The organism is Alloprevotella sp. (assembly GCF_057240785.1).
This window is the reverse complement of the sequence record NZ_DBHHRH010000037.1, coordinates 57,672-173,014: the sequence shown is the minus strand read 5'-3', so window position 1 is coordinate 173,014 and position 115,343 is coordinate 57,672. Positions and strand designations below refer to the sequence as shown.

The 115,343-nt window shown below is 47.6% G+C and carries 83 protein-coding genes, 2 tRNA genes and 2 pseudogenes (2 of these 87 cut by a window edge); 54 read left to right on the top strand and 33 right to left on the bottom strand.

Annotated elements, in window-relative coordinates; genetic code table 11:
* A protein-coding gene (locus tag ACO4R2_RS09035; RefSeq protein WP_311491218.1) for a redoxin family protein crosses the window boundary here: on the bottom strand, positions 1-507 show its beginning. Its footprint begins 570 nt before the window's first position; the window shows 507 of its 1,077 coding nt (coding positions 1-507); it begins with the start codon at positions 505-507; its stop codon lies off the left edge, out of view.
* 695 nt (positions 508-1,202) lie between these two features.
* On the opposite strand from ACO4R2_RS09035, the gene ACO4R2_RS09030 reads away from it, so the two are divergent.
* The 6 genes from ACO4R2_RS09030 to ACO4R2_RS09005 all read left to right on the top strand — a co-directional run bounded on the left by ACO4R2_RS09030 (position 1,203) and on the right by ACO4R2_RS09005 (position 6,437).
* Positions 1,203-1,955 (top strand): glycosyltransferase, encoded by a 753-nt coding sequence (locus tag ACO4R2_RS09030; protein ID WP_311491217.1) that lies wholly within the window; start codon positions 1,203-1,205, stop codon positions 1,953-1,955.
* A 96-nt stretch (positions 1,956-2,051) separates the two neighbouring features.
* On the top strand, positions 2,052-3,392 hold the full coding sequence (locus ACO4R2_RS09025; RefSeq protein ID WP_484769959.1) for a dihydroorotase: 1,341 nt from the start codon (positions 2,052-2,054) through the stop codon (positions 3,390-3,392).
* The gene (locus tag ACO4R2_RS09020; RefSeq protein WP_484769958.1) at positions 3,389-4,309 is read left to right on the top strand and encodes a vitamin B12 dependent-methionine synthase activation domain-containing protein; all 921 of its coding nucleotides are present in this window, start codon (positions 3,389-3,391) and stop codon (positions 4,307-4,309) included. Before ACO4R2_RS09025 ends, ACO4R2_RS09020 begins: the two co-directional genes overlap by 4 nt.
* Positions 4,306-5,466 (top strand): metallophosphoesterase, encoded by a 1,161-nt coding sequence (locus tag ACO4R2_RS09015; RefSeq protein ID WP_484769957.1) that lies wholly within the window; start codon positions 4,306-4,308, stop codon positions 5,464-5,466. The genes ACO4R2_RS09020 and ACO4R2_RS09015 overlap by 4 nt, the downstream gene beginning before the upstream one ends.
* A gap of 19 nt (positions 5,467-5,485) precedes the next feature.
* Complete coding sequence (locus ACO4R2_RS09010; protein WP_484769969.1) at positions 5,486-6,244, top strand: lysophospholipid acyltransferase family protein; 759 nt, start codon at positions 5,486-5,488, stop codon at positions 6,242-6,244.
* A 119-nt stretch (positions 6,245-6,363) separates the two neighbouring features.
* A tRNA-His gene (locus tag ACO4R2_RS09005) sits at positions 6,364-6,437 on the top strand.
* Between the two features lie 263 nt (positions 6,438-6,700).
* Here ACO4R2_RS09005 and ACO4R2_RS09000 read toward each other — a convergent pair.
* The 4 genes from ACO4R2_RS09000 to ACO4R2_RS08985 form a co-directional block, all read right to left on the bottom strand.
* Positions 6,701-7,102: a pilus assembly protein HicB gene (locus ACO4R2_RS09000; protein ID WP_484769956.1), complete on the bottom strand. Its 402-nt coding sequence runs from the start codon at positions 7,100-7,102 to the stop codon at positions 6,701-6,703.
* Between the two features lie 189 nt (positions 7,103-7,291).
* A complete protein-coding gene (locus tag ACO4R2_RS08995) occupies positions 7,292-8,944 on the bottom strand; it encodes a hypothetical protein (RefSeq protein ID WP_484769955.1) in 1,653 nt (550 codons plus the stop codon).
* 66 nt (positions 8,945-9,010) lie between these two features.
* A complete protein-coding gene (locus tag ACO4R2_RS08990) occupies positions 9,011-9,163 on the bottom strand; it encodes a hypothetical protein (protein WP_311490347.1) in 153 nt (50 codons plus the stop codon).
* A 312-nt stretch (positions 9,164-9,475) separates the two neighbouring features.
* Complete coding sequence (locus ACO4R2_RS08985; protein ID WP_311489656.1) at positions 9,476-9,673, bottom strand: hypothetical protein; 198 nt, start codon at positions 9,671-9,673, stop codon at positions 9,476-9,478.
* Positions 9,674-10,277: 604 nt separating this feature from the next.
* On the opposite strand from ACO4R2_RS08985, the gene ACO4R2_RS08980 reads away from it, so the two are divergent.
* The 11 genes and pseudogenes from ACO4R2_RS08980 (at position 10,278) to ACO4R2_RS08930 (ending at position 27,831) form a co-directional block, all read left to right on the top strand.
* Complete coding sequence (locus ACO4R2_RS08980) at positions 10,278-10,745, top strand: ASCH domain-containing protein (protein ID WP_484769954.1); 468 nt, start codon at positions 10,278-10,280, stop codon at positions 10,743-10,745.
* A gap of 1,505 nt (positions 10,746-12,250) precedes the next feature.
* Entirely contained in the window at positions 12,251-13,582 is a 1,332-nt protein-coding gene (locus ACO4R2_RS08975) for a glucose-6-phosphate isomerase (RefSeq protein WP_484769953.1), read from the top strand.
* Positions 13,583-13,649: 67 nt separating this feature from the next.
* Complete coding sequence (locus ACO4R2_RS08970; RefSeq protein ID WP_484769952.1) at positions 13,650-14,411, top strand: inorganic diphosphatase; 762 nt, start codon at positions 13,650-13,652, stop codon at positions 14,409-14,411.
* A 76-nt stretch (positions 14,412-14,487) separates the two neighbouring features.
* The gene (mfd, locus tag ACO4R2_RS08965) at positions 14,488-17,958 is read left to right on the top strand and encodes a transcription-repair coupling factor (protein WP_484769951.1); all 3,471 of its coding nucleotides are present in this window, start codon (positions 14,488-14,490) and stop codon (positions 17,956-17,958) included.
* A gap of 175 nt (positions 17,959-18,133) precedes the next feature.
* Positions 18,134-20,209, top strand: coding sequence for an LTA synthase family protein (locus ACO4R2_RS08960; protein WP_484769950.1), 2,076 nt, complete (start codon positions 18,134-18,136; stop codon positions 20,207-20,209).
* Positions 20,210-21,104: 895 nt separating this feature from the next.
* Positions 21,105-23,018, top strand: a complete 1,914-nt coding sequence (gene dnaK, locus ACO4R2_RS08955; RefSeq protein ID WP_484769949.1) for a molecular chaperone DnaK — start codon at positions 21,105-21,107, stop codon at positions 23,016-23,018.
* 224 nt (positions 23,019-23,242) lie between these two features.
* Positions 23,243-24,139: a protein adenylyltransferase Fic gene (gene fic / locus ACO4R2_RS08950; protein WP_484769948.1), complete on the top strand. Its 897-nt coding sequence runs from the start codon at positions 23,243-23,245 to the stop codon at positions 24,137-24,139.
* A 12-nt stretch (positions 24,140-24,151) separates the two neighbouring features.
* Positions 24,152-24,307 (top strand): annotated as a pseudogene (locus tag ACO4R2_RS08945) (type I restriction enzyme endonuclease domain-containing protein); the annotation flags it as partial.
* 42 nt (positions 24,308-24,349) lie between these two features.
* The gene (locus tag ACO4R2_RS08940; protein WP_484769947.1) at positions 24,350-25,603 is read left to right on the top strand and encodes a putative phage abortive infection protein; all 1,254 of its coding nucleotides are present in this window, start codon (positions 24,350-24,352) and stop codon (positions 25,601-25,603) included.
* A 937-nt stretch (positions 25,604-26,540) separates the two neighbouring features.
* Positions 26,541-27,290 (top strand): YaaA family protein, encoded by a 750-nt coding sequence (locus ACO4R2_RS08935; RefSeq protein ID WP_484769946.1) that lies wholly within the window; start codon positions 26,541-26,543, stop codon positions 27,288-27,290.
* Positions 27,291-27,378: 88 nt separating this feature from the next.
* Positions 27,379-27,831, top strand: a complete 453-nt coding sequence (locus ACO4R2_RS08930; protein ID WP_009346954.1) for a peroxiredoxin — start codon at positions 27,379-27,381, stop codon at positions 27,829-27,831.
* Between the two features lie 515 nt (positions 27,832-28,346).
* On the opposite strand, the gene yfcE is transcribed toward ACO4R2_RS08930, so the two are convergent.
* On the bottom strand, positions 28,347-28,889 hold the full coding sequence (gene yfcE, locus ACO4R2_RS08925) for a phosphodiesterase (protein WP_484769945.1): 543 nt from the start codon (positions 28,887-28,889) through the stop codon (positions 28,347-28,349).
* Between the two features lie 125 nt (positions 28,890-29,014).
* On the opposite strand from yfcE, the gene ACO4R2_RS08920 reads away from it, so the two are divergent.
* From ACO4R2_RS08920 to folB, 3 genes are read left to right on the top strand one after another with little or no spacing between them, the layout of a single operon-like run.
* A complete protein-coding gene (locus ACO4R2_RS08920) occupies positions 29,015-29,923 on the top strand; it encodes a GSCFA domain-containing protein (protein ID WP_484769944.1) in 909 nt (302 codons plus the stop codon).
* 46 nt (positions 29,924-29,969) lie between these two features.
* Positions 29,970-32,441: a bifunctional UDP-N-acetylmuramoyl-tripeptide:D-alanyl-D-alanine ligase/alanine racemase gene (locus tag ACO4R2_RS08915; RefSeq protein WP_484769943.1), complete on the top strand. Its 2,472-nt coding sequence runs from the start codon at positions 29,970-29,972 to the stop codon at positions 32,439-32,441.
* Positions 32,442-32,453: 12 nt separating this feature from the next.
* Positions 32,454-32,822, top strand: a complete 369-nt coding sequence (folB, locus tag ACO4R2_RS08910) for a dihydroneopterin aldolase (RefSeq protein WP_484769942.1) — start codon at positions 32,454-32,456, stop codon at positions 32,820-32,822.
* Positions 32,823-33,016: 194 nt separating this feature from the next.
* Here the strand turns inward: folB and ACO4R2_RS08905 are convergent, their stop codons facing one another.
* The 10 genes from ACO4R2_RS08905 to nusB form a co-directional block, all read right to left on the bottom strand.
* Positions 33,017-35,554: an adenosylcobalamin-dependent ribonucleoside-diphosphate reductase gene (locus ACO4R2_RS08905; RefSeq protein ID WP_484769941.1), complete on the bottom strand. Its 2,538-nt coding sequence runs from the start codon at positions 35,552-35,554 to the stop codon at positions 33,017-33,019.
* A gap of 374 nt (positions 35,555-35,928) precedes the next feature.
* Positions 35,929-36,960, bottom strand: coding sequence for a recombinase RecA (gene recA, locus ACO4R2_RS08900; RefSeq protein ID WP_347718779.1), 1,032 nt, complete (start codon positions 36,958-36,960; stop codon positions 35,929-35,931).
* Between the two features lie 252 nt (positions 36,961-37,212).
* Positions 37,213-38,427, bottom strand: a complete 1,215-nt coding sequence (locus tag ACO4R2_RS08895; RefSeq protein ID WP_311489635.1) for a saccharopine dehydrogenase family protein — start codon at positions 38,425-38,427, stop codon at positions 37,213-37,215.
* A gap of 656 nt (positions 38,428-39,083) precedes the next feature.
* On the bottom strand, positions 39,084-41,990 hold the full coding sequence (locus tag ACO4R2_RS08890) for a glycoside hydrolase family 27 protein (RefSeq protein ID WP_484769940.1): 2,907 nt from the start codon (positions 41,988-41,990) through the stop codon (positions 39,084-39,086).
* Between the two features lie 275 nt (positions 41,991-42,265).
* Complete coding sequence (locus ACO4R2_RS08885; RefSeq protein WP_484769939.1) at positions 42,266-42,877, bottom strand: DUF6621 family protein; 612 nt, start codon at positions 42,875-42,877, stop codon at positions 42,266-42,268.
* A complete protein-coding gene (locus tag ACO4R2_RS08880) occupies positions 42,870-43,289 on the bottom strand; it encodes a DUF5606 family protein (RefSeq protein WP_315089531.1) in 420 nt (139 codons plus the stop codon). The genes ACO4R2_RS08885 and ACO4R2_RS08880 overlap by 8 nt, the downstream gene beginning before the upstream one ends.
* Positions 43,290-43,355: 66 nt before the next feature.
* Positions 43,356-43,982 carry a dephospho-CoA kinase gene (gene coaE, locus ACO4R2_RS08875; RefSeq protein ID WP_484769938.1) on the bottom strand — a complete coding sequence of 209 codons (627 nt, stop codon included), beginning with the start codon at positions 43,980-43,982 and terminating at the stop codon, positions 43,356-43,358.
* Positions 43,975-44,967 (bottom strand): CdaR family protein, encoded by a 993-nt coding sequence (locus ACO4R2_RS08870; RefSeq protein ID WP_484769937.1) that lies wholly within the window; start codon positions 44,965-44,967, stop codon positions 43,975-43,977. Before ACO4R2_RS08870 ends, coaE begins: the two co-directional genes overlap by 8 nt.
* A gap of 140 nt (positions 44,968-45,107) precedes the next feature.
* Complete coding sequence (gene yajC / locus ACO4R2_RS08865; protein ID WP_484769936.1) at positions 45,108-45,431, bottom strand: preprotein translocase subunit YajC; 324 nt, start codon at positions 45,429-45,431, stop codon at positions 45,108-45,110.
* A 131-nt stretch (positions 45,432-45,562) separates the two neighbouring features.
* Entirely contained in the window at positions 45,563-46,492 is a 930-nt protein-coding gene (nusB, locus tag ACO4R2_RS08860; RefSeq protein WP_315089523.1) for a transcription antitermination factor NusB, read from the bottom strand.
* Positions 46,493-46,722: 230 nt separating this feature from the next.
* Between nusB and ACO4R2_RS08855 the strand changes: the two genes are divergently transcribed.
* The 4 genes from ACO4R2_RS08855 (at position 46,723) to ACO4R2_RS08840 (ending at position 49,165) form a co-directional block, all read left to right on the top strand.
* Positions 46,723-46,914 (top strand): hypothetical protein, encoded by a 192-nt coding sequence (locus tag ACO4R2_RS08855; RefSeq protein WP_484769935.1) that lies wholly within the window; start codon positions 46,723-46,725, stop codon positions 46,912-46,914.
* A gap of 538 nt (positions 46,915-47,452) precedes the next feature.
* A complete protein-coding gene (locus ACO4R2_RS08850) occupies positions 47,453-48,058 on the top strand; it encodes a 50S ribosomal protein L25/general stress protein Ctc (protein ID WP_311489626.1) in 606 nt (201 codons plus the stop codon).
* Positions 48,059-48,186: 128 nt separating this feature from the next.
* Positions 48,187-48,750, top strand: coding sequence for an aminoacyl-tRNA hydrolase (gene pth, locus ACO4R2_RS08845; RefSeq protein ID WP_484769934.1), 564 nt, complete (start codon positions 48,187-48,189; stop codon positions 48,748-48,750).
* Between the two features lies 1 nt (position 48,751).
* A complete protein-coding gene (locus tag ACO4R2_RS08840; protein ID WP_347718769.1) occupies positions 48,752-49,165 on the top strand; it encodes an RNA-binding S4 domain-containing protein in 414 nt (137 codons plus the stop codon).
* Between the two features lie 25 nt (positions 49,166-49,190).
* Here ACO4R2_RS08840 and ACO4R2_RS08835 read toward each other — a convergent pair whose 3' ends face one another.
* Positions 49,191-51,485 carry a CotH kinase family protein gene (locus tag ACO4R2_RS08835; protein WP_484769933.1) on the bottom strand — a complete coding sequence of 765 codons (2,295 nt, stop codon included), beginning with the start codon at positions 51,483-51,485 and terminating at the stop codon, positions 49,191-49,193.
* Positions 51,486-51,679: 194 nt separating this feature from the next.
* Between ACO4R2_RS08835 and ACO4R2_RS08830 the strand changes: the two genes are divergently transcribed.
* Positions 51,680-55,432: a glycoside hydrolase family 2 TIM barrel-domain containing protein gene (locus ACO4R2_RS08830; RefSeq protein ID WP_484769932.1), complete on the top strand. Its 3,753-nt coding sequence runs from the start codon at positions 51,680-51,682 to the stop codon at positions 55,430-55,432.
* A 188-nt stretch (positions 55,433-55,620) separates the two neighbouring features.
* Positions 55,621-56,760: a phosphotransferase enzyme family protein gene (locus ACO4R2_RS08825; RefSeq protein ID WP_484769931.1), complete on the top strand. Its 1,140-nt coding sequence runs from the start codon at positions 55,621-55,623 to the stop codon at positions 56,758-56,760.
* A 159-nt stretch (positions 56,761-56,919) separates the two neighbouring features.
* Here the strand turns inward: ACO4R2_RS08825 and ACO4R2_RS08820 are convergent, their stop codons facing one another.
* The 5 genes and pseudogenes from ACO4R2_RS08820 to ACO4R2_RS08800 form a co-directional block, all read right to left on the bottom strand.
* Positions 56,920-57,483 carry a hypothetical protein gene (locus tag ACO4R2_RS08820; RefSeq protein ID WP_484769930.1) on the bottom strand — a complete coding sequence of 188 codons (564 nt, stop codon included), beginning with the start codon at positions 57,481-57,483 and terminating at the stop codon, positions 56,920-56,922.
* Positions 57,467-57,901, bottom strand: coding sequence for a L,D-transpeptidase family protein (locus ACO4R2_RS08815; protein WP_484769929.1), 435 nt, complete (start codon positions 57,899-57,901; stop codon positions 57,467-57,469). Before ACO4R2_RS08815 ends, ACO4R2_RS08820 begins: the two co-directional genes overlap by 17 nt.
* 196 nt (positions 57,902-58,097) lie before the next feature.
* Positions 58,098-58,529, bottom strand: a complete 432-nt coding sequence (locus ACO4R2_RS08810; RefSeq protein ID WP_484769928.1) for a hypothetical protein — start codon at positions 58,527-58,529, stop codon at positions 58,098-58,100.
* 183 nt (positions 58,530-58,712) lie between these two features.
* The gene (locus ACO4R2_RS08805; RefSeq protein WP_484769927.1) at positions 58,713-59,267 is read right to left on the bottom strand and encodes a hypothetical protein; all 555 of its coding nucleotides are present in this window, start codon (positions 59,265-59,267) and stop codon (positions 58,713-58,715) included.
* Between the two features lie 271 nt (positions 59,268-59,538).
* Positions 59,539-60,045: pseudogene (locus tag ACO4R2_RS08800) on the bottom strand (transposase); the annotation flags it as partial.
* A 689-nt stretch (positions 60,046-60,734) separates the two neighbouring features.
* On the opposite strand from ACO4R2_RS08800, the gene ACO4R2_RS08795 reads away from it, so the two are divergent.
* The 15 genes from ACO4R2_RS08795 to ACO4R2_RS08725 all read left to right on the top strand — a co-directional run bounded on the left by ACO4R2_RS08795 (position 60,735) and on the right by ACO4R2_RS08725 (position 80,043).
* Positions 60,735-62,318: a DUF6057 family protein gene (locus ACO4R2_RS08795; RefSeq protein WP_484769926.1), complete on the top strand. Its 1,584-nt coding sequence runs from the start codon at positions 60,735-60,737 to the stop codon at positions 62,316-62,318.
* A 16-nt stretch (positions 62,319-62,334) separates the two neighbouring features.
* Entirely contained in the window at positions 62,335-63,858 is a 1,524-nt protein-coding gene (locus ACO4R2_RS08790) for a TolB family protein (RefSeq protein WP_484769925.1), read from the top strand.
* Positions 63,859-64,005: 147 nt separating this feature from the next.
* The gene (glmM, locus tag ACO4R2_RS08785) at positions 64,006-65,424 is read left to right on the top strand and encodes a phosphoglucosamine mutase (protein ID WP_311489618.1); all 1,419 of its coding nucleotides are present in this window, start codon (positions 64,006-64,008) and stop codon (positions 65,422-65,424) included.
* A 160-nt stretch (positions 65,425-65,584) separates the two neighbouring features.
* Complete coding sequence (locus ACO4R2_RS08780) at positions 65,585-67,078, top strand: sulfatase family protein (RefSeq protein ID WP_484769968.1); 1,494 nt, start codon at positions 65,585-65,587, stop codon at positions 67,076-67,078.
* Positions 67,079-67,141: 63 nt separating this feature from the next.
* The gene (msrA, locus tag ACO4R2_RS08775; protein ID WP_484769924.1) at positions 67,142-67,654 is read left to right on the top strand and encodes a peptide-methionine (S)-S-oxide reductase MsrA; all 513 of its coding nucleotides are present in this window, start codon (positions 67,142-67,144) and stop codon (positions 67,652-67,654) included.
* Positions 67,655-67,811: 157 nt separating this feature from the next.
* Complete coding sequence (clpB, locus tag ACO4R2_RS08770) at positions 67,812-70,412, top strand: ATP-dependent chaperone ClpB (RefSeq protein WP_484769923.1); 2,601 nt, start codon at positions 67,812-67,814, stop codon at positions 70,410-70,412.
* 505 nt (positions 70,413-70,917) lie between these two features.
* Complete coding sequence (locus ACO4R2_RS08765; protein WP_347718763.1) at positions 70,918-71,454, top strand: HDIG domain-containing metalloprotein; 537 nt, start codon at positions 70,918-70,920, stop codon at positions 71,452-71,454.
* 125 nt (positions 71,455-71,579) lie between these two features.
* Positions 71,580-74,360: a putative LPS assembly protein LptD gene (locus ACO4R2_RS08760; protein WP_484769967.1), complete on the top strand. Its 2,781-nt coding sequence runs from the start codon at positions 71,580-71,582 to the stop codon at positions 74,358-74,360.
* Between the two features lie 59 nt (positions 74,361-74,419).
* On the top strand, positions 74,420-74,995 hold the full coding sequence (locus ACO4R2_RS08755; RefSeq protein WP_484769922.1) for a DUF6624 domain-containing protein: 576 nt from the start codon (positions 74,420-74,422) through the stop codon (positions 74,993-74,995).
* 19 nt (positions 74,996-75,014) lie between these two features.
* Positions 75,015-75,695 carry a BACON domain-containing protein gene (locus tag ACO4R2_RS08750; protein WP_484769921.1) on the top strand — a complete coding sequence of 227 codons (681 nt, stop codon included), beginning with the start codon at positions 75,015-75,017 and terminating at the stop codon, positions 75,693-75,695.
* A gap of 114 nt (positions 75,696-75,809) precedes the next feature.
* Entirely contained in the window at positions 75,810-76,826 is a 1,017-nt protein-coding gene (locus tag ACO4R2_RS08745; protein WP_484769920.1) for an endonuclease/exonuclease/phosphatase family protein, read from the top strand.
* Positions 76,827-77,137: 311 nt separating this feature from the next.
* Positions 77,138-77,800, top strand: coding sequence for a hypothetical protein (locus ACO4R2_RS08740; protein WP_484769919.1), 663 nt, complete (start codon positions 77,138-77,140; stop codon positions 77,798-77,800).
* Positions 77,801-78,023: 223 nt separating this feature from the next.
* On the top strand, positions 78,024-79,061 hold the full coding sequence (gene asnA / locus ACO4R2_RS08735) for an aspartate--ammonia ligase (RefSeq protein WP_484769918.1): 1,038 nt from the start codon (positions 78,024-78,026) through the stop codon (positions 79,059-79,061).
* Positions 79,062-79,158: 97 nt separating this feature from the next.
* Positions 79,159-79,232: transfer RNA gene (locus ACO4R2_RS08730), tRNA-Arg, on the top strand.
* 76 nt (positions 79,233-79,308) lie between these two features.
* Positions 79,309-80,043, top strand: a complete 735-nt coding sequence (locus ACO4R2_RS08725) for a GIN domain-containing protein (protein WP_484769917.1) — start codon at positions 79,309-79,311, stop codon at positions 80,041-80,043.
* 243 nt (positions 80,044-80,286) lie between these two features.
* On the opposite strand, the gene ACO4R2_RS08720 is transcribed toward ACO4R2_RS08725, so the two are convergent.
* Together ACO4R2_RS08720 and ACO4R2_RS08715 are read right to left on the bottom strand one after the other, a co-directional pair.
* Positions 80,287-80,598: a winged helix-turn-helix transcriptional regulator gene (locus tag ACO4R2_RS08720; RefSeq protein WP_484769916.1), complete on the bottom strand. Its 312-nt coding sequence runs from the start codon at positions 80,596-80,598 to the stop codon at positions 80,287-80,289.
* Positions 80,592-81,044 carry a cupin domain-containing protein gene (locus tag ACO4R2_RS08715; protein WP_484769915.1) on the bottom strand — a complete coding sequence of 151 codons (453 nt, stop codon included), beginning with the start codon at positions 81,042-81,044 and terminating at the stop codon, positions 80,592-80,594. Before ACO4R2_RS08715 ends, ACO4R2_RS08720 begins: the two co-directional genes overlap by 7 nt.
* Before the next feature lie 252 nt (positions 81,045-81,296).
* Here ACO4R2_RS08715 and ACO4R2_RS08710 point away from each other — a divergent pair, with 252 nt between their 5' ends.
* Entirely contained in the window at positions 81,297-81,665 is a 369-nt protein-coding gene (locus ACO4R2_RS08710) for a winged helix-turn-helix transcriptional regulator (RefSeq protein ID WP_311489607.1), read from the top strand.
* 77 nt (positions 81,666-81,742) lie between these two features.
* On the opposite strand, the gene ACO4R2_RS08705 is transcribed toward ACO4R2_RS08710, so the two are convergent.
* From ACO4R2_RS08705 to ACO4R2_RS08690, 4 genes are all read right to left on the bottom strand, one after another.
* Positions 81,743-82,669 (bottom strand): DMT family transporter, encoded by a 927-nt coding sequence (locus ACO4R2_RS08705; protein WP_484769914.1) that lies wholly within the window; start codon positions 82,667-82,669, stop codon positions 81,743-81,745.
* A gap of 81 nt (positions 82,670-82,750) precedes the next feature.
* On the bottom strand, positions 82,751-85,423 hold the full coding sequence (locus ACO4R2_RS08700) for a 4-alpha-glucanotransferase (RefSeq protein ID WP_484769913.1): 2,673 nt from the start codon (positions 85,421-85,423) through the stop codon (positions 82,751-82,753).
* 52 nt (positions 85,424-85,475) lie between these two features.
* Positions 85,476-86,780 carry an MFS transporter gene (locus ACO4R2_RS08695; RefSeq protein WP_484769912.1) on the bottom strand — a complete coding sequence of 435 codons (1,305 nt, stop codon included), beginning with the start codon at positions 86,778-86,780 and terminating at the stop codon, positions 85,476-85,478.
* Between the two features lie 119 nt (positions 86,781-86,899).
* A complete protein-coding gene (locus ACO4R2_RS08690) occupies positions 86,900-87,367 on the bottom strand; it encodes a deaminase (protein WP_311489603.1) in 468 nt (155 codons plus the stop codon).
* A gap of 81 nt (positions 87,368-87,448) precedes the next feature.
* Between ACO4R2_RS08690 and pepT the strand changes: the two genes are divergently transcribed.
* From pepT to ACO4R2_RS08635, 11 genes are all read left to right on the top strand, one after another.
* Positions 87,449-88,675, top strand: coding sequence for a peptidase T (gene pepT, locus ACO4R2_RS08685; protein ID WP_484769911.1), 1,227 nt, complete (start codon positions 87,449-87,451; stop codon positions 88,673-88,675).
* A gap of 66 nt (positions 88,676-88,741) precedes the next feature.
* Entirely contained in the window at positions 88,742-91,045 is a 2,304-nt protein-coding gene (locus tag ACO4R2_RS08680) for a cation:proton antiporter domain-containing protein (RefSeq protein WP_484769966.1), read from the top strand.
* Between the two features lie 241 nt (positions 91,046-91,286).
* Positions 91,287-93,644, top strand: a complete 2,358-nt coding sequence (feoB, locus tag ACO4R2_RS08675; RefSeq protein ID WP_484769910.1) for a ferrous iron transport protein B — start codon at positions 91,287-91,289, stop codon at positions 93,642-93,644.
* Between the two features lie 12 nt (positions 93,645-93,656).
* Complete coding sequence (locus tag ACO4R2_RS08670; protein ID WP_311489599.1) at positions 93,657-93,812, top strand: hypothetical protein; 156 nt, start codon at positions 93,657-93,659, stop codon at positions 93,810-93,812.
* A 366-nt stretch (positions 93,813-94,178) separates the two neighbouring features.
* On the top strand, positions 94,179-97,043 hold the full coding sequence (locus tag ACO4R2_RS08665) for a choice-of-anchor J domain-containing protein (RefSeq protein WP_484769909.1): 2,865 nt from the start codon (positions 94,179-94,181) through the stop codon (positions 97,041-97,043).
* A 386-nt stretch (positions 97,044-97,429) separates the two neighbouring features.
* A complete protein-coding gene (gene dxs, locus ACO4R2_RS08660) occupies positions 97,430-99,322 on the top strand; it encodes a 1-deoxy-D-xylulose-5-phosphate synthase (protein ID WP_484769908.1) in 1,893 nt (630 codons plus the stop codon).
* Positions 99,323-99,373: 51 nt separating this feature from the next.
* Positions 99,374-100,717: a Trk system potassium transporter TrkA gene (gene trkA / locus ACO4R2_RS08655; protein WP_484769907.1), complete on the top strand. Its 1,344-nt coding sequence runs from the start codon at positions 99,374-99,376 to the stop codon at positions 100,715-100,717.
* A gap of 16 nt (positions 100,718-100,733) precedes the next feature.
* Positions 100,734-101,216, top strand: coding sequence for a hypothetical protein (locus ACO4R2_RS08650; RefSeq protein WP_484769906.1), 483 nt, complete (start codon positions 100,734-100,736; stop codon positions 101,214-101,216).
* Between the two features lie 172 nt (positions 101,217-101,388).
* The gene (locus tag ACO4R2_RS08645; RefSeq protein WP_484769905.1) at positions 101,389-102,843 is read left to right on the top strand and encodes a TrkH family potassium uptake protein; all 1,455 of its coding nucleotides are present in this window, start codon (positions 101,389-101,391) and stop codon (positions 102,841-102,843) included.
* A gap of 14 nt (positions 102,844-102,857) precedes the next feature.
* Positions 102,858-104,849, top strand: a complete 1,992-nt coding sequence (locus ACO4R2_RS08640; RefSeq protein WP_484769904.1) for a dipeptidyl-peptidase 3 family protein — start codon at positions 102,858-102,860, stop codon at positions 104,847-104,849.
* Between the two features lie 926 nt (positions 104,850-105,775).
* The gene (locus ACO4R2_RS08635; RefSeq protein WP_484769903.1) at positions 105,776-107,611 is read left to right on the top strand and encodes a WG repeat-containing protein; all 1,836 of its coding nucleotides are present in this window, start codon (positions 105,776-105,778) and stop codon (positions 107,609-107,611) included.
* A gap of 173 nt (positions 107,612-107,784) precedes the next feature.
* Here ACO4R2_RS08635 and ACO4R2_RS08630 read toward each other — a convergent pair whose 3' ends face one another.
* The gene (locus ACO4R2_RS08630) at positions 107,785-108,975 is read right to left on the bottom strand and encodes a porin (protein ID WP_484769902.1); all 1,191 of its coding nucleotides are present in this window, start codon (positions 108,973-108,975) and stop codon (positions 107,785-107,787) included.
* Between the two features lie 110 nt (positions 108,976-109,085).
* A complete protein-coding gene (locus ACO4R2_RS08625; RefSeq protein WP_484769965.1) occupies positions 109,086-110,363 on the bottom strand; it encodes a histidine-type phosphatase in 1,278 nt (425 codons plus the stop codon).
* A gap of 329 nt (positions 110,364-110,692) precedes the next feature.
* Between ACO4R2_RS08625 and ACO4R2_RS08620 the strand changes: the two genes are divergently transcribed.
* Positions 110,693-110,986, top strand: a complete 294-nt coding sequence (locus tag ACO4R2_RS08620; RefSeq protein ID WP_484769901.1) for a hypothetical protein — start codon at positions 110,693-110,695, stop codon at positions 110,984-110,986.
* Here ACO4R2_RS08620 and ACO4R2_RS08615 read toward each other — a convergent pair.
* From ACO4R2_RS08615 to ACO4R2_RS08605, 3 genes are all read right to left on the bottom strand, one after another.
* Positions 110,977-113,229: a cytochrome c biogenesis protein gene (locus ACO4R2_RS08615; protein WP_484769900.1), complete on the bottom strand. Its 2,253-nt coding sequence runs from the start codon at positions 113,227-113,229 to the stop codon at positions 110,977-110,979. The two genes, ACO4R2_RS08620 and ACO4R2_RS08615, sit on opposite strands and share 10 nt — an antisense overlap.
* 2 nt (positions 113,230-113,231) lie before the next feature.
* Positions 113,232-114,329, bottom strand: a complete 1,098-nt coding sequence (locus tag ACO4R2_RS08610; RefSeq protein ID WP_484769899.1) for an imelysin family protein — start codon at positions 114,327-114,329, stop codon at positions 113,232-113,234.
* 155 nt (positions 114,330-114,484) lie between these two features.
* A protein-coding gene (locus ACO4R2_RS08605; RefSeq protein WP_484769898.1) for a di-heme oxidoredictase family protein crosses the window boundary here: on the bottom strand, positions 114,485-115,343 show its 3' portion. It continues 869 nt past the right edge of the window; the window shows 859 of its 1,728 coding nt (coding positions 870-1,728); its start codon lies off the right edge, out of view — the gene reads right to left on this strand; it ends in the stop codon at positions 114,485-114,487.

The following is a 115,343-nucleotide window of genomic DNA, read 5'->3' as shown; positions in this document are numbered from 1 at the left end:
CTGCATATTCTCATCACATATCTTTTTCAAATCAGCAGTCATGCCCGCGATGGCTTTCTCATAAGCACTTTCAAGTTGCTGCTGCATAGATTCGGGCATTTCTTTCCCTTCTCGCTGATACTTGCGCACTTCTCCTAACACTTTCTGAAACGCGTCGGTGTGAGGCTTTAACTGCAATATAGCAGCAGAGAGCTTTTCGTTCTCACTCGTACCTGCTATAACATTTTTTACCAAATCAGCAGTTACATTCCCGTCCAAAATAACGGGAACTGAATACTCTCCATCCTTAGCAAAAAGCATAGCGAAGAGTTTTCCCTGTGCATCGCCTGAAAAACTAAAGCGCCCATCCTTGACCACCGCACTATCTGGCTTTTGATCATTCTGCGACTCGAAGTTGTAGAGGTACACCTTCTTGAGTTCCTTAGGAACTTGTCCCGTAACAGAATACTTCTGTGCAAAGCTCGGCACGGCTAAAAGCGCAAGTGCCAACGCTGCTATTTTTTTCATATTGATCAGTTTGAATATTACTTTTTGCAAAGATAACGTTTTTTGCTACATACCCACAGCTTTTATCTTTTTTTATGTGCAGTGATTCCAAAAGAAATACACATAAAGCTAAGAAACGTAAAACGCCCACCCCCGAGCAACTATACTCTAAAAAAACAGATACAACCTATCTTGTCTACTTACGTCCTTATTATCTCAAAAACACGTTCTATAGTCATATATATAATACAAGGACGAGGATGGAAATGTATTTGAACAATTTTAGGTTGTAACTATCTCCTTTTTTAGAAAATGATTCCTGCAAAAAGAAGGAGCAAGGAGGGGCTTCTGCCCACAGTAAATGTTTGCAGCCTCACTCCTTCCTCAAACATCACAAAAAGACCTCGAACAAGAATCATAAACATCTGTTTTACAATATCATAAAGGGGAGCAAAAATACAATAAGGCTGTCAGCTGATAGCCTTATTGCGTCAGCTGGCTTCCTTATTGTATCAGCTGACACAATAAGGATATTTTTAGCCCGCTTTAAGAGCTTCTAAAACCACCCTAAAATAGGCGTTTCTCTCTCCCGTTTTCCAATGCGCATCCTTATTGCATCTTAACGGAAGAGGAACTAAAAAACTTTGCTTTCGTTTGGGAAAATCGGCAATAATTATCTAACTTCGCCACAAATATAATAAAACACCATTTCGACTATGGATAGAAGCGATAGCATTGTTATCATACCCACATACAATGAGAAAGAAAACATTGAAAAGATAATCCGAGCCGTTCTTGGCCTCGGCCCACACGCGTTTAACATCCTCGTCATCGACGATGGTTCGCCCGATGGCACTGCCGCCATTGTGAAACGCCTCATGGAAGATGAGTTCAAGAACCGTCTCTTTATCATAGAGCGCCGTGGCAAACTCGGACTGGGAACTGCCTATATTGCAGGCTTCAAATGGGCTATCGAACAGAAGTACGACTATATTTTTGAGATGGATGCCGACTTCAGCCATGACCCGAAGGACCTGCCGCGGCTCTACGAAGCTTGCGCAACGGATGGTGCAGATGTAGCCATAGGTTCGCGCTATGTGAGTGGTGTCAATGTTGTCAACTGGCCGATGGGACGCGTGCTCATGAGCTACTACGCTTCTAAATATGTACGTACCGTCTTGGGCGTAAAGCTTCACGACACAACAGCGGGATTCAAATGCTATCGCCGCCAGGTGCTCGAAGCCATCGATCTCGATGCCATCCGCTTCAAGGGCTATGCTTTCCAAATAGAGATGAAATTCACGGCTTATAAGTTAGGCTTCAAAATCAAGGAGGTGCCTGTCATCTTCGTCAACCGCCGCGAAGGCACAAGCAAGATGAGTGGCGGCATCTTTGGCGAGGCACTCTTCGGCGTTATGCGCCTGCGCTGGGCAGCAATGACCGGACAAATTAAGCCGAGAAAGAAATAAGCAGAATGCCCCGCCAATGGGGCGTTTTGTGGTTTTTAATGATTGCTACAGTTGTGATAAGCAATCGTCACACTCTTTTTATCTTATAACAGAACTATGCACAAAAGAATTCAAATAAAGAATGCTATCATTGTTAACGAGGGCCGACAGTTTGTCGGTTCTCTTTTGATAGATAACAACCAAATAGGTCAGATTTTGGAGGGGAAAGACGCCGTTCCAGATGAGCCTCCCATGGAAGTGGTAAATGCTGATGGGTGCTACCTGCTTCCAGGTGTCATTGATGAACACGTACATTTCCGCGATCCAGGTCTGACGGAGAAAGCCGACTTCGAAACGGAGAGCTACGCTGCCGCGGCAGGAGGCGTGACAACTGTTTTTGATATGCCCAATACGCTCCCCACCACCACAACCCTCGAAGCTTTCAGCGAAAAATACGACATGGCAGCCACAAAGAGTCATGTCAATTTCGGGCTTTATTTCGGAGCAACGCTCAACAACTATGAACTATTGCCACAACTCAAGTGGCGCAGCATTACTGGCGTGAAACTCTTCATGGGAGCTTCCACGGGAAATATGCTCGTCGACGACAAAACGGTTCTCCGCTACATCTTCGAAAAAACTCCTACACTTTTGATGGTGCACTGCGAGGATACGCCCACTATTGCTGCCAACATGAAGAAGTATAAAGAGAAATACGGAGCAGATCCCGACATACGCTATCACGGACTCATCCGGTCTGCCGAAGCGTGCTACAAATCCACAGCTGAAGCAGTGGCTCTGGCACGGAAATACGGAACACGACTCCATGTGGCTCACATTTCCACCGCTCGCGAACTGGAACTCTTCAGCCCTACCAATCCGAAAATCACAGCGGAAGTATGTGTGCCGCATCTGCTCTTTTGCGATGAAGATTATATCCGATTAGGCAGCCGCATCAAGTGTAACCCATCCATCAAAACACGCGCCGATCGCGATGCACTGCGCCGTGCGCTCAACGATGGCACTATTTCAACCATCGCCACCGACCATGCTCCCCACCATATGAGGGACAAAGTGGGTGGAGCAGCACGTGCCACCTCGGGAATGCCCATGATACAATTTTCCTTACCAGCCATGCTCGGGCTCACCAATGAGGGTGTGCTCAGCATCGAGCGCCTTGTGGAACTCATGTGCCATAATCCAGCCAAGATTTATCAGGTGGAAAATCGCGGTTTCTTGCGCGAAGGCTACAAGGCCGACCTCGTATTGGTGCGTCCCAATAGCCCGTGGACACTTACCCCGAATCAGATTCGCAGCAAGTGCAATTGGAGTCCGTTGGAAGGCCATACCTTCCGTTGGCGTATTGAGAAAACATATTGCAACGGAGACCTTATATATAATAAAGGACACCTCGTGGACGAAAATCTCCACGGATTGCCCGTTAGCTTCTCCCGATGACTAAAGAACTGAAATACTACGCTCATACACTGGCCGAAGTTATCAACTGGCCGTTCTTCTTCAACGCCTGGAACCTCCAACCTCGCTTTGCTGGCGTGGCGACCATTCACAACTGCCCAGCTTGCCGACAAGAATGGATCAATAGCTTCCCTGAAGAGGATAAGGCAGCAGCCAAAGAAGCCTCAAAACTATTCGATGACGCCACCCGCATGATCAACCGTCTCGACCTCACGCACAAAGGTTTTGCCTGCTTCGGACTCTATCCAGCTTGGTCAGAGGAAGAGGATATTATCGTGGAGGATTCTCGAGGACGATGGAGTATTCCTTTCCTTAGGCAGCAGCATGTTCAGCACGCTGGAGACCCTCACTTGTGTTTGGCCGATTTCATTCGCCCTCGCGAACTCTACATCAAGGATGATATAGCTTCAGTAATGGGCATCTTCTGCGTCTCTTTTCATCGCTCCGATGGTCAAGTGGAGTCGTTTGCTGACGATTATGAGCGTATGCTATACCAAACGGTCTGCGACCGACTGGCCGAAGCCACGGCCGAACTGATGCACCGTGATGTGCGCCGCATCTATTGGGGTTATGCTCCCGACGAACAGCTCACACACGAACAAATATGGAATGATGAATACCAAGGCATACGTCCGGCTGTGGGTTATCCGCAAATACCGGATCAGTCCATTATCTTCTTGCTCGATGAGATTCTGAACTTTGGACGCATCGGTATCCAACTCACCGAAACGGGCATGATGCTGCCGCACGCCTCGGCGTGCGGACTGCTCTTCGGCCACCCTAGCACATACTATTTTGGGATTGGACGCATTGGCGAAGATCAGTTCCAAGACTATGCGCGCCGCCGCAATCTCCCTATTCCACAACTACGCAAATTCTTATCACGCAATCTCGAATGATAGCTCGTATTCTTATATTGCTCATAGCCCTACTGACTTTGCCAGCTTGGGGTATAGACCGCCTCGTTTTTCGCAACAAATGGCCGCGCTGGGTACGCTTGCTCTTTGCGCTTCCCCATCTGCTCTTACTCTTGGCTCTAACATTCATGGCCATCAATGAGAGCTATACCATGACAGCTGATGCCGTGAAAGGTTTTCTGCTTTCCGCCACTCTCTGCCTTGTTGTGCCCGAAACGCTCACCGCCTTATTGTTGCTCATCGGTCGAATAGGGAGAAAGCAGAATATCTTTCGACGTAGCATGACCGTTAGCGCGTACCTTGTCGGAGCATTCAGTTTCATACTTATGCTCTATAGTTTCACACTGGGGTATAAGCGCATACAAACGAAACAATTTACGTTTACTCATTCTTCCATTCCATCACAATTCAAAGGCTACCGCATCGCGCTGATCTCCGATCTCCATCTCGGCACTCTCCGCCACCATCAAGATGTGGTGCAGCAAATCGTCGACAGCATCAATGCGCAACAACCGGACTTGATTGTCTTCGCGGGCGACTTGGTGAACTATCACGTTCGAGAGATAGAGCCTTTCCGCAACATCCTCAGCCAGCTCAAGGCGCGGGATGGCGTAGTGAGCGTTATGGGGAATCATGACTATCTGACTTATTTCCATTGGAACAGCTCTGCCGAGCGCCTCGCCGCTGTTCGTCAGCTCCAACAAGAGGAACGCAATATGGGCTGGAGGCTCCTGCTCAACGAGAATCTTATTCTTCACCGCGGCAACGATTCTATTGCCGTTATCGGATTGGAAAATCACGGGAACCGCCCAAGCTTTCCCCGCCGTGCGAAACTACAGCAAGCACGCAAAAATATTTCGCCCAAATGTTTCCAACTCCTGCTGCAACATGATCCCAGCTATTGGGATGCACAGATTCTACCACATACTGACATTCCGCTCATGTTCTCTGGTCACACCCACGCCATGCAGTTTCAGATTGGCAAATGGTCGCCCGCAGCATGGTTCTATCCACAGTGGAGCGGCCTCTACCAACAAGGCAATCAAGCCCTTCTTGTTTGCCCTGGCGTAGGTGAAGTGCTCCTCCCTTTCCGCTTTGGCGCGTGGCCCGAAATAGACATTATTACATTAGCACATTGACACATTAGCACATTAACACATTCCCCCGATGTATCGCATTTACCAACTCCTCATCGTTCTACCCCTCGGCATTCTTGCCACAATCCTAACCGCACTCGCCACCAGCATTGGTTGCATGGTAGGCAATGCCCACTTCTGGGGCTACTATCCTGCAATGCTTTGGGGGCGCTTCATCTGCCGACTCCTGCTGCTCCCCGTCCGCGTCACTGGTCGAGAATATCTTAAAAACGGCCAGAGCTATGTTTTTGTGGCCAACCACCAAGGCCCGTTCGACATCTTCCTCGTTTATGGTTTCTTGAACCGCAACTTCAAATGGATGATGAAAAAGGCGCTCCGCCAACTTCCTCTCATTGGCTACGCCTGCCAGAAAGCCCACCACATCTTCGTTGACAAATCTGGACCAAGTAAAATCAAAGAGACCTACGACCACGCTCGCCAAACGCTACAAGGTGGCACCTCACTCGTTGTCTTCCCCGAAGGAGCGCGCACCTTCACGGGACACATGGGTATCTTCCGCAAAGGAGCATTCCAACTGGCTGATGAACTCCAATTGCCCATCGTTCCCATTACCATCAATGGTTCGTTTGATGTACTCCGCCGTCAGGACGGCTTCAACTTTGTGAAGCACCATCCGTTAGAACTCATCATCCACGCACCCATCTATCCCTCAGGAAAAGGCACGCAGGACATCCGAACTACCATGGAGGAAGCTTATCAAACTATCATGAACGACCTTCCCGCCCAATATCAAGGTTATGTTCGCAATGATGATCAATAACAATTTTTACCATTGAGAAAAAGAACAATCGCAAAAAAGTTCACAGAAGTCTTGCACATTCCAAAACTTTGTAATACTTTTGCACTCGCATTCCAAAAGGAACGCACACTAATAACATGGTGCCCATAGTTCAGTTGGTTAGAGCGTCAGATTGTGGTTCTGAATGTCGTGGGTTCGAATCCCACTGGGCACCCAAAGAAAACAAGCGGAAATCTCTTATAAATAAAGAGTTTCCGCTTTTTCTTTTCTCTTACTCACATAGTAGAAGTTTCTATAAGCAGCTTCTAAATATTACAAGTAATACAAAAATGTTTTAGCACAAAACTTTTAAAGCTAAAAACAAGGCACTACAATAAAGCTACATTTATATCCACTGACGAAGAGATACGCAAAAAGCCGCCTACACTCGTGTGTAGACGGCTCAAAGAATTCTTTTTCCTTGAAATATACCGAACTTTAGAACGATGCGGCATTTAAGTCCTTTTTTATCTGCTCAATGCAGGAGGACAAACGTTCGTAAGTCTTCTCACCAGCAGTTTTCACTCCGCTGGTGTATTGGCGCATCAGCGAGGGATTGATACCTGCACGTTTAGCAATGTCTGACACGTTGAGAAAACTGAAATAATTAAAGAACGATCGTAAATCGTATTTGTATTCAAAAGATAATTCGCAAAACCTTTTATCATCAGGATAAATCTCACGACACTCTTCCACCGCTCTTAGAAAATCCGCCTTTGCTTCCGCAACGGTATTACCGTCTCCATCGATAAGGGCATAATCTCCTATGGCTGTTTCGCTGTAGCAGGAGTAGGTGTTATCTTCTCCATATTCAACCGTTACTAAAATCTTCTTTGCCATATCTCTGATTTCATTCGTTTACACAAATACAGAGTTCTTAAAATACGTAACACACTAAAATTTAAAAAGGAGCAGTATTGCTCAGACAATTAACGCCTGAGCAATACCTTATAATAGAATAGACGAGACAGCAATAAAGAAAATTCTAACTTACTGAGAACTCTCGTATCTATAAAATTCGAGTTGTATTTAATAATGAATGAAAGCGCGGATGTATACCTTTTCATTAATGTGTATCGAACGGGTTCCATCTGTATAACCATTATTAAAAGCACGAGCGATTCCTGTATTAAAGTCAGAGTAATATGTACTTGACCAATAATCCTTTAAATTTGAAGTAGAAGGCATGGGTGAAGAACCTCCTGCATCTGCAAATGCTTTATTGACAACGTGATAATACCAAGCCCGATAAGAGCTATAAGCATTCACCTCTGTGTCCGTTCCAAAACCAACATAGAGGTAAACATTCTTCCAGTCCGTATTGGCGCCAAGATACCATCGTTTCAAATTCGTTACAGCCACACCCGGATTGTAGTGAGCAGCATGATAGAAGGCTGGGCAGTTTGTAGGCTCATTTGCCTTGATCGTTACTCCATCTAAACTCCCGCTGGCATCCCATGTGAAATGTTCGCCAAGAGAAGTCTCCGAAATCTGAGCCCTCCGACTGGGTCGCTCTGACACGGGGTTGTTGTAGACGTTTCTATTTGCAGTCCAAATATCGGGATTACCATTGTTTGCATCATGCAGGGCAATGGCTGAGCGGTCTGTTTCGCTGATTACTAACGCGATAGGTGTGCGCGTACCCTTGTTGCGAAGAAAATCCACTGAACCATCATTGAACAGATACTTGAAAACCTTGGTGAGCTTCACATTCAGCAGATACGTCCCATTGGCCTCTAAGGTTGTGCCGTTGTAGGAAGTGAGTGTACGTCCCACCAAATCCTTATGGTAGATCTTATCTCCTTCGGTAAACTTCAACTGAATAGCCGTGCTCTCGCTCGGCAAGAGATAGTGGTAAGTGCTTGTTTTTGAAGTATAAGTTTCTTGGAAGAAATTTTGATTAGTAGCCGGAAATTGATCCGGAGTCTCTGCCAGTGTGCCTGTTTCGATGGTTGTATAAGTTCCTGTGATAGGATCATATTTTGTCACGGTAGGAGTTTTCCCACTGTTGTCAACAATCATCGCTTTCAACTTGGGGATATTCACCATGGCTTCCAGACCAACACGGACACGCAAGCCCACATGATTCATAACAAAAGGAACTCTTGCTATGGGTTCGCTAATCGTCATCACAGTGCGGCCAATTCGTGCCGTTGCAGCATTGGCTTTTGACACACTTATAACGCCTCCCGAATAGTCAACTTTATCGTTGAGACAAACAAAGGTATAAGTTCCGGGATCAAGCTCCATGACATCTCTGTTAGCAAACTTCCCCGAAGCCACCGTGGCATTGATTTGGCCCTTCAAGGTGCCAGCAGCATCAAATGCAAGCACCGTATACCTACCACTGCTCAATGGCGCAGTGGCGCGTGTTGCTATATGCGCGGCAGATCTTGACAGAGCAGGAACGCGAAGAGCGCCTCTATCTCTTGTAACACTTACTTCACCCAATACGCCATCACCTAAATCTGTCGTATCGGTAGGATTGGGCATACTGTTAATCTTACGTCCTCCCATCACTACTTCTTCGCCAAAATCGGGTTCTGTCAGAGTAAAACTAACACCTTTCGTCGGCACCGCATCAGGATCGTTATCGATGAGGTCGTTGCTGGAACAGCCCACAAGGATGCTGGCAAACAGCAAAAGCATTGCTGATGAAAATTTCCGTGATATAAAATTCATATTTTTGTCATTGTTGTGTATGGAACATGCAGTGTTCCATACATTCTTTATTGATTGAATACGCTCTTAAAATTCTACTTCTCCCCACTCAATCCCCTTTTCTTCCTTAAAATCCGACTCGGAAGAATCTACAGTGGTTGGGCGAGTGGAAACGGCAAATAACTGGACCGTCTCTACGGATAAACTTTCGAATGAAGGTTTGAGATATTCCTTTTTCATTGTTCTTATTTTTTGTAGGTGTAAAGATTGGACTCTTCCAAAATCTTGACACCTTTTTTATTGCATACTGCAATAGTGAAAACATCCCTAAGCTAGAGTATTCTTTCTCAAAATGCCTCGCACTCTATTATTAGACTTACATTCTAGCAACATACTCTTAGATAGTCAGAATATAAGCTTTCAAAACGTTTCTCTCAGCATAATATTTCCTTATAAACAGTTATTCTTACGCTTTTACAGAATTGGCATGCAAAAATACATCTTTTTTACATACTACCATGCATCTTACTAATATTTTTTCTTTTGTAATTCTCATAAGATTAACATAATAGCCAATTCAGGATAAGCCTCACGGCATTCTTCCACCGCCCTTAGAAAATCCGCCTTTGCTTCCGCAACGGTATTACCGTCTCCATCGATAAGGGCATAATCTCCTATTGGTGTCTCACTATAACAAGAGTAAGTTTTATTCTCTCCATATTCAACCGTTACTAAAATTTTCTTTGCCATTTCTCTTTGCTTTTATGAATTTCTCTTTTTATCTTTGCGGTGTAGATTGATGGTCGCATGATTTGGGAGCGAGCAGCGTTAACAGCGGTGATATAGGAAGTTCGAGTCTTACCCTTTCTACACTTAGGGGCTTAATTGCCCCTATTTTATTTTCTCATATTGCTTCGTACTCATATTTCCGGTCCTCCCCGAATTTTGTCCATATCTTCTCCCAATAAATCATTTTTTGTTGCCATGTCGTCACAGAGAAGATAATCAATTGATAAATAAGATTTTGTTAGCGTGACAAGAAGATCAGAGATATCCGCGGATTCAAATCTTCTCTTAAAGTTTGCTCGAAAAAGACTCTAATGTTTTACCATAATCATATTCAGCTTTTACCACGTTTTGAGTTTTTATATTTGTCTCCTATCAAATATTCTCTTTATATTTGCCATAGATTGCTGGGTACATCTATAGCAAGTCTACCTTAAAAGCGATTTCCTGAGAGATCGAGTATCTCCACATTCGAAATTACGTGCAGAAAACTTGAGCACACAAAAGAAAGACGCGAATAAAAAGAAACAGAGGTAGAATACTCAGTAAAATACAAACAACTAAGAATATGAAACCAACCAAAGAAAACACACTTTACCTGACAATAAAACAGGTATATTTTGATCAAATCATAGAAGGATCAAAGAAAGAGGAATATCGAGAAATAAAGGATACCACCTACAAGAAATACCTAGAAGTGAGCGAGCAAGGTTGGCCACTATTTGACACAACTTTGATCAGTGAAGACGATGAGCTACTTGGCGATCTCTGCATCTGGAATAATGGTGTTTATCCTTATATCCCCAAACAGAAATGGGAGTTTCTCCATCTCGCAGTTGGCTATGCCAAAGAGCGTGATACAGCCATTGTTGAAATCACGGACATCACTTTTCAGCCGCTCTTGGATAAGAAAGGGAATCCTGCACGCTTCTCTGTTGATGAAAATGATATGGCTAAAATTGATGCAGAAGGGAATCTGTGCTTTTGGATGGCAGTTTTCCATCTGGGAGAAATAGTAGAACTTCATAGGAAGTAAATCGTTCTTCGCACATTCCCATACTCCTCTCTCTTTACTGTCTATAATAAAGGAGAGGATGCAGCTCAAGGAGTTAATAACTTAGTGCAGATTAGAGTAAGCTAACTTGCACTGAGATTATGTATTTGTGGAAATTGAAACCTTTTTAACTAACACTGTATTTTTCTAGCATAGATTTTGTAAGCAAGAAGAAAGAAACCCTTCCATTGACGATTCAGAGGTTAATATTGGGCAGGGAATATGAAAGTAAACACACCTCCCATTGGCAGATACTACCTTAAGTTCTGACATAGTGACTAAAGAATTCCTATTAATCTCCAGCAGTGAGATACTGGGGGAACGGAAACTTCGCACTTATCTGCCAATTCTCATTCAAGTTACATTTATTGTCTGGTGGCTTGGGAGATGAGAATCAATAGACTCTGCAATACCTTTTGCCTTCTGCGACAAAACTTGATGGTGTGACTCTTTGACATACTCCCGCCCAATGAAACCTCAGCTTTATTGTTTTGCCCAACAACTTGAGGTTGTTAGGGCGAGAAGCCATGTTTGATGATAAGAGTTTATTGAAGCTTCCTATTAGTCCTTAATTCGCTCCATTTTTTCATCCTTTATAAGCATCATTTTGCTTGATTCTATAGTTCCACATTCAGCTCTGACTCTTTTGTCCTCGGCTGTTGTGTGGTTTAATCTCTTGTTCTTTTTTTATTTGCAGGGAATGCTGTTCTCTTTCCTTATTTCAGTTATATAGTTATTTTCAGCAAGGAGAGATTTTTCTATTTCCGCTTTCTTCTTCTCTATCAGTTCCCTGGGTCATCTCTGTTCTCAGCGCAAGAAGAATATCTCCATTGTCGCTAAGTCAAGAACTTAGCTCAGAAGTGTACTTTGCCTTGACGAAAGAAAAGTTTTCCCAACACCAAGGTAGCGCTTACGGAGCGCAAAGTTAGAAAAAGTTTTTTTAGTTGAACAAGCTTTCTACAAGAAAAAAAAATAGAGTTTTGAGAGATTATTGGCATCTTCCACCAGACATTTTAGGTAAAAAGAATAGGCAATATTTAGTAGATATTTCCAAGCTCTTATATACATAAAAACACCGTGCTTTCTAAATTCTTTTTTCTTGCTTATTCTGAGAGAATAAAAAATGCGTTTTTTTGTTCTTAATTTTAATAGAAAATTTGCACACGAGCTGCATTACTACCTCTGAAACTACCTAAAACAACTTTTGGGCAATGAAAAAGATCTACAATATAGATAAAAAAGCAACCATACTTCACCTTCTTTTCATGCACAACAAAAGATAACTAACATCAGCTCCATTATTTTTTATAGGAGAGAGGCATGGGAAGTTACCATCCCAAGTTTTTGTTCACTTAAGATGTGGAGTACACTTTTACAAGAAAAGTCGTAGTATTAAAACTATCATTTTGAAACATTACCATTTATCTGTCAGCCATGTACGATGAGAAAGTATTATCTTTGCAGCGAAGATTAAAACTTTATGAGCAATGAACGCAATTAAACTTGACATCACGAAAGCTGCTCAGTTTCTGAATACTGACGCAGTGGCTACTTTAGAGCCCGAAGTAAAGAAGGCTCACGAATCACTTGAGAACGGCACCTGCCAGGGTAATGACTTCCTCGGTTGGCTGCATCTGCCTTCCAGCATCACTCCCGAATTTTTGGCCGACATCAAGGCTACGGCACAGACGCTTCGTGAAAACTGCGAGGCTATCGTAGTGGCTGGTATCGGTGGTTCTTATCTCGGTGCGCGCGCTGTTATCGAATGTCTGAAAAATAATTTTGAAGAACTAACGCCTCGCATTCTCTTTGCTGGTAATAATATCAGTGAGGACTATCTGAGCGAACTCACCACTTATCTCAAAACTCGCAAATTTGGTGTTATTAACATCAGCAAATCGGGTACTACCACCGAAACGGCCCTCACTTTCCGTTTGCTCCGCAGCCAGTGTGAAGAGCAGCGCGGTAAGGAAGAGGCACGCAAGGTTATTGTTGCTGTGACAGATGCTAAAAAAGGTGCTGCCCGCGTAACGGCCGACAAAGAAGGCTATAAGAGCTATGTGATCCCCGACAATGTTGGCGGTCGTTTCAGCGTGCTCACTCCCGTAGGCCTCCTGCCCATTGCTTGCGCAGGCTTTGATATTGAAGAACTTGTACGCGGTGCTCAAGACATGGAAAAACTCTGCCAAACAGCTCCGTACGCGGAAAATCCTGCAGAACAATATGCTGCTGTTCGCAATCTGCTTTATCGTGCAGGCAAGCACATCGAAATTCTCGCCAACTATCAGCCAAAACTCCACTACGTCAATGAATGGTGGAAGCAGCTTTATGGAGAGAGCGAAGGCAAGGACAACAAGGGTATTTTCCCCGCTGCTGTAGATCTCACCACAGACCTCCACTCTATGGGTCAGTGGATCCAGGAAGGCGAGCGCAATATCTTCGAAACTGTTGTCTCTGTTGAAAAGTCAAAGTATTCTGTTCTCTTCCCGCACGATGAGGAGAATCTCGACGGTTTGAACTTCCTCGAGGGCAAGCACGTGGACGAAGTCAACAAGATGGCCGAACTGGGCACACAGTTGGCTCACGTAGACGGTGGCGTCCCTAATATCCGCATCAGCGTGCCAGAACTGACGGAGTACTATATCGGTCAGTTGCTCTACTTCTTTGAAGTAGCGTGCGGCATTAGTGGTAACTTACTGGGCGTTAATCCGTTCAACCAACCGGGCGTTGAGAGCTACAAGAAGAATATGTTTGCACTGCTCAACAAGCCTGGCTATGAGGCTGAGAGCAAAGCTATTCGTGAACGTCTGAACAAGTAAGAGATACAACGTACATCCCCTTCGTCTTCCCGCGTGGGAGGCAGAGGGGATTTCTCGTTCACAAATAATGACTCATACCTATAATAATATAACAGCCCCTGAATCTTTCCTCACGGAGAAATTCAGCGAGGCTGTTTTTGCTTATTTGGCACAGAACGGCTTTGAGCATTTTTGTCTGAAAGCCGTACTTTTCGACATGGACGGAGTACTCTTCGACTCGATGCCTAACCACGCCAAAAGTTGGGCAGAAGTGGGACAACGCTTCCGTTTGGGTATAACAGCGGAGGACGCCTACCTCCACGAGGGGCGCACAGGAGCTTCCACCATCAACAGCTTTGCCCGCCTCAACTGGGGCCGAGAGGCTACAACGGAAGAGATAGAGGAAATCTATGCCGAGAAGTGCCGACTCTTCAACGAATGCGAGATGGCGCAGAATATGCCTGGAGCTGAACGTGTCCTCAACGCTGTGCGTGATGCAGGACTTCAGATTCTCGTGGTGACGGGAAGCGGACAGGCTTCATTGCTTGAGCGTTTGCAAACCCACTACCCTGGTTTTTTCAACCCCGACCATATCGTATCGAGTAAAGACTGCCACCACGGTAAGCCTCATCCCGATCCCTATCTCTTAGGACTGGAGAAAGCTGGCGTTCAGCCTTGGGAAGCTCTCGTTGTGGAGAATGCTCCCTTAGGTGTTCAAGCTGCCCACGCGGCTCATATATTCACTATCGCCGTCAACACAGGACCGCTCCCCAACGAGACGCTCCGCGATGCTGGCGCAAACATCCTGTTCCCCTCCATGATGGCTTTAGCCGATGAATGGAGAGGCTAAAACTTTTCTTCCGAAGGGGGAACTATTCCTTCCCTACTCGGATTTCTCTGAGAAAATATCGTAATTCCCACTCACTTTGACTCTCAACGAACTTCTTCCGCTCTACGCCGCCCATCCACAGGTGGCAGCATTGGCTAAAATAATTGGAGAAAACAGTCCGCGGCTCACTTTCTGCAACGGGCTTCATGGCTCGGCAGCCGCTATGGTGTTTTCTGCCCTCACATGCCGGCGCATCAAAGGAAAGCCCTATCTCTTCGTCCTCAATGATGAAGAGGAGGCGGGCTATTTCTATCACGATCTCACACAGATGCTGGGCGATAAGAATGTGCTCTTCTTTCCTTCCTCTTATCGCCGTGCTGTGAAATACGCGCAGCGGGATGCCGCCAACGAGGTACTGCGCACACAGGTGCTCAATGCATTAGCGGACAGAAATGAGGAATATCTTTTTATCGTTACCTACCCCGAGGCGTTGAGCGAACGTGTGGCACCGAAAGTCTCGTTTGAAGCGCGCACCATAAAGATTCAGGAAGGCGGAAACTACGACCTTCCACAGCTCGAGCGCCAGCTGCTGGAACTGGGCTTCCGCCGTGTAGACTACGTTTACGAGCCTGGAGAGTTTGCCGTGCGCGGTAGTATTTTGGACGTATTTAGCTATTCCTCCGAATATCCTTACCGTGTCGATTTCTTCGGTGATGATGTGGAAACGATTCGTACGTTTGAGGTGCAGACACAGCTTTCTAAAGATCGCTTAAAAGATGTTGCCGTAGTACCCGAAATGGAAGGAGGCAATTCGGATTTAGTACCATTCACAGACTATCTTCCCACCGATGCTTTGCTTGTGGTGAAGAATTGGGTTCTCATTACTGACACCATACAGAAGGTTTTCGATGAAGGGTTTGCTAAACAAGCCTACATCGAGAAAAAGGATAGCAAAGAACGCCCCGAATGGGAAATTTATGAGGAAGAAGAGGAGTCACGCCGCTCCACTCTCACGGCAGGCCCTACAAAGGAGCTTGACAAAAACCGCCTGCTTGTGTCGGGACGCGAACTGGGCAAAGCTCTCCTCGCCCTGCAACGCATCGAGATGGGTAACACTCCGTCCGATACGCCAAAGGCTCAACTGCATTTCAAAACGCAGCTGCAGCCCATCTACCATAAGAACTTCGAGATGGTTAGGACTTCGCTCAACGATTTCTGCGAACGCCATTATCGCATCTTTATTGCGGCCGACAGCGGAAAGCAGAACGAGCGTCTGACAGAAATTCTGGCCTCACTTCCTTCTGACACCACAACGCCGACCTCTGCTCCGTCGGCCGATGCGCCTCTTTTCACCCCCGTTCTGAAAACCTTGCACGAGGGTTTCTTCGATGAAGACTTGCAGGTGTGCTTCTTCACCGACCACCAGATATTCGACCGATTCCATAAATACAACCTAAAGAGCGACCATGCCCGCGATGCCAAGATGGCCCTTACGCTGAAAGAACTTATGCAGTTTCAGCCGGGCGATTTCATCGTACATATCGACCACGGCGTGGGACGCTTTGCCGGATTGGTGCGTATGCCCGCTGCCGATGGTACGCAGCAGGAGATGATTAAGCTGACCTACCAAAACGACGACATTGTCTTGGTGAGCATCCACTCTCTTCATAAGCTTTCCAAATACAAGGGGCGTGAGGGCGAAGCTCCCAAACTGAGCCGCCTGGGTACGGGAGCTTGGGAAAAACTAAAGGAGCGCACCAAGAAGAAAATCAAAGACATTGCTCGCGACCTCATCAAGCTCTATTCGAAGCGCAAAGAGGAAAAAGGCTTTGCCTACAGTGCCGACACCTACTTGCAAAACGAGTTGGAAGCCAGTTTTGCTTACGAAGACACGCCTGACCAGCTCAAGGTTACGCAAGAAGTGAAAGCCGACATGGAGAGTGCAAAACCAATGGATCGTCTGGTTTGTGGCGATGTGGGCTTTGGTAAAACGGAGATTGCCGTGCGGGCAGCGATGAAGGCTGCAGCCGATGGGAAACAAGTGGCTGTGCTCGTGCCTACAACCGTTTTGGCGTTGCAGCACTTCAAGACGTTTGAGAAACGCTTGAAGAACTTCCCCGTGCGCGTGGACTATCTCTCACGTGCTCGTACGCCGAAACAGGTGCGCGAACTCTTAACTGATTTGGCCGAGGGGAAAGTCGATATCCTTGTGGGCACTCACAAACTCATCGGCAAAAGCGTGAAATTCAAAGACCTGGGACTTCTCATCATCGACGAAGAACAGAAATTCGGAGTAGCTGTCAAGGAGAAACTCCGCCAGCTGAAAGTGAATGTAGACACACTCACCATGTCGGCCACACCCATTCCGCGCACCTTGCAGTTCTCACTGATGGGGGCGCGCGACTTTAGCGTCATTCAAACGCCACCCCCCAACCGCCGCCCGATACAGACAGAGGTACACACCTTTAGTCACGAGATAATTGCCGATGCCGTTAATTTCGAAATGAGTCGGAACGGACAGACTTACATCGTGACTCACCGCGTCTCTGCGCTTCAGAACCTCAAAGAATTGGTAAAGAAATATGTGCCCGATGCCCGCGTGGCTATCGGTCACGGGCAGATGCCCCCCGCCGAATTGGAGAAAATCATTCTGGGCTTTGCCAACTACGACTACGACGTACTCATCTCCACCACCATCGTGGAGAACGGTATCGACATCAGTAATGCCAACACCATTATCATTGATGCCGCCAACCATTTCGGACTGAGCGACCTCCACCAGATGCGCGGCCGCGTGGGTCGCTCGGATCGCAAAGCATTTTGCTACCTCCTGGCGCCACCTCTGGCGCATTTGAGTGAGGAGAGCCGCCGCCGACTGCAAGCCATCGAGGAGTTTAGCGATTTGGGCTCTGGCATACACATCGCCATGCAGGACCTTGACATCCGCGGAGCAGGCAATTTGCTGGGCGCGGAGCAGAGCGGTTTTATTGCCGACTTAGGTTACGAAACCTACCAAAAGATTTTGGCAGAAGCAGTCAGCGAACTCAAAAATGACGAGTTTGCCGAGTTGTACAAAGAAGAGTTGCAACATTCGACTCTCACAGGCGACTTCTTTGTAGATGAATGCAATGTGGAATGCGATCTGCACGCGTTCTTCCCCGAAACCTATGTGCCGGGAGCCAGCGAGCGTATGTTGCTCTATCGCGAACTGGACGGCCTCACTACCGATGAGCAAATTGCCGATTTCCGCCAGCGCATGATCGACCGCTTTGGGGCGCTGCCGCCCGAAGGCGAGGAACTGTTACGCATCGTACCTCTGCGCCGTCTCGGGCGCAAGGTGGGAGCAGAGCGACTGACACTAAAGAATGGGCGCATGACTCTTTATTTCGTTTCGAAATATGATTCGCCGTTCTATCAGAGTTCTACTTTCGACCGCCTCATTCAGTATGCCACGCAAAACTATCGCACCACTGAATTAAAAGAAAGTGCGGGTAAACGCCGTATGGTTATCAAAAACGTTCCCACGGTGGAGCGCGCTCTCAGTCTACTCCAAAAAATCACGGAATAAGGCATTGCGCATCGCGGACAACTTCAGCTCTGAAAACTACTTGCCCATTCTATACCATCTTGCTCAAAACGGTTAGAGAATCTACGAGAAGTGCCGACTTCCTTGTTCTGCCACACGCCTCGCACGTTCTTTGGCTAAATATGATTCCTACTAAAAAACATTCTCTCTTATCAATATGAATCTAAAAACACTTTTCTGCTCTTCGGAGAAGGCTAAGCGAATCAACCCTCTCTACTTGATTGGCGGCCACTTCTTGTCGTTGTATCTCATCATTGGTTTCATCCTGCGCATCGTGCTCATGGCCTTTTCTCCAGCCGATGCCACTTACACGGCGATGGGCATACTACGTGGTCTCACCGTCGGACTTCTGTCCGACTTTGGTATGGGACTGCTGCTCCTCATCCCGCTCTTTGTTTTCTACATAGGGCTCAACGAATACAAATATAAGAAGTACGCAGCCTTCTCCATCTGCCTGCTGCTCATTGCTGGATTGGCCTACGCCTTTTGGCCTGGATCCATTTTCCGCCAGTATGGTGGCGGTGCTCCGCGCATTGCGCAAATTCTCTTGGGATGGAAACTCCTGAGTTTCTCCCTTCGCGCCTTCATTCCGCGCATACGCAAAGCATGGCGCGCCTGCACGCTCTATCTCACATGGGGCATCTATATACTGTTGTTATTAGTGGTCTCTGCGGGCGAGTTCTTTTTCTGGGAGGAATTTGGCGTACGCTACAACTTCATCGCCGTGGACTATCTGGTCTATACGCACGAAGTCATCGGCAATATTATGGAGTCCTATTCCATCACTCCTTTAATAGCCGTTCTCCTACTGATCACGCTGGGCCTCATCTTGGCGGTCGTGCGCAAACGCCGTTTCCAGTTGGAGGGGAATTATAACCTCCGCCGCTTCGGTTTTGAAACGCTGCTGGCTGTGGTGCTTGTTAGTGCGGGCTTTGGAGCTACCTCACTGACGCATAACCTTGACGCCAACAATCAGTATGTCACGCAAATCGAGCAGAATGGCGCGTACGATTTTGTGCGGGCTTTCTTGAACAACAAACTGGAGTATGACAAGTTCTACACGATGCTCCCACCGGCACAATGCGAAGCGCTCTATCGCCAGCAAACAGGCTTGGACAGCCATGGAACAAAACAACTCTCAGATGGGCAAGGAGCAGAGAAATGCAATATCGTGCTGATCACGGTGGAGAGTTTGAGCGCCGACTTCCTTACGCGCTACGGCAACAAGGAGGGACTCACGCCAAACATTGACCGGCTGATGACGCAGAGCCTTGTTTTCGACAGTCTTTACGCGTGCGGAAATCGCACCGTGAGAGGTTTGGAGGCTCTTTCGCTTTGCATCCCACCTCATGCCGGGGAGAGCGTCATCAAGCAGAAGAACAACCGCATGGGCACACTCTCTGTGGGTTATCAGCTCAGTAAGTTGGGCTACACCACGCAGTTTCTCTATGGTGGCTACAGTTATTTCGACAATATGGGCGACTATTTCTCCCACAATGGTTATGAGGTGATTGATCGCTCCAACATAGCTAAACAGAACATCACCTTTGCCAACATTTGGGGCGTTTGTGATGAGGATATTTTCAACAAAGGCTTGGAGGTGTTTGATGCCGACGCAAAAACAGGTAAACCTTTCTTTGCGCAATTTATGACGACAAGCAACCACCGCCCCTACACTTATCCTACGGAGAAAATACATGTCGAAGGAAATCCCTATACGCGCAACGCTGCAGTGAAGTACACCGACTACGCTATCGGCGACTTCCTCAACAAGGCCGCGAAGAAACCATGGTTCAAGAATACGGTGTTCATCATCATTGCCGACCACTGCGCTTCGAGTGCAGGCAAAACCTCGCTGCCACTGGAGAAATACCACATCCCGTGCCTCATCTTCAGCCCCGGACGCATCCAGCCACAGATTGTGAGCAAGGTGTGCTCGCAAATAGACATTTTGCCCACACTCTTCTCCATCCTTCACCTCCCAGCTAAAGTTAGCTTTGCCGGTAACGACATCCTTTCGCCCAACTTCAAAGAGCGGGCTTTCCTCGCCACCTATCAAGATTTAGGCTACTATGAAAACCATATTCTCACAGTGCTTTCGCCCGTGAGGAAAGTGCAGCAATATGCCATTCGCCCTAATCCCGATGGCACTTTCGAGGAGACGCTACTCAAAAAGCAAAACATAGAACTGACTCAAAAAGCTGTAAGTTTCTATCAAACTGTGAATAAATAAAACCTCTTTTGCAGCCTCTTCCCCACTTGGAGAAGGGGCTGTTTGCTGATTGGTTGAAACCTTCCCTGCCCAGCTTCCCTCTCCCTACTTGAAAATCTGCCGCACCACAAAAAACTTTGTAGCGACAATTTTCACAAAGAATGTAAACAGAATTCGTATTCCAACAAGGTGAGAATAGCTTCAAAACCCAATCACAGTAAGTGAGACATCAGACAACTCTGATTCGTCTGACTCGTCCAATAAGGCTATCAAAAAATGCAATAAGGCTATCGACTGACGCAATAAGACTGCCAGCTGACAGCCTTATTGTGTTTTTGAATAGAATAAGGAAAACCACACCTTTTCGACACATAGAAAAAACTAAAATTATAAGAGAACGACTCATTTCTCTTTTGTTTCTCAAGAAAAACGAGATGCACGTTGTAGCGATACTCCAGTTTTTATGTTTTACAGCAGCTTTCTCAACACATCCTTAGGCAATTCTGCATCAGAATAAAAAAGCAGAGTGTAAAGTATAATTACCTCCACAAATACCTCTTAATTCTGCATCACTCCACAAATTTTAATGTGTACCTCTCCTATTTTGGCGCACAGTTTGCAATAGGTGCAAACAATTAAGAAGCAAACAAGTGTTGCCATCTGAGAGCAGTTCGCCATTCGCAAACACGCATCAGACAAAATGACCTCACATAGCAGAAACTAAAAAGAAGCGGGCCGTATCTTTGCCCTTCCTCCAGAAAGTTTCGATAAAGGAACAACAAAAAATATCTTTTTCTCTGTCAGGTTCAAATTTTGGCACGCCTCTTGCAAATAAGATAAGCAAATCACAAAAGAGAGTGTGTGGAAACACCACTCCAATTAATATTAGATAATAACAAAATAAAAAAATACAATTATGGGAAAGATTATTGGTATAGACTTAGGTACAACGAACAGCTGTGTTTCCGTATTCGAAGGTAACGAGCCCGTTGTTATTGCTAACAGTGAAGGCAAGCGCACAACTCCTTCTGTAGTAGCATTTGTTGAAGGTGGCGAACGCAAAGTGGGCGACCCCGCAAAGCGCCAAGCCATCACGAACCCGAAGCGCACGGTTTATTCTATCAAGCGCTTCATGGGTGAAACCTACGACCAAGTGACAAAAGAAATTGCACGTATGCCCTACGAGGTTGTAAAGGGAGAAAACAACACTCCGCGCGTTAAAATTGACGACCGCCAGTACACTCCGCAGGAAATCAGTGCAATGATTCTTCAGAAGATGAAGAAAACAGCCGAGGACTACCTCGGACAGGAGGTAAAAGAAGCTGTGATTACAGTTCCAGCTTACTTCTCCGACTCTCAGCGTCAGGCTACTAAAGAAGCAGGTCAGATTGCCGGCCTCGAGGTAAAGCGTATCGTGAATGAGCCTACTGCGGCTGCTCTTGCTTATGGTTTGGAGAAGTCTAAGAAGGACATGAAGATTGCCGTATTCGACCTCGGTGGTGGTACGTTCGATATCTCTATCCTCGAATTGGGTGGAGGCGTATTTGAAGTACTCTCAACAAACGGTAACACTCACCTGGGTGGTGACGACTTCGACCATGTTATCATCAACTGGTTGGTAGAAGAATTTAAGAACGATGAGGGTGCTGATTTGACGCAAGACCCGATGGCAATGCAGCGCTTGAAAGAAGCTGCTGAAAAGGCTAAGATTGAGCTGTCTTCTACTACGACAACCGAAATCAACCTGCCTTACATCATGCCAGTAGGCGGTGTGCCCAAGCACCTCGTTAAGACGCTGACACGCGCTAAGTTCGAGCAACTTGCTCATCAGCTCATCGAGGATTGTAAAGTACCTTGCCAGGAAGCACTGCAAAGCGCAGGCCTCAACACTAGCGATATCGACGAGGTGATCCTCGTGGGTGGTTCCAGCCGTATTCCTGCTGTTCAGGAAATGGTGAAGAACTTCTTCGGCAAAGAGCCCAGCAAGGGTGTTAACCCAGATGAGGTAGTAGCTGTAGGTGCTGCCGTCCAGGGCGCTATTATGAACAAGGAAGAAGGTGTAGGCGACATCGTTCTCCTCGACGTTACTCCGCTGAGTCTCGGTATCGAAACGATGGGTGGCGTTATGACAAAACTGATTGAAGCCAATGCTACCATTCCTTGCAAGAAGAGCCAGGTGTTCTCAACGGCTGAAGACAACCAGCCCGAAGTGACTATCCACGTACTCCAGGGCGAGCGTCCTATGGCAGCTCAGAACAAGAGCATCGGTCGCTTCAATCTCGCGGGCATCGCTCCAGCTCGTCGCGGTATCCCTCAAATTGAGGTAACGTTCGACATCGACGCCAACGGTATCTTGAACGTAAGTGCCAAGGACAAAGCTACGGGTAAAGAACAGGCCATCCGCATCGAAGCATCTTCAGGCTTGAGCCAGGAAGAAATCGACCGCATGAAGGCAGAAGCACAAGCCAACGAAGAGGCCGACAAGAAGGAAAAAGAGCGCATCGACAAGCTCAACCAAGCTGACTCTATGGCGTTCCAGACTGAGAACCAGCTCAAGGATCTAGGCGACAAGCTCCCCGCAGACAAGAAGTCTGTCATCGAGGCTGCTCTCCAGAAGCTGAAAGACGCTCACAAGGCTCAAGACATCAACGCTATCGATGCTGCTATCAAAGAACTCAATGATGCTTGGCAAGCTGCCAGTGCAGAAATGTACCAGCAAACAGGTGGTGCTCAACAGCCCGGTGCTGACGCCGGTTTCCAAGGTGGTGCTCAGCAAAACACTCAATCCAAGGACGACATCCAAGATGCCGACTTTGAGGAGGTGAAGTAAAAGCATTACATGCACTAACTAAATAGAAGAAATCCCAGTAACTCTCAACAGTTACTGGGATTTTTGCGTACTCTAAATACTCTTCACTTTCCTTTTACCTTTCCATACAATTATTTACTATATTTGCAACTCATGCGCACTGCAATCAGAGCCAGCCAATCTTTGCACTACTTTCCGCAGATAAGACTCCTCAAATCCTCGCGCAGAATCCGATAACACCCCAGATGAGTAACTTTATTATGGTAGAGCATAAAAAATCAATTCACTTCTTCAACGACCGTGAAGTAAGAGCAGTATGGGACGATGAACACAATAAGTGGTGGTTCTCTGTACTGGACATCATCGCTGCGATTAACGAGCAAGATGATTACCAAAAGACGAGGAACTATTGGAAGTATCTGAAAACAAAGTTGAAGAAGGAGAATAACGAACTGGTTAGTGTCACTAACCAGTTGAAGTTACAAGCCCCAGATGGGAAAAAACGATTGACCGATATGTTAGATGGCGAAGGTGTTGTTTTGTTGGCAAAAGCAATACCCAATGCCAAGGCAATGGGATTTCTTGACTGGTTTACTTACAGCGATAACACCATCGATGGGCAGAGTAAGAAGAAAGCCTATCAACTTTTTGAGAGCAGACTATTGAAAACGGCAGAGCCGGGAAGTGTAAAGTGTCTGCAACAAATACACGCTTATCTCTTTGGAGGACTGTATGACTTTGCAGGACAAATCCGAACAAAGAATATATCCAAAGGAGGTTTTACTTTCGCTAATTGTATGCACTTCCCTGCTACGCTACAAACAATTGAAAGAATGCCAGAAAACACCTTCGAAGAAATAATGGACAAGTATGTCGAAATGAACGTAGCCCATCCATTTATGGAAGGTAATGGTCGCAGCACTCGCATTTGGCTCGACCTCATGCTGAAACGTTCTCTCAAACGATGTGTGAATTGGAGTCATATAGATAAAAACGAATATTTGTCAGCCATGCGTGAGAGTGTAGCTGATAGCGCACACATCAAGGTTTTGGTACAGCCAGCCCTCACCACCAAGATTGATGACCGAGAAATGTTTATGAAAGGTATTGACTATTCGTATTATTACGAACAAAATGAGTGAGCAATTAATTAATATCGTTATCCACCAAAAGAGGCAGCCAATGCTTTGGAAACTGTCATTAAGCAATGCGAGCAGTGGACGGATAATGAACAAGAGATTTATACAATAAAACCAGCCAAGATATATGAAATCCACGAGGATGAAATACTAATAGCTGCTGAGTCATAGTGAAGGGAATAATAAATGATAATCTTGCAAAATAATAAGGCTATGCTAACTATTTCTTTAAAAAGAATAAACTCAAAATTAGATGTACTACTTTTAAACAAACTATTTTATATAGTTTTTGGATGTGTGTTTATAATTATTTCTTGTGTTATTTTTATATGGAATCATACGATTCAAGTATTTGATAGTAAGTATTCTGCAGACACTAATATATTAGGAACGTATGGCGACTTTGTCGGTGGAGTACTAGGTACAATATTTACTTTAATAAGTGTTTTATTAGTTATTAAAACTTTTAAGGAGCAACAAAATGTTTCTAACCAAAACAACGAACAGTTAGAAGTTCAACGTTTTAATGACTTATTCTTTGAGCTCTTGAGATTATATCAATCAGAAGTTAATGAGCTTTGTGGGCAACTGAAAAATATATCCAAAGCAGAAAATAAGGAAACAATAGAGTTTGATAACATCAAATATAATGATAAAGATTTCTTTGATATAGAAAAAAAATATATTCAGAACAATTATAGAAATAGAAAAAGCTATGAAGGCAATCGAATAAACGCAGTGAATTATTACATGTTATTTTATATTGAAAATTCCACAAAAGTTGGAGCTTATTTTCGTACATTATATCGGATATATGATTTGATAGATAGATCAAATATTAACGAAAAAACAAAAAAGAATTATCTAAAAATTATGAGAGCTCAACTTACAGAAAGTGAATTATTTTTTATTAGATATAATGCAATGACTTTCTACGGTCATAATTTTATCCATTATATCAATAAATACCATATACTAAAGCATCTCCCTGCATTTGAGTTATTAGAATTTAAGGATTGGTGGGGTACTTTGGACCAAGTAGAAAAAATGGGAGTTAATATTATTTATGACAGTATTAATAGATTAATCCGAACACAATTTTCAGCAGAATCAAGGATACGAAGTTATCAACCTTTTTCTCCCGGTAACAATACTAAATATAAATTCCAAGTTAAAATTACCAACAACTATGACGTGAGTTTGCTATTGACAATAAATAAGTCAGAAATAAACAAGAATATGGAGTATAGGGCATTTGAGAAATATGATAGTAAAAAAATCCAACAATTATTGGACTGCTTTATTAAAGAAATTTTCTTATATTCCAATTTTGAAAGATTTAATATGCCGGGAGAAGTGGAAACTTATTCTTCTCCTATATCGTCAGAAAACGATATAATATATATTAATAGTGGTATAAGAAATATACAGAAGAAACCTTTGGTACTTTGTTATATTAAAAAGTAACAGGTCTTGTTAAAGTGATAACATCCAAGATATTTTCTAATCAATACTACTCAAATTGAGGAAACATTTTTGTACCATAATAATGTAATTCATTGATAATCAATGTAGAATATATTTGAGGAAGAAAGTCTCAGCAGTACTAAATTATTGGAAATTTTCTTCATCTACTCCTATCATCATTCTATAAATTCCGTAATACTACAATAGGTAGACAATGATTTCTCTGCATAACTCTCTCCCTATAAAAAAGCGAGATTTTGTTGTCACGTTGTCACAAAAAGGTAGAACTTTTTGATTGTCAAAAACTTAGATAGTGTGACAACAAATTTTCATTCTTAATTTGTTGTCACACTGTTGTCACGCTCGTAATACTAACATATTCAAGTTGTTAACAGGGAAGTGTGATAACGTGACGATGTGACAACAGAAAAATAAGATGAGGGAGAGAGAGGGAGAAAGGTGCATAATGTATGTTTTTCTTATTAATATGCTCCAATCCAATGAGGGCGTCAGTTGATAGAATAAGGATGTCAGTTGATAGGCTTATTGTATTTCTGAAAGCAATAAGGATATTTGTGCTTTTTGCTGTTGCGCGTGTAGTTTCTTCTCAGAAATATTTCAGAAAAGATTCAGAAGTTTCACCATAGAGTACATATATATATCAATATATTACACTCTAAAAAAGCTTCAGAAAGGAAACTTCAATAAAGTTGCTCGAATAAATCAAAGAACGATTGCTGAACAGAAAGTTCCGCTTATTTATGAGACAGAGCAAGGAGAGCAGCTCTTTTTTCTCCTACGCTATAAGGAGATTTAGATAAAAAAGACACGAGTTTTTATTATATTTGCAAACAGAAGGATTTGGACATCTGCATAACAGAAAGACCAAGATGAACAACCTAAGACTTAAGTTTCACAATCAAAAAGAGATGATGATATGCAAATACTGCTGGCTTGTGCTAAAATAATGAATGCGCAGACTGATACGCAGGTACCCTGCACCTCGCGCCCACGCTTTGAAGCCGAGGCCGAACGCTTTGCGCTGGAGGTGAGCCAATGGGATGTGGAAGAGGTGGGAAACGCACTAAATTGCAGTCCACAACTGGCGGCAGAGAACCTTTTGCGCTACCAGTCGTTCAGAGAAGAGAACGAGAAAATGCCTGCCATTTTAGCCTATTTCGGACAAGCTTACAAACACTTGAAAGCGGCTGAATTTTCAGCCGAAGACTTCCGGTTTGCACAAGAACATCTTTTCATCACTTCTTTTCTCTACGGGCTTTTGCGACCGCTCGACCTCATCCACCCCTACCGCATGGAAGGCAAGGTGAAGTTGGAAGCCACCGAAGAACGCACCATGTTTGATTTTTGGAAGCCGCGGCTGACGGAAGAACTCATCCGTGCCGTGCAGTCCGACGATGGTATCCTTGTGCATCTGGCCACAAAGGAGATGGAGCACCTCTTCGATTGGAAGTATGTCAAGAAAGAAGTGCATGTGATTCAGCCCACGTTCTACATTGAGAAGAACGGCCGCATGGTTTCTCCCGCCATGTATGCCAAGAGTTGCCGCGGGGCAATGACGCGGGAGATTATAAAACAAGCAAGAGACCTGCGCCAGTTAGTCTCCGAGGGAGAAAGCGTAGAAGCATTCCTACAAAGAATTCAAGACGATTTAGACATTCAATTATAACCCCTAAATGCGCCCCGCTTCAAACTACAGGAGAGAGCTTTCCCTTCATAGAGAGAAGAAAAGGGGCTTCAATTTTAAACTTACAATTATGGAAATAGGACAAAAGTTGCCGGAAGTGCTGGGCGTAGACCAGGACGGCAAAGAATGGACAATGAGCGAGCTGAGTGGCTCAAAAGTAGTGTTATACATTTACCCGCGCGATTCTACTCCGGGTTGCACCAATCAAGCCTGCAACCTGCGCGACAATTACGAACGTTTCCTTGCGCAAGGCTACAAAGTGCTCGGATGCAGCATTCAAGACGAGAAATCGCACAAGAAGTTTATCGAAAAATATCAACTCCCCTTCCCGCTCATTTGCGACACGGAGAAGCGCCTCGTTGAAGCCCTCGGCGTGTACGGAGAAAAGAAGATGTACGGCCGCACCACCATGGGCGTGTTTCGCACCACATTTATCACCGATGAACAAGGCGTTATCACGCGTATTATGAGCCCGAAAGAAATCAAGGTGAAGGAGCATTCCGCACAGATCTTAGGAGAATAATAAAGTCTTCATATAACTCCATTTACTGTAAAGGTGATATCGTTTCACCTTTACAGTATTCACTATAAAAGAAGCATAAGACAAATTTAAAAATGTCTTATCTTATCAACATTTTTCGCAGTCTATTGCCTCAAGAGAGGCTCAAAAATCAATTTCTTCGCCTACGACCGAAAAGAACGCCTATTTTTTGCATCAAAAAAATAGGCCTATTTTCAATTTCTATAGGGCAAATTAAAATTTCTCGCCGAGGAATTGAAAATACAATAAGGAAATTCTTGGATAGAATAAGGAAATTTTCGGATAGAATAAGGCTGTCAGCTGACAGAATAAGCTAAAAAACGCATTTTTTAGAGAAAAATCCCCCTTTCTTTAGCATTCCGACCAATCAAATTAAGCAAAACAAGCGAACAGGCCAATAAAAAAACACAAAAAAAGGTTGTTTCCGTTTCTAGAACCAGAAAAGCGTTTGTAAATTAAAGCTCACAAAAAGAAGAAAGCAACCATGATAATTTACATCACAGAGCTATTGTTTTGAGAATCGTTCCGTCCAGCAGGCGCACACTGAGATTTCTGTTCTCCAGCGTGCAGAACGTGGCGGGACGCTGCTGCTTCGGGAAGGTGGGACTACCCGTATTGCAAATCACCCTACCCTGCTCGTCGCGTTCCAGCTTCCACAGATGGGTATGCCCATAAATAAAAACGTCGAAACCGGCACGCGGCAAATTCTGCTCGCCATACACATGACCGTGAGTCAAGAATATCCGTTGCCCGCCCTCAACAAGCAGCGCATAGTCGCTAAGTATCGGAAAATCGAGTAGCATCTGATCCACCTCGCTATCACAGTTTCCACGAATGGCCACAATGCGATCAGCCAAAGGATTGAGCCGCTCCACAATACCTTTAGGATCTAAGCCTTCAGGCAAACCATTGCGAGGGCCATAATTGATAATGTCGCCCAAGATACAAAGCATATTGTAATACTCCTTATGGAAGAAATCGAGCACGCGCTCCAAAGCCGGCAGAGAGCCGTGAATATCAGAAACTATTAGATATTTCATACACATAAAAATACAGATGTCGCCTCCTTTTGAGGCCTTCCACCCATGATGAGGTGCAAAACTACAAACTTTTTCACTGATAATAGGCTTATTTCTCCTCTCAAGGAGTATTTTTGCAGTTAAGTATGGAATTTAGAACGATAGTTGATTTGCCCAAAACAACCTTGACGGTGACACCCACAAGCCGCGTCCTGCTGATAGGTTCTTGTTTTGCCGACAGCATAGGTGCTCGCATGAAGGAGGCTCTCCCCGACGGACAAGTGTGTGTCAATCCTTTTGGCGTGCTCTATAATCCTGAGAGCATCCGCATGGCGTTGGAAATTTTGCTGGAAGGCTCGTTGTTCTTTCCAGACGCCTACATCTTCAAGGGGCGCGATGGGCTGTGGCACAGTTGGCTTCATTCAACGCATTTTTCCGCCCAAGAGCGCATCGATTGTAAGCGAAAAATCATGGAGGCTTTTGAGAGAGCGTCCACTTTGCTACGCGAAGCCGACATTCTCACTATTACGCTGGGCACTAACCACGCCTATCTGCACCGCACACAAGGCTATGTGGTGGGCAACTGCCACAAAGAGTTGGCCACAACGTTTCAAGAACAAATCATAGACCTTGAAACAATTTGCAACGCCTGGAATCCACTACTCGAAGCTCTTGCGCGTGAACTCCCACGGCTGAAAGTACTCTTCACCATTAGTCCTTATCGCTATGCAAAATATGGAATGCACGGCAACCAACTAGCAAAGTCTACACTCATGCTATCTGTTGACCGACTTTGTGCGGCCAATGACAACGCGCTCTATTTTCCTGCCTACGAAATCGTGACAGACGAGCTGCGCGATTATCGCTTCTTCGATGCCGATATGCTGCATCCTTCGGCCCAAGCGTCCGACTATGTTTGGCAACGTTTCCGCGAATGGACGTTCTCTTCCGAAACAAGCCGACAAGCACAAACGCTGGAGAAAGAACGCCGCCGAACCGCTCACAAACTCATAGCGACGGATAAGCCGGCAGTAGAAGAACCTCGATTATTTTAGGATAAAAGAAAACAAAATAAATACGTCTCATAACGGGATAATAATTATGCATTATTCTCTTGAAAAAGTTATTGCGCTCATTGGAGCGCGTCTGTTTGGCCATCACTTGGATGCCCAAATCGACTGGTTGCTGACGGATAGCCGCTCTTTAGCCTTTCCCGAAACGTCGCTCTTTTTCGCCCTGCGCACGAAGCGCAACGACGGCCATAAGTACATCGCCGACCTCTATCGCCGCGGTGTGCGCAACTTTGTTGTTGGAACTGTCCCTGACCATTATGAGGAACTCTATCCCGAAGCTAACTTCCTTTTGGTTATCTCGCCGCTCAAAGCTCTCCAGCGATTGGCCGAACGCCACCGCGAAGCTTTCTCCATTCCAATTATCGGTGTGACAGGCAGCAATGGCAAGACGATTGTTAAGGAATGGCTCTATCAGTTGCTATCTCCTTCAATGGTTGTCACCCGCTCCCCGCGCTCCTACAACTCACAAGTGGGAGTGCCACTTTCCGTTTGTTTGCTCAACGAACAGAGCCAGATAGGTATCTTCGAAGCGGGCATCAGCCAGCCCGATGAGATGCAAACCCTGCGCGCCATGATCCAACCCACCATTGGCGTAATGACCAATATCGGGCAAGCTCATCAGGAGAATTTTGCCACTATAGAAGAGAAATGCTTGGAGAAGCTGAGTCTTTTCAAAGATACTAATATCCTCATCTACGATGGTGACGACCCCGTGATCTCCGATTGTGTCCAACGCTCTCTCTATACGGGAGATCTATTGGCATGGTCGCGCAAAGATGCCGATAGTCCTCTGTTTATCCACACCATTAAGAAGAATGAAACTTCTACAGAGATAGCCTATGCCTACCTCAAGAAAAACTATGAAATGACGATTCCGTTCGTTGACGACGCTTCTATACAGAACGCTCTCAACGCGCTGGCCGTCTGTCTCTACCTCCACATCAGCCCTTCCATTATTGCCGAGCGCATGAAGAAGCTCGAACCTGTGGCAATGCGCCTAGAGGTGAAACAAGGCGTAAGAGGCTGCACCATTATCAATGATAGCTACAACAATGATGTTAACTCACTCGACATCGCACTGGACTTTATGAGTCGCCGCCCCGATCAAAACGGAATGACGCGTACACTCATCCTCAGCGACATCCAGCAGAGCGGAATGAGCCACGAAGATCTCTACGCGAAAGTGGCAGATATGGTTCACTCGCGCGGCATCAACCGCATCATTGGCGTAGGCCCTCAGATTTCAGCTGCCCACTCCGCGTTTACAATCAAAAAGCGCTTTTTCCCTTCTACCGAGGCGCTACTGGAGAGTGGCGTGCTCAACGAGATACAACACGAACTCGTATTGCTGAAAGGTGCACGCGAATTCAATTTTGAGGAACTCACCGAACTTCTCTCCTTGAAAGTACACGAGACAACGCTCGAAGTGAACCTCGAAGCTCTTTCGGAGAATCTCAACTTCTACCGCTCGTTCATGAAGCCCGAGACAAAGCTCGTTTGCATGATCAAAGCCTCCGCTTACGGGGCTGGAAGCGTTGAGATAGCCAAGACGCTGCAAGACAGAGGGGTCGACTACTTGGCGGTTGCCGTGGCCGACGAGGGCGCAGACCTCCGAAAGGCGGGCATCACGGCTAACATCATCATCATGAACCCCGAGATGTCGTCCTTCAATACACTGTTTGAATACGACCTTGAGCCGGAGGTTTACAACTTCCGCTTGCTCGAAGCACTCATTAAGGCGGCACGTAAACAGGGTATTTCTAATTTCCCCGTTCATATAAAACTCGACACGGGCATGCATCGCCTGGGCTTCAATCCTAAGACGGATATGCCGCAACTCATTGATCGTCTCAAACATCAGTCAGCGCTCATTCCGCGCTCCGTATTCTCTCATTTCGTGGGCAGCGACAGTCCAAAATTCGATGAGTTCAGCGCACAGCAGTTCAAGCTCTTCGATGAGGGTTCAAGGCAGTTGCAACAGGCTTTCTCCCATAAGATTCTACGCCATATCTGCAATTCGGCGGGTATCGAGCGTTTCCCGGAGCGTCACCTTGATATGTGTCGCCTCGGCTTGGGCTTATACGGCATCGACCCTATCGATAACCACGTCATCCATAATCTGTCGTCGCTGAAAACTACTATCTTGCAAATTCGCGACGTTGCGCCGGGTGATACGGTAGGTTACAGTCGGAAGGGAACTATCACGCGTCCCAGCCGCATTGCTGCCATCCCCATTGGCTATGCTGACGGCCTCAACCGCCACCTGGGTAATGGCCATTGCTATTGCCTTGTCAATGGGCAGAAGGCTTACTATGTGGGAAATATCTGTATGGATGTGTGCATGATTGATGTCACGGACATTCCTTGCCATGAGGGCGACAGCGTTGAGATATTTGGCGACAACCTCCCAGTAACTGTGCTGAGCGATGTCTTGCAGACGATTCCCTACGAGGTACTCACAAGCATCAGCGAACGCGTAAAGAGAGTGTATTTCCAGTAAAAAAACGCCAAGATGATAGAGATAGCCCTTCATCAGCTTCAGTTCTACGCCTTTCACGGCTGCTTGCCGCAAGAGCGCATAGTGGGCGGCAACTACACCGTTGATGTGCGCCTCATTCTTCTCGATGCCACCACGGCCATAGAGGAGGACGATTTGAATGGAACGGTCAATTACGCCAGTGTCTATGAGGTTGTGCGTAAAGAAATGGAGCAACCCTCCAACCTCCTTGAGCACGTTTGCGGCCGCATCAACCGACATATTCTCAAGAAATTCCCGCTCATTAGCGCCGTCACCCTGACGCTCACCAAAGTAAACCCGCCCATCGGTGCCGCTTGCTTAGGTGCGAGCGTCACGCTGACAACGAAGCGAGAAGATGTCTGAATCACACTTTTTCGAAGACTAAAATCGGATTTTAACACACTTTTTCGAAGATAAAATAAGGAAAAATCACACTTTTTCGAAGATACAAAACAAGAAATACTACATTTTTTCGAAGATAAGCCTACAAAACTGCCGCCTATTCCGAGATGGAACAGGCGGCAGAACTTATTTTATGAGGTATAATACGCTTGTCACTATCCGCAACGGCTGGCGCCGCAGTTTTTACAGATCAGACAGCCTTCTTGATAAACAAGACTTTCGTGACCACAATTGGGACATTTCAGACCTTTAGCAGCCGTTCCATCTTGTATGTACTTCTTCAAGGCGCGCTCAACACCGGCTTTCCACGTGTTGATGCTCTCGCTCTCCATCTGCATAGAACTAACGAGTTTGATAACATTCTCAATCGGCATACGGTAGCGAAGGATTCCTGAAATCAATTTGGCATAGTTCCAGAACTCTTTGTTGAATTTCTCAGACAAGCCTTCTACTGTCGTCTTATAGCCGCGCTTGTTTTCAAACTGGAAATCGTAACGATGCATTCCATCTTGTCCAGCAGCCTTAATAATGTGTCCTTTTGTCACACTCTTGGGCAATACGATACCTTCGTCGTCATCCTGCAAACCAGTGAAGATTTCGTAGGGACGTCCATCGAGCAGCCCAACAAAAGCCACCCATTTTTCTTTGTTATTTTGGAAACGAACGACATCACATTCCAGTACATCGGGGCGCTTCTCCACCACTTCAGGGGGTTGGCAATCTTGAGTCTTTTTCTCTTTCTTCTTGCTAACGCTTATCATAACTCCCGAGCGACTTCCATCCCGATAAATCGTACATCCTTTGCAGCCACTACGCCAAGCCTGCACATAGAGGCGGTCAACAAGGGCTTCGTCAACATTGTTCGGAAGATTCACAGTAACAGATATACTGTGGTCCACCCACTTTTGAATCTCTCCTTGCATTGACACCTTCATCAGCCAGTCCACGTCGTTTGCCGTAGCCTTGTAATACGGTGACTGTTCCACCAAAAGGTTGATTTCCTCCTGCGTATAGTTCTTCTCCGTGTCTATGCCGTTGGTCTTCATCCAAGTGAGGAACTTATGATGGTACACGATATACTCTTCAAAAGCATCACCAGTTTCGTCAATGAAGTCGATGCGCACCTTTGGATCATTCGGATTCACCTTGCGGCGACGTTTATAGACGGGCAAGAAAACAGGTTCAATACCACTCGTAGTTTGTGTCATGAGCGATGTTGTACCCGTGGGAGCTATCGTAAGACAAGCTATATTGCGGCGACCATATTTCACCATGTCTTCATAGAGCTGTGGGTCGGCTTCTTTGATACGAAGGATAAACGGATTTTTCTCTTCACGCTTTGCATCGAAAATCTCGAAGTGGCCACGTTCACGAGCCATCGTAACGCTGGAGCGATAAGCTTCCAGTGCAAGCGTGCGTTGAACCGCCACAGCTTGGTCCGTTGCTTCCTGAGTACCATAGCGCAAAGAGAGGGCTGCCAGCATGTCGCCCTCAGCCGTGATACCTAAACCCGTGCGTCGACCCATACCAGTTTTGCGTTTGATTTTCTCCCAGAGATGTCGCTCTGTTTCTTTGACCTCTTCAGTCTGCGGATCATCTGCGATCTTACTGAGAATCAAATCTATCTTCTCTTGTTCCAGATCGATGATATCATCCATCAGTCGCTGCGCCTTAGCTGCATGGTCGCGGAACTTCTCGAAGTTGAAAGAGGCCTGCTCCGTAAATGGATTTTCTACATAATTATACAGATTGATGGCCAACAATCGGCAACTATCATAGGGGCAGAGTGGAATCTCTCCACACGGATTCGTGCTCACCGTGCGGAAACCAAGGTCGGCATAACAGTCGGGGATACTTTCGCGTATGATTGTGTCCCAGAAAAGTACACCTGGTTCAGCACTCTTCCATGCGTTGTGAACAATCTTTTGCCAAAGTGCCTGCGCCTCTATTTCTTTGACCACCTTCGGGTTGTTGCTATCGATGGGGTACTGCTGCTGATATTTCTTTCCTGCAACAGCGGCTTCCATAAAAGCATCATCAATTTTCACACTGACATTTGCGCCCGTGATTTTACCCTCTTCAGTTTTCGCATCGATAAAGGCCTCACTATCGGGGTGCTTGATGCTGACGGACAACATCAGTGCGCCGCGTCGGCCGTCCTGCGCCACTTCACGCGTAGAGTTGCTGAAGCGTTCCATAAACGGAACAATACCTGTTGAGGTAAGGGCGGAATTTTTAACTGGAGAACCCTTCGGACGAATCTGCGAAAGGTCGTGACCAACGCCACCGCGACGCTTCATCAGCTGCACCTGCTCTTCGTCTTCCTTCATGATTGCGCCGTAGGAATCAGCATCGCCATCAATGCCTATCACAAAACAGTTGGAAAGGCTCACTACTTGATACGGATTTCCAATACCTGACATTGGCGAACCTGCAGGGACAATATAGCGGAAATGGTCGAGGAGCTCAAAGATTTGCTCCGCCGACAGCGGATTTTCATACTTTTTTTCTATGCGAGCAAGCTCGTTGGCCAAACGCCTGTGCATATCAGCAGGCGTTTTCTCGTAAATATTGCCAAACGAGTCCTTGAGAGCGTATTTATTGACCCACACGCGGGCTGCCAACTCGTCACCAGCGAAGTATTCGAGGGACGCTTGAAACGCTTCATCGTAGCTGTAGATTTTTTGTTCCACCTTATGAAGATTTTAGAGAATATAATTAACGTGTTATATAAAAAAGAAGAGCATCATCTCTTATTTATTTCTGGAATAAAACCCTCCTCTCTTTTTTCGGAATGCAAAGCTATACATTCCCACCCATATTTCCAAAAATCTTCACGCATATATTTATCAAAGTCCTAAAAGTTTTCCAAAACAAAACAAGCAAGCTTTGATTATCAAATACTTACAATCAAAGCCTGCTTAAAAAGTTTTCTATTTTAAAAAGCCTAAGCTGCGAACAACTCTTTTAAATCTCCCAAAACCAAAGACTTACGAGTAAGCACATAGGATATAATGCTCGTCTTGTCGCACAAAGGTTCACAGTTTAGACTCCTAAGAGTCAGCAATTACTCTTCTTCGTTCTTTGGCTGCATGGCAGCAGTGATTTTCTGCTCTATTTCGTCGCAGAGTTCAGGGTTATCGGCCAACAATTTCTTGAGAGCTTCACGCCCCTGGCAGAGACGCGTTTCTCCATAGCTAAACCAAGAGCCACTCTTTGTGATAACGCCATATTCAACGCCCAAATCGGCCACCTCGCCTATATGGCTGATACCATTTCCAAAAGTAATTTCAAATTCGGCCTTACGGAATGGAGGTGCCACCTTATTCTTCACCACCTTAACGCGTACTTGGTTGCCCACAGCTTGGTCTCCGTCCTTCAGCGTCGTTACGCGGCGAATGTCCAAACGTACACTGGCATAGAATTTCAGTGCGTTACCGCCAGTGGTAGTTTCGGGATTACCGAACATCACACCGATTTTCTCGCGCAACTGATTGATGAAGATACACGTTGTGTTGGTCTTGCTGATAGTCGACGTTAGTTTACGCAACGCTTGGCTCATCAAACGAGCCTGCAAGCCCACTTTATTGTCGCCCATATCGCCTTCTATCTCAGCCTTCGGGGTCAGAGCGGCCACGGAGTCAACGACAACCACGTCCACAGCACTCGAACGAATCAGTTGATCCGCAATCTCGAGTGCCTGCTCGCCGTTGTCGGGCTGAGAAATCAGCAAATTGTCGATATCAACACCTAATTTCTTTGCATAGAAACGGTCGAAAGCATGCTCGGCATCAATGAAAGCAGCGATGCCGCCTTTCTTCTGTGCCTCAGCAATAGCGTGGATAGCTAGCGTAGTCTTACCAGAACTTTCTGGGCCATAGATTTCGATGATTCGGCCTTTGGGATAACCGCCCACGCCCAATGCAGCATTCAGTGCAATACTTCCCGTTGGAATCACTCCTACATTTTCAATTTTATCGTCGCCGAGCTTCATGATAGAGCCTTTACCAAAATCTTTCTCGATTTTGGCCATTGCGGCTTGCAGTGCTTTCAGCTTTTCGCTGGCTGCTGAAGCTTCCAATTCTTCTTTTTTTGCCATATAAGGAAAAGGTATATGTGCCCTCACCCAAAGGTATCGTCGTTCTCTCTATCAAAAGAAACTTTCAAGAAACCTACAGCAGTCCCACCATTTCTCCCAAAGGGGAAAATTCCGAGACCACCCACAGAGGGCTTTTTTAGTTTATAAGTTAATATCTATTATTTTAGGAATCATTTATAGGCTCTCCCCTACTTGCTCCTTTATGAGAGAGACGGAGGGAACTTTTCGAAGCAACAACTCCTTAATGATGCCTTACAGCTCCAAGTCGCCGCCGAAGATTTCGTGCCAAGGCAGCCCTTGCTTGTTGAGTTCTTCCATGAAAGGATCTGGATCAAACTCTTCCACGTTGTACACACCGGCTTTCTTCCAAAGTCCCTGCATGAAGAGGCGTGCACCGATGCAAGCTGGCACACCCGTGGTGTAGCTCACGCCCTGCATACCTGTTTCTTCGTAAGCAGCTTGGTGAGAGCAGTTGTTGTAGACATAGTAAGTTTCTTCCTTACCATCCTTCAAGCCGCGAATACGGCAGCCGATACTTGTCTCGCCGTCGTAGTTAGAACCCAGTTCCTGCGGATTGGGAAGAACGGCCTTCAAGAATTGCAGTGGCACAATTTCTTTGCCCTCATAATTGATAGGCTTGATGCTTGCCATACCGATGTCCTGAATCACGCGCAAGTGAGTGAGATACTCCTGGCCAAAAGTCATCCAGAAACGACCGCGGCGAATTGTGGGGAAGTTGAGCACGAGGCTCTCCAACTCTTCGTGGTGGAGGAGGTAGCTCTCCTTCGGTCCTACATTGGGATAGGTCAGCGTCTTATGAATTTCGAGCGGCTCGGTCTCCACCCATTTTCCATCTTCATAATAGAGACCTTTCTGCGTAATCTCGCGGATATTGATTTCTGGGTTGAAGTTAGTGGCAAAAGCTTTGTGGTGATTACCAGCGTTACAATCGACGATGTCCAGATACTGGATTTCATCGAAATGGTGCTTTGCAGCGTAAGCCGTGAAGATGCTCGTCACGCCCGGATCGAAGCCGCAACCCAGAATAGCCGTAAGTCCGGCTTTCTCGAAGCGTTCGCGGTAAGCCCACTGCCAGCTGTATTCAAAATGAGCCTCATCTTTCGGCTCATAGTTGGCCGTGTCCAGATAAGAACAACCATATTCCAAGCAGGCGTCCATAATGGTCAGATCCTGATAAGGCAGCGCGAGGTTCATCACCAAGTCGGGCTTGAAACCTTCAAAGAGGCGCACCAGCTCGGGAGTATTGTCGGCATCCACTTGTGCCGTTTGGAAATTCTTTGCACGCTCTGCGCCCACTTTTTCTGCTATCGATGCAACGATTGCATCACACTTTGCCAGCGTACGACTGGCTATCATTACGTCTGTAAAGACATCTGCATTCTTAGCAACCTTAATCGCTGCAACGGTAGCAACACCACCTGCACCGATGATAATGACTCTTCCCATATCGTCTGTTTTTTTGTTGATAAATTATGCGCAAAGATAACTTTTTTCGGTGATATTTTCCAACGCACTTATTGAAAAAGACAGCCTTCTTTTCTGTTACTTTTGAGAAAGCCTGCAATCGAGCAAAACTCTCATAGCTAAAGCGAAACTCTCTTACTGTCGCTTTCCTTTACATTGGTAAAGGATGAGAAAAGTCTTAATAAAACTAAAACACAAGCTTTCTGCTGACAATCAGGCCAGGTGCGCTAAAAAAATAGAGGAAAAAAATCGGGACTTTTCTCAAAGATTCCCTCATTTTCGAGGGAAAAGTCGACTTTTTTGTCGGATTTAGCAAATTAAAAGCCTATTCGTCTCCGCAAATTTCCTTATTCTGTCAGCCGACAGCCTTATTGTATCAGCTGACGCAATAAGGATATTCGTGAATATCCTTATCAGACAGGTCAGACGAGTCGGACTGTACTGAGGACTCTTTACTTTAACTTGAATTTCAAGCTATTCTCGGCACGCTAAAACACGAAAACAATTGACAAGAAAAGGGACTGCACAAGGCAAGCTACAAAAAACGAACTGCACCTAAATTCCTTTACGGAATAGGGATGCAGTTCGTTGAGAATTATCTAAAGAGAGAGCTGTCGCAAAAGGCAGCACACAAAAACTTACTTCATGAGTTTATCGCCACCCTGGATATAGAGTTGGCCTCTCTCAACAGAGCGAAGCTGACGTCCGGAGAGGTCGTAAATAGGAGTGGCATTGCTACTTGTGAGAGCCGTCTTGCCAACTCCCGTAGTCGCGTTTTTTTCAGTCAGCACAAACACTTTCGTTTCGTAAGGCTTCAACTGCCCCACGGAGAGTACTCCGCTGATTTCTTTCTCTGCGCCGCTCCAAACGTCCTTACTCATGTAGGTCGCCGTAGCGTTCATATAGAGGGCTGAAAGCGGGAGAGCGGGAGGTGTCACCACACTTCCGCCACGATTGACCACGGCCACTGCTTTGCGACCTTCGGTTAAATCTTTCAGATAAACGTCGTAGCCCGTCTTGGAAAAGTTCGTCGTACCTGTACTTAGGGTCTTCATGTATTCTGCCTGCTGACCGAGCGCATCTTGATTGATGGCAATGATGACGGGATTCTTCAGCGTGGCCAAATCATCGGCTGTAATGAGCGGCTTAGGGAGTGTGCCAGCTGAGCTGTTGCTCTCAGCTGCGGGCGTATTGCGGAAATCGCAAGAAAGAGAAAGCGGACTGGCAAACATACACCAAAGGCTCATCTGTGAGCGAGCTTGTTCGGCCGTCAGTCCAGTGATGACACCACCGTTCTGCTGATGGCCAACAGTATAGTTACTCGGACCGCCCAAACCATGAAGGCCGATACACATCATATCAAGATCGTTGAAGCGGTTAACGCCGGCATACATCCACAGATTGCGTACAACATCTGTTGCACCCAACACACCTGGAAGACCGAAGCTACCTACCCAACTTTCGCGTACGTCTGACGTGGCACGCCAACTACTTCCGCCGGCCTCTGCGCCCCATGTCCAAGGTTTGTTGGAACCCCATTCGCAGATATTAAAGACAAAGGGAGTGCGACCTACACGCGATTCATTGAGACGCTTGACGGCTGCTCCCATCGCCTTATAACTGGCGAATGCAGCGCTTTCGCTATTGCAGAAATCGTACTTGAGCATATCAACGCCCCAACTGTCGAAAAGGGCAAGATGTTCTTTTTCAAAACCATAACTACCAGGCTGATATCTTTCGCAAGTCATGCTACCGGCATCACTATAAATGCCGATTTTCACTTTAGGATTGACGGCTTGACACGCGGCCTTAAACCCACTGATTCCGCTGGGGAATTTAGCAGGATCGTAAGTAAGTTTCGATTTATCGCTTTCTGGTTTTGCCCAGCAGTCGTCGAGCACGATGGTAGAATAACCTGCATCGATAAGCCCCTTATTCTGCATACCTTCCACTACGGCTAAGATTTTGTCGTGGCTAATGGCGCGGGCAAACCAGTTCCAGGTGAGCCAGCCCATCATCGGTGTGGCCGACTGCAAGTGGTTGCTAACCGTGAGGCGCACAGCAACGCTGCTTTCATCGCCGTCGGTAGTTTTCAGTTTCACCACATAGCTATACTCGCCTTCTGCCTCGGGGGCTTTGCCGTATACATACTTATAGGCATTTCCAACAGTGAGGCGGTCGTCGTAGAGCTTCAGAGAGGTCAGGTTGCCAAAGTCGACGCCCACCACCGTTTCTCCTTCGTTGGGCACAATCTTGTGCATAAATTCTTTGCCAGGTTCAGAGAACAACATTGTGGCACAAGCCAACGAGCCAGCCGAAGGATCTTCGATGAGCCAAGCACTGTTGCCGTCGTCAGCACGCCACAAATTGAGAACAACATTTTGGGACACGCCACCCGTAAAGTTCCAAGCAGCCGAAGCTCCCGAAGGTTCAGAGATTTCGCCTGGCAAAATACTCACACTTGCCCCATCGCGGCGCAAACGCAGTTGCCATGTTTTGGCCGAAGCCTTAGAGGTTTCCACCGTCACTTTGCTTTCGCTCTGCTGCTTAGCCGTTGAACCGATAGTTGCAGAACTGTAAGAAATCCAAGTTGCACTGGTTTGGTCATATATATAATATTGTCCCAAACGGGCCGTATCTTCAATCAGGAGAAAACGATCTGCGGCCGATTTCTTGGTAACGCCCAATAGATTTCCGCCGTTTGTCCCAACATAGGCTGCGGGCATCTTGAGCAAGTAGGGATATTTCTCTTCCGCCGTGGGAGATGCCGTCGGGTTGAACAATTGTACGAAATCAACGTTTATTTGGTGGTTGGCATTATCTACCACAAGCGTGTAGACATAACCGCCGCCGCATGTCACAGATACTTCACTCGCATCGACATAAGCCGCACGAAAATGCGTATCGCCTTGCGCATTCACGCCACGATACTCCGTGTCGCCCACCTTGATAACAGCATTGGAGGGCATTCCAGCAGAGAAAAGTGTCCAGGTATGCTCCACATCGACGGCCGTAAAGAGCCAGCGACTGCCAGCATCCTTAGCACCATTGTCCTGCCAAAGACCCAAAGAGACATTACCGTCCAAAGGATTGTCAGAACCGATGCCCTTGAACCAGTTCAAATACTTCTCATTGGTACCTCCCGTGGTGTAGGGCTGAATCTGATAGTATTCACCAGCATAATTATCAAAACGGAAGTAAGCTCCTTCGGGTTTTTCAGCCGAAAGCTGAAGGAAGCCCGTTTGATTGTTATAAGTGGCAGCCTTCGTATAGCTCACCCATTTACCTGCCGTTACGTTGTAGAGGTAGTAGGCGTCCGCCTTTCCTTCCACGGCATACATGGCAAAAACAGCGCGATTGGCTGGTGTGGAAGTAGGTGCCAGATTTTTGTTTACATAATAGCCCTGACTGTTAGCAAGGATGTAACGGTGCTCCGGCCTACCAGAAGCTGGATCCGTCGTACTCCCCTGAATGGCATCTGCCCAGCCAGTCAGCGCGGCCAAGCAGAAAAGGAGCAAGCACTCAAGTTTTAGAGATAGTTTCATAAGTTTTTTATTTATTTGATGTTAGATATTTCAAGATTAAATGCTTCCACAAAGGGAAAGAAGGTAGAAAATGAAGCCAACCCCTATCAGCGCGATAAAAAGGAGTCGTCCATGCTGCAACTTCCTTATTGCCTTTCGCGCACAAATAAAAAAAGAACAGAGAAGGTGGGGAATGCCGTCAGAAACATTAGGGCACTAACCGCGTAGGCCTTTCCGACACAAGCAAGCCTTTGGGAAATCTCCCGCCAGCTGCGTCCTCACCTTCTCTGTAATTATCATGCAAATTCGCTTCCTTTAATGCCGAGCGCATTCATCAGCGAATATCCAAGAATTTCCTGCATAAAACCACGACCCGCTACGGGTTCCATGGCGAACAGTGTTATACTTTTTTGTTGCGGGGCTTGAGCTATGCAACGCTTGATGGCTGCTGCTGTTTCCTCGCTATCCATATCCCCGACAATCATCAGGCGTTCCGTGGTGGCGGATTTGAGAAGTTCGTTGAGCGTATGGAGAAACATTTCCTCAGAACTACTCAATTCGGGCACGGCTGCACTGTGGAGCGTGAACTCTCCCAGCGAATCAGTAAAAGCCTTACCGTCGAGGTCGTTGGCATAATGAGCGGGAACAAAATGCTTGAGAGCCTGGTTCTCCTTCTTATGAAGGAAAATCACCTGTATAGCATTGTTTCCCAGTCGGAGGCCTCCGTCGAGCGCCAAGCAGTTCAGCCAGCGTGGCAGGTCTGCTTTTGGCAATCGGCGGTTGAGCATCCGCTCAAAATTAGCCGTAAGATTCAGCACGACATCATCAACATGATCGGCATCCACAAGGATTACGTTGGTGCTGAAAGTCTGTGTAGCGCGCTCCGATTGCGCACTTGTTTTATTCATTGTCCTCTGTAGCGGGAGCTTCGTCCGCAAATTCCGTTACGCCGGCTTCGATAAGAATATTATACCACTGTGCCAATTTGCGCATATCACTAACGTGGACACGCTCGCGGTCGTAGTTTGGCAGAGCGGTAGCCATGAAATCGCGCATTTCTGCCTCAGAGGCATGCTTATAATCAATGGACGCTTTCTTACCTTCGGTGGCCTTGAAGATATTATCAAACACCTGTGTCAGGGCTACGTCGTCCTCGTCGGTATACATAGAAACATCATTGAGGGAAGTAACGCGATCGCGACCACCAGCCGCAGAGCGCTTTTTGTCCAGTATGTTTTCTACGATGAGATTACCATGACCTTGAGCAACAAGGCGGAAAAGACCGGGACGTCCGGAGATAGAGAGAATAGTATCCTTCATTTTCTTTCTTTTATTAAGTCAAAATTTGGTTTGCGAAGATATATATATTTCTGGAATTGGAGAAATTTAGTGCATACTTCTGTTGGCGGTGGCTTCCTTTGAGGCTTCTGCCAACAACTGCTGGAGAAGGCCGTCGAGGTTGGGCGGAGTGACGCCGTCGTTGGAGATAACAAAATCTGCACGAGCAATTTTTTCCGACTCGGGCATCTGGAGCGCCATCCATTTATGGACGGTTTCGAGCGTAACATTATCACGCTGTTGCACACGAGAAAGGCGCACGTCATCGGGAGCACTCACCATCACCGTGCGATGGACAAGTTGGTCGAAACCACTCTCGAAAAGCAGCGCACATTCCATAAAAACCACATCAGCTGCTTGCCGAGTGACCCACACCTTAAAAGCATTGGCCACGCTGGGCCAGACAATTTCATTCACGCGGGCCGCGTTCTCTGCTCCGCGGCAGAGCCAGCCGCGGAGAACCGACTTCTGCAAAACTCCTTCTGGCGTGTATAGCTCCTCTCCTATCAAGTCCGTCAGTTGCTGCCGCACATCGGCATCGGCAACAATGATGCGCCGCGCTTCCTCATCGCAATAGAACACGGGGAAGCCTGCTTCCGCGAGTTGGCGGCAGATATAGCTTTTCCCGCTACCTATACCGCCCGTCACAGCTACACTAAAGGGGCAGTTACTCATCGGTTGCTGGAATTTCCTCGATGACATATTCTACATCAGAAGGAGAGATGCGCACCTGCCGAATACCTGTGGGGATGGTTTTCAACTTGAGATGGCAGCGCGGAGTGGGGTTGTTGAGCAGGTCCTCATAGTTGATGACCAATACAAAACTATCGCTTGTGATTTGCTTGTACATGGCCATGCCTACTTGGAAGGTGACGTTCACTTTGGAGGGGAAAGTGCGCAACACCTTTGAAGCGGGGAAATTCACCTGCTGAACTGGCACTTGCACTGTCTTTTCCACCAAACGGTCGACGCCTATTTTCAATTTAACTCTATTAGGAATAAATTTAACACCAGGGATAGACTGAAGTTCAACATTCATCGTCGTTGTATCAGAAACATTGCGCAGATAAACACCTTTGGTGGTCACGGCCGTTAGCGTATCGAGGATACTACGACGTGCATACACCGTGACAGAATCAGGCACGGCGTGGATGTATGAAATATAGTAGCGATTAGCTGCATCTATATCGCCTTTGAAACGAACGGGAACGCGCTTGCGCTCACCATAATTGAAATAGAACTCCAACGATTGTGGGCGCAAGCCCGAAAGAGATGCGCCTGCTGGCAATTGGGCCAGAATTTGGCGCGATAAGTCGGTGACGGGAACAGAGCCGTAGCCGTTGCTACCAGCATAAGTAGCAAACTCAACGGTGATAGGATTTTTTGCGCCGCCATACTCATAAGCAAGCTGCCCCCAGCCTTTGTCGGTGACGGAAACATGGATATACTCTGGCAGATCGGAGGTGATGACCACATTCTTAGGGACATGGACAAGACGGATAGGCACTTCATAGTCGCGCCGGTAGGTATCATTGAGTTTTGTAAATACCCAGAAGGTGGTGCTTAATGCCAAAAAGAACAGAAAGGTCAGAAACTGCTTGTTCCAAACCTTAGCGATGCCCAACTTTAGAAGTTGTTTTGCTCGAGAGGATATTTCCATCAGAGATTAAAGAATAAGAAAAAAATCGAAAAGCCCCTCCATCCTTCGCTGAAGAGGAGCGCTCCGTTTCCTCTTTCAAAGAGGACGCTGAGCCCTCCCCTTCGCGGGGAGATGGAGGGAGCTCTGAGAGGTTCCCCTATTTATCGATTGTTGCTAGTGCCCTTCGGGATGATAGCACTCTTGTCGAAACGGATATCAACGCCTGTAGCCACGTTCAGAATAATGGTGTTCGTGTCGTTATCAATGCGCTTGATAGTTCCCTGGATTCCGCCAATCGTTACCACATCGTCGCCCGCCTTCAGAGCATCGCGAAATTTCTGGATTTCCTTCTGCTTCTTGTTTTGAGGGCGAATCATGAAGAAATAAACAATGGCAAATAAAACGGCCATCATGAGGAGCATGGACACCATTCCTCCATCGCCAGCTTGAGCGCCCTGAAGGAGAACTAAATTTGGAGTAGTCATATAGGTTTTTAAGTTATGGTTTTCAATTTTAATTATATTTCCTGCTTTTGCTTTCTTTCCGCAGCGCTGAAAAGGAAGAAGCGTGGTATCCTTTGGTACATCACCTCAGAAGAGGAAGACGCCAAGGATTTTTACTTCATCAGTTCACCTTTTTTCTTGAGCGACTTCACCACATGGTCAAGAAGCCCATTGATATAGCCTGCACTTTTTGGTGTGCTGTAGATTTTAGCAATGTCGAGATACTCGTTGAACGTGACGCTCAGCGGAATTTGCGGGAATGTGAGGATTTCGGCCAAAGCTATCTGCATGATGATGACATCCATGAAAGCCAAGCGGTTGAACTCCCAGTTCTTAGAATTTTCGCGAATAAGCTGGCGAACTTCCTGAGCTCGCTTCAATGTTTCAACGAAAAGAGTTCCTGCAAAGTTTTTATCCTCCACGGCAGCATAGTCGGGGAGAAGTTCTTGCTCAGCAGTACTATCCTCCTTGAAACGTTTGATGGTTTTCATGACGAAACTATCAACGATTTCTTTATCATCATTCCAATAGAGGCTATGTTCTTCGAGGAGCGAATCAAAATCCTCATTGTTGCAAACATAAGTTTTGTAGAGCTTACGTATCAGTTCGCGGTCGGCCTCATAACTGAAGTCTTCTTTCGTCAGATAGTTCTGATAGAGTTCGCTCTCAATCATAGTGGTATAGAGCTTCTTCACGAAAGCTGGTTCCTCAGGCCATTCTTGTTTTTTCTCTCGGTATTCGCCCAGTGCTTTATTGTCAGCCAGCTGCACAAGGAATTTGTTATCAGCAAATTGCCTATCGGGTGACAGACCGCCTATTTTTGTTCCTAAGCGTTCTGCACGAGCCGCACTCGACTCCGCTCTACGTTCTCCATAAGCTTTCAGATCGACAAGCATAGAAAGGAGATACTTATAGAGTTCATAAGCCTTAGAAAGACTGAACTTCAACTCTTTCTCGGCCACATCCAATGTTTTACCATCGTTCTGGTAAAACGCATACACTAGCTGAACCACTTTCAGCCTTATCAATTCTCGATTTATCATAATCATCGCTGTGTGGCATTAGAGCCCTAACACGTTTGCAAAGATACAAAATGCGGAGAGAAAAACAAAAGGCGAGAAGTCAAAATCTCCTTATAAATGCTTCACTTTTCCAAAGAAAGTGCTAAGAGAGTGCAATAACAGGCATAGAAGAGAACTATTTTGCCGTGGTTTAGTGATTAAAAGGGTAGCACACATGAGGGCTACCTATATAGAGAAGGCACTAAAATATCATGACAACAAAAAGTTCAACAAATAGATCAATTTTATTGACAGTCAGGATTCACAAAATAGAAAATGAAACAAGGAGGAAAAAGGAACACAATAAAGATGTACCACCTCACGCCAAAGCGACGGAAAGAACGAAAAATGAAAAAAGCCACTCGCAGGCAGACACCAACGAACAAAAGGAACCCACTGAATGACACTTGCCATCCCGCCTCAGATTTTCCCGAAGAAGCTCGACAGCTGACAGAAGAAAACGACCAAAAAGCATAGTATTTTCAAGAATTTCTTTATTCTGTCAGCCGACTTCCTTATTGCGTTGAGCGGCTTCCTTATTGCGCTACCCGACAACCTTATTGCATTTACAAATCACCTTATTTTATCCGCCATCTTTCTTATAAAAGCCACCCCTACAAGCCCATTCAAAGAATACACAATAAGGAAACAATAAGCCTCAACAATGCGTTATTTCAGACTGTACATAAACAAGTTGGATTTCAGAGCATTCTCGAGCTCATAGAATTACGTAAATATTTACAACATACAGGAGCAATACTCCATTATATATATACGCTGACAGAAATAAGCCACAGCCCCATTTGGCCATTCGAGAAAGAAATGGTAACTTCGCGGCCGATTCGGAAATTGTCCGAGAGCCCAACGAAAAGGGAGGCTCCCCGTGCGATGGCGAATTAAGCAATTAATTTAGAGTAACACATTTAAAGACAAACAAGAAAAATGAAACAGATTTCTGTATCTGGTGCAAAGCGCGCCAACTTAGGTAAGAAAGCAACGAAGGCAGTACGCCGCGAAGGTCTGATTCCTTGTAACCTCTACGGTTTGCAGAAGGACGCTAATGGCAACCCTGAAGCTATCGCTTTCACTATTTCAGAGAAAGAAGCTAACAAGCTTATCTTCACTCCCCACATCTACCTCATCGATATCAACATTGACGGCGAAGATCACAAGGCTATCATCCGTGAAGTTCAGTTCCATCCCGTTAAGGACAATATCCTTCACCTCGACTTTCTTGAGGTACACGAAGAGCGTCCTATCGTTATCGGTGTGCCCATCCAGACTAAGGGTCTTGCAGAAGGTGTTCGTGCCGGTGGCCGCTTGACCACACTGATTCGTAAGATCAATGTAAAGGCTCTCTATCAGGATATTCCCGAGAAGCTCATTATCGACGTTGCACATTTGCAGCTTGGCAAGAGCATCAAGGTTGGCGAGCTGAGCTTCGATAAGCTCGAACTCGTTACTCCGAAGGAGGTGAACGTTGTTAGCGTTAAGATGACACGTGCTGCCATGAGTAACGCTACGGCTACTGCCGAGGCTGGTGCATAAGGTTAGCTTCAGCATTACTCTGTCAGTTAAGACAAAGAACATATTTAAGCCCGGAGCTCATGGAGTTCCGGGCTTTTTCAGACTTTCCCTCAACAATTCGGGACAAGTGAACAAACAAACGAAATAATATGAAATTCTTAATCGTAGGTCTCGGCAATATCGGAGATGAATACGACGGTACACGTCACAATATAGGTTTCCGCGTGGTCGACGCTTTGGCCAAGTCGGCCGGAATGCAGTTTGAGGACAAACGCTACGGCTTTGTTGGAACGATGCGCGTGAAAAACCAGATACTCGTTCTGCTAAAGCCCTCCACCTATATGAACGCCAGCGGCGATGCTGTGCGCTACTGGATGAACAAAGAGAATATTCCGTTGGAGAATGTGCTTATCGTGGTAGATGACCTCTCTCTCCCCTTTGGCAAACTGCGCCTAAAACCCTCTGGATCGGAGGCAGGCCACAATGGTTTGAAAAGCATCACGCAGCAACTGGGTACTCAGCAGTATGCTCGCCTACGTTTCGGCATTGGCAACGACTATCCGCGCGGTGGCCAGGTGGACTTTGTACTCGGTCAGTTCGGTACTGAAGATTTGGCCACTATGGACGAACGTGTCGGCATAGCCTGCGAAACCATCAAGGCCTTCGCATTAAGCGGCATCGACTTCGCAATGAATAATTACAACAAGAAATAAAATGGAAGCACGATTGGACAAATGGCTCTGGGCAGCTCGCATCTTCAAGACGCGCACCATAGCTGCTGATGCCTGCAAGAATAATCGCGTACGAATCAATGATGCCGCAGCCAAGCCCGCACGAACGGTGAAGGAGGGCGACATAGTGAGCGTGCGCAAGCCACCAGTGACCTACACGTTTCGCGTAAAGCAAGCCATCGAGAAACGCGTGGGAGCAAAACTCATTCCCGATATATTGGAAAATATCACTGACCCGCAACAGTATGAGATGCTCGAAATGAGCCGTATCAGCGGATTCGTTGATCGCGCTCGCGGCACGGGTCGGCCTACAAAAAAGGAGCGCCGTGCCATCGACGACTTCATGATTCCTGTTGCCTTTGACGACAGTTTCATGGAAGACGGAGACGATGACTGACGCCCCTTCTTTAGGAAGAAAAGACTTACTGTACTAATACTTTTTGTCCAGCGGTCAGATAGAGACCTGCAGGAATATCGTCGACGGTCTCTACGCTTTGGGTCAGACGGACGGTGCGATAGAGGCGGCCATCAATGGTATAGATTTGTACCATTTGTGGCGCGCTACTACTGAAGATGATGCTACCTACTCCACCGGCTGCACTCACATAGGACTTATCGGAAATCTGGCGCAGCCCAGAGGTGGTGGGGTCGAAATTATACTTTCTGTCGAGCGCGGGAATGCGAGCCTTGATCCACTTCTTCATGTATTCCACGTCCTTTTGGATTCCACCGTGATACATAGCCCAATAAGAACCTTCACGCTGATCGGCGCGACTGTCGCTAAAGAGTGTGGCGTATTCTGTGATACGTGCTACCAAACTATCGGCATCTATCTTCTTCGACAAACGAAGTTCGGCATAGCGGTCGGCCAGCATTTGTGACCAGTTAAGATAAGGACTTTGCTCCAAGCGGTTGTAGTAGGTAAGACCTCCAGTATAAGCGCGGCGCACTACCGACCAATCCGCCGTAGGATCTCCCTGGTCTCTGTTAGTACCATCCCAACTACGCCCCCAAGTGGCATCGAGGTCCCAAGGTACTATGGTTAGTTTCTGCCCATTATTCTTCTGCAAGTCATAAAGGGCATAGTACATATTCTTACCATCGTTGTCGTAGGCAAAAAGCAAGTCGAGGAAGAGATAATAATCGCGCAAAACGGGGAGGTCCAGATAAGACTCAATACCTCTCTCAAATTCGACATCAGAAGCAGTAGCGCAGAAATTGATAGCATTGTAAAGTGGTCCCCAATCAATCTTCTCGCCTTTTTTCAGGTCGGGGTATTTCAGTTCCCATTCACGCCAAGAATCATAATTATTACTATAATAAGCCGGCTTTCTGCCTGTTGTAGAAGGATAGCCCAGTTCGTGGCCAAAAAGGACTTCGTAGCTCCATTGTCCTGACTTATAGAGCAAGCTGTGTATAGTGTCGCCTTCCGACTTCTTCAAGCGCAGTTGCTGACGGTCTATCTTCTCTGTCATACAATAAAGGCCGTGGTAGGCACCATTAAGAAACACTTCCACGAATTCGCCTCGAGTGTAGGGTCGAATCTTCTTTTTCTCAAACTGTGCGTAATATGGTTCGGTGTGGATATCCTTCCACAAATCTGTAGAAAGGCGATTTCGCATACAAGCCTTATCAATCACCATTGCATCTAGAATCCAATTGTTGTCAGAACGTTTACCGAGAAATTCTACATTTTTCGATTCGCCATTAGCATCATACAATTTAACGGCATACGACTTCTTCTGATAGTTGGTTGCCGAAGCGCCACGAATACGAAAATCGGCCACATAGATAGAATCGTAGCCAGTGACACCAGGATCTGTCACGCGGATGGAGCCGCGGGTGTAAGAATTCTGATTGGTTGAGGAAACGTTCATTTCTACAATGGGAAGAAACGTCATCTGAAGCGGAACGGAGGCTACCACACTCCCGTTGCGACTTACAACAATAGGGTAAGTCTTTCCACAGTCTATGCCGTGGATTGTAACAGTTCCGCCGTCCGAGAGCTCTTGTCCGTCGAGCGACAGCGTTACACCTGGTTGCGCGGACAACGTTACCGCTGCTGAAAAGTCGCGACCGTCACGATAGCGCTTGCGGGCAGAGAAAAAGAAACTTCCGCTCAGACTGTCGTAAACAAGGTCTTTATTGTTCAAGCGAAACATATCTACATAACCCGACAAAGGAGTGCGCAACGTTTCGGGCTGCTCATCGTCCTTGACCTGACGGCCTTGCTCGTCGAAAATCTCGAAAAGTCCGTTATCATCTGCATTGTAATAAGTTCCAACAAGGTAAGAGCCATCGGTACGGCAGTTGATATACTGCGATGGGACAGCTTTGTTAGAAATTTCAAAAAAGGAATCTTTGCTTATCAACCTCCAACGCACACTGTCGGAGGTGACGGCATTGCACAGGCGAAGGCCTTTGGCCACTTGCTCCTCACGCGTTGATTCGTGGTAGAGGTATTGTCCTGTTGCAGCATTCTGAAAAGTATAACCGTTACCATTCTTACGGATATACCACCAAGCATCTGCCGTTGCCGCGCGGGCATATATGTCATAATATACTAAAGCCGTGCTCTCGTGGTATGCACCTATTCCTATGCCGCCAGCGCCGAACTTTTTACACACCAAACGATAACGCGTCGTTTCATTAAATTGGACAGCCCCCATTGCGGACAGCGCTGCAAAAAAGAGCATAAAGAGTAATACTTTCCTCATATCTTTGTCTTTATCAAAGGGATAACTTTAAAAATTCAGCTTATTCTACCTAAAAACACATCAAGTCTATTTTGCTATCTATAATTAGCAGCTGCAAATGTAAGTAAAAAAGAAGATAAGATACACTGGCTTGTATTTTTTTCTTATCTTTGCCCGCAAACTGCAACATAAAACGAACCAGAAACAACAATAAAATGAATCTTTCTTTACCGAAGCTAAAGAATCTCCTCACCATGGGATTCTTTGCTGCCACTGCATTCTCTATGCAGGCGCAAACTTACGGCGCGCAACCTGAGGCAGGAAAATGCTACGCCATTTACAACGAGAGCATGCAGCTCGTTGTAACCAATTGGGATAACGGTGCTAATGATGCGCGACTTTATCTAAACACCTTCTCTGATTGTTCGGCCACTGCGCGCACTTGGCGCTTTGAACAGCCCGACAATTTGAAAGGCACGAAGAAATACATTATTACGAGCGACGCTTATAATAGTGCTATCGACATGGCTCTCAACAGCAAGAAGTACCCTCTTCAGTGGAGCTCCAACCCAACAAATCCTAATCAGCAAATAGAACTCGTTAGCGTGGATACTTCCAATGGTGTCTACCAGTTGCGGACACAATACCAAGGTACTTATTACTATCTGTGTAGCGGCTCTAACGATCAGCTGGTCAATAGCAGCGATGCTACAGCTGCAGGAACACACTTCCGCTTTGCTGAGGTGCCGAGCGTTGCTTCAAACAGAGAGGAATGGGAAAATGAGAAAATTTTCCGCATCAACAATGAGCCAGCTCACGCCACTTACCTCCCCTACGCTACAACGGCCAAGCTGAAGGCAGACACAGAGCGCTTCGCCAAACCGTGGCTCGATCCAACAGGCGCACGCTGGATGTCGCTCAATGGCGTTTGGAATCTGAAATGGCAGGAAGGCACCAACAATCGTCCAGGAGAGGATTTCTACGGCGACAACGTTGATGCGTCGGCATGGGACACTATCTCTGTGCCCTCTTGCTTAGAGATGAAGGGCTACGGACAGCCTACGTACATTAACGTGCAGTATCCCTTCAGCGACAATCCTCCTTACATCAACATGAACAGTAATGTTCCCAACTCCGTTGCTTCATACCGCCGCAATTTTGTATTGCCCGCCGAATTTGCAGGTCAGCGAGTAGTGCTCCATTTCGATGGTATCTACGGCGCTAGCTATATCTGGGTAAACGGTAAGTATGTAGGCTATACGCAGGAAGCCAATAACGTCAGTGAATTTGACGTGACAAACTTCGTGCGCTCAGGAGAAAACAACATCAGTTTGCAGAACATTCGATGGAGCGATGCCTCTTATCTTGAAGGACAAGATATGTGGCACATGACAGGTATACACCGCGATGTATATCTCTATGCTACACCCAAGACTTACATTGAGGACCACCTCATCAGCGCTGAGGTAAATGCGCGTAATCGCACTGCAACGCCAAACGTGTCCATCACGATGGCCAACCCCTCTAAAGTGGCTGGCAAGCGCACTGTACGTCTTTCGCTGCTCGACCCCTCTGGTTCTGAAGTGGCTACGCAATCGGCCACCATCACCTTTGCAGCAGGCGACAGCATCAAGCAGAACACCATCAGTCTGGGCCAGCTCAGCGGCATCAAACTATGGTCGCCAGACGCTCCTAACCTCTACACGCTCATCGTGAGCCAGCTCAACGGCAGCAACGAAGAGGAAGCATTTGCCACAAAGTATGGCTTCCGCTCTCTCGAACTCAGAAACGGTCAGTTCTTTGTGAATGGCAACCGTACCTACCTCAAAGGTGTCAACACGCAGGACACGCACCCTGTTCTGGGCCGTGCCATCAACGTTGCCACTATGTGGACGGACTTGACCCTTATGAAAAAGGCCAACATCAACACTGTGCGTACCAGCCACTACCCTCGCCAAGCAAAAATGATGGCGATGATGGATTACCTCGGCTTTTACGTTGTGGACGAAGCAGACCTTGAATGTCACAAGAACTGGAATGATAATCTACACAATCCCAGCGGTGCTATCGCAGGAAGAATTTCTTGGTTGCCACAAATGCAGGACCGCGTGATGAGAATGGTACGACGCGACTACAATCATCCTTCTGTCATCATTTGGAGTCTCGGAAATGAGTCGAGCGGCTTTAGTAATTTTGAAACAATCCATGACGTCGTAAAGGCCTTTGATAACAATCGCCCTATCCACTATGAAGGAAGTACCAATGATAACACTGCTGGTACGGATATTTGGAGTGTGATGTACAAAGATGTAAATGAGGTACAAAGACTTGCGGCAAATAACCAGCGCAAACAGCCCTATTTCCTCTGCGAATATGCCCATGCAATGGGTAATTCGGTGGGCAATCTCCGCGAATACTGGGATGTCATCATTGGTTCTAACTACGGCCTCGGTGGTTGCATCTGGGACTGGATAGATCAAAGTATCTACGATGCCAACGACATCAAGGCTAAGACAACAACGTTGAATGGCTATCCTAAATACATCAGTGGCTACGACAAACCCGGCCCTCACCAAGGAAACTTTGTGAACAACGGAATTCTCAACGCCGACCGCGCATGGAGTGCCGAACTCACAGAGGTGAAGAAGGTGTATCAGTACGTAGATTTCAAGAAGATGTCCACAAAATACTACCGTCTGACAAACAACTACCCGCAGCTCAATCTTAATGCCTTCAAACTCGCGTGGAAAGTATTGAAGGACGGAGAAACAGTAGAATCCGGAACTACGGCTCTCAACTGCCAGCCGCTGCAAAGCACTACGGTCAATGTACCTTATACTACTACACTCGAAACAGGCCACGAATATTTCCTCCAACTCGCTCTTTGCCTGAACGAAGCTTCCGATTGGTGCGATGCTGGCTACGAACTGGTAACGTTCGAAGACCAATTACAGGCTCGCCCTGCTGCGCTCCCTGCTGTTCGTAACATAACCAACAAGATGCAGGTGAAGCAGACCGCTTACGACGTCACCTTCAATACAGGAAAGAACACTATCGTCTTCACGCGCAGTGGTGGTCTTCGCTCTTGGAAGAGCGATGGTCAAAACATCATTATCCCGGCTCAAGGTCCCGAACTTGCTCACTATCGCTACATAGAGAACGAAGAGCCTTACGGAAATCCTGAAAACTACAATCAGGCTACAGGCACCGGCGATAGAACGTGGACCGTCACTGTGGCTCCCGACAGTCTCTCTGCTACTATTAAGTATAACGTTCAAGGTAATCGTTGCCCCTACGTCTTCACTTACACTGTCTACGCTAATGGCGTTGTCGATTTGGAGGCTTCCTTCTCTCCGATTGTTGCCAACCTCCGCCGCATCGGTATGGGTATGCGTTTCCCCAGCTCGTTCGAAAATCTGACTTACTACGCACGTGGTCCTTTGGCCAACTATGTAGACCGTAAGGAAGGTTCTTTCTTCGGACTCTATCAGTCCACTGTCAGCGAGCAGCTTGAAGCTTACGCTCGCCCGCAAAGCACTGGCAACCACGAAGGCTTGCGCTATCTCACCTTATCCGATGATGAGGGCAACGGCGTCAAAGTAGAAACCGAAGGCCAAGTATCTTTCTCTGCTCTTCATTATGACGATGCCACGCTGAAGGCGAACCGCCACATGTGGAACTTACCCACTGGTCAGCGCGATGTTTTTGTTCATTTCGACTATATGCAAAAAGGTCTCGGCAATGGTTCTTGCGGTGCAGGCACACTGAACAAGTATCTCTGCCCCAGCAGTGGCACATACACTTATAAATTGCGTTTCACACCGCTCAAAGGCCTCGAAACAGGCATTCAAGACATGGCAATGAATACCAATGCTGCAAAAACTATCATCTACGACCTACAAGGCCGCCGCGTAACAAGCACAAGCAAAGGATTCTATATCGTGAATGGCAAAAAAGTAGCATTCTAATAACATCTCTTTCACGGTCAGAGTCTCTATTTCCTGACCGATGAACAACTCAAAGTAAGCAAAGGAGTGCTTCCAGCTGTGTGGAAGCACTCCCTTTTTATTATTTTGTGTTGCCCTTGTGAAATAAAATTACTTTCTTTGCGTTTTCGAAACAGAATACATAAACAAAAACATACAACTATAAATCTATGGAACAAAAAGAATTGCTCAACATTGTAGCCCAATTCGATGTAAAAGGCAACGTGATTGACGTGAAGCCCCTTGGTAACGGACTCATCAACACTACTTACAAAGTCACCACAGAGGGCGAAGATCCTGACTATGTACTGCAACACATCAACAACAAGATTTTTCCCGACGTTGATATGCTGATGAACAACATTATCCACGTCACCGACCATATCCGCAAAAAGCTGGAGGCCAACCACACGGAGGACATCGAACGCAAGTGCCTGCGTTTCATTCCGGCAAAGGATGGAAAATACTACTACTTCGATGGAGAGAAATATTGGCGCCTTATGGTCTATATCCCCGATACTACGAGCATGACTGAGGTCACTCCCGAAACGAGCTTCATCGTAGGCGAAACATTCGGACAGTTCCAGAGCTGGCTGGCAGATATCCCCGTAAAACTGGGCGAGACCATTAAGGATTTCCACAACCTCGAATTCCGCCTCCACCAACTCGAAGAAGCTGCAAAGGAGAACCGTAGCGGCCGCGTGGACAATGTGCGTGATCTCATCGCGGCCATTAAGGAACGCGCTGAAGAGATGACAAAAGCCGAACGCTTGCAGCGCGAAGGCAAACTCAAGAAGCGCATCTGCCACTGCGATACGAAAGTTGACAACATCCTCTTTGATAAAGACGGCAAAGTGCTTTGTGTCATCGATCTCGATACGGTTATGCCCAACTTCATCTTCTCTGATTTTGGCGACTACCTACGTTCCGCTGCCAACACAGGTAAGGAGGACGACCCGAACCTGGACAATGTGAATTTCAATATTGAGATTTTCAAGGCTTTCGCTAAGGGCTATCTCCACAGTGCAGGCGTATTCCTCACCCCGGTTGAGGTGGAAAACCTCCCCTATGCTGCAAAGCTCTTCCCCTATATGCAATCTGTGCGCTTCCTTATCGACTACATCAACGGCGATGTATATTACAAAACACAGTATGCCGACCACAACTTAGTGCGTGCTCGCGCACAGTGGAAACTCTTTGAGAGCGCCGACCAGCACGAAACGGAAATGGAAATCTTCATCAAGCAAGTGGTGGGTCAGCGTGGCCCTGCTGGTCAGTACAACAACCTCTTGAACACTTTTGAGGCATAAAAACAAGGCTTCGTGCCTTCACTTTATCTCTATACAAGGGAATTTCCACCAGTTGGAAATTCCCTTTTTTATACGTTCCAGACAACGCCTTACTGCCTAATAACCCCAATTTGATGCATTACTAGAAATGCTATGTATATTTTCTAACGACAAAGTCATTTATCTTACTCCATTATTAAACTGTTCTTTCAAGATATTCTCAATTTCAGGGTCTTTCTTGAAAAAAGGATATGATTGATAGAACATATCTAAATTGATGGAATCTGTATAGTTTTCCATTATCCATGAAGATACGATATAAATCATCATATTATGATTAGCCTTGCTTTGTTGTTCGATAGGAAGTAAACTTATAGCTTTTTGTATTCCTTTTATTTTGTTGGGATATTTGACCAGCATATGGCTCAAACCATCAGCAAAAGTTTCATCATATTGTTCATCGGTATGTGCAAAACAATGTTTTACGACTAGAACATAGTCCTGTTCTTTGGAAATCTTCTCTTGAAAAAAGTTTCCATCAATAATTCTTTGCACAAAAAGGCTATCATCAGGCTCTGTACAGATGTCTTTACTTGCTTCCTTTTTCAGAACTGTATCTTTATCAAAATCCGATTCCCTTTGTGTTGCTGTATAAATGATTTTAGAATTATTATTACAACTTGTAACTCCCAAAAAACATAACAGAGCCATTTGAAGCAGGGTATTTTTATTGTTCTGTCTCATGTTTTGTTCCTCCTTTCTTTGTTTCGTTCTTTTCTACCTTTTGAGTTCTATGACCTATGACAATAACTTCAGGTAACTCGTAGGATTTCATTTCGTTTACTTCTTCTTTGATTTTATCTCTATCATTATAGCTGACAGGAACCTGCAAATCATCTTTCAACGTAAGGAATCCTTTTTTCTCGTTGGGATCATTTTTTTCTAACTGTGTAACCATTTCTTTAAGTTCCTTTATGTCAGCATCTGCCATTCGCATACACCCATGTGTTCCCATCAAACCAGGCTTTTGCCTGTGGCCTCCATGTGTGTGCATTCCTTGTCTGGTTCCCCCTTCACCACCTTGATACTCTAAAGCAAGCAGGTCATTAGGACCAAAAGATATAGTTGGATAACGCTTTGTTCCAGCTTTCCTCCATCCCAATATTTTATATTTTCCTTGGGGGGTATCTGCATTTCTTCAAGACCTCACCCATCTTACCGTAGTAATACTCGATAGCACCACTACCGTCCTCGCGAAGCATCAATCTGCCAATGCGATTCTGGGAGGCATTGCGAGACACTAAGTACAGAATACATTTTTGTTTGAGACGGCTCGTTTTTGTAATCATATAATTGCATTACTTATGAGTTTTATCTCCAGACCTAAAAATAATTCTATTAATTGAACCAGTCTTACTATACCATACATCTATCCAATCCTCATTCATATAAGAAATTATGTCATTATAATCCGAATCATTTGGCAAAACGAAACGCATTTCTTGTCTAATTTTTTCATCTCCACTAATGGATTGATATATATATAGTATATCACCGTTTGAGAATACGACAAAATAAGCAGTTAACTCATCTTCATAAATACCATTTATTTGCGATTTGTTCTTCCAATATGAACAGTGTTTCCATTTATTGTCCAACAAGTTGGCTTTCTCAACAAAAGAGAAACCAATAGAGTCAAATAGCAAAAATGTATTATCATCTAATTTAAAGATGACATTTAGCCCATAACCAATATCCTTGTTCCTATATAAAATGTCTTTTACTATCATATCCGTCTTTTTGCAAGATGCCCCTCTTGATACATCAAAAGGGGCATCTTAATTTTAATTATCTGTGCCCCAAAGGAATTCCTTTTTGGGTAATTTTATCATACACTGTTTCAGAAACAGTTCTTCCTGTGAAATATCCGGCAGCACCTCCTATAAACCCCAATTCGGGATAAGCAGTTCTTCTCAATATTCCAAAGACTTGTTTACAATTTTTATACCTTGCGAGGTATAGTATTTCCATATTCCTACTTCCTGTGCATCATCTTCTACATCATCTTGAAATATACACCATCCTTCTGATGTAATTTTGCCATTGATATTATAATTTATAATATAACACTGCAATGTAGAGTTTGGGGTACGAAATCCTGCTTTTTGTGCCTCTTTCAAAAAGTTTGAATTTTTTGAAATTTTGGTTTGTGAAGTAGCAACCATACCATTAGTATAAAAAAATAGCCATTGGTACGCTTGCATATTATTACGGTAATATCCAGAAGCTTGAAGATAATATTTATTTTGTCCTAACTTTCTGTATATTTGAACAAAGCCGTTTTTAATTCCACCAACATAGAAGCATAGTGAAACAATATCATCAGAAACTTCATACCAACACCCATTTTTTTTACCCAAGGAGTCAAATTGATTAATATATTTCAAGTTGATATTCAAGGGAACTATGGGTAAACTTATTGTTTGCCCCCAAATATTGGAGCAAACAATAAATGATAATATTAACATAAATAGTCTCATATTGCTCTGTACTGAAAAAGGTTGACAGTTCTGTTTGTTAAAATATGTTTTGGTTGACAGCTCCTGAAGTTAAGTTTAGAGGAGGTTGTCATTGTTGTTTCCTAAATCTGTTTTAGGTTGACACTTGCCTTATGGTGGCAAAGATAAGGATTTTTAATTTATTTGGCATTCCATTTTTTTTGCGGTGGCTGCTTGAGGAATGAAAAACACCGAGGGGGTGCTGTCGGCAGGGGGCGAGTAGCCCCCGAGAGACATTGTACTATGCTGCTTGTTCTAATAACCGTTTCATTTCTTCGAGAGGTGTCCTCATTTCTAAACTTTGATGGGGACGTACTCGATTGTATATATCAACGGCTTTTTGAACGAGTTCCTTTACTTCCCCGAAGCTCTTTTCTTGTGTTTCAAAGAGCCATCCGTTCTTTACGGTATTGTTGATCCTCTCTGCTAGGGCATTGTGTAGAGGGGCGCCTGTTTGAGTCATACTGGCTCTTATTCCGAGGTCTTGCAATAGCGCAATGTATTCATTACAGCAATATTGAGTGCCTCGGTCGGAGTGATGAATGAGCCCTGCTGGGTTGACATGATTGGCTCTATAAAAGTCGATAGCTTTCTTCAGGGCTTCTATGGGGCCGTCCTTGGATAAGGTGGGATGGAGTTGCCAACCTACTATGACTCTTGAGACGGCATCTGTTACCAGTGAGAGGTATGCCCAACCTCTTTGAGTGGCAACATAGGTAATGTCGGCAACACAGAGTTGACCGAAATGGGTGGGCTTGAGTTTTGGGGTTGTATTAAATAGGCTTTTATTGAAACTTTTTTGAGGAAAAAGAAGAACTGCTTATCCCGAATTGGGGTTAATAACTTGACAAATCATTTTCTTAAAAGAGACTGAGAATGCAGCTATCTTGCCCACTTTTAGATGGTCAACGCGCATCCGTGCCTTCGTTTTTCAGAAAAATCCCATCCAGAAGAGGCATTGCAGTATTGTAAGCGTATTTTTCAGTACCATTTCACAGAATATTTTCCTTATCCTGTCAGCTCACACAATAAGGATGTCAGCCAGTGCAATAAGGATACTCGCCAACAGCCTTATTGTATCCGCCAACAGCCTTATCAAATGAGTCCGTGCAGGCAGGGACGGAATAAGCCACCATATCTTCCGCTGATTTTTACGCTATTCTTGAGAACCGAAAACTGCGAAGATTCTTTACAGGGATATACTTCCTTTGGTCTTAAGCCCACGAATGGACACGAATAAGGCGAATGAGTACGAATTTATATTTTCAATATCTCATTTGTGAGTACTTATCGAAAAAGAAAATTCGTATCCATTCGCCTCCTTCGTGAAACTTCGTGGGCCAAAAGCTCTCCTCTTCGCGGCTAAAACATAGAAACCGCAAGACCAATCCGCAAAAAGTTGTACCTTTGTCAGCAAAGTAATCATATACCTTGATAATGTCACACAAAAAAACTTACAAGCCGCAACACAAAGCCCCGGCAAAGCAGACGCCAACAAAGGCCATGAAGCCTAAAAAACAGTTTTGTTGGAATCCCTTTATCAAAATTTGCGGCTTCGTGTTGTTGCTCGTTTTTTGCACTTTCATCTATGGCGATGTCTTTGTGCGCGCACAGCAAGATGCCTTTGTGGTGAGCGATGCCACATCTATGAAGTTCCTCACCGATACGCCCTTCGGCCATTTCTTTTGGTTCGGCCGCTATCTGATGGTGGTGTTCAAATCAAAATGGGTGGGCGGTCTCATTCTCTCCACTCTCCTCACGGCCATCGCCTGCCAATTGGATGCCATTTTCCGTATCCCTGCTCGCTGGCGGGGCATCGCCTTTCTTCTGCCCATTGCCATCATGGCCTACATTGTTGAAATGGGTACTAACCTCTACTACAAAGCCGAGCCGAGCCGCCTAATGCTCATTCCGTTCCTCACACTGGTGGTTCTCGTCGTAGTGGCACAAATTGCGCGTTTCCTCCGCCGGGGCAAAGAGCAGTCCGAGACAAGCAAGAAAGGGCTACGCATCGGTCTCCTATTGGCCGTTGCTGGTTTCGCGGGGCTCTACGCCGATGCCATGTATCGCCATCAGAACGATATTCTCGGAGCTAAAATGCAGAACAAGATGATGGAGCAGGACTGGGAGGGAATGATCGATGATGCTATGTCGGCACGCCGCCCCACCCGCACCGTGGCCGCCTACCATGCCATAGCGTTGCTCCGCACCGATCAGCTCTTGGATCGCCTTTTTGAAATCCCCTACGACTATCCCGATGCTGGTCTGAAAAAGGTGGACGGCAGCGAGGAGTATGGACTGCTCCAGGCGGATTGCGACTTTGCCGCGGGACTCGTGCAACCGGCCTATCACTATGCCTTTGAGCGCATCGTGATGGACGGACCCACCACGCGCAACCTCAAGCGCTGTGCGCTCTGTGCCATCCTGACTGGTGAGAAAGAGCTGGCCGAAAAATATCTCGACATATTGAAACACGTTCCGTTTGAGCAAACTTTTGTGGATCGCTATGAGCCGATGCTCAACAATCCTAAGCTCATCGATGAAGACTCGGAGTTGGCTGGTGTCAAGAAGTTTCTCCCGAAAGAGGACCTTTTCGAACAAAACTATCGTCAGCCTGTGTTCTTGGGCTACAATCTCGGTGTGAACAGGGGTTCCAACGAAACACTCATCACCTCGGCTGCGGCGTGTCTCTATTCCAAAGACTTGGTGGCATTGCTCCCACGCATCAATTTCATGGTGCAAAACGGGATGCCCATTTCTCAAACCATGCAAGAGGCCCTCGCCTGCCTCGCCATCAAGCAAGGTTATCAGGACGTGGTAAAGCAGTACGGAGTGAACCAAATGATTATGGCTAACCTCCAATCTTTCCTCATGGCGGCCCGACCTTATACTAAGGACAAGGAGGCTCTACGCGCCAACTTGAAAAAAGATTGGTTGGGCACTTACTTCTACTATTATTTCTGCGAAAACAATGAAGGTAATGTGGACAACAACCGTAAAAACAAAGGACAGGTCAACTAAATTGCTCAGCTGAATTATGAAAAAAATATATTTCTTTTTGCTCGCGCTCTTTGCCTTTGCTTCCTGTGCTAAGGAGGTGAGCATTCCCCAAAATGCCACTCCCGTGAAGGAGGTGGCAGGTATATACCCCGACTACCGCGACATCACCATTCCGCCCAACATTGCTCCACTCAATTTCCAGGTGACGGCAAAGGGCGACAACTTTGTGGGAGTGATCCAAGGACAAGGCGTGCAACTCGTGGTAGGGGGTAATGAGGATGGAAAACTCTTTCTCGACAGTACCGAATGGCGCAAGCTGCTCACGGCCAACAAGGGGCGCGACTTGAGCGTAGAACTCTATGCTGAGCGTAACGGCCAGTGGGTGAGTTTCCCGAAATATGTTATCCATGTAGCCAAAGAGCCTATCGACAAATATCTCTCTTATCGCCTCATCGAACCCAGCTACGAACTCTATCGCCAACTGGGCATCTATCAGCGCGATTTGGAAAACTTCGAACAAACGCCGATTTATGAAAACAACCGTACGTTTGATGAAAAGGAGAACCATTGCATCAACTGCCACAACTATCAGGCTTACGACACGAAGCGCATGCTCTTCCACGTTCGCGCCATACACGGCGGAACAATGCTGATAGAGAATGGAAAGATTGAGAAGCTAAACATGAAAACCGACTCTACACTGGCCAACACCGTATACCCAACGTGGCACCCAACACGCAACTGGGTGGTTTTCTCCAGTAACAAGACGGGACAGGCTTTCCACATGATCAATAAGAATAAGATAGAAGTGGTGGACTATGCCAGCGACCTCGTTTTCTATGATGCGGACAACAACAAGCTCTCAAATATTTTCAAAACCGACGATCATTTTGAGACATTCCCTTGTTGGGCTCCCGATGGCAAGAAACTCTACTATTGTGATGCTTATGTACCCGATTTCAAAGGACTGCCCGACAGCCTAGCCATCAATCGCATATTGGAACGCCACGATTCTGTGCGCTATAATATATATAGTATGACATTCGACGAGAAGACCCGCCGGTTCGGACCACCACAATTGGAGGTAAACTGTACAAGTATGGGCCTCAGCGCAAGTGTTCCGCGTGTCAGTCCCGATGGGCGATACTTGCTCTTCACCCTCGGAAAATACGGCCAGTTCCACATCTGGCACAAATCAAGCGACCTATGGATCAAAGACTTAACGACCGGAGAGATTCGCCCTCTCACGGAAGCCAACAGCCCTGACGTAGACAGCTATCACACATGGTCGAGCAACGGCCGCTGGATTGTGTTTAGCAGTCGGCGCATGGACGGCTCTTACACGCGCCCCTTTATTGCCTACTTCGATAAGGAGGGCCGCGCCCACAAAGCTTTCGTCCTACCACAGGCCGACCCAGAGGAAAACAAACTATTACTCAAGAGCTTCAATGTTCCCGAACTCACACGAACAAAGGTGGAAGTATCGGTCGACAAGATACGCGAAGCAGTCTACGATGACAAACACACTAAAAAAGTGGAATATTCACCACTTGGGAAATAATCTCCAATTCTCCGCAAGAACCCAGAAATTCTTGCGGAGAATTGCCATCTATAGGCTTCATTTCTTAGAAAAACTTCTTGCAGTTTCTTCTGAACTTTCTTAACTTTGTGCTGTCTATCAAGAAAACTAAAACCTAACTCAAAATAAATGACACTCATAAAATCTATCTCTGGTTTCCGCGGCACCATCGGCGGCCACACTGGAGATACACTTAATCCGCTCGACATTGTAAAGTCTGTAACAGCGTATGCAACCCTCCGTGCTGCAAAAGTTGGCGGAAAAGTACAGAAAAAAATTGTCGTGGGACGCGATGCGCGCATTTCAGGAGAAATGGTGAGCCACTGTGTCTGCGGCACTCTTATGGGATTGGGCTTCGATGTAGTCAACATCGGCCTGGCCACTACTCCAACGACAGAAATAGCTGTTCCTGCTGAAAACGCTGTGGGAGGTATCATCCTGACGGCTTCTCACAATCCTCGACAGTGGAATGCACTCAAGCTCCTCAACGAACTTGGAGAATTTATCCCCCCAGCTGAGGCAGCGGAGGTGGTTCGCCTGGCCGACGATGAACGTTCCTTTGTCTATGCCGACGTAGATGAGCTCGGAAGCTACGAAGAAAAAAACATCTATGACCAATACCATATTGATATGGTCAAAGGTTTGGAACTGGTAGATGTAGAAGCAATTCGAAACGCTAAGTTCCACGTCTGTCTCGACACTATCAACTCCGTGGGTGGCATTATCCTACCGAAACTTCTCGACCAGCTGGGCGTGACTTATGACATACTGAATGGTGAGCCCAACGGACAGTTTGCTCACAATCCCGAACCGCTACGCAAAAATCTGAATGAGATTTGCAGCGTGATGAAAGAAAAGCACTACGACATCGGCTTTGTTTGTGACCCCGATGTAGACCGTTTGGTTTTCATCCAAGAAGACGGTGAAATGTATGGAGAAGAATACACCCTTGTTACTTGTGCTGACTGGGTTCTCCAACACACGAAAGGAAACACCGTTAGTAACCTCTCGTCCACCCGTGCCCTGCGCGATGTGACAGAGAAAAACGGTGGACAGTATACCCCTTCTGCTGTGGGCGAGATTAACGTCGTGCTGAAGATGAAGGAAACCAACGCCGTGATCGGCGGCGAGGGAAATGGCGGAATCATCTATCCAGCAGCCCACTATGGTCGTGACACATTAGTTGGTATTGCCTTGATGCTTACCTATATGGCAAAGTCGGGCAAAACGCCTTCGCAGCTGAAAGCACAGTATCCACTCTACGCCATCGCAAAGAACCGTATCGATTTGCAACCCCAAACAGACCTCAACGCTATTCTGGCTGAAGTTAGAAAAGAGTTCGCAAAAGAGAACCTTACTGAAATCGACGGTCTGAAGATTGATACCATCGACAAGTGGGTACACCTCAGAAAAAGCAACACCGAACCCATCATCCGCATATTCTCAGAGGCTCACACCATTGAGGAAGCCGATGCTCTGGGTAAGCGACTCATCGACATCGTTGAGAAAACGATGAACAAGCAAGCCGCCGGTTCTGACAAAGCTTAAATACTACCCGACGCGAGGAGTATGTCTCTGAAAAGGCATACTCCCCGCGTCGATTTTTATATACCCTTCCTTAATTTTCACAATCCTTTCTTTTTATAACCCTTATCTCCGCTTTATGAAAAAGAAAACCCAAGCTGTAGCCCTACTCTCTTTGCTACCTATGGCTGCAGCTGCTCAGCGCTACAATATAGTCTACATCATGACCGACGATCATACGGCGCAAATGATGTCTTGCTATGACAAGAGCCATATTTCCACTCCCAACTTAGACCGCATTGCCCGCGATGGCGTTAAGTTTGTCAATTCCTACGTGGCAAATTCTCTTTCGGGCCCTTCACGCGCTTGCATGTTGACGGGTAAACATTCTCACAACAACGGCTTCACCAACAACGAGCACGGTATCTTCGACGGATCGCAACAGACCATGCCGAAGCTTCTGCAAAAGGCCGGCTACGAAACAGCTCTCATCGGTAAGTGGCACCTTATCAGTCTGCCCACTGGCTTTGACTACTGGAACATCATTCCAGGACAAGGTGATTACTACAACCCCGACTTCATCACGATGAAGAACGACACTGTGCGAGAGAAAGGATACATCACCAACATCATCACAGATAAAAGTATCAACTGGTTAGAGCACCAGCGCGACAAGTCCAAACCTTTCGCGCTCTTCATCCATCATAAAGCTTGTCACCGTTGTTGGCTACCCGAAATCAAGTATCTCCACGAATACGAGGATAAGACGTTCAAAGTGCCCGAGACTTTCTACGACGACTACAAAGGCAGAGCCGCAGCAGCAGCTCAAGAGATGAGCATCGCTTCCTCCCACGACATGGACATTGTCTATGATGACAAAATCTATACACCTGGGGCAGCCACGCGCCTAACGAACTCATACCTCAGCATGATTGGACGCATGGATTCACGCGACCGTGCCGATTACGACTGCTTCTATGACAGTATTACAACCGACTTCAAGCAGCGCAATCTTTCTGGGCGCGAGCTGGCCGAATTCAAGTACCAGCGGTTCATGCGCGACTACGCCAAAGTGACAAAGTCCCTCGATGATAACGTAGGTAGGGTGCTGGATGAGCTCAAACGCCTCAACCTGCTCGATTCAACCCTTGTGGTCTACACTTCCGACCAGGGATTCTACATGGGAGAACACGGATGGTTCGACAAACGTTTCATGTACGAGGAGAGCCTTAACACGCCGCTCGTTATGCGCCTCCCCGCTGGCTTCAAAGGGCGCGGAGAAATCAAAGAGATGGTACAAAATATCGACTATGCCCCAACATTCCTCGATTTGGCGGGAGCTCCGATTCCAGCCGATATGGACGGCGTTTCCCTCCTGCCATTGCTCAAAGGACAACACCCAAAGAATTGGCGCAAGAGTATTTACTATCACTTCTACGAGTATCCTGCAGAACACAGTGTCAAGCGCCATTACGGCGTACGTACGGACCGCTGGAAACTTATTCACTTCTACAATGACATTGACGAATGGGAACTCTTCGATTTGAAGAATGATCCGCACGAACTCCATAATATCTATGGTCAGGCTGGTACGGAGAAAATCACGAAGGAACTTCGCAAGGAGCTTCATCGCCTACAAGGGCAATATCGTGACCCGATTGAATCGCAACTGAAATAAAGAAAAGTGATAATCCGCGCGATCTACCGCTCGCGATTAGCACATCAAAAGACAAACAAAATAGTGAAGACAATTTATTTAGCTGGTGGCTGCTTCTGGGGCACTGAGCACTTTTTCAAACAGATACACGGAGTGGTCAATACAACCGTGGGCTATGCCAACGGCAATACGGAAAACCCAACTTACGAGGAGGTCTGCTCCGACACAACCCACTTTGCCGAAACCGTAAAGGTGGAGTATGACGAGAAGAAAGTTCCTCTTTTCTTTTTGCTCCGTATGTATTTCTTGACGATCGACCCTACGCAGGTCGACGAACAAGGAGCAGACAAAGGTTCACAGTACAGAACAGGAATCTACTATGAGGACGAAGCCGACAAAGCCATTATAGAGGATGCCGTGGCCGAGGAAAGTTTCGCTTTCTCTGATCCGATTGCCACAGAAGTAATGCCACTAAAGAATTTCTATGCTGCCGAGGAATATCATCAAGACTACCTCGACAAGAACCCAAGTGGCTACTGTCATATCTCCCCCGAGCTCATGAAAATGGCTCGCGAAACACAGCGTATCGACAACTAATCCGCCTATTCATAGGCTCTCCGCATCAACATCCGCCACTCACTCTGGCGGATGTTTTTTGTATTATTTTGCACGAACCTCTGACAAAATGTCACCCTTATTCCATTTGGCGCGGCCTTTGTCTTATTGTGTGGCAAAATAATAAAAATAAAAAGTTATGAACTTCGATAATTTCACAATTAAAGCACAAGAAGCCGTACAACAGGCTGTCAACCGTGCACAAAGCGGCGGGCAACAAGCTGTTACGGCTGTACACCTCCTGGCAGGTATCCTGCAAGTGGGGGAAAACGTCACACAATTCCTTTTCGGGAAGATGGGCGTCAACAGCAATGCCTTGCAGCAGGTTGTGGACCGCGAACTCCAAAGTCAGCCCCGCGTGAGTGGCGGTGAACCCTATCTGGACCGCGACGCCAACGAGGCTCTGACCAAGGCAACAGATATAGCCAAGAAAGATGGCGACCAATTCGTGGGCCTCGAGCCTCTCCTGCTCGCCATCCTTAAAACCCAAGGTTTGGCCAGCCAGATGCTACACGATGCAGGCGTCACAGAGAATGGCTTGATTGCTGCCACCAAAGAATTGCGCGGTGGACGCAAGGCCGACTCTGCTTCGAGCGAGGACACTTACCAAGCACTGGGCAAATACGCCCGCAACCTCGTGGACGAAGCCCGCACAGGTAAACTCGATCCCGTTATTGGTCGCGACGAGGAGATTCGCCGCGTTCTGCAAATCTTGAGTCGCCGAAGCAAGAATAATCCTATCCTCATCGGTGAACCAGGTACGGGTAAAACAGCCATAGTTGAAGGCTTGGCACAACGTATTGTTCGTGGCGATGTGCCTGAGAATCTGAAGAACAAGCAGCTTTTCAGTCTTGACATGGGCGCACTGCTGGCCGGTGCTAAATATAAGGGCGAATTTGAGGAACGTCTCAAGAGCGTTGTCAATGAAGTGACCAACTCCAACGGAGAGATTATCCTCTTCATTGATGAAATCCACACCCTTGTGGGCGCGGGCAAAGGAGAGGGAGCCATGGACGCTGCCAATATCCTCAAGCCGGCTCTCTCACGTGGCGAAATCCGAACCATCGGAGCCACCACACTGGAGGAATACCAGAAGTATTTCGAAAAGGACAAGGCACTCGAACGCCGATTCCAAACTGTCATGGTGGACGAGCCAAGTGTGGAGGATGCCATCAGCATTCTGCGCGGTCTGAAGGAACGTTATGAGAACCACCACAAGGTGCGTATTCAGGACGATGCCCTCATTGCCGCTGCCCAGCTCTCTCATCGCTACATCTCCGACCGTTTCCTCCCCGACAAGGCCATAGACCTCATGGACGAGGCTGCCGCAAAACTGCGAATGGAGCGTGACTCTCAACCGGAAGAACTCGACGAAATCACGCGACGTCTGCGCCAGCTCGAAATTGAAAGGGAGGCCATCAAGCGGGAAAACGACGAGCAGAAACTCACCGCCCTCAACAAGGAGATTTCTGAATTAGAGGAACGCGAAAAGGACTTCCGCGCAAAGTGGGAAGGCGAGCGCGAATTGCTCAACAAGATTCAGGACAACAAGAAACAAATGGAGCAACTCAAGTTTGAGGCTGAACGTGCTGAGCGTGAAGGCAACTATGAGCGAGTTGCTGAAATTCGCTACGGCAAACTAAAGGCGTTGCAGGATGAAATCGACTCCATCCAGAAGCAACTCCATCAGCGCCAAGGCTCAGAAGCTCTTATCAAAGAGGAAGTGACGCCCGACGATATCGCTGACGTAGTGAGCCGCTGGACAGGAATACCCGTCAGCCGAATGCTGCAAAGCGAGCGCGAGAAACTGGTACACATGGAGAGCGAACTCCACAAACGTGTCATCGGACAGGACGAGGCCATCCAGGCCGTAAGCGATGCTGTTCGCCGCAGTCGGGCAGGTCTTCAAGACCCCAAACGCCCCATCGGTTCGTTCATCTTCTTGGGCACTACGGGTGTTGGTAAGACAGAGCTGGCAAAGGCACTTGCCGAATATCTCTTCAACGACGAAACGCTGATGACGCGTATCGATATGTCAGAATATCAAGAGAAGTTCAGCGTCAGTCGCCTTGTTGGTGCGCCTCCGGGCTATGTAGGCTACGAAGAGGGTGGACAACTCACCGAGGCTGTTCGGCGCAAGCCCTACTCTGTGGTACTCTTCGATGAGATTGAAAAGGCACATCCCGACGTGTTCAATATCTTGCTGCAAGTGCTCGATGACGGCCGCCTGACCGACAATAAGGGCCGTGTGGTCAACTTTAAGAACACCATCATCATCATGACTTCCAACCTCGGTAGCCAGTTCATCCAACAGAAGTTCGAGGCTATGCGCGGACTTCCCGACGCTAAGCAAGCCAAGATTCTTGAGGAAACGAAGAGCGAAGTGTTGGAGATGCTGAAAAAGACCATCCGCCCCGAGTTCTTGAACCGTATCGACGACATCATCATGTTCCAGCCGCTCAAGAAGGACGAAATCGAACTCATTGTTCGCCTGCAAGTTGAAGCCGTCATCCGCCGACTCGCCGAGCAGGAGGTACAACTCACCGTCACTCCCGATGCCATCGCGCTCATCAGCGAAGCTGGTTTCGATCCCGAGTTTGGTGCTCGTCCCGTGAAGCGTGCGCTCCAGCGGTTGTTGCTCAACGATTTGAGCAAAGCTCTGTTGAGTGGAAGCATCGACAAGAGTCGCCCGATAACGGCCCAAGCCGAAGGCGACCACCTCACTTTCACAAACAAGTAAGGCTCTATACTTTCAAAGCCGCGACAGTATCTCCTGTCGCGGCTTTTTATGTTTTGTAAAATAACTTCTCAGTTTCTTCAGGCGAGAATCTCACAAAATCGAAAGAGCAAGAGAGAGGGCGTAGAATAGTCCTATTTTTTTCGTCTGTCCAATAAGGATGCTGGCGAACGCAATAAGGCTGTCAGCTGACACAATAAGGGTGTTGGCCGACAGCTTTATTGTATTTTCGAATAGAAAAGGCTAATCAATGGAGCAAAAAGAAAAGAAAAAGAGTCGCTAAAATAAAAAAATAGATATTTAGATGAAGAAAAATAGGAAATCGAGCTAAGAAAAACTTATCTTCGTAAAAAATTGAGGAGAACAGCAGATGAAGCTGGCTAAAAGGATGGGCAGCTTTGTCAAGTAATTGGCCCGTTTTTCTTTTATAAAGAAAAGCCTCATTCTTCCACTTCGCTGAATCCTCCGAATTGAGTAATTTTGCAACGGAACAAAGAGATTGATAAACATGAATCCATTAGAAATCATTTACAAGTACTACCCCGACGACAATGCTCTTCGGCGGTTGCTCATCCACCACAGTCAGCAAGTTGAAAAGAAGGCGCTTGAGGTTTGTAGCAAACATCCTGAACTGCATCTCAATGAAAAACTCCTACGCGATGGGGCTATGCTCCACGACCTTGGAATATTCTTGACCGATGCACCGGGCATCCATTGCCATGGCCATTTCAACTATCTGCTCCATGGCATGTTGGGAGCAGAACTCATGCGCCGAGAGGGTCGTGAAGACCTTGCCCGCATCTGCGAACGCCACACGGGGACGGGCATGACCCGCCAAGCCTTCAGAGATCACGGAGTGGAGCCTCCCGCCACAGACCTCTGTCCCGAAACATTGGAAGAACAGGTGATTTGCTATGCCGATAAATTTTTCTCTAAAAGTCATCCCGAACGTGAGCGTACGGTGGAAGAGACAGTGAAAAGTCTTGAAAAATTCGGCGACAAAGGTGTAGAAATCTTCCGTAAATGGGTTGAACAATTCGATTGAGACAGTGCTGAAGGCTGTTAAAAAGAGTGAGAAAACGGCCTAATTCTATTAGAATTAGTATCTTCGCCCACTAAAATTGATCAATTCAGGTGAGAACCTTTATAACGATACTCTTATCGTCACTGATGGCGTTGTGCGTGACAGCAGGCATAAAGAATGGCCTCTACTATCAGCCCTCCTCTGCCTCAGCGACCGACACCACTCGAAAAGCTACGCCCGACACGGCACTTATCCGCCAACGCCGGGCACAGATGGACTCGACCTTTCGCGCTACCAAAGCCATCAGCATCGACTCTGTCCGCACGGACACGCTACGCACGGACACGCTGCGGAAGAAGCGTGGCGGCTTGGAGAAACCCGTGGACTTTGCAGCCGAGGACTCTGTTGTTTACGATGCTGACACAAAACTGGCGTTTCTCTTCGGCAAAGCAGAAGTGAAATACGAGAATATGACGCTCGATGCAGGCCATATCTCAATGAATATGGACTCAAGCCTTGTCCACGCTAAGGCCATTGCCGACACGGCTGGTGTACTCGAACAGAAGCCCTCTTTCAAGCAGGGCTCAGACGAATATGTGAGCGAGCAAATGAGCTATAACTTCAAGACGAAGAAAGGTTTCATCCAAAATGTCAATACCACACAGGGCAACGGCTTTATCCAGAGCGAACGCTCCAAACGTACTGACGACGGTACGCTGTATTTGGAATCGGCCAAATACACCACTTGTAACGCCAAACACCCCCACTTCTATCTGAAACTATCGCGCGCCAAGGTCATTCCGGGCAAGGAAACCGTCTTTGGTCCGGCCTATCTCGTGGTTGAGGATGTGCCGCTCCCCATCGGCATACCTTATGGTTTCTTCCCCTTTAATAAGAAATATTCCAGCGGTTTTATCATGCCGAGTTACGGCGATGAGACTGTCCGCGGTTTCTATCTCCGCAACGGTGGATACTACTTTGCGCTCAACGACTACATGGACCTAAAGCTCCTTGGGGAAATCTACACGAAAGGCTCCTGGGGATTGAGTTTGGAGACCAATTATAAGAAACGCTACAAGTATAACGGTAATTTCTACATCTCTTATCTCAACACGGTGGAGGGCGAAAAGAATTTGCCGGACTACATGAAAACAACGAGCCTCAAGGTGCAGTGGAGCCACACGAAGGATGCTGCCGCCGGCGGCAATACCACATTCTCCGCTCGCGTAAACTTTGCTTCAGAAAACTATGAGCGCAAAAATCTGGAGAGTTTGTACAACCCGCTCTCCTATACGCAGAGCACGCGCGCCAGTTCGGTGAGTTTCAGCCATCTTTTTTCGGGCATCGGTTTGTCGGTATCTGGTTCTTCCAACCTCACACAAGACATGCGCACCAGTACTATCACCATGTCGCTCCCCGATTTGAATTTCTCGCTCGCTCGCTTCTATCCGTTCCGCCGCAAGCACCAAGTGGGGAAAGAACGGTGGTACGAAAAAATTTCTATGTCCTACACGGGACAATTCAACAACTCCATATCAACGAAAGAGGATCAGCTGCTCCATTCCAACCTCATCAAGGACTGGCGCAATGGTATGCAGCACCGCATCCCTATTGATGCCACGTTCCAGCTCTTCAAATACATCAACATCTCTCCGAGTTTCTCGTTCAACGATGTGATGTACACCAATCGCATCATGCGAAACTGGGATGCTACCGCACTGCGCGAAGTGGCCGATACCACCTATGGTTTCTACAATCTCTACGATTGGAATGTGGCCGTAAGTGCCAACACGACACTTTATGGATTCTACAAACCTTGGAAGAAGCTTTTCGGCAGTAAGATTATTGCTATCCGCCACGTCTTTAAGCCCAATGTCAGCTTCAGCTATGCGCCCGACTTCACCGCCTCACGCTACGGCTACACGCGGCACTACAATAAGACGGATGCCAGTGGTAACGTGGAGCGAGTACCATATTCTCCGTATCAAAGTGGCATCTTCGGTTATCCTTCCAGTACGAAACAAGGAATGGTCACGATGAGCGTCTCCAACAACCTTGAGATGAAGGTCAAGAGCGATAAGGACACAACGGGCTACAAGAAGATTTCGCTTATAGATGAACTTTCGGCTTCGCTCTCCTACAATATGGCGGCAAAAACGCGCCAATGGAGCGACCTGACAACTCGCCTACGCTTGAAGCTCACCAAGAGCTACACCTTCTCCCTTGCAGCACTCTTTGCCACTTACGCCTATGTCTTCGACAACAAGGGCAATGTGGTGGTGGGCGACCGCACCGAATGGAGCCACGGACGCTTCGGACGCTTCCAGGGCATGAGCCAAAACATCTCTTACACGCTCAACAACCAAACGTTCACTAAGTTGCGCAACCTCTTCGCTGGTCGCCGCAACAACACAACAGAAGAGACTGCAAACAAACCAGACAACGATGAGCAAACAAACGTGGAAGATGCCAACATCGACCCCGATTTGTTGGCCACAAAGAAGAAATCGGTGCAGAAAGAAAAGGCCAAGGTCGACAAAGATGGCTATCTCCATTTCCAACTGCCGTGGTCGCTCACGCTCTCCTATGGTATCACCATGTTTGAGAATCGCAACAAACCCATCAACCAGCGCACCATGCGCTATCCTTTCGGGTTCACGCAAACGCTCAATGCTTCGGGTAATCTCCGCCTTTCCGATGGTTGGAACATTACCTTCTCCTCTGGTTACGACTTCGAGCAACACCGCGTTTCCATGACAACGGCATCACTTTCTCGCAATCTCCACTGCTTTGAAATGTCGTGTAACGTGGTGCTCAGACCCTATACTTCGTTTAACTTCACCTTCCGTGCCATTGCCAGCGAACTTGCCGATGCTCTCAAATGGGACAAACGCAGCAGCTACTCCAGCAACATTGAATGGTACTAACAAACAACGACACAAAAAACAAAAGGGTGGCCATCTGAATGCCCCTTACATATATGAATATGAAGAAAATTGTTTTATCCCTTTTTGCTCTTGCAGCCCTGAATTGCTCGGCGCAGAGCGTTTCGCAGCTTCTCGAACGCCTCTTTGATGTGGATCAGCAGATTCGTAAAATCGAACCCCTTGATAGCCTTATCGAAGCACAGGACAGTGTGAACCGCTCGGTACTCAAAGAGTTCATCGCGGACTATAACCCTGACAGCTGCTCCGTTAAAGCCAATCAAGGACTTTACTTGGTTCTGTCCCACTCTCCATTGGCTTTCCGCCTGCCGATGGCTCACCTCATCGAACAAGCATGGCAGAAAAAACGCCTGGATGCTTTCTATTATGCCTCCTTCCAAGACGGCATACGATTTGATCAGCTCGAACCGCAAATCTATGGTACACAATTCATGGAGATGAATGGGAAAACGTATCTCTGGCCTGTTGCCAACGCTGACAAACTCGACGAACGCCGTGCTACATTAGGCCTACCTTCGGAACAAGCCTATATTGACGAACTCTCAAAGCGCCATCCCGAATGGAATTATACATGGGACCGCACGCTCACTATTGAAACCATACTAAACGCTCAATAAAAACTCATTTTCCATACGTATGAAACACATTTCATTGATTCTATCCGTAGTGGCAGCCGGTGTGCTGACCCTTACGAGCTGCAAAAGCGAATTCGAACAGCATGTTATGCAGTTTGCACCTATGAAGCCCAACATGGTGGCTTATGCTGACCAAGCATCAGATACCATCCATGTGCTCTCAACAGATGCGTGGAAACTGACAGTCGATAACTCTTGGTTGGCAGTTACTCCCAATGAGATGACACCTAAATACAAAGGCGCACTCTACAATACGTTGCTCAAACTGGCCTTTACTGTGAACACCGACCGCCTCACGCGTCAAACAATTTTCCATGTTCAGGGTGGGCACACCATCAATATGCCCGTGGTTCAAGTGGGCTGGCTCAATATTTCCTCCCCTGCAGCCACCTACAAAGACCTCAACAATGACAGACTGAACGATAGAGCATACTACGGGGTAAAACTCGATGCCAAAACAACGGCTCTACCTTTCTACTTCACTACTTACGCCAACGGCGCAATGGTGCAAACGAACGCTGCGTGGATTCAAGTACCCACGGCCGCTCAGACAGCGGGCTATCACCCTCTCTCGCTCACCATCACGCCTAACACAACCAGAGTGGAGCGAACTGGACAAATCACGCTGACCTCTGCGGGCATCACCGACACTATCGAAGTGGTGCAGGCAGCAGCCAACTAAACCAACATTCTTACGGCATTCTTCGCCGTCTCCCACAGCGCGAACCTTTCTTACCTCCCTTGCGTAAACAAGGTTCGCGCTCTTTTTTATGTTCACCTTAAAAACTCACCTACAATGAAACACACGCTACTTTTGTTTCTCCTCTTCTTCTCCCTCTCCCTCTCGGCACAAAATCGCCGCTTCCGAATCATGGAGTACAACGTCGAAAATCTCTTCGACACTATCCACGCTCCTGGCAAACAGGATGTGGACTTCACGCCACAAGGGAAATATCGCTGGACAAGCAACTTGTATCACGCCAAATTAGGGAAATTGGCCCGCGCCATTGTTGCCGTGGGTGGCACACTCCCTCCCGACGTCATTGTGCTTTGCGAAGTGGAGAACGACAGCGTTATCCGCGACCTTTGTCGCCACACATCGCTCTGCCGCTTGGGCTACGAATACATTGTGACCCACAGTGCCGACCGGCGCGGTATCAACGTGGCGGTACTCTTCCAGCCCATGACATTTCGCCCCTTTGAAACTGACACACTGCGTATTGCCTACCATCCTACCACCGAAAAGCCCACGCGCGATGTGCTGCGCGTGAGTGGCCGAGTAGTTTCGGGCGATACACTCGATATTATGGCCGTCCACTGGCCCAGTCGTGCAGGCGGACAAGAAAAGACTGAGCCTTACCGCATCCGCACTGCGCAACGCATCCGAGCCGCGGCCGACAGTTTGATACAGCACCGTCTGCGCCCCGCTCTCGTTATCACGGGCGATTGCAATGATGAGTTTCACAACCGCAGCCTAAGCGAGGGATTGCACGCCTTATTGCCCCAACCACCATTTGCCGATACTTCGTTCTACATCCTTTCAGCCAATCTCAGAGGGCCCGAAGATATTTGCGGCACTTATAAGTTTCGCGGAGAATGGAACCAACTTGACCAATTCGTAGTGAATGGTGCGCTCTTGCAGGCTGCAGAAGGTCTCCGCACCACGCCTTCCGCTTGTCAGATTGTCCACTTCCCTTTCCTGACCGAACCAGATCCCAGCGGCGGCCTCAAACCTCGCTACACATTTGTAGGTCCTCACTATCACGGCGGTACTTCCGATCATCTTCCCCTCCTGCTCGACCTCTACGAGTGAGGCAACAAAACAATAAGAAAATTACCAACTTAAAGATTATCGCTAACATCCCCAATATTATAAATATAATTTCCATAACTTCTTTAACCTCAAAGTTATAGCTCCTTATTGAAAAGACTGTTTTCCTTCGATCGTAAAGAGATGTCTAAACCACTTACTTAAATAAAATCTATATTTTTCAAAAATAATTTAATAATATTGCAAAATAACAAAACATATTTACTTCACAGTCTATCTTTTTCCCCAGTTCAGAAAGGAAGAGTATAGGCAAAGATGTTCTATGTATTCAACTCTTTATTAAAATATACAATATGAAAAGATTTTTTTCTATACTCCTTATGGCAATTACGGCCATATCAATGTGCGCACAAAAGGATATTACAAAGTTTTTAGGCATACCTATCAATGGTACAAAAGCAGAAATGAAAAGAAAACTTATAGCCAAAGGATTTAAGCCTGTTCCCCATCAAGATTTTCTCAAAGGCCAATTTAATGGAGAAAAGGTCCATCTTTTTGTTGGTACAAATAGAGGTAAAGTTTATCGCATTTATCTTGCTGATGTAAACACAAGAGATGAAGCCGATATAAAAGTTCGTTTTAACAATCTAGTACACCAATTTCAAAATAATCCAAGGTACACAGCCATGGAGCAGCAAATGATACCAGAAGATGAAGATATTAGTTACGAGATGGCAGCAAACAAAAAGATTTATAGTGCTACTTTTTATCAGAATATAAATGAAGTAAAACCAGAAATGATAAGAGAAAAATTAAGAGAACTATATACTGATGAACAATTACAAAACCCAACAAAGGTAGTACAAGAATCTATCAACAACACGATATACGGACTTATAGGAGAGAAACTTTCTAAAAAGACTGTTTGGTTTAGAATAGATGAATTTTATGGCAGCTATTATATAAGCATGTATTATGACAACGGATACAATGCAGCAAATGGCGAAGAACTATAGAATTGTATTTTATACCATGAAAAGTTAAGAACACAGATATTTTATTACAAAACAATTCGTATTCATAGTAGCGCGTGATAAAGCTATAGTTTTAGTGAAATATCACGCGCTATTGTTGTACTTTCTAAAAATGCAACAATAAAATTACATACGAATTCTTTATTTCTCTTTTCTCTTTCAAAAAGCTGTATTACCTTTGCATCAATAACACAAAAGCACACAAATGAGCAAAGTAATCATACCTAAAGGTTATAAAGCCCTACTCGGACGCAACGACACCGAGCAGGGCATCAAAGAGATAAAAGAATTTTTCCAAGCCAACTTAGCTACGGGACTGAAGCTTCGCCGTGTCACTGGCCCACTCTTCGTGCAGCGCGGCCTTGGTATCAACGATGATTTAAGCGGTGTGGAGCGTCCCGTCTCCTTCCCTATCAAGGATTTGGGCGACACGCGCGCCGAAGTGGTCCATTCGCTGGCAAAATGGAAGCGACTGATGTTGGCCGACCAGCAAGTGCCCGTGGGCTATGGTATATATACCGACATGAATGCTATTCGTGCTGATGAAGAGCTGGATAATCTCCATTCCCTCTACGTTGATCAATGGGACTGGGAACGCTCTATCAGCAGAGAGGACCGCACTATCGACTACCTCAAAAAGACTGTCAAAAACATCTATTATGCTATGCTCCGCACGGAGTTTCTCATCTGCGAACGCTTCCCACAGCTTCGTCCGAGTATGCCGGAAAAGGTGCATTTCATCCATGCGGAAGAGCTGCGACAACGCTTTCCAGAACTGACACCTAAAGAGCGCGAAGATCGGATATGCAAAGAATACGGAGCCGTCTTCATCATCGGCATTGGAGGTCCACTGGGCGATGGCAAGCCCCACGACCTGCGCGCCCCCGACTACGACGACTGGACCAGCATCAACGAGGAAGGAACTGCGGGACTGAATGGCGACTTGCTTTTGTGGTACGACACGCTGGGACGCTCCGTAGAAATCAGTTCGATGGGTATTCGTGTTGACAAAGAGGCCCTGCTGCGCCAACTCAAAGCTACAGGCAAGGAAGACCGCCTCGGACTCTATTTCCACCAACGTTTGATGGACGGCACACTGCCTCTCTCCATTGGTGGAGGTATTGGGCAATCGCGACTCTGCATGATGTATCTGAAGAAAGCCCATATCGGTGAGATTCAAGCCTCTATCTGGCCCACTGAAATGCGCAAGCAATGTAGCAACGCTGGCATCCCACTCATTTAACATCACATCGGTTCTCCCCCACAGCGCGGCGAGAACCGATGTTTTTTTTGTTAATTCCAAATAATTCCTTACTTTTGCAATTGTCTTATAGGACTATGGCTCCGTAGCTCAGTTGAATAGAGCAATGGTTTCCGGTATCATGTGTCATGGGTTTGAGTCCCATCGGAGTCACTTCTTTTTATCTGGCGGGAGAGTTGGAACAATGTGTCCTTCTCTCCTGCTTTTGTATAACTCAAAAAATACAAGTATGAAAAATCTTCTTTCCCTTGCGTTGCTCGCTTTCGTGGTGAACACCAGCAGTTGTTCTATTACGCTGAACACTAACGAGAAAAATCCACAGAAAACAGTTGACAGAACCTTCAATCTGCGAGATTTCCAAAACATCAAGATGGAATCTGTTGCCAACGTCCGCTTCACGCAAGGCAACACCTATAAGGTGACGGCCACGGCCTTTCGCCCTGGTATCGACACCATTTATGTAAAAGAAAACACGCTTTATATCACTACACGGCGAAATTTGAAGAACAACAATTCTCGTTGCACCATTGATGTGACAGCTCCCAGTTTGAGAAGTCTCGAACAAGAAGGCGTGGGCAATTTCACCTGCCAAGCGCTCAACACCAAAGATTTAGATATCAGCCTCGAAGGCGTGGGATCTGCCAGCTTCGGCAATGTCAGTTGCACGAGCCTTGAAGTGGACTGCGAAGGCGTAGGCAGTCTTAGCAACAGTCATTTCACCGTTTCGGGCAATGCTTCGTTCGATTTCTCGGGTGTAGGTTCGGGCACATTCTCTGTGAAGAGCAACAACTGCAAACTGGAGAGCAGCGGCGTGGGTAGTGTCACGGCCACGGTCAATTGCAAGAGCGTAGTGGCTAACTGCAGCGGTATAGGCTCTATCACCTTGAAAGGGAATACCAACAAACTCAATAAAACAAATTCCTCCTTGGGAAAAATCAACACGAAAGGATTGGAAGTAAAATAAGAATAGAAAAATAAGCCTTTCCCTGAATTCCCTCCACATCTCCTATGAGTAGCAACGCTCAGTAGCTTTCTATTTCGAAAGCACCGAGCACACGCTTTCAGAAAGGATATGGAGGGAATTCTGTAAATAGGCATTAAGGAAAAATATCCTTATTGCGTCAGCTGACACAATAAGGCTGTCAGCTGACATCTTTATTGCATTTTCAAACGCAATAAGGAAAAATAAGAGGCACTGAAGTATAGCTTAAAACTGCTTAGAACAAAAATTTTGTTCACACCAATGTGCTAAATTCTCAGCAAGGGGAAATAATGACAGTCCCCTATCTGTAAGGGAAAAAGACTTTACAGATTGTTTGATAATTCCGTCAGTCATTAGTTTGCAAAGAGTAGCATCTATTTCCGTCCGCGTTTGATCTTGCATTTCTTGAAGGAGTTCTTCAAAAGTAGCCGAATTCTTTTTCCCTAATATATGAACAATCCACAATAAGTCCGGTTCGCAAATTCTGGCAAGAACATTGCGAATCGGACAATTTGGAAATTGTGTGTCTACTACCATTCCAATTTTTCGTTCAAAATAACGCCATCAGCAGCGGGCGCATCATTTTCAGCAAAACTATTGGCCTTATATTGGATGCAAAGCATGAGCATCTCATCTTTGCCTGTATTCTTCAAGGCACGTTTGCCAGCAGGAGCTACACGAATGATACTACCTTCTGACACGGGGAAGATTTCTCCGTCCACTTGGTATTCGCCCTCACCCTTGAGAATGAAATAGAGTTCTTCGTGGGTCTTGTGGGTGTGTAGGAAGCCACTGTCTTGACCAGGCACTAAGGTTTGAAAAGAAAGCTCACTACCTGTTGCCTGCAAAGCTTGTCCCACAAAGACCTTTCCAGGAATCTCTATATCGCCCAATGGGAGAACATAATCTTTGATACTGCTGAGTTTACCAACATTTACTGCCGTAAAGTTCTCACCTGCCTTGATTTTTTCTACTTGTTTCATAATGTTTTTGTTTTTATTAGTTGTTTGTTTTCGTTCTTTGTTTGTTTTGACGATGCAAAGGTATTATGTTTCAAAAGGTTGTACAAGAAGGCACGAAGATGTCAGTCGGTTACCAAAAAGTAAGTAACATTGGAAACAGTGCTATCGTTGTATTTCACTTTTAAAATAGTTTAACAATAATTCTCTCAAGGCAACAAAGTGTAATAGTTACTTTTGTATAGTAATACAATAATTAAACCTAATCATTCAGCAATGAACAGAAATGAATTGCGAGATGCACTCTATCCCAACTGCCCCGTGCGCAACGTCTTGTCAAGGGTAGGCGACAAATGGTCTATGCTGGTACTGTTCACGTTAGAGGCCAACGAACGACAAAGATTCAAAGAACTACAGCGCAATATCCCCGATATTTCTCAAAAGATGCTGACCGCCACCCTAAAGATGCTGGAGGCCGATGCACTTATCCTGAGAGAGGCTTTCCCAGAAATTCCGCCTCGCGTGGAGTATTCGCTCACCGACAAAGGTAAGAGCCTATTGCCACTCATTGATAACTTATTGGTTTGGGCAAGCGAAAATATGGATGACATAATAGAAGCTCGAAAGAATTATTTATTAAAATAAAAGTTGTTCTTACAAAGAAAGCAGTAAACCTCATGCATGGTTTACTGCTTTCTTTATATTCTCGAATGATTCAGGCCTCAATATCTCCAGCGCCAATACTTGCGGAGGCGGAAGAGCAGGGGGCGGAAGCGGAGGTGCTTACCAAGAATGATGAGGAGGACGGCAACAAGGATAAGCAGTATGCCTGCGGCAAGGCGGAGGGAGAAGGCCTCGCCAAAGAGGAAGATGCCGATGAAGACGGCGGTGACAGGTTCGAGTGCGCCCATGATGGCCGTTGGTGTAGAGCCTATGTCGTGGACGGCAAGGACCATGAGCACGAGGGAGAGCACGGTGGGGAATATCGCCATCCAGAAACCCATGAACCAGTGCCAAGGCGTGTGGAGCATCATCAGATGATTTTCAGGACTGACAAACGACCAAGCCACAATGGCCAACGTGCAGACGAGCAACACATAGAAAGTGAGCTTCACGGACGACATGCGCAGCGAACTCTGGTTGACAACGATGATATAGAAGGCGTAAGTGAGCGAGGAGAGCAGAACGAGGGTTACGCCCACCAGACTCAGTGTGGATTGGCCGTCGCCGCGATAGAGCAGCGCTACGCCCACGAGCGATAACAGAATGGAGACGACCGTGGTGGGCGTTACCTTTTCTCGAAAGAAAAGGGCCATGAGCACCGCCACCATAACGGGATAGACAAACAGCAGCGTCGAGGCGATGCCGGCAGCCATGAAATGAAAACTCATATAGAGCGAAAGGGCCGAGACAGCAAAGAGGAGGCCAAGCACAGAGATGATGCAAAACTCTTTCCGAGTGATCCGAAACGATTTTCGCTGCGCAAGGAGCAACGCGCCCAGCAGAAGCGTGGCGATGGAAAAGCGATAGAACAGCACACTGGACGAATTGAAGCCGTCGGCATACAAAACGAGGGCGCCAACGGGATTGGTCCCATAAAAGATGGCAGACAGCACGCCACAGATAGTACCTTTTAGTTTGTTGGTCATAATGATTGTGTAGAAAAAAGGAGGAACTCTTCAGTCCCTCCTTATGGAAAGAATTCCTGCCGACTTCCGCCAGCGGGGATATTATCGGCCTGTTTCCTCCACCATTTCCGAAATGGTTTGCATCATAGAAGTTTTCATAAGTTCTTCAATGCTGAGGTGCATACGATAACGCCAATAGTGGTGAGGATTGGAAGGCAGATTGATACGTTCGGCATCGGCATTGGGATGGCGATGTTCTTCATCCACAGAAAGCCAATCCTGAAGGCTCAAAATACAGAGCATGGAGGGGCAATTGAGATGACGATAAACAATGTCGCGTGCCAACCAGCCCGGCAGCGGATGAGGCGCAATGCCTTCGCGATAGAGCACTGTATTATAATAAGCCTGTGAGCGGTCCATGTCTTCGTCCCACCATTGTCGCAATGTGGGCATATCGTGGGTAGAGATAGTGCTCACAGAGCGGTAAGGATTGGCAGGGAGAACGCCGAAACGAACAGTGGGATCTTTTGGCATCGACTGTATCTCAAGACTCAGGATGCGCAACTCTTGGATGACCCACGCCACACAGGCTGGCACCATTCCGAGGTCTTCTGCACAAACGAGCATCCTTGTGGCGTTGACCAATAGAGGCAACTTCTTCATGGCCTCGCCATACCAGAACTGATTATTACGACGATAGTAGTAATCATTATAAAGGCGATTGAATACAGCTTTGTCGGAATCGTAGAGTGCTTCATAAATGAAGGCGAACTGTACAGTAATACGCGGGTGGAATTTGTTGCTATCATTGCGGTCGCGCACAAAGAGCACGTCGCTGATGAGGGCATACAGTCCATCGCGCAAGAGGATATCCTTCTCACTCGTACGACCTTCAAAAGCAGCTTCCACCTTGCGTTGTGTGTCATATTCGGGTTTCAATTCCCAAATATCGTCGTGAGCATGGTTGAGATAAGTGTCCTTGACCTCTTGTGCATGCTCATGGAAAATTCTGTCGAGCACCCAGTCGGCAATGAATGGTTTAGTGAATAAATCTTCTTGGAAGTGGAGACCGTAAGACTCTATCTCTTCTCGCGTCATACCGAGAGAGGGAGCGAACTGTCCGAGCAATCCGTGAACAGCATGAATGGGTATTTCCCAAATGCGGAAGAAACCGAGCACATGATCAATGCGGTAAGCATCAAAATACTTCTGCATATTCTGGAAACGGCGCACCCACCAGCGACAACCATCGGCTATCATAGCATCCCAATTGTAGGTAGGGAAACCCCAGTTCTGTCCGTTAACAGAGAAATCATCAGGTGGAGCACCAGCCTGTCCGTTGAGGTTGAAATAGTTGGGTTCCATCCAGACATCGCAGCCGTGGCGGTTCACACCTATGGGGATGTCGCCTTTGAGGATGACGTGTTTCTGTCGAGCATAGTCGTGAGCAGCTTCCATCTGTGTGCTGAGCAGGAATTGTACGTAATAGTAGAACGCCACATTCTTCCATGCTGCAGTATCAGGAGTGGAGAGAGATTTTCTTTCTTTCTCGTCCCACACTTTATGGTCGGGCCATTGAGAGAAGTCGGCCGTTCCATTCTTGTCGCGGAGATAGCAGTACTGCCCATAAGGCACGAGCCACTGCTCCGTTTCTTGGAAAAACGCCTTAAAGGCTTGGCTCTTCATCACCTTATCGCCTTCCTGAGCAAAGAGTTCGTGGAGATATTCCGTCTTGGCTGCATTGACGCGCTCATAGTCGATTTCGGGCAACGCATTCAGTTCTTTGCGCAGCTCCTCAAAGTGGGCGGCGCGCTTCTTGTCCTTGAGCGCGGGCAACTGAGTGAGATCGACATACTGCGGATGGAGAGCAAAGATGCTGATACAGCTGTAAGGATAAGAATCGGTCCAACGGTGCGAGATGGTAGTGTCGTTGATGGGCAACACCTGTAGCACGCGTTGACGCGTGGCACTTACGAAATCTATCATCTTGCGCAAATCGCCGAAATCTCCCACACCGAAACTGCTCTGAGAGCGCAAGGAGAAAACGGGAATGAGCGTTCCTGCCATGCGATGGTTCGGGATGGGGAAGAAAGCCTGGTCTAATTCATAGACTACCACCTCTCCTTTGGCCAACTTAGGGAGCGTGATGACACGATTCTCTCTCGTTTCCCAAAATCGGACTGACGTGTGCCCTTCTTTGGTTGTCTGTGCCAAAAACTTAAATTCTATTTTTCCATCTGCACACTTATCGGCATCGAGATCTAAGATCCACTCGTTGTAGTTGTGCTCTGTCATGGGCAGCACTTTATCCTCTTGCCAATCTCCCAGCAAGGGCGTAGTTCCCGATAAGGCCAAACGCTCATCGGAACGCAATTGCGGCGCACGCACCTTGAGGCGCACCGTGTGGGCATAATTGTCGCGCTCCACAGCTGCTTTCTCGCGGCGATTTACACATTCGGTGAAAGCCGAACTATAAAGATAGGAATCCTCTGGAATATCCATCCAATGGTCGTAAACGTGATAACATTTGGCGTTTGCTACTGAAAGTTCGAGGCGGTGCGTTTCGGCCGTCCATTCCACGGCACGGAGCCCGTCGGCTGTCTCAACACTGTAGAAATAGTTCAGCACTGCGCCCTCACCTTTCAGTTTCAACTGTGCCTCCCAATGTAGGCCATCGAGCGTGTGCATGATATATTTTTTGTTGTCGCCAACAACGTTTACATAGAGCTCTTCTCCATAGGATGTTTTATACTCTAAATGAAAAAATACTTCCATATATTTAATGTGCTTATATTATTCGATGTAGTTATATTAAAAGGATAATGAGCTATTTCTCTCCTCGAATGAAAGAAACAGATAATGCTCCGAGACAGAGGAAGATGCTGGCTACATACATCATGTTGCTCTGATGAGAACCAACAAGCGTCAGTAAATAGCCACTTATGGCCGCGGCAACAATCTGCGGCACACAGATGGTTCCATTAAAGAGCCCGAGGTATGCTCCCATGTGGCCGTAACCTTGCAGGGCATTGGTGACAAACGTGAACGGCATGGCGAGCATGGCAGCCCAGCCGGCACCAATCAGGAGGAACGGAACGAAGAGCAGATACTGGTCGTGGATGAACGGCACCATACCAAAACCTATTCCGGCAACGAGCAAACTGATGGCATAAGCCACTTTCGTGTTGCGGAAGCGGGGCAAGACAAGTGCCCAAGCCACACTTCCCATGGCTTGAACGGCAAAGAGAATGCCCACCCAGTTGCCGGCTTCTTGGTAAGCATGCGTACTGGTATCCGTCGTATTCCAAACTGTTTCGGAGATTGCACCCGGCGTATAATTCCACATATAAAGGAAACCAGCCCAACAAAAAAACTGAACAAGGCCTACTTTCCAAAACGTGGCAGGAGCATTCTTCAAGAGCGTCAGCCAGTCGGCCTTTTCCTCTTTCACCTCTTCCTTGGCTTCATTATACTCCGCATACTCAGCAGGTGTCCATTCCTTGACTTTCAAAACCGTGTAGATCACACAGAGAATCAAGATAGCTGCACCTACATAGAACGACCAAATGACCGTATCAGGCACAACGCCCTTGGGAGCTTGATTCTTCAGTCCTATCCATGCAAAAACGTAAGGAAAGACAAAACCTACCACATTGCCGGCATTACAAAGAAAACTTTGGATGGAATAGGCTCTGGCTTTTTGTTTCTCGTTCACCATGTCGCCTACCAACATCTTGAAAGGTTGCATAGCCATATTGATGGACGTATCAAGGAGCATCAATGCTATCAAGCCGAAAATCATCGCTCCACCGATGGTGAGGCCGAACGAACCCGCATTGGGCAACAAACACATCACGGTTACGGCAAAAGCAGCGCCTACGAAAAGATAGGGAATGCGGCGGCCGAAACGCGTCCACGTTTTGTCGCTCAGCGTACCAATGATGGGCTGAACAAGAAGTCCCATCAGCGGAGGCAGAATCCAAAAATACCCCAAACTATGCGGGTCTGCTCCCAGTGTAGCAAAGATTCGTGAGATATTAGCCCCTTGTAGGGCATAAGCAATCTGTACGCCGAAGAATCCAAAACTAAGATTCCAGAGCTTCCAAAAGTTTAGATTAGGTTTTTGTTTCATATAAAAAAGAGTTTAGTTAGTTATCCTGAAAACATAACGAGGAACTATCAGCAGAGAACCGCCGTGGCATAGTTCTCTACTCATAGCTCCTCGGTATCACGTTGCGGAGATTCTGAAAATCAATACTCCACTTTGTCGCCCTTCTCTTTCCATGCTTCAAAAGTTTTGAGAGCTTCGGAACGCAAAATATTCTCCGACTTCAAACGACGCTCGGAGGCTTCAAGGTCGAGTTCCTTATAAATAAAAGAATCGTCGAAACCAGCATCCGCCGCATCGTCCTTATTGCAGGCATAATACATACGGTCGAGATGTGCCCAATAAATAGCTCCTAAGCACATGGGACACGGCTCGCAACTCGTGTAGATGTCGCAGCCACTAAGGTCGAACGTGCCCAACTTTTGCCCAGCAGCGCGGATAGCACTCACTTCAGCATGCGCCGTAGGGTCGTTGTTCGCCGTAACGCGATTGACCCCCGTAGCAATAATCTCACCGTTCTTTACAATAACAGCTCCAAATGGGCCGCCACCGTTTTTAACATTTTCATCAGAGAGGCGTATCGCTTCTCGCATGAAGTCTATCGTTTCCATTATTAAAAATCAAGACGTTTGTAGGCAAAAGTAAGAAATAATTTCTATTTTTGCAAAAAGCATATAAATAAACGTCAAAATATGGATATTGTTCAAAGATTTCTTGAATATACGACATTCGACACACAATCTGCCGAAGACACGGGTAAGACGCCGAGTACGGACAAACAACTTGTCTTTGCGCGCTTCCTGCGCGACCAGCTCGAGGAGATTGGTTTGGAAGACATAGAACTGACAGACGAAGGCTATCTCTATGCCACACTCCCAGCCAATACTAAGAAGGACGCCCCCGTGGTAGGTTTCATTGCCCACATGGACACCAGTCCCGATGCCTCGGGAGCTAATATCAAACCGCATATTGTTAAGAACTACGACGGTGGAGATATTGAGTTGGAAAAGGGAGGTCTTGTTACAAGTCCTAAAGTTTTCCCCGAACTTCGCCAACATATCGGTGAGGACCTCATTGTGACCGATGGTCATACCCTGCTGGGTGCTGACGACAAGGCAGGTATCGCCGAAATTGTCCAGGCTATGGTTTATCTCAAGGAACATCCCGAAATCGAGCACGGCAAAATCCGCGTGGGCTTCAATCCTGACGAAGAAATCGGCTTAGGTGCTCATAAGTTCGACGTTGAAAAATTTGGCTGCGAATGGGCCTACACGATGGACGGCGGCGACATTGGCGAATTGGAATTTGAGAATTTCAACGCGGCAGCCGCGAAAGTAGAAATCAAAGGCGTTAGCGTACACACAGGATATGCCAAGAACAAAATGGTCAATGCAACGCGCGTTGCCGTAGAGTTCATGAACCTCCTTCCGCAGGACGAAATCCCCGAGAACACAGAGGGGTACGAAGGTTTCTTCCATTGCCTCGGCATTGAGTCCGCTTGTGAGAATGCCGCGATGAGTTTTATCATTCGCGACCACGATGCTTCAAAATTCGAAGCCCGCAAACGCACTATCAAGGAAGTGGCAGCGCAGCTCAACGAGAAGTATGGCGAAGGCACCGTTAGTATCCACATCCACGATCAATATAAGAACATGAAGGAGATGATAGATCCCGTCTACCACGTAGTGGACATAGCCATCAAGGCCATGGAGGAAGCGGGCGTCAGTCCTCGCATCCAAGCCATTCGAGGCGGAACAGATGGTGCGCAGCTCTCCTTCCGCGGACTGCCCTGTCCGAACATTTTCGCCGGCGGGCTCGACTTCCACGGTCCTCACGAGTTCCTCCCCATCCGCAACCTTGAAAAAGCGATGGAAGTAGTAGTGAACATCTGCCGCATCGTGGGCAACTTCAACGAATAAGAACCTTCTTCCCATAGAGCCTCAACCTTTGCTAACAAACAGGTGAGGCTCATTTTTTATCTTCCTATGTCCGAACTTCCACAACTCGTATCCGATCTGGCACTCATTCTGATTGTAGCCGGAATCACCACCCTTCTTTTTAAGCGCCTCAAGCAGCCTCTCATCCTAGGCTATATTCTGGCAGGCTTTCTCACAGGTCCTCACATGACTTGGGTACCCACCGTGTCCGACACAAGCAGTATCGACACATGGTCGAGTATCGGAGTTATCTTCATCATGTTCACCCTCGGCCTTGAGTTCTCTTTCAAGAAGATTGTGAAGATGGGACTCCGCCCTATCATAGCGGCGGTGAGCGTCATCACGTTTATGATCACTATAGGCTCCCTTGTGGGGCGCAGCTTCGGGTGGAGCCACATGAACAGCCTTTTCTTAGGCGGCATGCTGGCTATGTCGTCCACAACTATCATCTACAAAGCCCTCGACGAATTAGGCTTGCGGCAAAAGAAGTTTGCCAACGTCGTGCTGGGCGTACTCATCTTGGAGGACATCTTGGGCATCTTGCTCATGGTGATACTCTCGGCAATGGCCGTAAGCAGCCAGTTTGAAGGCACAGAACTCTTACAAAGTTTCTTGAAGCTCGCCTTCTTCCTCGTGCTTTGGTTTGTGGTGGGCATCTTTATTGTTCCACTCGTTTTGCGGCGCAACTCCAAGTGGATTGGTAAGGAAACGCTGCTCATCGTAAGCGTAGGGTTGTGTTTCCTCCTTGTAGTTCTCGCTACCAAAGCCGGCTACTCTTCGGCCTTTGGTGCGTTTATGATGGGTAGTATTCTGGCCGAAACCATCGAGGCAGAAAGCATTGAGCGCGTAGTAGCTCCCGTCAAAGATCTCTTTGGCGCCATTTTCTTTGTCAGCGTGGGCATGTTGGTAGATCCCTCTATTCTTGTAGCCTACTGGCAACCCATCGCGGTCATCGTATTGGCCATCATCATCGGGCAAGCTCTCTTTGGCTCGCTGAGCTTCCTGCTCTCTGGCCACACGCTCAAAGTGAGCATGCAATGCGGTTTTTCGCTCACCCAAATAGGTGAGTTTTCATTCATCCTTGCTGGCCTTGGCGTCAGCTTAGGCGTGACGAGCAAATTCCTCTACCCCGTTGTAGTAGCAGTGAGTATCATCACCACTTTCACTACTCCCTACCTCATCAAGTTGGCCGAACCCGCTTACGGCTTCGTACAGCGACTTTTGCCCCAAACTGTCACCCGCCGATTGGAGCAGCGCGGTGCTGTCCTCGAAAGACAAAAAGCCGCACACCCTTGGAAGAATATGCTGACCAGTCAGTTCATCATCACGGGAGCGTACCTCGTATTGTCGGCCGCCTTTGTGACCATATCATTCTCCACAGTACTCCCTCTCTCTCGCGGTATCTTTGGCCACTGGGCGGGCAACATCCTGAGCGGCATCATTACTTATGTGGGTGTGAGCATTTTCCTACGCCCCATCGTGACAAAGAAATACTTTTCTCCACAGGTGGAAGAGTGGCGCAGGGAGCACTCCACGATGAATCTCATTCTCTTCAACATCACGGTGCTTATACGCTTCACCATTGCCACTGCTGGCGTTTTCTATATCATCGAATTTCTCTGTCCGCTACAGTGGTATTGGAACGCTCTGATTGCTATTTTCCTCACGCTCAGTTTTGTATTGGAGAAATTTGCCGTCCACAACCATTTTGCGCTGTGGGTGAAACTCATTTCCATCCGCTTGGAGCGCACCTTCACCACCAATCTGCGTTCACGTGAGATATATGCAGCAGCTCGCCGTCCAGGCTATGCCAACACGCTGCAAAGGCATGACGTCCACCTCTCCGAACTGGCCCTGCCTGAAGACTCATCCTGGGGCGGGAAAACACTGCGCGAACTCCAACTGGGACATCGCGACAGTGTGCACGTTGCAGCCATCATCCGCGGCAACAATCGCATCAACATCCCCGATGGTGAAACCATGCTCTTCCCTTGTGATCGCATCGAAGTGATAGGTGATGATGAGAGCCTACAAAATCTGTCGAAACGAATGAATAGTGAGATAGCAGAAGCCACGCCCAACGATCAGAAGCATCATCTCGATATCGATCATTTCACCATTCACACGGGTTCTCCGCTTTGTGGCAAAGATCTCTTTGAGGCCAATATCCGCACGGACTTCCAATGTTTGGTAGTAGGGTTCGATAATGACGACGAAACGAGTAATGCCATCGATGTGCCTTCGGCCGATCGTGTCATCCATGCAGGCGACACCATTTGGTTGGTGGGCGAAAGCAAGGACTTGAAACGGCTCCGTCAATACAGTCTCCCGAAAAAAGAAAATCAGGAATAAGAGCAAAAGCAGATCGGACGGGTCGGACGGGTCCGACTAATCAGACATAGTTCAAGCCAGCAGGCACTGGCTCAAAATACAATAAGGCTGTTGGCCTACGCCTTTATTGTGTCAGCCGACAGAATAAGGAAATCAGCTGAGAGAATAAAGATATTTTTTGTTACATCCCCCAAACGCGGTATAGCAGGTCTGAAAAATCGCTCGTAACTTTGCCTTTTCAAAACATAAAAACATAACAACTATGACATTAAAAGAACTCCATATAGGTCAGACCGGACGGGTGACAGCCGTGGGAGGAAAGGGCGCACTGCGTCAGCACTTCCTCGACATGGGCGTTATTCCAGGTATCGACGTGAAATTGGTGAAATATGCACCAATGGGCGACCCGATGCAGCTACTCGTGCATGGCTACGAGCTAACGCTCCGACTGGCAGATGCTGAGAAAATCGACATAGAGCTGCAAGAAAACCCCGAACCACAGAAGAGCCAACATAACTTCAGTGTCAGCTACGGCCATGAAGAAGCTCACCCTGGTTATGGTGAAATGAACCCACTGGAAGGTCACACGGGTGAGCATAAACACATCGTCAATGAGAAACTGACCTTTGCGCTTTTGGGCAATCAAAACAGCGGAAAAACTACGCTCTTCAACCAACTGACGGGCGCCAATCAGCACGTGGGCAACTTCCCCGGCGTGACAGTAGACCAGAAAACGGGAATTATCAAAGGCCATCCCGAAGCCACCGTAACCGACCTGCCTGGCATCTACTCCCTGTCGCCTTACAGCAATGAGGAAATTGTGAGCCGAGAGTTTATCTTCAACGTTCACCCCACTTGCATCATCAACATCGTGGATGCTTCCAACATTGAGCGCAACCTCTACTTGACGATGCAGATTCTGGAACTGGGCATCCCCACTGTCTTGGCGCTCAACATGATGGACGAGGTGCGCAACAACGGCGGAACGATTCTTGTCAATGAGTTGGAAAGCCGGCTGGGCATCCCTGTTATCCCCATTTCAGCACTGAAAAACGAGGGTGTGGCAGAACTCGTGGAACACGCCATTCATGTGGCGAAATACAATGAAGGTCCTGCTCGGAAGGACTTCTGCGGCGCCCACGAACACGGAGGAGCGGTGCATCGCGCTATTCACGCCATGACCCATCTCATCTACGACCACGCCGAGAAGGCACAAATCCCAGCACGCTTCGCCGCCACGAAACTCCTCGAAGGCGATGCGCTCGTGAACAAAGCCCTGCAACTGGAGGAAAACGAGGAGGAAATGATGGAACACATACGCCAACAAATGGAGGAAGAGCGCGGACTCGATGCCGCTGCCGCTATTGCCGATATGCGCTACAGCTTCATTCTGTCAGCGTGTGCCGACACGGTGGTGAAACCGCAGGAGAGCAAGGAACACGCTCGCAGCCGGCGCATCGACACGATACTCACGGGGCGTTGGACAGCCTTTCCAGCCTTTCTCCTCATTATGGCGGGTATCTTCTACATCACTTTCGACCTCCTCGGCACTACACTTCAGAATTGGCTGCAAAAGGGTGTCGACTGGTTCACCGAAGTGAGCGATCAAGCCCTTACTTCTTGGAACGTCTCCCCCATTCTCCACGATTTAATTATCAAAGGTGTCTACACGGGTGTAGGCACTGTTGTTAGTTTCTTACCCATCATCATCATTCTTTTCTTCTTCCTTTCCATGCTGGAGGACAGCGGCTATATGGCACGTATTGCCTTTGTCATGGACAAGAGTATGAGAAAGCTCGGCTTGTCGGGTCGAAGCATCGTTCCCTTGCTCATGGGCTTCGGTTGCTCCGTTCCGAGCGTGATGGCAACCCGCACGCTGCCCTCTGAACGCGACCGCCGCATGACGGTGATGCTGACGCCATTCATGAGCTGCACTGCCAAGCTCCCCATCTATGGTTTCTTCATCGCGGCCTTCTTCCCCCACAACGGCGGCCTTATCATGACGGGGCTTTACCTGCTGTCGATCTTGGTGGGTATCATCGTGGCACTCATCATGAAGAAGATAGCGTTTCGCGGCGAGGCTGTGCCCTTTGTTATGGAGCTTCCCAACTATCGTTTGCCGGGTGCACAGAGCGTTTTGCGCCTCATCTGGGACAAGACGAAGGACTTCATCCAGCGCGCCTTTAGCATCATCCTCGTGGCAACGATTCTGATATGGTTCCTCCAGTCGTTCGACTTCGGTCTGAACGCTGTGACCGACTCCGAACAAAGTATGCTGGCGCACATCGCCAATCTGATAGCCCCCATTTTCAGTCCGTTGGGCTTCGGCAACTGGAAGTTTGTTTCTTCCCTCATTGCCGGCTTCATGGCAAAGGAGAGCGTGGTGGCCACCATGACAGTGCTCTTTGGCAACACAGCAGGATTCCACGCCGCACTGGCTTTCCCCGCAGCCATCTCCCTGCTCGTCTTCTCTTTGCTCTACACGCCGTGTGTGGCAACAATCGCCACCGTGAAGCAAGAAATGGGCCGCAACTACGCCATTGGTCTTGTGTTCTGGCAAACGGCTATCGCTTGGCTGTGCGCCCTCATTGCCTACGGCCTTGCCCATCTCATTTTCTAAAACATTCATCGTATGAATCTACAAAGTATTCTCTTGCTGCTGCTCATCGTGGCTATTGTGGTGGGTGTGCTTGCAAAAAAGATTTTTGAGCATCGACACAACAAAAAGAAATGTGAAACGTGTCAGGCTCAAGGCTGTGCGCTCAAAGAGCTCCTCAACAAGGAATGAGGGCCACAAAGAAAGAGACACCGCTCCACAAGGAGTTAGAAGAAACTCTTAGGTATTTCACACAAATCAGTATAACAAACTCCGTCCGCAACACCTCTTAGTGAGTGCTGCGGACTTTTTCTTTGCGTGCATATTAGTGGCAGAAAACAATATCTCACACAGAATCATTTACTTCCCACAGAAAAAAGCAAATAGATGATTCTTCTATGTAGTTCGCTAAAACAAGAAAAAGTAAAGATAAAAGAGAATAGAAAACGCAAAAGTCCACTTTCCCGACTAAATATTCCCATTTTGTTAGGCATTATTCATAGTATTTAATATATTTGCCGCAAATTTTTCCATTTATAACTCAAAAATCATTTTGTTATGAGGAGTACTATAGTAGCAATGATGATGTTTCCACTGGCTATGTATGCGCAAAACGTTACGTTGCCTTGGACACAGACATTCGAAGAGGAATCCGCCTTCGAACGCTTCACAGTGCTTGACGCAAACACAGACGATCAAGCCTTCAAGTTTAATCTCATATCTCAGGCCGCTTCTTGTGCGCGCACGATACAAGCCGACGACTGGTTGTTCAGTCCGACGGTAGCGCTCAAAGCAGGTAAGACCTATTCGCTGGCCTTTGTTGTCAGCGGAGAGTCGCAGAATGCAAAGGAAACCTACGAAGTGAAAATTGGTCAAGGCACTACGGTGGACGATATGACCAAGACACTCATAGAGGAAAAGGAAGCACCAGAAGATTATGTTGAGAAAGCCACAGTGAAGACCACTTTCTCCGTTGCTGCCGATGGCGAATACAACATTGGTTGGCACTTCAACACCGCTTTCCAGTTCAACGAAGGTGCACTATATATATATAGTATAGAACTCAAGGAGGAACTTGCAGCAGGAGCTCCTACAGCCGTAACGAACGCAACGGTTACGCCCGCTGCCAACGGTGGCAACTCTGCCGTTATCAACTTCACCGCGCCCAGCACCGACCAGTCGGGCGGCGTTCTCACCAGCCTAACGAAGATTGACGTTTATCGTGGCGACCAACTCGTTCATACTTTTGAAAATCCGCTGCCAGGTAGCGCACTGAGCTATACTGACACCAATGTGCCCAATGGGACAACGACTTACAAGCTCGTACCCTCCAACGCACAAGGTCAGGGTTCAGAAGTGAGCGTGAGCGCATTTGTGGGCGTTGATACGCCTGCTGCCGTTGCCAAGCTCAATCTGACTTACGCCAATGGTAAGGCGCAACTCGCTTGGGATAAGGTGACGACTGGCGCCAATGGTGCTTATGTGAATCCCGCAAGCATCACCTACACACTGAAGCGTGGAAAATCCACCGAACTTGCATCCGCGCTAATGGCTAACACCTATGAGGACACCCCCACAGTGCCAGAACAGCAGGAATTGCTCTACTACAGCATCACGCCGAAGAATGAAGCCGGTGAAGGCAAGGTGACATACTCCAAGATGGTGGTAACGGGTAAACCCTACACACTGCCAATGTTTGAATCCTTCAAGAATGGTAAGATGTCCAACTTCTGGCTGGTTGACTACAACAAGCGTGTTCGTTGGACTCCGCTGAGCGACGAAGGCAGTTTCGCACAAGACGCAGACCGCGGCTTTATCGCCTTCACGCCGATGTTCGATGGAGAATGGTCGCGCTTGGAGAGCGGTTTGATTGATCTTGGCACTGCCAAAGAACCGATGCTGACATTCTACTACAAGACTCACACACAGGCTGAGGACACATTGGTTGTATCGGTTTCCAAGGACTATGCAGCTCTTGATACCATTAAGGCCATCCCGATGCAGACCACTGCAACACGTCAGTGGATAAAGGTGGAATTGCCTTTGAAGCAATTCGTGGGTAGCAAATTCATCCAGTTGGCTTTCGACTATAAGGGACAGAGCAATGCAAGCAATATCTACCTCGACAACATCAGTTTAGTGGACCGTCAGGACAATGACCTCAAGGCCGAACTCACTGAAGCTCCTGCTCATCTGCGCGTGGACTATCCCGCATCTGTCGTTGTGAGCGTGACCAATATCGGTGCTAATGCTGCCAACGACTACGACGTGGTGCTCTACAACGGCGACAAGCGTTTGGCAAGTATGAAGGGTGCTGCCGTTGCACAAGGCAACAAGGTGGCAAATACGCTGACGTTCACTCCGCAACGCGACTTAGGCAATGTTGCCAACCTCTACGCTAAGGTGGAATTTGCTGCCGACCAAGATTTGACGGACAACACGACCGACACGGTGAGTGTGAATGTGAAATATCCTTCCTACCCCGCAGTAAAACAATTGCAAGCTGTTGCTGGCACGAACAACAAACTGACATGGGGAACTCCCAACGCTCCGCGCACACAGGACGAACCTGTCACTGAAAGCTTCGAAGACTACGCCGACTTTAGTTCTCAGAACATTGGCGACTGGTCGCTCTACGACGTAGACAACCACACCGTTTACGGCTTCAACGAATCCAGTTTCCCAGGTATGGGCGACCGCCAAGCATGGACAGTATTCAACTACTCCGCAACAACTCCTGCCAGCGGTCCAGGCTGGAAGGGACACAGCGGCAACAAGCTGCTCATCTCCTTCGGTGCTCCCCGCGCCGTGACCCAGAACTGGCTCGTTTCTCCCGAACTCCCAGGTAAGGCGCAGACCATCTCTCTCTGGGAAAAGGCATACAAGGGCGACAACAACGAGACTTACAGCGTGTACTACTCTACTACGGGCTTCAACCGCGCTGACTTCCAGAAGATTGCTGACGCTCATGTGGTTCCGACAGACTGGGCTAAGGCTGAATACAACCTGCCCGAGGGTGCTAAATACTTTGCTATCGTGGCATCCAGCAAAGATGGTTTCGCCACACTCATTGACGACATCACCTTCTTGCCCGATTCCTCAGCAGCACAACAGTTGACGCTCGTGGGCTACAACATCTATCGCGATGGCGTTAAGGTGAACAGCACACCGGTTCAAGGCAATCAGTTCACAGACACTGTGGGCGGTGGCCAATACACCTACACCATAACAGCCGTCTACGACAAGGGCGAATCTCGCTTCTCCAACGCTGCCAAAGCTGAAGTTGCTTCGGGCATCGAAACCGCTGAAACGGCAACGGCTGCCGAAGTAAACGCTCCGCGCTATGACCTCTCTGGCCGCCGCGTTGGCAAGACCTTCAAGGGTCTCTACATCAGCAACGGCAAGAAGCTCATCAGCAAATAATAGATTCATATCTACTTCTTAATACTCCAACAGCTGCACGATGACAACACCGTGCAGCTGTTTTCTTTTTCCCCACCATCAGCCTCCCATTCTGACAGCACCGAAAAATACAATAAGGATGCTGGCAAAGAGAATAAGACTGTCGGCCCATGCTCTTAATGTGTCGGCTGGCAGTCTTATTCTGTTTTCTCACCTCCTCCCCAATCAGAACGCAGAGAAGAAACAAGGTGGGCAACATGAAGTTAGCCTCTTTTCTCAGCCTATTCCTTTCGATTTTCCCCTCTTCCTTATCAGCAGGAAGGAGCAGAGGAAAGCACACAAAAGAACGTTTCTTTTTGCATTTCCCTGGCTTTACACTACATTTGGGGCATAAAAAGACATTTGAAATGCCTAAGTTTAAATACTTATCCAAAATAAATTCACCTGCTGACCTTCGACAGCTACGCGTTGAGGAACTTCCCGCCGTGTGCGAAGAATTGCGCGCCGACATCATTGAGGAAGTGTCCCACAACCCAGGGCATCTCGCTTCGAGCCTGGGCGTTGTGGAACTCACCGTAGCCCTCCACTATGTGTTCAGCACCCCCTACGACCGCATTGTGTGGGATGTAGGACACCAGGCCTATGGTCATAAAATCCTGACAGGCCGCCGCGATCAATTCTACACCAATCGAAAGCTCCACGGCATCTGTCCGTTCCCCACGCCCCGCGAGAGCGAATACGACACATTCACCTGTGGCCATGCCTCCAACTCCATCTCGGCAGCCTTAGGTATGGCCGTGGCCGCTCTGAAGAAGGGCGAAGTGGACCGCCATGTAGTGGCCGTGATCGGTGATGGCTCCATGAGCGGCGGTTTGGCCTTCGAAGGTCTCAACAACACCAGCGACACGCCCAACAACATGCTCATCGTTCTGAACGACAACAACATGAGCATTGACAGTTCGGTGGGCGGCATGAAGCAATACCTGCTACATCTGCACACAAGCAGCAAATACAACAGTTTGCGCTTCCGCCTCTCTCGCCTGTTCTACAAATGGGGATGGCTCAATGAAGACCGCCGGCGCGCCGCCATTCGTTTCAACAACGCCTTGAAGTCGCTGATAGCCAATCAGCAAAATATCTTCGAGGGCATGAATATCCGCTATTTCGGTCCGATGGACGGACACAACGTTATAGAACTCGTACGCACGCTCCAGCGCATCAAGGAGATGGGCGGCCCAAAGTTGCTCCACATCCACACCATCAAAGGCAAGGGCTTAGCCCCCGCGGAGGACGACCCCACCGTTTGGCATGCCCCTGGTAAGTTCGATCCCGACAGCGGGGAGCGCGTGGTGCAGAACAAGGCCAACCAACCGCCCAAATTCCAAGACGTGTTTGGCGAAACCCTCGTGGAACTGGCACAGCAGAATGAGAAAATCATCGGCGTAACGCCCGCCATGCCCACAGGGTGTTCCATGAACATCCTGATGAAAGCCCTGCCTGGCCGCGCCTACGATGTGGGCATTGCCGAAGGCCACGCCATGACCTTCAGTGCGGGTATGGCCAAAGAAGGCATGATACCGTTCTGCAACATTTACAGTGCGTTCAGTCAGCGCGCTTACGACAACATCATCCACGATGCTGCCATCTTGAATTTGCCCGTAGTGCTCTGTCTGGATCGTGCTGGCATCGTGGGAGCCGACGGTCCGACTCACCACGGAGTGTTCGACATGGCCGCATTACGTCCCGTCCCCAATCTCACCATCGCCTCGCCCTACGACGAGCGAGAGTTGCGCCGCCTCATGTATACGGCACAGCTGCCCAGCAAGGGTACTTTCGTGATACGCTACCCCCGCGGATGTGGCCGCCTGACGGACTGGCGCTGCCCGCTGGAGGAAGTGCCCGTGGGCAAAGGGCGCAAAATCAAGGACGGAACCGATCTGGCCATCATCAGCATTGGCCCGATTGGCAACACAGCTGCCGACGCCATTGCCGAAGTGGAGCAAGAGACGGGCAAGACCATCGCGCTCTATGACCTGCGCTTCCTCAAGCCCCTCGACGAGGAGCTGCTGACGGAAGTGGGCCGTCGCTTCAGCCACGTCATCACCATCGAAGACGGAACAAGGGCTGGAGGCATGGGCAGTGCCGTACTCGAATTTATGGGCGACCACGACCTCCCCGCGCGCATCCATCGCCTCGGCTTGCCCGACGAATTTGTGGAGCACGGCAGTGTGGACGAACTCTACCACATCGTAGGCCTTGACAAAGACAGCATCGTCCGCGAAATAAAAAGAAGATTATAGGAAAGCTCTTCTCCATGAAAGAGGAGCGCACAACTCATTCTATAGAAGATTATGAAAATTATCATTGCTGGTGCAGGCGCAGTAGGAACTCATCTGGCCAAACTTTTCTCGTTGGAGAACCACGACATCACGCTCATTGATGAAGATATGGGCCGACTGATGGACATCGGTAACGACTTCGATATTCTCACACTCAACGATGACCCATCCTCCATCCATGTGATTCGTGATGCTGGAGCGCGCAATGCAGACCTCTTCATCGCTGTTACTCCCGACGAGGCACACAACCTCACCATTTGCATGCTGGCCAAGCAGTTGGGAGCAAAGCAAACAGTGGCGCGCGTGAACAACCATGAGTACGCGCTCGAGAGCAACCGCGAGCTCTTCAGCCAGACTGGTGTGGACAGCATTATCTATCCCGAAATGGCCGCTGGTAAGGAAATCATGGACAACATCCGCCGCTGCTGGACCCGTCAGTGGATTCCGATGCTCAACGATCAGCTTGTGTTGCTCTGCATCAAAGTGAGAACGGGAGCGAGGATACTCAACGTGCCGCTCCGCGATATCTCCAAGCCCGACAGCCCCTACCACGTTGTGGCCATCAAGCGCAAAGAGGACACCATCATCCCCCACGGCAACGACTGCCTACTCGACCAGGATGTGGTCTACTTCATGACAACGGAACTCGAGGCGAGCTACATCAAAGAGATTGCCGGAAAGCAGGACTATCCCGATGTGCGCAACGTTTTCTTCTTGGGCGGCGGCAACACCACGGAGAGAGCCTTGGCTTTCCTCCCCGACTATATGCACGCAAAAGTCTTCGAAACCGACCCGCGCCGCATCGAGCATCTCCAGTCGCTCTATGAGGACAACCGCATCATGTGTATCAACGAAGACGGCCGCAATATCGACCTGCTCGAAGAAGAGGGCATCCATCGGGCGCAAGCCTTTGTGGCCACAACCTCGAGCAGTTCGGAGAACGTTTTGAGTTGCTTGAACGCCAAAAAGCTCGGCGTGAGAAAGACTGTGGCTTTGATTGACAATTCCAACTATGTGACGATGGCTCAGAGCCTCGACATCGGTTCTATCATAGACAAAAAAACACTGGCCGCCGACAAAATCTACAACCGCATACTACGGTCGGACGTGACAAACGTGAAAAGCCTCATCATTGCCGCAGCCGATGTGGCGGAACTCGTGGTGAAAGAAGGTTCACGCGCCACGCGCCACCCTGTTCGCGACCTCAATTTGCCTTCCACTGTAACCCTGGGCGGCATGATGCGCAATGGCGTTGGATCGCTCATCAATGGTATGACGCAGTTGCAGGCTGGCGACACGGTGATGGCCTTCTGCATCGAAGGAAGCATCAATAAACTCGGAAAATATTTTAATTAAAACACCCATAGTAATCATGTATTCAGATTTTTTCCTTGGTCTTTTAGTAGGACTCCTTATCGTGCTCTTCATCAGTGGCTACGTGAAGTATTATTGGAACAACCGCAAAGGCGGCACATTGCAGAAACCCATCGAGGGAGCCCTGCGCGAACCCGATGCATGGGAGAGCAAGAAGGCTGCCCTTGAGGAGCAGTATGGTCCCATCACGAAAGAGGTGGTTGTGTCCCACTACATCGATGACGTGAGCGACAACGCGTTCTTCTTCGATGCTTCGCGCACACTCCTCCTTATGAATTTCCCCATCAAGTACGACTCCATCGAGCAATACAGCCTTAGCTTCGACGGCGTTTATGTGCTGAAAGTTTGGGTGGAGGGACTTCCGGGTCACTATCTCACGCAGAGCACCAACAATGCGCAGGCTGCCAACGAACTAAAGGCAGAACTGGCACGCGTGGTGGGCGAAGACAAGCTCTACACCATCACCGAAAAGTGGAACTAAACTTCCTTCTGACACACTAACGGGCGGGGACGACTTCCAGCAAGAAGAGGCATCCTCGCCTCCTTATTTTGCACTTTTTCAGAAAAGGCGTAACTTTGTCGTGAATAGTGCAGGATTTCGTTCGATTTGTTCCACAAAATGGAACTCCTCGATAGGTCCAAAACAAAACAATATGAACTACAAAATAATCTGGTCCGTCCTCGGACAGTTGCTTTTCCTCGAAGCCGTTATCCTCTTGGGCACATGGGGCGTGGCTTACATCTACCACGAAGATGCCTTGCTCTCGTTCGGTCTTCCCACCTTCCTCAGCATCCTCGGTGGCATGTTGCTAAAGTTTGCAGGACGAGGATTTGAGAACCGCATGGGGCGGCGCGAGGGCTTCTTGATAGTGAGCTCCACATGGGTCTTGTTCTCCGTGGTGGGCATGCTGCCGTTCCTGCTGAGCGGCACGGAAAGTCGCGTGAGCTGTGCATTCTTCGAGGCCATGTCCGGATTCACCACTACGGGGGCCACGGTGCTCAACAACATCGATTCCCTCCCTCATTGCATCAACTTCTGGCGCACCCTGACCCATTGGGTGGGCGGTGTGGGTATCGTGTTCTTCACCATCGCCATTCTGCCAAACATGGGCGTAGGGGAGCAGAAACTCTTCTCCGCTGAAGCCTCGGGACTAAACATCGGAAAACTCCATCCACGCATCCGCACCACGGCTCGCTGGATTGGAGGCCTCTATTTCTTCCTCACAATGGCTTGCGCCGTGAGCTTATATTTCGTTGGCATGACTCCGTTCGACGCCATCTGCCACGCGTTCTCCACCATGGGTACGGGAGGTTTCTCCACCCACCAGACGAGCATCGCTTTCTTTGATTCTATACAGATTGAATACGTCCTCATCCTCTTCATGTTCTTGGCCGGCATCAATTTCACGTTGCTATACTTGGCCGTCATCAAACACCGCTGGAAGGACGCTTGGAAGGACGGCGAGCTGCGCTGCTTCCTGCTCATCTTCGTTAGTGTGACCGTGGTGGGAGCTCTTGTGCTCCACCTCGTGGACCACCGCCCGTGGGAAACAGCCATCCGACTCAGCACGTTCCACACCATATCCATACAGTCGACAACGGGGTTCACCACGGAAGACTTCATGCTGTGGCATCCCTCCACCTGGATGTTTGTTGCCTTTATCACGATGGTGGGAGCCTGTGCTGGCAGCACGAGTGGCGGTATCAAATGTATCCGCATCCTCACGATATGGAAAGCCATCGTCAATGAGTTCCGCCTCATCCTTCACCCTCATGCCGTTTTCCCACTCCGCATCAACAGTCAGCCCCTTCCGCCGGCCGTGGTTCGCAACGTGTTCGTTTTCGTGGCCTGCTATTTCGGCCTCACCTTGTTTGGCTCCATAGCTCTCATGGCGATGGGGCTCAGCATGATGGACGCTGTGAGCTGCTGTATCACTACGCTCTCCAATGTGGGCCCTGGCTATGGCCATCTCATCGGACCGCTCGACTCTTGGAACGTTCTCCCTGATGCCGCCCTCTGGATCAACTCGTTCCTCATGCTGGCCGGCCGCTTGGAGATCTTCTCTCTGCTCCTCCCCTTCGTTCCGGATTTCTGGAGGGACAACTAATAACAACTTTTTATATGAAGAAAATTCTCACCGCAATGATGCTTACCGCAACGATGGCTGCTAACAGCCAAACGGCGGGCTTCCGTTACACCGACGAGGCCTTTGCCGACATTCAGATGCTTCGCTACAAAGTGGAAGGCTTCGAGAAGCTGACCCTCCGCCAGAAGACCCTCGTCTACTATCTCAGCGAGGCTGCTCTTCAAGGCCGCGACATCCTCTTCGACCAAAACGGACGCTACAACCTGCGCATACGGCGTATGCTCGAAACGGTCTATACGCAATATCGCGGCGACCGCAATAGCAAGGATTTCCGAGAACTCACCACTTACCTCAAGCGGGTGTGGTTTGCCAGTGGCATCCACCACCATTACGGTTCGGAGAAGTTCCAACCGGGCTTCTCGGAGAAATGGCTCCGCCAGACTTTGGCCGATCTCAACTACTCGCTCGACGAGGAAATCTTCCCCGTCATCTTCAATCCGGAAGTGATGCCCATGCGCGTCAACCAAAAGGACGGCGATGACCTCATCCTCACTTCGGCGGAAAACTACTACGGCCCGGGCGTTACGCAGGCTGAAGCGGAAGAATTCTACACGCAACGCAAGGCCGTCAACGACCCGCACCCCATCATGATGGGCCTTAACAGCCGCTTGGTGAAGGAGGACGGCGAACTCACGGAGCAAGTGTGGCGCGAACACGGCCTCTATGGCTCGGCCATTACGCGCATCATCGATTGTCTACAAAAGGCTCGCCCCTTCTGCGACACTGAGAAGCAGCAACACGTCATCGACAAGCTCATCGAGTTCTACCGCACCGGCGACCTCCGCACCTACGATGCTTGGTCCATCCTTTGGCTCAAAGATACGGAGGACCTCGTGGACTTCACCAACAACTTCACGGAGACTTACGGCGACCCGCTCGGCATGAAAGCCAGCTGGGAAGCTATCGTCAACTTCAAGGACATCGAGGCCACGCGCCGCACCGAAACGCTCAGTGCCAACGCTCAATGGTTTGAGGACCATTCGCCCGTAGATGCTCGCTTCAAGAAGGAGAAGGTGAAGGGCGTGAGCGCGAAAGTCATCACAGCAGCCATCCTCGGCGGCGACCTCTACCCCTCAACGGCCATCGGCATCAACTTGCCCAACTCCGACTGGGTGCGGAAGGAACACGGCTCTAAGTCCGTCACCATCGGCAACCTGACCGATGCTTACAGCAAGGCGGCTCACGGCTCGGGTATGGACAAGGAATTTGTCATCGACGACGCTACGCGCCAACTCATCAATCGCTATGGCGACATCACGGACGATCTTCACACCGACCTCCACGAGTGTCTTGGCCATGGCTCGGGAAAACTCCTCCCTGGCACTGACCCCGACTCGCTCAAGGCCTACGGCTCTACCATCGAGGAGGGACGCGCCGACCTCTTCGGCCTCTACTATGTGGCCGACCCGAAAATGACGGAACTTGGTCTTACGCCCGATGCTGAAGCCTACAAAGCGCAGTACTACACCTACATGCAGAACGGCCTGCTCACGCAGCTGGTGCGCATCAAACCGGGCAACAACATTGAGGAGGCTCACATGCGCAACCGCGCCTTCATCGCCCACTGGGCTTACGAGCATGGCCGCGACAAGAAGGTGGTGGAACTCGTGAAGAAGGGCGGAAAAACGTATGTTCGCATCAACGACTATCCTGCTCTGCGCCAACTCTTCGGCAAACTCTTGGCTGAGGTGCAGCGCATCAAGAGCGAGGGCGACTACGAAGCTGCTCGCCAGCTTGTGGAGACTTACGGCGTGAAGGTGGACCCGAAACTCCACAAGGAAATCCTCGATCGCTACAACAAGCTCAACCTCAAACCCTACAAGGGCTTTATCAATCCTGTTTACTCGGCCGTTCGCGACGCACAAGGCAATATCACTGACGTGAAACTCGACTACACCGAGCCTTACGACAAGCAGATGCTCCGCTACAGCCGCGACTACAATACGCTGCCGGATGTGAACGAATAAGCTTTTGGTCGGAGAAATCGGACCAGTCCGACCAGTCCGACCCGTCCGACTTGTCCGACTGCTCCAATATTTAGCCAAAAGCCCTTTCGCTTTTGCTGAAATTCGCTGAAAAATATCTCTCGCGCCCCAATATTCTGACGTAAGGAAGAATATTGGGTTTTCTTCTTCTTTTATCTTCTTCTTTTTATAGGGGGTGTGGGGGGAATCTTTTTCTTCTTCGTTTTTCTTCTTCTTGCGATGAGTGACAGATGAGTGCAAGATGAGTGCAAGATGAGTGCAGATGTGTGAGCGATGTGTGAGTGATGTGTGAGTGATGTGTGAGCGATGTGTGAGCGATGTGTGAAAGGAAGAGGCACACTGAAAGCGAGAAGTGTGCAAGAGGAAAAGAGGAGAAAGGTTGTTGCCCCTACTTTCAGATGGCAACGAGGAGCAGGAAATTGAGAGGAACTATTTTTTACAACACGCAGACACACTCCTCCCTCTCTCAACGAGTGAGAAAAAAAACGACATTTCTGCAACGAGAAAAGCAGCCGGAAAGAGAACTAAAATTGCGGTAAGATTTTTATACTATTTTTTCAATGGTCTTAGATTGTCAAAGAACGCTTCGGAACGGGATATTGCACCGTTCACACCACAAAGATACAACATTCCCCCGACTCTCTCCAAACATTTCCCCACCCTTTTTCCCTTCTTTCTTCCCTCCCCGTCAGCATCCTTATTGCGCCCATCGGCTTCCTTATTCTGTCAGGCCATATCCTTATTCTGTCAGCCAGCACAATAAGGCGACCAGCAACTGTAGAAACACGTTTCTTTAAACTTTTTTTATTTTTCTTTTGTTATGTCTTAGGCTTTTACATATATTTGCAAGCAACTTTTACCCAGAAGAACATTACAACAGAACAGTTTATCACTAAAAAACATTACACATGAAAACAAACATCGTTTTATTAGCATTGCTCCTATTGGGCTTGGTGTCGTGTGCAGACAAGTCTGAGAGAGTCATTCAGGGAATACCTTTCCAAGAGACCAAAGACGGAAAATGGAGTATGATTTCTATGGAGGATGGCCAAGTGCTTTTCTCTGAAGAATTCAAAGAAGCACCCACAGTGGCCATCGAAGGTCGCTTCATGGTGAAAAACAAAGAAGGCTTGTGGGAAATCTATACCGCCGAAAAGAAACCTAAGAAAGTGGGCAAAGAATACGTTTCTGCCACGCGCTTCTTTGAAGGCCATGCCTTAGTGGTTGAACGCAACAAACCTGTTTCTATCATCGACAAGGAGGGGCAAACGCTCAAAGTGCTTGACAAAATTGATGGAAAAACTGTGACAAAAGTAGCTTCTTTTTCTGAAGGTTATGCTGTCTATCGAACCGACAAATACTTTGGTGTGATTGACACTGATGGGAAAAGCGTGATTCCTGCAAATTACTGTTATATAAGCAGCTGCAGTGATGGAAAATTTATTGCTATTGATAAGAAATACGAGCAAGAGGTTGAAAAAGGCGAAAAGGAAAAAGTCAAAATATACGTTCTCGACACTAAAGGGAAAAAACTCTTTGAATTCAGTGGCGGAAAATACGATGATATCAGTGAACCTGGTTTCCAGGATGGATATTCAGGAGTTGCCATCAAAAAAGATGATAAGAAATGCTGGGGCATCATCAACGACAAGGGCGAAGAGGTTGTTAAACCCTCAGAAAAGATTGAAGAGGTTGGTACTATCCATGGTGATAAATTCATCTATAAAAAAGAAGATGAATATGGACTCATGAATATGAAAGGCGAAGTTCTTATCCGCGCTAAATATGATGTCTTATATTTTGATGGAGACAATCTCTGGGCAGGTCAGAAAGTGGACGGAAAAGAGTTGAATTTCAAATACAAATATATCAACGAAAAGGACGAAGAAATCTTCAAAGAGGACTACAAAGAGGCATTTCGTTTCGACCTGTTCGGTGATAAATACACTGTAGTAAAGGAATCTGACACACAATACACGCTAATCGACAAAAAGGGAAAGTCCTTAGAGAAGCTCCCCGACATGGTAAACATCAATTTTTCGATGGGCGACGATTGGGTGGAAAGTGATTTTGTGGATCTCAATGAATTAGTGGGTGCGCTGGGTATAACGCCGAACGGCATTGACAAATTATCTTTCAATTCTACGATTCAACAAGTGGTGGCTCAATATGCAAAAGAAGACAATGCCGGCACGAGCGAACATCCGGGGACAGATCCGTATTGGTACGATAGCAAAAGTGATTTATCTTATGATAAAGCTTTCATCTCCATCCCTGTGAAGATTGAGGTAGGATTTCCAGACAACATTAGTCGCCAAACCTACCGCACCGAACGCGAATATTATGAATACTTCTATTATGATCAAAGAGTGCCTACAGGCTACGCTTTTAACAACATAAAACCGAGCTATTTTGCTTTCGCTATTGGTAATGCAGGAAAGATGAAAGGCAAGATGAAAGACCTTTTCAGCAAAGTATGCGCAAAATTCAAGCAAATGGGAACTGTTGTGAGAGAAAACAATGGGGCTGCTATCATCGCCATGAACAATGGCTGCACAGCCTTAATCTTGAAAGGAAAAACTTCGGTATCGGCTCTTTGGGGTAAGAATGAAGCGATAAAGAATTTTGATATCAGCAAATACGCGAATATCAGCGAAGACACTACGTCGGAGAATTATTCCAGCGATGTAGACACTGATATTTCAGACACTACGGCTTTAGACAGTGCAGTAGCCATCGAGTGAAAAATAGCATTCTCCTCGAGCAGAAGCAAAACACTACGAAACATTGAGAGCACATTGAGGCAAGAATCACGACTTGTGGCCTAAAAATAAGGGATGCTCTAAATGGAGCATCCCGTTGCTTTTATCTATCCGAAATATAGGAAATCGGCAGATAAGCGGTATGAGATTTCAGGTTAGAAAATATACTGAACGCGGGCCTGAAGCACGTTGACGTTCTTCTTCTCAAGGTCGAAGTTCTTCACCGTCACAAAGTGATAGTTGAGACGGAAGGTGACGTACTTGTTCAGGAAATAGGAAAGACCTACGCTGACATCGCTCATGCGACCAGCTTTGGAGAGATCGACACCCGGTAAGCCGGCAGCAATAGCAGCCTTGTTCTTAGCGTAAGCATCGCCGTCGCGGAGGTTCAGATAACCATAGCCGAGCATAACTTCGAGGTTCTTGTTATCGGGATTGTCAACGCCAGAGCCTGCAAAGTTGTACTTGTAGTTACCTGGATTAACAACGATGCCACGTGCCGAAACATAGAAGCCGTCAGTATTGTAGCTGTTGCCGCCTTCGCGAGCAATGTGTGACCAGTAGTACTGGCTGGAGAGCTGGAAGTTGCGGTAGAGACCTTGGAACTCAGCTGTAAACTTATTCTCCCAACGTGCGTCGGTGAGGGTTACGCCTGTTGCCACGGTTTTGTCCACCACGGTGAGGTAGCGTTTGTTGTAGCCGATGGCAGCATGTTTGCCCTTAGCGGTAGCCTCAGCCTGCACACGGTTCCAAGAGAACCCCACGTGGAAACCATAATCCTGCGTCATGATGGGACGCCAAACGCCACGAGCAGCCAGCGTGTAGCCCTGACGGCCACTCTTGTCGGTGCTCTTTGTCAGCGCGGAGTTGTCAGCAAACGCACCATACTGTCCCCAGAATGACTTGTTGTAGATAGTGTGCATCACACCGATGCGGCGGCCCACTTGATACACGTTTCCTTCTGGCTCGTCCATGTATTCTTTCTTAGCAGAGCTGTAAGCAGAAGAGAGACCGAAAGGCACGGTGTAGTAACCGGCACGGAGGAAGTTGTTTTTCTGGAAGCTATACTGGAGGTAAGTGTCCTTGAGCGAAACGCTATTGTTGGTATAGCTCAAATCGCCACGGAAAAGCCATTTGCCATAAGTGGCCTTAACACCCACGCGAATATCACGAACAGCCACACCATCGGTGAGTTTGCCGTCCTGAGCTTCAGAAGCATCGTTTTGCCAATAGGAAGCAGCATCGAAGAGAGCGCGTCCCGTCATCTTAACGTCAAGCTTTTCTTGTGCTTGAGCAGCTACGCCGCAAGTGGCAGCAAGGGCGAGAGCCAATACTGATTTTTTCATATATAGATATTGTTATGTTTTGTTATCCAGTGAATGTTGTTATCCTTTTTCTGAAAGGAGTACGGACACTTTTGTAAAGAGCCGTTTCCTAAAGGGTTGCGAAGGGGGGCTTATTCAGCGTCGTCCTCGATCTTGTCGTAAGCGCGGATAGCTTCTTTCAGGCGCTTGTTGAAATCGCTGAAATTGTAGAGACCGTCAGCATTGCGAGTGAGGCCCTTGAAGTTCAATGGGTAAACCATCGGTGGGTTCTTCAGGTTGAGCATCTGATTCTGACGCAACTGGTCGGTGGACTGATAAACGATGTTTACATCGCAATAAGTCTTACCGTCTTTGCCTACCCACTTCTCGATAACTACCTTACTACCTATCGGAGTTTTCTTCTCGATGCTGTTGGGGAGAGAGTATTCCTCCACGCCGAGGGCTGCCGTTACGGAAGCAATGTTAGAGTCGTGACCGCAGAGGAAAACAAACTTACGATTAGCAGCATTCAGTTCGTCGTACATATACTGCAACAGTGGGTGAGCCACATTAACAGCTACGATGGGAGCTGCAAACAGCACATCGCCATAAACGTCCTTGATTTTTGCAATCTTGGTCCAATCTTCCAGAGAGAGTTTGTTGCCAAAACCTGCTTTGATAGCATCGGGTTCTTCATAGTACTGCAAGATGAAAGCATCGGAACAAGTGTTGGCATCCTTGAGAGAACCCTTCATGCGAGGTTCTTCGCCACGCTCCAGCAGAATCTGTGTGTTGTAGTTGTCGAAAGCTTTGATACCACCCTTAGCAGCACCGGGAGAGTGAGCCAGGTCGAGCGTCTTAGCTGTGATAGCGTAAGCGTCTTTCAAACCTTCGTTGATACCTACGATACCTTTCTTGCCACCCATAGCCTCGATTTCCTTCATGGCCTCTGCCTTGAAAGAGGCGCTAATCTTTGTGAGACGTGGGAAGAATACGGGGTCCATCTTTGAGGGGGTGTAGCGATGGTTCACATTCACGGAAGCCACGGGGAAGAATGCACCGGTGAAATAGCGCGCCGTAGCGATGCAACGCTGCATGGAGTTAGCATAGATATTCACCTCATCCGTCGTGGGCACGTAGTTCTCAGGGAAGAGTTTACTATCAACGGCCCATTTGCGGAAGTACTGGCCGAAGATGGTTTCCAGCACACCACCTTTGAGCGTAAGTTGAGAAGCATCGGCCGACCAGTCGGTCCAGTGGTGAGGAGTAGCAGTTTCGAGAAGAGAGCCCTTCGTTGAAAGCGGGGCACGAATGTTGTGACGACTTAGGACTACAACTTCCTTAAGCTCATAACGATTCTTGAAGTCGTCAGAACGCAATTTCTGAGCAACTGAAGCCATCGGAGCGAGCCACATCATCATGGCTGCCATAGAAACATACAAGCTGCATCGCACGGATGATAAAATGTTTGTTTTCATTTTTAAAATGACTTTATTTTAGTTAAACAAAAAGAGAACACAGTCTGCCAAAACAGAAGGGTTCTCTAGGATTACGATCGCAAATATAAAGTCTACTTTGCAAAACAAACAATAAATCCACTAATTTTAACATTTCAAAATCCCACCTTATAACCTTTTGTAAGATTTCAAAATAGTCTTTAACAAAAAGAAAGGAGGGAGGAAACAACAGGAGGAATGCGGAGTAGAACCGCAAAGAAAAGTCCTCTCTTTTCCTAAAAAAGAAGAGCAACGGACTGATTTTGAAGAAGAAAAAGAGGCATGAACACACTGTCAGACCAGTTACCCCCATCGACAAAGAAGCTGAAAAATGGCCCCGCGGAGAACTACAACAGCCAATTTGCCCCATCGCGCCCAACAAGAGGCAGAAAAAAAACTCCAGAAGTCAGCTGATAGATGACTTCTGGAGCAAAGTTATCAAAAAAGTGGGTCCTTGCGCGAATATCCTTATGGCGTTTGAAAATACAATAAAGATGTCAGCTGACAGAATAAGGCTATCAGCCAACGCGCTTATTGCATTTTTCCCCTACGCATAGCTGTGCATACCGCCGAGGACATAGTTCACGCCAAAATAGGTCATCACGATGCTGAGGAAAGCCACGAGCATATAGAGGTGGTAGACCATCGGGCGGCGGAAGGCGGGGAGGCTCTGCGTGTGGAGCACTACGGCATAAATCATAAAAGTGATGAGTGCCCATGTCTCCTTAGGGTCCCAACTCCAATAGGCTCCCCAACTGATGTTGGCCCAAATGGCGCCGATGAAAATGCCCAGCCCCATGGTGGTGATGGAGGGATAGAGGAACAGGCGGCTCAACACCTGCAAGGCTTCTAAGCGTTCGGCGCGCAAGTCGCGCTCAGCCTTCGAAACGGTGTTGCGCGTCAGGAAATGGATGATAACGGCCGTGAGCGCACAGATGAAGGTGAGCGACAGCAGAGCGTAGCTCATCATGATGATGCTCACATGAACCGAAAGCAACGGTGAATTGAGCACGGGCATCATGGGGCCAATGGCAGGATCCATCTGATTGATGTGGCTCACCAAGAGGAAGAAACCGCTCAGCAAGAAACCAAAGACTAGGACAATGCGGGCTTTGCGATAGGCCAAAAGGCTCAGCAATTCCACAAACCATGCCACGGAGAGCATCGACTCATAGCCATTGCTCAACGGCACATTGCCGGAAACAATCCAGCGCAGGGCCAAACAGAAAGTGAGTCCCAAGAACGACACGCCTAAGAGGGTGAGCAGCGCATAATCGGCCTTGCGCGACACCGCTTTATCATCCTTCCGCATCAAGCGGCGAATGGTCAGGAACAAAGCCAGGAAACCGAGTGCGAGATTGGCCATGGCCAGTATCGTTGCGAAAGGCACCACGTTGTAGATGCGCTCGGCCTCCACCTGCGTGGGCGTGGGCAGACTCTTTCCTGCATTCTGCTGCTGAAAGGCGAGAATCTTATCGAGAACGTGGTTAGCTCCCGACACATTGCCCGAGGCAATCTGGTCGTAGAGCAGAGGGAAAGCGTTGCGGAAGAAAAGGATGTTCATCTGCCCCAGAGAGGACGGCAGACTATCGGCAGGACTATACCAAATGGTGTTAGCTCCCACTGTGTGGGGGAAGATGGTGAGCACACTCCCCTCTTGCAAATACATACACACTTGCAGTTTGGCGTCCATCTCAGCGCAAGCTTTATGGAGGGCATCGGTCTGTCCCTCAGCATATTCATGGGCATAAGGGCCGAGGATATAGTTGCCATCGCGGAAGAAGGAATGAACACTCTCATAGTCCGACAATCCGAAATGTTCGCGCAGTTCGCTGCTCTTCACGCGAATGATGGGCTCGTTGCGCCACTCGCGGGGGAAGAAGATCCAGCTCGTCAGCACCTGTTCGGGTGTGAGGCCTTCATAAGTGCGCTTGCCGTAGAGTTTCTTCACATAGTCGCAAGCAAAGGTCTGAACGGGACAAATGCGGTTGTTGTAGTTGATGAACAGTCGGCCAAACTTATCGGCCGTAGTGCGGTCCACCGTGGTAGCGGCCTGGCTCGCAGTGGGTAGCATCGAGGAGGAAACCACCAGCGCCAACATGAGCGCGCCCTTGCGGAGCAGCGGATTCTTGAGGAGGCGGCGGAATGTGGCTTTCGGATCAAGGAGCAACCAAATCAGCGAGAAGAAAAGGAGCGCGTACCCAAGATAGGTGATAGGCAAGCCCCAAGGATCGCTGTTCACACTGAGGTAGCTTCCGCGCGCATCGGTGTCGTAGCTGGCTTGATAGAAACGCACGCCGCGATAAGTGTACACTTTGTTCATCGACACTTGCGCGGGCTGATTCTTCGCACCATCAATGATAACGAAGTTTGTTACATAGTCCGTAGGCGCCAGCGTTCCAGCGGTATTGACCACCTGGAAGCGGGAGAGTCGGACATAGAAAGGAAGGTCGTGGCTTTCTGTCTCTGTCATCGACGTCATCACAGAATACTGGTTCGTGGGTTGGTCGCCGCGCAGGTGTACCGTACCTTTGAAGGAAGTGGCGTGGGTGAGCCACGCACCCAACAATATCACGACGAGGGAGAGGTGGAGCAAAAGCAAGCTCCACTTTCTCATTCGGCGTTGCACAATATAGGCTATTCCAGCAGCAGTGAACACAGCCCACAAGAGGCAGAACCACCAGCTGCCATAGAAGTGCTGATTCACGAAGGTGGTGTCGTAGATGTTTTCAATAACTGTGATGGCAGCCAGCAACACTACTACCAGCACATATAGAGTTATAACTATTTTCTTTAGCATTGTTATTTTTCGTTATTCTGAATGTAGTCATTGGCATCAGAGAGGGCCGCCGTGAGTTGCTCAAAGGCCTTGATGGCTAAAGGCACAGAGGCGTCCTTGCAATGACTAACAAAAGGTTTGGGAATGGCCTCAAGCGATTTCTTGCAATTCACAAGAGCTTCCTCCACCTTCTGGCCTTCTGCTGCAGCATAGGAGGCAAAATAGGAATGGAAAGAGGCTGTGCCCTTCTTGAGCGGCGCACCATACCACACATTGGAGATGCTGGCAAGATTGCGCTCCAAATCGTCGAGCGAGGTCATGCTATATGGCGACTCAATATAGGTGGAGTCTGAGGAATAAGGTCTGTGTAGCTTCGTGTAGGCTATCTCGTCGGACAGTCCGCCCATGCCGTGATCGCCCGTAAGGAGTGCGGCGGCTAACTGCTTTGTGGTATAGGCCTTGAGCATATAGGTGCGATAGTCTGACTCATCGGGAGCTGTATAGGGTAAGGCGTGTGTGCCCAACAATTGTTTCAGCTCTGTGTCGGCAGCAGTCCAACCACAACGGACTTGTGCCAAGCGCAGGCGCAAATCGGCAATGAGCAATTGTGCATATTGGATTTCGCGGGCTGTCAGGTCGCTAACATTGCGCACCTTGCCTTCGCGATAGAGGATGTATTCAAGTCCATGAAAACCTACGATGGATGATGGCAAACCGCTGACAGTTTCCAACTGGCTCCCACTGGTCATGAGTTGGTCGAAGGCCTGGTGGTCGAGCGGCCATTTATTAATATCGGCATCGATATCGAAATGCGAATTAGGCCCAAGGAAGAAGGCTTCAGTCTGCTCATAGAGAAGACGCATACGCAGGAAGGTTGCAGCAGCTGTATTGAGCTGTTGTTGCGTAACTTTACCATAAGCCAAGGCATTGATTTGATGGTAGACAGTGTCTGCTGTGGCCGATGTCAGACTATTATAATAGTAGAACAAGTCCAGGTTGTGGGCCATGGCTTCAGCAAGCACTTCTGATTGCTTACCGGAAGAAGTTCCATTGTCATTACTGCAAGAGGAAAGTCCACAAGCGGCAAACAGTGATACAACGATTGTCCAAAAGATCTTCATTGGAGATAATATTAAGAGATTAGAGTGATAAAAAGCTCCCTCTAGCTTCCTCCAGCAAAGGAGATACACTGGTTCCTCACATAAAGGCGGTAACGGAGTATCTTCCCAAGGAGAATGATAGAGGGAGCTGTGAAACTTCCAGTTAGGAATCTAAATTAGATAGCATTGATGAATGCTACAACGGCGTCGCGGTCGCTCTTTGACAAACGATAGAACTTCTGCGAAGCAGCGTAAGCATCACTTTCTTTGCTATATCCGTGCCACATGATGGCTTCTACAACGGTCTTAGCGCGGCAGTCGTGGAGGCGTGAACCTTCACCCGTTTCTTGCGTGGAAAGACCACGACCCCAGAGCGGAGTGGTACGGCACCAACCAGTGCGAATATCGTTGACCATGTGGAGCTTATGCTGAACCAAGTCGGTATAAGGCCAGATAACGGTGTTATCGTAAGTGGGGAACTTAGCGTTAGGATGTGTAGCTATATAAGCCTTGCTTGCGTTGTCAATCCAGATGTTGTCCTTCTTGATAGTCCAAGAGGGGCGGTGGCAGTGCGTACAGCCCATCTGATAGAAGAGCTTCTTACCACGCTGCACTTCGGGATTGTCCAGATTACGTGCCTTGGGCACACCGAGACCACGGTGCCAAACGCCGAAGGAATAGTAGTCTTCATCCGTCATCTCTTCGCGGCCGTTCCAAGGTGCGGCATTAACGATATACTTCTCATAGTCGGCGCGCATCTCAGGAGTGTTTCTGTTCAGACCGAGGAGCTTGTTGACAAGTGTCTTGATACTGTCTGTAGAACCATCGCCATAGTAGGGATGAAGCAGAGAAGAGAAGCTGCCGCCTTCTCTCTTGATGGCTTCAATCACATCGGCATCTTCGCTCATGGCCTTAGCCCAAGCTGCTGTGGTGTAGAGATAGTGACGGTCGGAACGGGTCACGTTGGTGATGTTCCATATTGCGTTGCCACCAGGGCCATCGAGCAATGTGGCACGTGTCATACCGTAGGTGTAT

Excerpts from the sequence above, each read along its gene's own strand:
- ACO4R2_RS08895 (WP_311489635.1), bottom strand. The coding sequence starts at position 38,427 with ATGGGAAGAGTCATTATCATCGGTGCAGGTGGTGTTGCTACCGTTGCA.
- ACO4R2_RS08750 (WP_484769921.1), top strand. The coding sequence starts at position 75,015 with ATGAAACACATTTCATTGATTCTATCCGTAGTGGCAGCCGGTGTGCTG.
- ACO4R2_RS08720 (WP_484769916.1), bottom strand. The coding sequence starts at position 80,598 with ATGGTAGTAGACACACAATTTCCAAATTGTCCGATTCGCAATGTTCTT.
- glmM (WP_311489618.1), top strand. The coding sequence starts at position 64,006 with ATGACACTCATAAAATCTATCTCTGGTTTCCGCGGCACCATCGGCGGC.
- ACO4R2_RS08650 (WP_484769906.1), top strand. The coding sequence starts at position 100,734 with ATGTATTCAGATTTTTTCCTTGGTCTTTTAGTAGGACTCCTTATCGTG.
- ACO4R2_RS08765 (WP_347718763.1), top strand. The coding sequence starts at position 70,918 with ATGAATCCATTAGAAATCATTTACAAGTACTACCCCGACGACAATGCT.
- ACO4R2_RS08670 (WP_311489599.1), top strand. The coding sequence starts at position 93,657 with ATGAATCTACAAAGTATTCTCTTGCTGCTGCTCATCGTGGCTATTGTG.
- ACO4R2_RS08795 (WP_484769926.1), top strand. The coding sequence starts at position 60,735 with ATGTCACACAAAAAAACTTACAAGCCGCAACACAAAGCCCCGGCAAAG.
- yfcE (WP_484769945.1), bottom strand. The coding sequence starts at position 28,889 with ATGAAATATCTAATAGTTTCTGATATTCACGGCTCTCTGCCGGCTTTG.
- ACO4R2_RS08830 (WP_484769932.1), top strand. The coding sequence starts at position 51,680 with ATGAATCTTTCTTTACCGAAGCTAAAGAATCTCCTCACCATGGGATTC.
- ACO4R2_RS08705 (WP_484769914.1), bottom strand. The coding sequence starts at position 82,669 with ATGACCAACAAACTAAAAGGTACTATCTGTGGCGTGCTGTCTGCCATC.
- feoB (WP_484769910.1), top strand. The coding sequence starts at position 91,287 with ATGACATTAAAAGAACTCCATATAGGTCAGACCGGACGGGTGACAGCC.
- ACO4R2_RS08745 (WP_484769920.1), top strand. The coding sequence starts at position 75,810 with ATGAAACACACGCTACTTTTGTTTCTCCTCTTCTTCTCCCTCTCCCTC.
- ACO4R2_RS08635 (WP_484769903.1), top strand. The coding sequence starts at position 105,776 with ATGAAAACAAACATCGTTTTATTAGCATTGCTCCTATTGGGCTTGGTG.
- ACO4R2_RS08885 (WP_484769939.1), bottom strand. The coding sequence starts at position 42,877 with ATGAATAAAACAAGTGCGCAATCGGAGCGCGCTACACAGACTTTCAGC.
- yajC (WP_484769936.1), bottom strand. The coding sequence starts at position 45,431 with ATGACTACTCCAAATTTAGTTCTCCTTCAGGGCGCTCAAGCTGGCGAT.
- ACO4R2_RS08725 (WP_484769917.1), top strand. The coding sequence starts at position 79,309 with ATGAAAAATCTTCTTTCCCTTGCGTTGCTCGCTTTCGTGGTGAACACC.
- ACO4R2_RS08835 (WP_484769933.1), bottom strand. The coding sequence starts at position 51,485 with ATGAGGAAAGTATTACTCTTTATGCTCTTTTTTGCAGCGCTGTCCGCA.
- nusB (WP_315089523.1), bottom strand. The coding sequence starts at position 46,492 with ATGATAAATCGAGAATTGATAAGGCTGAAAGTGGTTCAGCTAGTGTAT.
- ACO4R2_RS08920 (WP_484769944.1), top strand. The coding sequence starts at position 29,015 with ATGGAATTTAGAACGATAGTTGATTTGCCCAAAACAACCTTGACGGTG.
- ACO4R2_RS09025 (WP_484769959.1), top strand. The coding sequence starts at position 2,052 with ATGCACAAAAGAATTCAAATAAAGAATGCTATCATTGTTAACGAGGGC.
- asnA (WP_484769918.1), top strand. The coding sequence starts at position 78,024 with ATGAGCAAAGTAATCATACCTAAAGGTTATAAAGCCCTACTCGGACGC.
- ACO4R2_RS09000 (WP_484769956.1), bottom strand. The coding sequence starts at position 7,102 with ATGGCAAAGAAGATTTTAGTAACGGTTGAATATGGAGAAGATAACACC.
- ACO4R2_RS08715 (WP_484769915.1), bottom strand. The coding sequence starts at position 81,044 with ATGAAACAAGTAGAAAAAATCAAGGCAGGTGAGAACTTTACGGCAGTA.
- recA (WP_347718779.1), bottom strand. The coding sequence starts at position 36,960 with ATGGCAAAAAAAGAAGAATTGGAAGCTTCAGCAGCCAGCGAAAAGCTG.
- ACO4R2_RS08970 (WP_484769952.1), top strand. The coding sequence starts at position 13,650 with ATGACTCATACCTATAATAATATAACAGCCCCTGAATCTTTCCTCACG.
- pth (WP_484769934.1), top strand. The coding sequence starts at position 48,187 with ATGAAATTCTTAATCGTAGGTCTCGGCAATATCGGAGATGAATACGAC.
- trkA (WP_484769907.1), top strand. The coding sequence starts at position 99,374 with ATGAAAATTATCATTGCTGGTGCAGGCGCAGTAGGAACTCATCTGGCC.
- ACO4R2_RS08780 (WP_484769968.1), top strand. The coding sequence starts at position 65,585 with ATGGCTGCAGCTGCTCAGCGCTACAATATAGTCTACATCATGACCGAC.
- ACO4R2_RS08610 (WP_484769899.1), bottom strand. The coding sequence starts at position 114,329 with ATGAAGATCTTTTGGACAATCGTTGTATCACTGTTTGCCGCTTGTGGA.
- ACO4R2_RS08985 (WP_311489656.1), bottom strand. The coding sequence starts at position 9,673 with ATGGCAAAGAAAATTTTAGTAACGGTTGAATATGGAGAGAATAAAACT.
- ACO4R2_RS08645 (WP_484769905.1), top strand. The coding sequence starts at position 101,389 with ATGAACTACAAAATAATCTGGTCCGTCCTCGGACAGTTGCTTTTCCTC.
- ACO4R2_RS09015 (WP_484769957.1), top strand. The coding sequence starts at position 4,306 with ATGATAGCTCGTATTCTTATATTGCTCATAGCCCTACTGACTTTGCCA.
- ACO4R2_RS08915 (WP_484769943.1), top strand. The coding sequence starts at position 29,970 with ATGCATTATTCTCTTGAAAAAGTTATTGCGCTCATTGGAGCGCGTCTG.
- pepT (WP_484769911.1), top strand. The coding sequence starts at position 87,449 with ATGGATATTGTTCAAAGATTTCTTGAATATACGACATTCGACACACAA.
- ACO4R2_RS08880 (WP_315089531.1), bottom strand. The coding sequence starts at position 43,289 with ATGAAGGATACTATTCTCTCTATCTCCGGACGTCCCGGTCTTTTCCGC.
- dxs (WP_484769908.1), top strand. The coding sequence starts at position 97,430 with ATGCCTAAGTTTAAATACTTATCCAAAATAAATTCACCTGCTGACCTT.
- ACO4R2_RS08805 (WP_484769927.1), bottom strand. The coding sequence starts at position 59,267 with ATGTTAATATTATCATTTATTGTTTGCTCCAATATTTGGGGGCAAACA.
- ACO4R2_RS08690 (WP_311489603.1), bottom strand. The coding sequence starts at position 87,367 with ATGGAAACGATAGACTTCATGCGAGAAGCGATACGCCTCTCTGATGAA.
- ACO4R2_RS08695 (WP_484769912.1), bottom strand. The coding sequence starts at position 86,780 with ATGAAACAAAAACCTAATCTAAACTTTTGGAAGCTCTGGAATCTTAGT.
- ACO4R2_RS08850 (WP_311489626.1), top strand. The coding sequence starts at position 47,453 with ATGAAACAGATTTCTGTATCTGGTGCAAAGCGCGCCAACTTAGGTAAG.
- ACO4R2_RS08990 (WP_311490347.1), bottom strand. The coding sequence starts at position 9,163 with ATGAAAAAGGAATATCTCAAACCTTCATTCGAAAGTTTATCCGTAGAG.
- ACO4R2_RS08935 (WP_484769946.1), top strand. The coding sequence starts at position 26,541 with ATGCAAATACTGCTGGCTTGTGCTAAAATAATGAATGCGCAGACTGAT.
- fic (WP_484769948.1), top strand. The coding sequence starts at position 23,243 with ATGAGTAACTTTATTATGGTAGAGCATAAAAAATCAATTCACTTCTTC.
- dnaK (WP_484769949.1), top strand. The coding sequence starts at position 21,105 with ATGGGAAAGATTATTGGTATAGACTTAGGTACAACGAACAGCTGTGTT.
- ACO4R2_RS08665 (WP_484769909.1), top strand. The coding sequence starts at position 94,179 with ATGAGGAGTACTATAGTAGCAATGATGATGTTTCCACTGGCTATGTAT.
- ACO4R2_RS08995 (WP_484769955.1), bottom strand. The coding sequence starts at position 8,944 with ATGAATTTTATATCACGGAAATTTTCATCAGCAATGCTTTTGCTGTTT.
- ACO4R2_RS08855 (WP_484769935.1), top strand. The coding sequence starts at position 46,723 with ATGACAACAAAAAGTTCAACAAATAGATCAATTTTATTGACAGTCAGG.
- ACO4R2_RS08760 (WP_484769967.1), top strand. The coding sequence starts at position 71,580 with ATGGCGTTGTGCGTGACAGCAGGCATAAAGAATGGCCTCTACTATCAG.
- coaE (WP_484769938.1), bottom strand. The coding sequence starts at position 43,982 with ATGAGTAACTGCCCCTTTAGTGTAGCTGTGACGGGCGGTATAGGTAGC.
- ACO4R2_RS08680 (WP_484769966.1), top strand. The coding sequence starts at position 88,742 with ATGTCCGAACTTCCACAACTCGTATCCGATCTGGCACTCATTCTGATT.
- ACO4R2_RS08740 (WP_484769919.1), top strand. The coding sequence starts at position 77,138 with ATGAAAAGATTTTTTTCTATACTCCTTATGGCAATTACGGCCATATCA.
- ACO4R2_RS08810 (WP_484769928.1), bottom strand. The coding sequence starts at position 58,529 with ATGATAGTAAAAGACATTTTATATAGGAACAAGGATATTGGTTATGGG.
- ACO4R2_RS08625 (WP_484769965.1), bottom strand. The coding sequence starts at position 110,363 with ATGGCAGCCATGATGATGTGGCTCGCTCCGATGGCTTCAGTTGCTCAG.
- ACO4R2_RS08940 (WP_484769947.1), top strand. The coding sequence starts at position 24,350 with ATGCTAACTATTTCTTTAAAAAGAATAAACTCAAAATTAGATGTACTA.
- ACO4R2_RS08840 (WP_347718769.1), top strand. The coding sequence starts at position 48,752 with ATGGAAGCACGATTGGACAAATGGCTCTGGGCAGCTCGCATCTTCAAG.
- ACO4R2_RS08755 (WP_484769922.1), top strand. The coding sequence starts at position 74,420 with ATGAAGAAAATTGTTTTATCCCTTTTTGCTCTTGCAGCCCTGAATTGC.
- ACO4R2_RS08820 (WP_484769930.1), bottom strand. The coding sequence starts at position 57,483 with ATGAGACAGAACAATAAAAATACCCTGCTTCAAATGGCTCTGTTATGT.
- ACO4R2_RS08630 (WP_484769902.1), bottom strand. The coding sequence starts at position 108,975 with ATGAAAAAATCAGTATTGGCTCTCGCCCTTGCTGCCACTTGCGGCGTA.
- ACO4R2_RS08890 (WP_484769940.1), bottom strand. The coding sequence starts at position 41,990 with ATGAAACTATCTCTAAAACTTGAGTGCTTGCTCCTTTTCTGCTTGGCC.
- ACO4R2_RS09020 (WP_484769958.1), top strand. The coding sequence starts at position 3,389 with ATGACTAAAGAACTGAAATACTACGCTCATACACTGGCCGAAGTTATC.
- ACO4R2_RS08790 (WP_484769925.1), top strand. The coding sequence starts at position 62,335 with ATGAAAAAAATATATTTCTTTTTGCTCGCGCTCTTTGCCTTTGCTTCC.
- ACO4R2_RS08870 (WP_484769937.1), bottom strand. The coding sequence starts at position 44,967 with ATGGAAATATCCTCTCGAGCAAAACAACTTCTAAAGTTGGGCATCGCT.
- ACO4R2_RS08615 (WP_484769900.1), bottom strand. The coding sequence starts at position 113,229 with ATGCTAAAGAAAATAGTTATAACTCTATATGTGCTGGTAGTAGTGTTG.
- ACO4R2_RS08975 (WP_484769953.1), top strand. The coding sequence starts at position 12,251 with ATGAACGCAATTAAACTTGACATCACGAAAGCTGCTCAGTTTCTGAAT.
- clpB (WP_484769923.1), top strand. The coding sequence starts at position 67,812 with ATGAACTTCGATAATTTCACAATTAAAGCACAAGAAGCCGTACAACAG.
- ACO4R2_RS08640 (WP_484769904.1), top strand. The coding sequence starts at position 102,858 with ATGAAGAAAATTCTCACCGCAATGATGCTTACCGCAACGATGGCTGCT.
- ACO4R2_RS09030 (WP_311491217.1), top strand. The coding sequence starts at position 1,203 with ATGGATAGAAGCGATAGCATTGTTATCATACCCACATACAATGAGAAA.
- folB (WP_484769942.1), top strand. The coding sequence starts at position 32,454 with ATGATAGAGATAGCCCTTCATCAGCTTCAGTTCTACGCCTTTCACGGC.
- ACO4R2_RS08960 (WP_484769950.1), top strand. The coding sequence starts at position 18,134 with ATGAATCTAAAAACACTTTTCTGCTCTTCGGAGAAGGCTAAGCGAATC.
- ACO4R2_RS08710 (WP_311489607.1), top strand. The coding sequence starts at position 81,297 with ATGAACAGAAATGAATTGCGAGATGCACTCTATCCCAACTGCCCCGTG.
- ACO4R2_RS08825 (WP_484769931.1), top strand. The coding sequence starts at position 55,621 with ATGGAACAAAAAGAATTGCTCAACATTGTAGCCCAATTCGATGTAAAA.
- ACO4R2_RS08700 (WP_484769913.1), bottom strand. The coding sequence starts at position 85,423 with ATGGAAGTATTTTTTCATTTAGAGTATAAAACATCCTATGGAGAAGAG.
- ACO4R2_RS08980 (WP_484769954.1), top strand. The coding sequence starts at position 10,278 with ATGAAACCAACCAAAGAAAACACACTTTACCTGACAATAAAACAGGTA.
- ACO4R2_RS08930 (WP_009346954.1), top strand. The coding sequence starts at position 27,379 with ATGGAAATAGGACAAAAGTTGCCGGAAGTGCTGGGCGTAGACCAGGAC.